Source organism: Paraburkholderia mimosarum LMG 23256 = NBRC 106338 (assembly GCF_000739815.1).
Lineage (GTDB): Bacteria > Pseudomonadota > Gammaproteobacteria > Burkholderiales > Burkholderiaceae > Paraburkholderia > Paraburkholderia mimosarum.
In genome coordinates, this window is record NZ_BBJJ01000002.1 from 227,293 (window position 1) to 325,721 (window position 98,429).

General features: G+C 66.1%; 97 protein-coding genes, 1 tRNA gene and 1 pseudogene (1 of these 99 running past the window's edge). 37 read left to right on the plus strand and 62 right to left on the minus strand.

Annotation, left to right across the window (positions count from 1 at the left end):
* The 8 genes from lptA to BMI01S_RS03100 all read left to right on the plus strand — a co-directional run.
* Positions 1-254: the final stretch of a lipopolysaccharide transport periplasmic protein LptA gene (gene lptA, locus BMI01S_RS03065; protein ID WP_028230025.1), read on the plus strand. It extends 442 nt beyond the left edge of the window; 254 of the gene's 696 nt are visible here — the last part of the coding sequence; its start codon lies beyond the left edge, outside the window; its stop codon occupies positions 252-254.
* A gap of 20 nt (positions 255-274) precedes the next feature.
* The gene (gene lptB / locus BMI01S_RS03070) at positions 275-1,042 is read left to right on the plus strand and encodes an LPS export ABC transporter ATP-binding protein (protein ID WP_154671141.1); all 768 of its coding nucleotides are present in this window, start codon (positions 275-277) and stop codon (positions 1,040-1,042) included.
* A gap of 285 nt (positions 1,043-1,327) precedes the next feature.
* Entirely contained in the window at positions 1,328-2,845 is a 1,518-nt protein-coding gene (locus BMI01S_RS03075; protein WP_028230024.1) for an RNA polymerase factor sigma-54, read from the plus strand.
* Between the two features lie 173 nt (positions 2,846-3,018).
* Positions 3,019-3,375, plus strand: a complete 357-nt coding sequence (hpf, locus tag BMI01S_RS03080) for a ribosome hibernation-promoting factor, HPF/YfiA family (protein WP_028209344.1) — start codon at positions 3,019-3,021, stop codon at positions 3,373-3,375.
* A 275-nt stretch (positions 3,376-3,650) separates the two neighbouring features.
* Positions 3,651-4,172, plus strand: coding sequence for a PTS IIA-like nitrogen regulatory protein PtsN (ptsN, locus tag BMI01S_RS03085; protein ID WP_042288238.1), 522 nt, complete (start codon positions 3,651-3,653; stop codon positions 4,170-4,172).
* A 195-nt stretch (positions 4,173-4,367) separates the two neighbouring features.
* Positions 4,368-5,336 (plus strand): HPr(Ser) kinase/phosphatase, encoded by a 969-nt coding sequence (hprK, locus tag BMI01S_RS03090; protein ID WP_028209343.1) that lies wholly within the window; start codon positions 4,368-4,370, stop codon positions 5,334-5,336.
* A 103-nt stretch (positions 5,337-5,439) separates the two neighbouring features.
* The gene (rapZ, locus tag BMI01S_RS03095; protein WP_028230023.1) at positions 5,440-6,333 is read left to right on the plus strand and encodes an RNase adapter RapZ; all 894 of its coding nucleotides are present in this window, start codon (positions 5,440-5,442) and stop codon (positions 6,331-6,333) included.
* A gap of 42 nt (positions 6,334-6,375) precedes the next feature.
* On the plus strand, positions 6,376-7,011 hold the full coding sequence (locus BMI01S_RS03100) for an LON peptidase substrate-binding domain-containing protein (protein WP_028209341.1): 636 nt from the start codon (positions 6,376-6,378) through the stop codon (positions 7,009-7,011).
* Between the two features lie 39 nt (positions 7,012-7,050).
* Here BMI01S_RS03100 and mutY read toward each other — a convergent pair whose 3' ends face one another.
* Positions 7,051-8,184 (minus strand): A/G-specific adenine glycosylase, encoded by a 1,134-nt coding sequence (gene mutY, locus BMI01S_RS03105; RefSeq protein ID WP_081723310.1) that lies wholly within the window; start codon positions 8,182-8,184, stop codon positions 7,051-7,053.
* Positions 8,185-8,198: 14 nt separating this feature from the next.
* The gene (gene mutM / locus BMI01S_RS03110) at positions 8,199-9,029 is read right to left on the minus strand and encodes a bifunctional DNA-formamidopyrimidine glycosylase/DNA-(apurinic or apyrimidinic site) lyase (protein WP_028209339.1); all 831 of its coding nucleotides are present in this window, start codon (positions 9,027-9,029) and stop codon (positions 8,199-8,201) included.
* A gap of 122 nt (positions 9,030-9,151) precedes the next feature.
* Here mutM and BMI01S_RS03115 point away from each other — a divergent pair, with 122 nt between their 5' ends.
* The 8 genes from BMI01S_RS03115 to hisC all read left to right on the plus strand — a co-directional run bounded on the left by BMI01S_RS03115 (position 9,152) and on the right by hisC (position 16,417).
* Positions 9,152-10,987, plus strand: a complete 1,836-nt coding sequence (locus BMI01S_RS03115) for a tetratricopeptide repeat protein (protein WP_028230021.1) — start codon at positions 9,152-9,154, stop codon at positions 10,985-10,987.
* A 29-nt stretch (positions 10,988-11,016) separates the two neighbouring features.
* Positions 11,017-11,649: a lipoprotein insertase outer membrane protein LolB gene (gene lolB / locus BMI01S_RS03120; protein WP_028230020.1), complete on the plus strand. Its 633-nt coding sequence runs from the start codon at positions 11,017-11,019 to the stop codon at positions 11,647-11,649.
* A gap of 75 nt (positions 11,650-11,724) precedes the next feature.
* Positions 11,725-12,627, plus strand: coding sequence for a 4-(cytidine 5'-diphospho)-2-C-methyl-D-erythritol kinase (ispE, locus tag BMI01S_RS03125; protein WP_028230019.1), 903 nt, complete (start codon positions 11,725-11,727; stop codon positions 12,625-12,627).
* 52 nt (positions 12,628-12,679) lie between these two features.
* Positions 12,680-12,756 (plus strand) — tRNA-Gln (locus tag BMI01S_RS03130).
* 87 nt (positions 12,757-12,843) lie between these two features.
* The gene (locus BMI01S_RS03135) at positions 12,844-13,800 is read left to right on the plus strand and encodes a ribose-phosphate pyrophosphokinase (RefSeq protein WP_028209335.1); all 957 of its coding nucleotides are present in this window, start codon (positions 12,844-12,846) and stop codon (positions 13,798-13,800) included.
* A gap of 166 nt (positions 13,801-13,966) precedes the next feature.
* On the plus strand, positions 13,967-14,575 hold the full coding sequence (locus tag BMI01S_RS03140; RefSeq protein ID WP_028209334.1) for a 50S ribosomal protein L25/general stress protein Ctc: 609 nt from the start codon (positions 13,967-13,969) through the stop codon (positions 14,573-14,575).
* 146 nt (positions 14,576-14,721) lie between these two features.
* Positions 14,722-15,324 (plus strand): aminoacyl-tRNA hydrolase, encoded by a 603-nt coding sequence (gene pth, locus BMI01S_RS03145; protein WP_028209333.1) that lies wholly within the window; start codon positions 14,722-14,724, stop codon positions 15,322-15,324.
* 13 nt (positions 15,325-15,337) lie between these two features.
* A complete protein-coding gene (hisC, locus tag BMI01S_RS03150) occupies positions 15,338-16,417 on the plus strand; it encodes a histidinol-phosphate transaminase (RefSeq protein WP_028230018.1) in 1,080 nt (359 codons plus the stop codon).
* A 69-nt stretch (positions 16,418-16,486) separates the two neighbouring features.
* On the opposite strand, the gene BMI01S_RS03155 is transcribed toward hisC, so the two are convergent.
* The 3 genes from BMI01S_RS03155 to rsmD all read right to left on the minus strand — a co-directional run bounded on the left by BMI01S_RS03155 (position 16,487) and on the right by rsmD (position 18,078).
* Positions 16,487-16,747 carry a YfhL family 4Fe-4S dicluster ferredoxin gene (locus tag BMI01S_RS03155; protein ID WP_028230017.1) on the minus strand — a complete coding sequence of 87 codons (261 nt, stop codon included), beginning with the start codon at positions 16,745-16,747 and terminating at the stop codon, positions 16,487-16,489.
* Positions 16,748-16,833: 86 nt separating this feature from the next.
* Positions 16,834-17,331 carry a pantetheine-phosphate adenylyltransferase gene (coaD, locus tag BMI01S_RS03160; RefSeq protein WP_028209330.1) on the minus strand — a complete coding sequence of 166 codons (498 nt, stop codon included), beginning with the start codon at positions 17,329-17,331 and terminating at the stop codon, positions 16,834-16,836.
* 108 nt (positions 17,332-17,439) lie between these two features.
* Positions 17,440-18,078 (minus strand): 16S rRNA (guanine(966)-N(2))-methyltransferase RsmD, encoded by a 639-nt coding sequence (rsmD, locus tag BMI01S_RS03165; protein WP_028230016.1) that lies wholly within the window; start codon positions 18,076-18,078, stop codon positions 17,440-17,442.
* 285 nt (positions 18,079-18,363) lie between these two features.
* Here rsmD and ftsY point away from each other — a divergent pair, with 285 nt between their 5' ends.
* Positions 18,364-19,527: a signal recognition particle-docking protein FtsY gene (gene ftsY, locus BMI01S_RS03170; RefSeq protein WP_028230015.1), complete on the plus strand. Its 1,164-nt coding sequence runs from the start codon at positions 18,364-18,366 to the stop codon at positions 19,525-19,527.
* 81 nt (positions 19,528-19,608) lie between these two features.
* Here the strand turns inward: ftsY and maiA are convergent, their stop codons facing one another.
* Positions 19,609-20,256, minus strand: a complete 648-nt coding sequence (gene maiA, locus BMI01S_RS03175) for a maleylacetoacetate isomerase (RefSeq protein WP_028230014.1) — start codon at positions 20,254-20,256, stop codon at positions 19,609-19,611.
* A 49-nt stretch (positions 20,257-20,305) separates the two neighbouring features.
* The gene (locus BMI01S_RS03180; RefSeq protein ID WP_028230013.1) at positions 20,306-21,004 is read right to left on the minus strand and encodes a fumarylacetoacetate hydrolase family protein; all 699 of its coding nucleotides are present in this window, start codon (positions 21,002-21,004) and stop codon (positions 20,306-20,308) included.
* Between the two features lie 304 nt (positions 21,005-21,308).
* Between BMI01S_RS03180 and ybiB the strand changes: the two genes are divergently transcribed.
* Together ybiB and leuA are read left to right on the plus strand one after the other, a co-directional pair.
* On the plus strand, positions 21,309-22,274 hold the full coding sequence (gene ybiB, locus BMI01S_RS03185; protein ID WP_028230012.1) for a DNA-binding protein YbiB: 966 nt from the start codon (positions 21,309-21,311) through the stop codon (positions 22,272-22,274).
* Between the two features lie 541 nt (positions 22,275-22,815).
* Complete coding sequence (leuA, locus tag BMI01S_RS03195; RefSeq protein ID WP_028230010.1) at positions 22,816-24,462, plus strand: 2-isopropylmalate synthase; 1,647 nt, start codon at positions 22,816-22,818, stop codon at positions 24,460-24,462.
* Between the two features lie 153 nt (positions 24,463-24,615).
* Here leuA and BMI01S_RS03200 read toward each other — a convergent pair whose 3' ends face one another.
* The gene (locus BMI01S_RS03200) at positions 24,616-24,999 is read right to left on the minus strand and encodes a nuclear transport factor 2 family protein (protein WP_028209323.1); all 384 of its coding nucleotides are present in this window, start codon (positions 24,997-24,999) and stop codon (positions 24,616-24,618) included.
* A 561-nt stretch (positions 25,000-25,560) separates the two neighbouring features.
* On the opposite strand from BMI01S_RS03200, the gene rpoH reads away from it, so the two are divergent.
* The 4 genes from rpoH (at position 25,561) to cydB (ending at position 29,729) form a co-directional block, all read left to right on the plus strand.
* A complete protein-coding gene (gene rpoH, locus BMI01S_RS03205; protein WP_028209322.1) occupies positions 25,561-26,496 on the plus strand; it encodes an RNA polymerase sigma factor RpoH in 936 nt (311 codons plus the stop codon).
* A 204-nt stretch (positions 26,497-26,700) separates the two neighbouring features.
* Positions 26,701-26,985: a cytochrome oxidase putative small subunit CydP gene (gene cydP / locus BMI01S_RS03210; protein WP_028230009.1), complete on the plus strand. Its 285-nt coding sequence runs from the start codon at positions 26,701-26,703 to the stop codon at positions 26,983-26,985.
* Positions 26,972-28,561 (plus strand): cytochrome ubiquinol oxidase subunit I, encoded by a 1,590-nt coding sequence (locus tag BMI01S_RS03215; protein ID WP_028230008.1) that lies wholly within the window; start codon positions 26,972-26,974, stop codon positions 28,559-28,561. Before cydP ends, BMI01S_RS03215 begins: the two co-directional genes overlap by 14 nt.
* Before the next feature lie 31 nt (positions 28,562-28,592).
* Positions 28,593-29,729, plus strand: a complete 1,137-nt coding sequence (gene cydB / locus BMI01S_RS03220) for a cytochrome d ubiquinol oxidase subunit II (protein WP_042288243.1) — start codon at positions 28,593-28,595, stop codon at positions 29,727-29,729.
* A 368-nt stretch (positions 29,730-30,097) separates the two neighbouring features.
* Here the strand turns inward: cydB and nagE are convergent, their stop codons facing one another.
* From nagE to BMI01S_RS03275, 11 genes are all read right to left on the minus strand, one after another.
* The gene (gene nagE, locus BMI01S_RS03225; protein ID WP_028230006.1) at positions 30,098-31,858 is read right to left on the minus strand and encodes an N-acetylglucosamine-specific PTS transporter subunit IIBC; all 1,761 of its coding nucleotides are present in this window, start codon (positions 31,856-31,858) and stop codon (positions 30,098-30,100) included.
* Positions 31,859-32,007: 149 nt separating this feature from the next.
* The gene (gene ptsP, locus BMI01S_RS03230) at positions 32,008-34,602 is read right to left on the minus strand and encodes a phosphoenolpyruvate--protein phosphotransferase (RefSeq protein ID WP_042288246.1); all 2,595 of its coding nucleotides are present in this window, start codon (positions 34,600-34,602) and stop codon (positions 32,008-32,010) included.
* Between the two features lie 12 nt (positions 34,603-34,614).
* Positions 34,615-35,622: an SIS domain-containing protein gene (locus BMI01S_RS03235; protein ID WP_028230004.1), complete on the minus strand. Its 1,008-nt coding sequence runs from the start codon at positions 35,620-35,622 to the stop codon at positions 34,615-34,617.
* Positions 35,615-36,718 carry an N-acetylglucosamine-6-phosphate deacetylase gene (nagA, locus tag BMI01S_RS03240; protein WP_028230003.1) on the minus strand — a complete coding sequence of 368 codons (1,104 nt, stop codon included), beginning with the start codon at positions 36,716-36,718 and terminating at the stop codon, positions 35,615-35,617. The genes BMI01S_RS03235 and nagA overlap by 8 nt, the downstream gene beginning before the upstream one ends.
* Before the next feature lie 96 nt (positions 36,719-36,814).
* On the minus strand, positions 36,815-37,549 hold the full coding sequence (locus tag BMI01S_RS03245; protein WP_028209314.1) for a GntR family transcriptional regulator: 735 nt from the start codon (positions 37,547-37,549) through the stop codon (positions 36,815-36,817).
* 519 nt (positions 37,550-38,068) lie between these two features.
* Positions 38,069-38,881: a MetQ/NlpA family ABC transporter substrate-binding protein gene (locus BMI01S_RS03250; RefSeq protein WP_028230002.1), complete on the minus strand. Its 813-nt coding sequence runs from the start codon at positions 38,879-38,881 to the stop codon at positions 38,069-38,071.
* Between the two features lie 167 nt (positions 38,882-39,048).
* A complete protein-coding gene (locus tag BMI01S_RS03255) occupies positions 39,049-39,690 on the minus strand; it encodes an SCO family protein (RefSeq protein ID WP_028230001.1) in 642 nt (213 codons plus the stop codon).
* A 4-nt stretch (positions 39,691-39,694) separates the two neighbouring features.
* Positions 39,695-40,600, minus strand: a complete 906-nt coding sequence (gene cyoE, locus BMI01S_RS03260) for a heme o synthase (RefSeq protein ID WP_028209311.1) — start codon at positions 40,598-40,600, stop codon at positions 39,695-39,697.
* 9 nt (positions 40,601-40,609) lie between these two features.
* Complete coding sequence (locus BMI01S_RS03265) at positions 40,610-41,719, minus strand: COX15/CtaA family protein (RefSeq protein ID WP_028230000.1); 1,110 nt, start codon at positions 41,717-41,719, stop codon at positions 40,610-40,612.
* Positions 41,720-41,755: 36 nt separating this feature from the next.
* Positions 41,756-42,409, minus strand: a complete 654-nt coding sequence (locus BMI01S_RS03270) for an SCO family protein (protein WP_028229999.1) — start codon at positions 42,407-42,409, stop codon at positions 41,756-41,758.
* A 103-nt stretch (positions 42,410-42,512) separates the two neighbouring features.
* Positions 42,513-43,295: an SURF1 family protein gene (locus BMI01S_RS03275; protein WP_042288249.1), complete on the minus strand. Its 783-nt coding sequence runs from the start codon at positions 43,293-43,295 to the stop codon at positions 42,513-42,515.
* Positions 43,296-43,400: 105 nt separating this feature from the next.
* On the opposite strand from BMI01S_RS03275, the gene BMI01S_RS03280 reads away from it, so the two are divergent.
* Positions 43,401-43,610, plus strand: coding sequence for a twin transmembrane helix small protein (locus tag BMI01S_RS03280; RefSeq protein ID WP_028201826.1), 210 nt, complete (start codon positions 43,401-43,403; stop codon positions 43,608-43,610).
* A 123-nt stretch (positions 43,611-43,733) separates the two neighbouring features.
* On the opposite strand, the gene BMI01S_RS03285 is transcribed toward BMI01S_RS03280, so the two are convergent.
* From BMI01S_RS03285 to BMI01S_RS03315, 8 genes are all read right to left on the minus strand, one after another.
* A complete protein-coding gene (locus BMI01S_RS03285; protein WP_028209308.1) occupies positions 43,734-44,591 on the minus strand; it encodes a cytochrome c oxidase subunit 3 in 858 nt (285 codons plus the stop codon).
* A gap of 100 nt (positions 44,592-44,691) precedes the next feature.
* Positions 44,692-44,913, minus strand: coding sequence for a DUF2970 domain-containing protein (locus BMI01S_RS03290; RefSeq protein WP_036017473.1), 222 nt, complete (start codon positions 44,911-44,913; stop codon positions 44,692-44,694).
* A gap of 61 nt (positions 44,914-44,974) precedes the next feature.
* Positions 44,975-45,553 (minus strand): cytochrome c oxidase assembly protein, encoded by a 579-nt coding sequence (locus BMI01S_RS03295; protein WP_042288253.1) that lies wholly within the window; start codon positions 45,551-45,553, stop codon positions 44,975-44,977.
* A 39-nt stretch (positions 45,554-45,592) separates the two neighbouring features.
* Positions 45,593-45,733 carry a cytochrome oxidase small assembly protein gene (locus BMI01S_RS40620; protein ID WP_209439859.1) on the minus strand — a complete coding sequence of 47 codons (141 nt, stop codon included), beginning with the start codon at positions 45,731-45,733 and terminating at the stop codon, positions 45,593-45,595.
* 133 nt (positions 45,734-45,866) lie between these two features.
* Complete coding sequence (gene ctaD / locus BMI01S_RS03300) at positions 45,867-47,480, minus strand: cytochrome c oxidase subunit I (protein ID WP_028209306.1); 1,614 nt, start codon at positions 47,478-47,480, stop codon at positions 45,867-45,869.
* A gap of 184 nt (positions 47,481-47,664) precedes the next feature.
* Positions 47,665-49,314, minus strand: a complete 1,650-nt coding sequence (gene coxB, locus BMI01S_RS03305) for a cytochrome c oxidase subunit II (RefSeq protein WP_028229998.1) — start codon at positions 49,312-49,314, stop codon at positions 47,665-47,667.
* 88 nt (positions 49,315-49,402) lie between these two features.
* Positions 49,403-49,879: a DUF2244 domain-containing protein gene (locus BMI01S_RS03310; RefSeq protein ID WP_028209304.1), complete on the minus strand. Its 477-nt coding sequence runs from the start codon at positions 49,877-49,879 to the stop codon at positions 49,403-49,405.
* 267 nt (positions 49,880-50,146) lie between these two features.
* Entirely contained in the window at positions 50,147-51,124 is a 978-nt protein-coding gene (locus tag BMI01S_RS03315) for a methyltransferase domain-containing protein (protein ID WP_028229997.1), read from the minus strand.
* 207 nt (positions 51,125-51,331) lie between these two features.
* Here BMI01S_RS03315 and BMI01S_RS03320 point away from each other — a divergent pair, with 207 nt between their 5' ends.
* Positions 51,332-52,075, plus strand: coding sequence for a ComF family protein (locus BMI01S_RS03320; protein WP_028229996.1), 744 nt, complete (start codon positions 51,332-51,334; stop codon positions 52,073-52,075).
* A 45-nt stretch (positions 52,076-52,120) separates the two neighbouring features.
* Positions 52,121-52,591 (plus strand): tRNA (uridine(34)/cytosine(34)/5-carboxymethylaminomethyluridine(34)-2'-O)-methyltransferase TrmL, encoded by a 471-nt coding sequence (gene trmL, locus BMI01S_RS03325; RefSeq protein WP_028229995.1) that lies wholly within the window; start codon positions 52,121-52,123, stop codon positions 52,589-52,591.
* A gap of 14 nt (positions 52,592-52,605) precedes the next feature.
* On the opposite strand, the gene BMI01S_RS03330 is transcribed toward trmL, so the two are convergent.
* The 5 genes from BMI01S_RS03330 to BMI01S_RS03350 all read right to left on the minus strand — a co-directional run bounded on the left by BMI01S_RS03330 (position 52,606) and on the right by BMI01S_RS03350 (position 55,588).
* The gene (locus BMI01S_RS03330; protein ID WP_028209300.1) at positions 52,606-53,133 is read right to left on the minus strand and encodes an O-acetyl-ADP-ribose deacetylase; all 528 of its coding nucleotides are present in this window, start codon (positions 53,131-53,133) and stop codon (positions 52,606-52,608) included.
* Between the two features lie 96 nt (positions 53,134-53,229).
* The gene (locus tag BMI01S_RS03335; RefSeq protein WP_028209299.1) at positions 53,230-54,228 is read right to left on the minus strand and encodes an NAD(P)H-dependent glycerol-3-phosphate dehydrogenase; all 999 of its coding nucleotides are present in this window, start codon (positions 54,226-54,228) and stop codon (positions 53,230-53,232) included.
* Between the two features lie 43 nt (positions 54,229-54,271).
* Entirely contained in the window at positions 54,272-54,736 is a 465-nt protein-coding gene (secB, locus tag BMI01S_RS03340) for a protein-export chaperone SecB (protein ID WP_028209298.1), read from the minus strand.
* 169 nt (positions 54,737-54,905) lie between these two features.
* Entirely contained in the window at positions 54,906-55,166 is a 261-nt protein-coding gene (gene grxC, locus BMI01S_RS03345) for a glutaredoxin 3 (RefSeq protein ID WP_028209297.1), read from the minus strand.
* Positions 55,163-55,588 (minus strand): rhodanese-like domain-containing protein, encoded by a 426-nt coding sequence (locus BMI01S_RS03350; protein WP_028209296.1) that lies wholly within the window; start codon positions 55,586-55,588, stop codon positions 55,163-55,165. Before BMI01S_RS03350 ends, grxC begins: the two co-directional genes overlap by 4 nt.
* 179 nt (positions 55,589-55,767) lie before the next feature.
* Between BMI01S_RS03350 and gpmA the strand changes: the two genes are divergently transcribed.
* The 3 genes from gpmA to BMI01S_RS03365 all read left to right on the plus strand — a co-directional run bounded on the left by gpmA (position 55,768) and on the right by BMI01S_RS03365 (position 59,431).
* Complete coding sequence (gene gpmA / locus BMI01S_RS03355) at positions 55,768-56,514, plus strand: 2,3-diphosphoglycerate-dependent phosphoglycerate mutase (protein ID WP_028209295.1); 747 nt, start codon at positions 55,768-55,770, stop codon at positions 56,512-56,514.
* A 388-nt stretch (positions 56,515-56,902) separates the two neighbouring features.
* On the plus strand, positions 56,903-58,474 hold the full coding sequence (locus BMI01S_RS03360) for a S41 family peptidase (protein WP_028209294.1): 1,572 nt from the start codon (positions 56,903-56,905) through the stop codon (positions 58,472-58,474).
* Positions 58,475-58,669: 195 nt separating this feature from the next.
* Entirely contained in the window at positions 58,670-59,431 is a 762-nt protein-coding gene (locus BMI01S_RS03365; protein ID WP_028209293.1) for a HesA/MoeB/ThiF family protein, read from the plus strand.
* 86 nt (positions 59,432-59,517) lie between these two features.
* On the opposite strand, the gene ptsP (BMI01S_RS03370) is transcribed toward BMI01S_RS03365, so the two are convergent.
* The 7 genes from ptsP (BMI01S_RS03370) to BMI01S_RS03400 form a co-directional block, all read right to left on the minus strand.
* Complete coding sequence (gene ptsP / locus BMI01S_RS03370) at positions 59,518-61,257, minus strand: phosphoenolpyruvate--protein phosphotransferase (RefSeq protein WP_028209292.1); 1,740 nt, start codon at positions 61,255-61,257, stop codon at positions 59,518-59,520.
* A gap of 231 nt (positions 61,258-61,488) precedes the next feature.
* The gene (locus BMI01S_RS03375) at positions 61,489-61,758 is read right to left on the minus strand and encodes an HPr family phosphocarrier protein (protein ID WP_028209291.1); all 270 of its coding nucleotides are present in this window, start codon (positions 61,756-61,758) and stop codon (positions 61,489-61,491) included.
* A 96-nt stretch (positions 61,759-61,854) separates the two neighbouring features.
* Positions 61,855-62,433 carry a PTS sugar transporter subunit IIA gene (locus BMI01S_RS03380; protein ID WP_081715779.1) on the minus strand — a complete coding sequence of 193 codons (579 nt, stop codon included), beginning with the start codon at positions 62,431-62,433 and terminating at the stop codon, positions 61,855-61,857.
* Between the two features lie 482 nt (positions 62,434-62,915).
* The gene (gshB, locus tag BMI01S_RS03385) at positions 62,916-63,869 is read right to left on the minus strand and encodes a glutathione synthase (protein WP_028209290.1); all 954 of its coding nucleotides are present in this window, start codon (positions 63,867-63,869) and stop codon (positions 62,916-62,918) included.
* 111 nt (positions 63,870-63,980) lie between these two features.
* Entirely contained in the window at positions 63,981-65,270 is a 1,290-nt protein-coding gene (gshA, locus tag BMI01S_RS03390; protein WP_028209289.1) for a glutamate--cysteine ligase, read from the minus strand.
* Between the two features lie 415 nt (positions 65,271-65,685).
* The gene (locus tag BMI01S_RS03395) at positions 65,686-67,203 is read right to left on the minus strand and encodes an ammonium transporter (protein WP_028209288.1); all 1,518 of its coding nucleotides are present in this window, start codon (positions 67,201-67,203) and stop codon (positions 65,686-65,688) included.
* Between the two features lie 37 nt (positions 67,204-67,240).
* Positions 67,241-67,579, minus strand: coding sequence for a P-II family nitrogen regulator (locus BMI01S_RS03400; protein WP_028209287.1), 339 nt, complete (start codon positions 67,577-67,579; stop codon positions 67,241-67,243).
* A gap of 523 nt (positions 67,580-68,102) precedes the next feature.
* On the opposite strand from BMI01S_RS03400, the gene BMI01S_RS03405 reads away from it, so the two are divergent.
* The 3 genes and pseudogenes from BMI01S_RS03405 to BMI01S_RS03410 all read left to right on the plus strand — a co-directional run bounded on the left by BMI01S_RS03405 (position 68,103) and on the right by BMI01S_RS03410 (position 70,306).
* Positions 68,103-68,360, plus strand: a complete 258-nt coding sequence (locus BMI01S_RS03405) for an accessory factor UbiK family protein (RefSeq protein ID WP_028209286.1) — start codon at positions 68,103-68,105, stop codon at positions 68,358-68,360.
* Between the two features lie 281 nt (positions 68,361-68,641).
* A pseudogene (locus BMI01S_RS44000) lies at positions 68,642-69,040 on the plus strand (magnesium chelatase domain-containing protein); the annotation flags it as partial.
* Positions 69,014-70,306, plus strand: coding sequence for a YifB family Mg chelatase-like AAA ATPase (locus BMI01S_RS03410; protein WP_407668933.1), 1,293 nt, complete (start codon positions 69,014-69,016; stop codon positions 70,304-70,306). The pseudogene BMI01S_RS44000 and the gene BMI01S_RS03410, both read left to right, overlap by 27 nt.
* A gap of 423 nt (positions 70,307-70,729) precedes the next feature.
* Here BMI01S_RS03410 and BMI01S_RS03415 read toward each other — a convergent pair whose 3' ends face one another.
* Positions 70,730-71,326 (minus strand): hypothetical protein, encoded by a 597-nt coding sequence (locus tag BMI01S_RS03415; RefSeq protein WP_238327579.1) that lies wholly within the window; start codon positions 71,324-71,326, stop codon positions 70,730-70,732.
* A 191-nt stretch (positions 71,327-71,517) separates the two neighbouring features.
* On the opposite strand from BMI01S_RS03415, the gene BMI01S_RS03420 reads away from it, so the two are divergent.
* On the plus strand, positions 71,518-72,006 hold the full coding sequence (locus BMI01S_RS03420) for a TlpA family protein disulfide reductase (RefSeq protein ID WP_407668932.1): 489 nt from the start codon (positions 71,518-71,520) through the stop codon (positions 72,004-72,006).
* A gap of 83 nt (positions 72,007-72,089) precedes the next feature.
* Here the strand turns inward: BMI01S_RS03420 and BMI01S_RS03425 are convergent, their stop codons facing one another.
* The 9 genes from BMI01S_RS03425 to BMI01S_RS03465 form a co-directional block, all read right to left on the minus strand.
* On the minus strand, positions 72,090-73,439 hold the full coding sequence (locus BMI01S_RS03425; RefSeq protein WP_028209282.1) for a sigma-54-dependent transcriptional regulator: 1,350 nt from the start codon (positions 73,437-73,439) through the stop codon (positions 72,090-72,092).
* Between the two features lie 85 nt (positions 73,440-73,524).
* Positions 73,525-75,459, minus strand: a complete 1,935-nt coding sequence (locus tag BMI01S_RS03430) for a sensor histidine kinase (protein WP_042288261.1) — start codon at positions 75,457-75,459, stop codon at positions 73,525-73,527.
* A gap of 245 nt (positions 75,460-75,704) precedes the next feature.
* Positions 75,705-76,991 (minus strand): dicarboxylate/amino acid:cation symporter, encoded by a 1,287-nt coding sequence (locus BMI01S_RS03435; protein WP_081715790.1) that lies wholly within the window; start codon positions 76,989-76,991, stop codon positions 75,705-75,707.
* A gap of 300 nt (positions 76,992-77,291) precedes the next feature.
* Positions 77,292-78,179: an ABC transporter permease subunit gene (locus tag BMI01S_RS03440; RefSeq protein ID WP_028229993.1), complete on the minus strand. Its 888-nt coding sequence runs from the start codon at positions 78,177-78,179 to the stop codon at positions 77,292-77,294.
* Entirely contained in the window at positions 78,176-78,967 is a 792-nt protein-coding gene (locus tag BMI01S_RS03445) for a taurine ABC transporter ATP-binding protein (protein WP_028229992.1), read from the minus strand. Before BMI01S_RS03445 ends, BMI01S_RS03440 begins: the two co-directional genes overlap by 4 nt.
* Before the next feature lie 34 nt (positions 78,968-79,001).
* On the minus strand, positions 79,002-80,084 hold the full coding sequence (gene tauA, locus BMI01S_RS03450) for a taurine ABC transporter substrate-binding protein (RefSeq protein ID WP_081723309.1): 1,083 nt from the start codon (positions 80,082-80,084) through the stop codon (positions 79,002-79,004).
* A gap of 238 nt (positions 80,085-80,322) precedes the next feature.
* The gene (gene lipA / locus BMI01S_RS03455) at positions 80,323-81,312 is read right to left on the minus strand and encodes a lipoyl synthase (RefSeq protein WP_028209277.1); all 990 of its coding nucleotides are present in this window, start codon (positions 81,310-81,312) and stop codon (positions 80,323-80,325) included.
* 13 nt (positions 81,313-81,325) lie between these two features.
* On the minus strand, positions 81,326-82,240 hold the full coding sequence (gene lipB / locus BMI01S_RS03460) for a lipoyl(octanoyl) transferase LipB (RefSeq protein ID WP_154671135.1): 915 nt from the start codon (positions 82,238-82,240) through the stop codon (positions 81,326-81,328).
* A 110-nt stretch (positions 82,241-82,350) separates the two neighbouring features.
* The gene (locus BMI01S_RS03465; protein WP_028209276.1) at positions 82,351-82,677 is read right to left on the minus strand and encodes a DUF2917 domain-containing protein; all 327 of its coding nucleotides are present in this window, start codon (positions 82,675-82,677) and stop codon (positions 82,351-82,353) included.
* A gap of 101 nt (positions 82,678-82,778) precedes the next feature.
* On the opposite strand from BMI01S_RS03465, the gene BMI01S_RS03470 reads away from it, so the two are divergent.
* Positions 82,779-83,756: a transcriptional regulator GcvA gene (locus BMI01S_RS03470; protein ID WP_028229990.1), complete on the plus strand. Its 978-nt coding sequence runs from the start codon at positions 82,779-82,781 to the stop codon at positions 83,754-83,756.
* A 79-nt stretch (positions 83,757-83,835) separates the two neighbouring features.
* On the opposite strand, the gene BMI01S_RS03475 is transcribed toward BMI01S_RS03470, so the two are convergent.
* From BMI01S_RS03475 to BMI01S_RS03525, 10 genes are all read right to left on the minus strand, one after another.
* Positions 83,836-84,120: a DUF493 family protein gene (locus BMI01S_RS03475; RefSeq protein ID WP_028209274.1), complete on the minus strand. Its 285-nt coding sequence runs from the start codon at positions 84,118-84,120 to the stop codon at positions 83,836-83,838.
* 2 nt (positions 84,121-84,122) lie between these two features.
* Positions 84,123-85,103 carry a D-amino acid aminotransferase gene (locus BMI01S_RS03480; protein WP_042288264.1) on the minus strand — a complete coding sequence of 327 codons (981 nt, stop codon included), beginning with the start codon at positions 85,101-85,103 and terminating at the stop codon, positions 84,123-84,125.
* Positions 85,100-86,317, minus strand: coding sequence for a D-alanyl-D-alanine carboxypeptidase family protein (locus tag BMI01S_RS03485; protein ID WP_028229989.1), 1,218 nt, complete (start codon positions 86,315-86,317; stop codon positions 85,100-85,102). The genes BMI01S_RS03480 and BMI01S_RS03485 overlap by 4 nt, the downstream gene beginning before the upstream one ends.
* Before the next feature lie 292 nt (positions 86,318-86,609).
* On the minus strand, positions 86,610-87,251 hold the full coding sequence (locus BMI01S_RS03490; protein WP_028229988.1) for an alpha/beta hydrolase: 642 nt from the start codon (positions 87,249-87,251) through the stop codon (positions 86,610-86,612).
* A 37-nt stretch (positions 87,252-87,288) separates the two neighbouring features.
* Positions 87,289-87,615 (minus strand): (2Fe-2S) ferredoxin domain-containing protein, encoded by a 327-nt coding sequence (locus tag BMI01S_RS03495; protein ID WP_028209271.1) that lies wholly within the window; start codon positions 87,613-87,615, stop codon positions 87,289-87,291.
* Positions 87,616-87,812: 197 nt separating this feature from the next.
* Positions 87,813-89,195: a VanZ family protein gene (locus tag BMI01S_RS03505; protein ID WP_244145282.1), complete on the minus strand. Its 1,383-nt coding sequence runs from the start codon at positions 89,193-89,195 to the stop codon at positions 87,813-87,815.
* Positions 89,196-89,289: 94 nt separating this feature from the next.
* On the minus strand, positions 89,290-89,988 hold the full coding sequence (locus tag BMI01S_RS03510) for an ABC-type transport auxiliary lipoprotein family protein (protein ID WP_081723306.1): 699 nt from the start codon (positions 89,986-89,988) through the stop codon (positions 89,290-89,292).
* A 26-nt stretch (positions 89,989-90,014) separates the two neighbouring features.
* Positions 90,015-90,980, minus strand: a complete 966-nt coding sequence (locus BMI01S_RS03515; RefSeq protein WP_028209268.1) for an MlaD family protein — start codon at positions 90,978-90,980, stop codon at positions 90,015-90,017.
* A 58-nt stretch (positions 90,981-91,038) separates the two neighbouring features.
* The gene (locus tag BMI01S_RS03520; protein ID WP_042288267.1) at positions 91,039-91,956 is read right to left on the minus strand and encodes an ABC transporter ATP-binding protein; all 918 of its coding nucleotides are present in this window, start codon (positions 91,954-91,956) and stop codon (positions 91,039-91,041) included.
* A complete protein-coding gene (locus tag BMI01S_RS03525; RefSeq protein WP_028229984.1) occupies positions 91,953-93,086 on the minus strand; it encodes an MlaE family ABC transporter permease in 1,134 nt (377 codons plus the stop codon). Before BMI01S_RS03525 ends, BMI01S_RS03520 begins: the two co-directional genes overlap by 4 nt.
* Before the next feature lie 357 nt (positions 93,087-93,443).
* Here BMI01S_RS03525 and BMI01S_RS03530 point away from each other — a divergent pair, with 357 nt between their 5' ends.
* The 3 genes from BMI01S_RS03530 (at position 93,444) to BMI01S_RS03540 (ending at position 95,454) form a co-directional block, all read left to right on the plus strand.
* Positions 93,444-94,355: a biotin--[acetyl-CoA-carboxylase] ligase gene (locus BMI01S_RS03530; RefSeq protein WP_028229983.1), complete on the plus strand. Its 912-nt coding sequence runs from the start codon at positions 93,444-93,446 to the stop codon at positions 94,353-94,355.
* On the plus strand, positions 94,352-95,143 hold the full coding sequence (locus BMI01S_RS03535) for a type III pantothenate kinase (protein WP_028209264.1): 792 nt from the start codon (positions 94,352-94,354) through the stop codon (positions 95,141-95,143). Before BMI01S_RS03530 ends, BMI01S_RS03535 begins: the two co-directional genes overlap by 4 nt.
* A 71-nt stretch (positions 95,144-95,214) precedes the next feature.
* Entirely contained in the window at positions 95,215-95,454 is a 240-nt protein-coding gene (locus tag BMI01S_RS03540) for a hypothetical protein (protein ID WP_028209263.1), read from the plus strand.
* Between the two features lie 171 nt (positions 95,455-95,625).
* Here BMI01S_RS03540 and rfaE2 read toward each other — a convergent pair whose 3' ends face one another.
* The 3 genes from rfaE2 to BMI01S_RS41835 all read right to left on the minus strand — a co-directional run.
* Positions 95,626-96,117 carry a D-glycero-beta-D-manno-heptose 1-phosphate adenylyltransferase gene (gene rfaE2, locus BMI01S_RS03545; RefSeq protein WP_028229982.1) on the minus strand — a complete coding sequence of 164 codons (492 nt, stop codon included), beginning with the start codon at positions 96,115-96,117 and terminating at the stop codon, positions 95,626-95,628.
* 136 nt (positions 96,118-96,253) lie between these two features.
* Positions 96,254-97,123: a ferritin family protein gene (locus BMI01S_RS03550; RefSeq protein ID WP_028209261.1), complete on the minus strand. Its 870-nt coding sequence runs from the start codon at positions 97,121-97,123 to the stop codon at positions 96,254-96,256.
* A 427-nt stretch (positions 97,124-97,550) separates the two neighbouring features.
* Positions 97,551-98,429, minus strand: an 879-nt coding sequence (locus BMI01S_RS41835) for a patatin-like phospholipase family protein (protein WP_042288270.1), incomplete at its 5' end; no start/stop codon positions are given.

Below are 98,429 nucleotides of genomic sequence, written 5' to 3' on the forward strand. Positions count from 1 at the left end.
TGCGCCGCCTGCAGGGCCTCTCGACGGTGATGGACCAGGTCCACGGCAGCGTCGTCACCTACGACGGCCAGAACGACTTCTATACGGCAAGATCGGGCAAGGACGTCGCCGGCCCCGGCAACCCCGGCGGCCGCGTGCGGGCCATGCTCTCGCCGCGCACCACAGGAGCGCCGGCCGCCGGCGCGCAGCCGGGCGCGGGCGCCCCCGCCACGCTCACGCCGTCCACCACGCTGCAGGGAGCGCCGCAACAGTGAACACCGTCACCGCCCCCCAAATCCATGGCCGCCAGCTCGCCGGCAAGACGAGCTCGCTCGTCGTGCGCAACCTGAAGAAGCGCTATGGCTCGCGCACGGTCGTCAAGGACGTTTCGCTCGACGTGAAAAGTGGCGAAGTGGTCGGGCTGCTCGGGCCCAACGGCGCCGGCAAGACCACCTCGTTCTACATGATCGTAGGTCTCGTGCCGCTCGATGCCGGCGAGATCGATCTCGACGGCCAGTCCATCAGCCTGCTGCCGATCCACAAGCGCGCGGCGCTCGGCCTCTCGTATTTGCCGCAGGAAGCTTCGGTGTTCCGCAAGCTCACCGTGGAAGAGAACATCCGCGCAGTGCTCGAGTTGCAGGTGGACGGCAACGGCAAACGTCTGTCGAAAGACGTGATCAGCGAGCGCACGGATGCGCTGCTCGACGAGCTGCAGATCGCGCATTTGCGCGATAACCCGGCGCTCTCGCTTTCCGGTGGCGAGCGCCGCCGTGTGGAAATTGCACGCGCCCTCGCAACCGACCCGAGCTTCATCCTGCTCGACGAGCCGTTCGCGGGCGTCGACCCGATCGCCGTGCTCGAAATCCAGAAGATCGTGAAGTTCCTCAAGCAGCGCAACATCGGCGTGCTGATCACGGACCACAACGTGCGCGAGACGCTCGGCATCTGCGATCACGCGTACATCATCAGCGACGGCTCGGTGCTCGCGGCCGGCGCGCCCGGCGACATCATCGAGAACGAAAGTGTGCGCCGCGTCTATCTCGGCGAGCACTTCCGCATGTAAGCCCACGGGCGCGCCCCGCGCGCCCGCCCGCCGGCCCGTAGCCCGGCGCTGCTCACGAGGCGTGAGCGATCCGCTTTCCCGTTGTCAGGCAGGCGCCACGTCTGCTTTCCCCGCGTCATTCCGCCGTGCCCGCCGTGCCCCTAAAGAGTGCATGGCGCGACGTGCGCCGTCCCTCGTTTGCGCACCAAATTCCGGGGACCCGACGGCGCGGCAAACGCTCGTTTTTGCGAATGTCTCGTGGTTTCGCCCGCGTGGCAAACTCTTTACAATGGTTCGCACACCGCCATGAAAGCCAGCCTCCAACTCCGCCTTTCGCAGCATCTTGCGCTCACCCCCCAACTGCAACAGTCCATCCGGCTGCTGCAGCTGTCGACGCTCGAACTGCAGCAGGAGGTGGCGACGGCGATCGCGCAGAACCCGCTGCTCGAAAACGAGGACGACTGGATCGCGAGCCCGCTGCGCGTAGCCGCAGACGGCTCGGTCATCGCGCAGCCGCCCGCGCCCTCGGGCGCGGAGCCGATGCAGGGCGCGAACACGTCCAGCACGGCGTCCAACGGCAGCAGCGAAAGCAGTGAGAGCGAGCCGCGGGGCGTGGACGAATACGACGGCCTCGGCGGCGACGCGAACGGCGACGCCAGCCAGTGGAACCTCGACGACTACGGCCGCTCAGGCAACGCCTCCGACGACGACGACCTGCCGCCGCTGCAGATCCACGAATCGACCACGACGTTGCGCGATCATCTGATGGCGCAGCTGCGCGAAACGAATGCGAGTCCGCGCGATCGCGCGCTGATCACGTTCCTCATCGAATCGCTCGATGAAGACGGCTATCTCAGCGCGACGTGCGAGGAAATCCTTGCGGACATCCCCGCAGAGCTGGAGGTCGATGGCGACGAGCTCAACGCGGCGCTCGCGCTCCTGCACAGCTTCGACCCCGCTGGTGTGGGCGCGCGTTCGGCCTCCGAGTGCCTCAAGCTCCAGCTGCTGCGCGTCAATTCGTCGCCCACGCGCACGCTCGCGCTAGAGATCGTGTCGCATCATCTGGAACTGCTCGCCGCGCGCGACTTCACGCGGCTGCGCAAGCAGCTGAAGACGGGCGACGACGAACTGCGCGACGCGCATACGCTGATCCGTTCGCTGGAGCCGTTTCCGGGTGCGTCGTACGGCAAGGCCGAAGCCGATTACGTGGTGCCGGACATCATCGTGAAGAAGAGCGGCCAGAACTGGCATGCGGAGCTGAACCCCGAGGTGGTGCCGAAGCTGCGCATCAACCATTTGTACGCGAATATCCTGCGCAACAACCGCGGCGATCCGGGCAGCGGCTCGCTGCGCCAGCAGTTGCAGGAAGCGCGCTGGCTCATCAAGAACATCCAGCAGCGCTTCGAGACGATCCTGCGCGTCGCGCAGGCTATCGTCGAGCGTCAGAAGAACTTTTTTGCACATGGCGAAATCGCCATGCGCCCCTTGGTTTTGAGGGAGATTGCTGATACGCTGGGCCTACACGAATCAACTGTCTCGCGTGTGACAACCGGTAAATACATGCTGACTCCATTCGGGACACTTGAATTTAAGTACTTCTTCGGATCGCACGTATCGACGGACACCGGCGGCGCTGCATCGTCCACCGCCATCCGCGCTCTCATCAAGCAACTCATAGGAGCCGAGAACACCAAATCTCCTCTTTCAGACAGCCGCATCGCCGAACTGCTGGCGGAACAGGGCTTCGTTGTCGCGCGACGCACAGTCGCGAAGTATCGCGAAGCGCTGAAGATCCCGGCAGTTAATCTGCGCAAGTCTCTTTAGCCTGTTCCGCCTTTCACGGAGCAGGCGTTTTCCGGCCGCTACGCCCGTTGGCGGAAATGGCCGGCCGAGCTAGCCCGTCGTCGCAGGCCTTTCGGGGAGCCTCGCACAGGCAGACAGTCGACCGGCATTGCCGCGCTTCACGCGTCCCGCGGCCATCAGCCTGGAGAAGCACTATGAATCTGAAGATCAGTGGACACCATCTCGAAGTTACGCCAGCGTTGCGAGAATACGTGATCACCAAACTGGACAGGGTGCTAAGACATTTCGATCAGGTAATCGATGGCAATGTGGTCCTCTCGGTCGACAACCATAAGGAAAAGGATAAGAGACAGAAGGTCGAAGTGAACCTTCATCTGAAAGGCAAGGACATTTTTGTGGAGAGCGCGAACGGCGACATGTACGCCGCCATCGATCTCGTGGTCGACAAGCTGGACCGCCAGGTCGTCCGTCACAAGGACCGCGTGCAGGGACATCAGCACGAGGCGATCAAGCATCAACCCGCGCCCATTATCGAGGTCCCGCCGCAATGAGCCTCGTGGCGATTCTCGCCATGAGCCGGAGCCGGAGTCGATAAGTTCATCCTCCGTCCGCTGAAGCGAAGCCGCCCGAACCGGGCGGCTTTTTCGTGGATGTGTGCAACCTGTGTTTTTGCCGGCGGTGCAACCGGGGAACAAAGGTTGCGCTCATGCGTGGCGCATCGCACCATCGGCATGGACGCTTGTTCTATAATGGTCCAGTCGTTTTCGGGGTCTTACGCACGAACAAGTCCCCATGGTCCCGGCATCGGGCTTCGTAGCCGGATCCAATGCTTCCGCGAAGGCGGGCAGTTGCTGGGGTGAGGAGCATTCAGGCCACGTTTTCGCCTGCCAACATGAATCGTTTAGCCAAAATACTTCCCATCGAGAACGTCGTCGTCGGTCTGTCCGTTACCAGCAAGAAACGCGTCTTCGAACAGGCTGGCCTGATCTTCGAAAACCAGAACGGCATCGCCCGCAGCACGGTTACCGACAATCTTTTCGCGCGCGAGCGTCTAGGCTCCACGGGCCTCGGCGAAGGCGTCGCCATTCCGCATGGCCGCATCAAGGGCCTCAAGCAGCCGCAGGCCGCCTTCGTGCGCCTCGCCGAGCCTATCGCCTTCGAAGCGCCGGACGGCCAGCCCGTCTCGCTACTCATCTTCCTGCTCGTGCCCGAACAGGCCACGCAGCAGCATCTTGAAATCCTGTCCGAGATCGCACAACTGTTGTCGGACCGCGAAACGCGTGAACGCCTCCATACGGAAGAGGACCGCGAAACATTGCATCGCCTGCTCACCCAGTGGCAACCTTGATCTAAGCGCGGCGTCTCGCGGGCGCGCGAAACGCGGTTCGCGCGGCCGACGGGCGCGCTCGACACGCGTTGCATGGGTGAAGCGCAAGGCCCCGAGTGCCGTTAATCATCCAGGTCGCATGGTTTGTTCCGCCCGCACCCTGAATCAGCAGTTCAGTCAGCCGTTAAGCGAGCCCTCTCGCGGAGTCACCGACTCATGGACACTTCCAGCATCAACGCCCAAAGCATCTTCGACGACAACGCCACCACGCTGAAGCTCAGCTGGCTGACGGGGCACGAAGGCTGGGAACGCGGCTTCTCCACGGAAACGGTGGCCACGGCCACGGCGAGCGCCGACCTCGTCGGCCACCTCAACCTCATCCACCCGAACCGCATCCAGGTGCTCGGCGACGCCGAGGTCCACTACTACCAGCGCCAGACCGACGAAGACCGCTCGCGCCACATGGCCGAGTTGATCGCGCTCGAACCGCCCTTCCTCGTGGTCGCCGACGGCATGACCGCGCCGCCCGAACTGGTGCTGCGCTGTACGCGCTCCTCGACGCCGCTCTTCACCACGCCGATGTCGGCGGCCACCGTCATCGACAGCCTGCGCCTCTACATGTCGCGCATTCTCGCGCCGCGCGCGACGCTGCACGGCGTGTTCCTCGACATCCTCGGCATGGGCGTGCTGCTCACCGGCGACTCGGGCCTCGGTAAAAGCGAACTGGGTCTGGAGTTGATCAGCCGTGGACACGGCCTCGTGGCCGACGACGCCGTGGACTTCGTGCGCCTCGGCCCCGATTTCGTCGAAGGCCGCTGCCCGCCGCTCTTGCAGAATCTGCTCGAAGTGCGGGGCCTCGGTCTTCTCGATATCAAGACGATCTTCGGTGAAACGGCCGTGCGCCGGAAGATGAAGCTCAAGCTCATCGTGCAACTGGTGCGCCGCCCGGACGGCGAGTTCCAGCGCCTGCCGCTGGAGAGCCAGACGGTCGACGTGCTGGGACTGCCCATCAGCAAGGTCACGATCCAGGTGGCCGCGGGCCGCAACCTCGCCGTGCTGGTCGAGGCCGCCGTGCGCAACACGATTCTGCAATTGCGCGGCATCGACACGCTGCGCGACTTCATGGACCGTCAGCGTCTCGCCATGCAGGATCCCGACAGCCAGTTTCCCGGCAAGCTGATCTGACGCTACCGCGCGGCCGGTCAACACACGCCGCGCGGCCCGGAGCGCCAATACGGGCGCGCGTATCGGATGCTATGATGACCCAATCGGGTTCATCGACTTTCCCATGCGTATCATCCTGATCACCGGCATTTCGGGCTCCGGCAAGTCAGTGGCGCTCAACGCGCTCGAGGACGTCGGTTACTTCTGCGTCGACAATCTGCCGCCGCGCTTTCTGCCTCAGCTCGCGCAATATTTGAGCGACGACGGTTACGAGCGCCTGGCGGTTGCCATCGACGCGCGCTCGAGCGCCTCGTTCGACGATATGCCGGAGATCATCCGCGACCTCGCGTTGCGCCACGACGTGCGCGTGCTGTTCCTCAACGCGAGCACGCAATCGCTCATTCAGCGCTTTTCGGAAACGCGCCGCCGCCATCCGCTGTCGGGCTCCGTCGCCCACGACGCCAATGTGGGCATGCTCAAGTCGCTGGAAGAAGCGATCGAGCACGAACGCGAACTCGTCTCGAACCTCGCCGAATTCGGCCATCAGGTCGATACGAGCAATCTCAGCGCGAACGCGTTGCGCCAGTGGGTGAAGATCTTCGTCGAGGGCGAGCGCGGCTCGCTCATGCTCACGTTCGAATCGTTCGGCTTCAAGCGCGGCGTGCCGCTCGACGCGGACCTCGTATTCGACGTGCGCACGCTGCCGAACCCGCATTACGACGCCCGCTTGCGCCCCCTCACCGGACTCGATCGGCCCGTGATCGACTTTCTCAACGCGCAGCCGGCCGTTCACGAAATGATCGACGATGTGTACGCGTTCGTTGCGAAGTGGCTGCCGCATTTTCGCGCCGACAACCGCAGCTATCTGACCGTCGCGATTGGATGCACCGGCGGCCAGCATCGCTCGGTGTACATCGCCCAGACGCTCGCCACGCGCTTTGCCGGCGGGGCGAACGTTATCGTGCGTCACCGCGACGCGCCTCTCGATGTCGGAGAGTCGTCACGGCTGATCGCCTAACCGGCTGCGCATCGCGCGGCCCTTAACCGAAAGCGTTGCGCTATGTCCTCGTCTCCTGCCGTGCTTGCCGATTTGCCGCTGTTTCCGCTGCATACGGTGCTCTTCCCCGGCGGCCTGCTGCCGCTCAAGATCTTCGAAGCGAGATACCTGGACATGGCGAGCGAGTGCCTGCGCGAGCACACGCCGTTCGGCGTGTGCCTGCTCAAGAGCGGCGCCGAGGTCGCGCAACCCGACGAGCCTGCCGTGCCTGAGACCGTTGGCTGCCTCGCCGTCATCGAGCAATGTGATGTCGAAACCGTCGGCATGCTGCACATCCAGGCGCACGGCACCCAGCGCTTTCACCTGCTCTCGCACCGCGTGCAGGCCGACGGCCTGCTCGTGGGCATGGCCGAGTTGCTCCCCGAAGACATACCGCTCGAAGGCGGCGAACAGCTCGCGAAGTTCGGCGCGTGCTCGGAAGTGCTCGAGCGGATCATCGCGACGATACGCGAGCGCGACCCGGCGAGCCTGCCGTTCGCGGAGCCGTTCCGCTTCGACGATCCCACGTGGGTGTCGAACCGTCTCGCCGAAGTGCTGCCAATTCCACTGCGCGCGCGCCAGAAGCTCATGGAGCTGAACGACGCGGGCGCGCGCATCGACATCGTGCATCACTACATGCAGCAGCATCAGTTGCTTTGAAGACGGGCTGAAGCCGATCTGGGCCGCCTTCGCGCGGACTCAGATCAGCGGTCCACGCAACCCGTCGAGCAATTTGCGCACAGGCGCGGGCACGCCATACGCGTCGATCTCGCCCAGCGGCACCCATGCGGTTTGCGTTTCGTTCGCTTCGAGCAACGCCGCTTCGCCCTGCAGTTCAACGACTCGCGGTTCGATGTCGAGCTTGAAATGCGTGAACGTGTGCGCGAGCGGCGCGAGCGGCGAAGCCGCCGCCGCGCGCTCGCGGCTCGCGCCCAACGCCTGCGCGCGCTCGGCGAGCGCCGCTTCGTCGGCGGCTTCGGGCAAGCTCCACAATCCGCCCCAGATGCCCGATGGCGGGCGCTTCTCCAGCATGACCGCGTCGCCGTCGAGCAGCACGAGCATCCAGGTGCGACGCGTGGGCACGGTCTTCTTCGGGCGCGCGGCGGGCAGCTCGCGCTGGCGCCCCGTCGTCTTCGCCACACAGTCATCCGCAAACGGACAGCGCGCGCAGTCGGGCTTGCCCCGCCCACAGAGCGTCGCGCCCAGATCCATCAAGCCTTGCGTGTACGCGCTCACGTCGGCGTCGCTTGCCGTGGAACCCGGCACCAGCGATTCGGCCAGCGTCCACATCGCGTTCTCCACGCGCTTCTCGCCCGGAAAGCCTTCCACGCCGAACACGCGCGCGAGCACGCGCTTCACGTTGCCGTCGAGGATCGTGGCGCGCGCACCGAATGCGAACGACGCGATCGCCGCCGCGGTCGAGCGGCCGATGCCGGGAAGCTCCGCCAGCGCCTCGACCGTCGATGGAAACTTGCCGCCGTGCGTTTGCGCCACGACCTGCGCGCAGCGATGCAGGTTGCGCGCGCGCGAGTAGTAACCGAGGCCGGCCCAAAGGGCCATCACGTCGTCGTCGGGCGCGGCGGCGAGCGCCTCCACCGTGGGGAAGCGCTCGAGAAAGCGCGCGTAGTACGGAATCACGGTCGAGACCTGGGTCTGCTGCAACATGATTTCCGAGAGCCAGATGCGGTATGGGTCGCGCGTGTTCTGCCATGGCAGGTCGTGACGGCCATGCTCGCGCTGCCAGGCGATCAGACGTGGCGCGAAGCCCGTGAGCAGTTGTTGGGGATACGCGTTTTCAGGAAGCGCCGCGGACGCATTGGAAGTTCGGTACATGGAGAAGCTTGCGGTCAGCGCTGGCAGCGCGGACAGAAATAAGTGGAGCGCTGGCCCTGCACGATCTGCCTGATCGGCGTGCCGCACACGCGGCAGGGTTGGCCCGCACGGTCATAAACGAAGTATTCGAGCTGGAAATAGCCGCTTTCGCCATTGCTGCCGACGAAATCGCGCAGCGTGCTGCCGCCCTTCTCGATGGCCGAGGCAAGCACGGCGCGCACGGCGTCCGCGAGGAGTTCGTAACGCGCGAGCGAGACACGCCCCGCAGGGGTCGTTGGCCGGATGCCCGCGCGAAAGAGACTTTCCGAGGCGTAGATATTGCCCACGCCCACGACGATGTCGCCCGCGAGCAGCGCCTGTTTGACGGCGACCTTGCGACCGCGCGTCTCGCGATAGAGCAGCGCGCCGTCGAACGCAGGCGCGAATGGCTCGATGCCGAGCGTCGCCAGCAGCGGATGGCCCAGCACGTCGCCGGCTTCGCGCGGATGCCACAGCACGGCGCCGAAACGGCGCGGATCGCGAAAACGCAGCGTGAAGTCGTCAAAGTACCAGTCGACATGATCGTGCTTTTCCGCAGCGGGCGGCTTGGGCAGGTTGCGCAGCACGCGCAGCGTCCCGGTCATGCCGAGGTGCACGATGAACCAGCCGTCGTCGACTTCGAACAGCAGATACTTGCCGCGCCGCCCCACGGAACGGATCGTGTGACCGCGTAGCGTGCGCGCAAGCGTGGCCGGCACCGGCCAGCGCAAAGCGGGGTTGCGCACCTCCACGCGCTCGACCCGGCGGCCCGCGACCCACGGCTCGATCCCCCTTCGGGTAACTTCGACTTCTGGCAACTCTGGCATATCTCGCGGCCTGATTGGGATGCGGATCCGGGCTGGTCTACAACTTGCCCAAACGCGTGTGCGCGTTGTGCGCGTATTGTAGCCAGCGCGTTACAATCGACCGAAACATTCGACGGAATTCCATGGAACTGTCTTTCGTTAAGCTGTTCGCGAAGCGTCCCGCAACGCCCCGCGTGCCCTCCGCCATCGCGCGCCGCCTCGTCGGCGCCGCGGTTGTCGCGGCTTGGGCACTGACCACGTCGAGCGCGTACGCGCAGGATCCGTCCCCCGACACGGACGATACGTCCGTCACGATGCCGGACGCCTTCGGCCCCGCGTCGCCCGACGAGAAGAAGGATCTGCCGGGCGTGCCGCTGTCGAGCCAGATCGTCTTCCAGGTGCTCGCCGCGGAAATCGCGCTGCAGCGCGACCAGCCCGCGCCCGCCTTCCAGACGTATCTCGCGCTTGCGCGCGATACGCACGACCCGCGTATGGCGCAGCGCGCCACCGAGATCGCGCTCGCGGCGCAAAGCCCTTCTGACGCACTGACGGCCGTGCAACTCTGGCAGCAGTACGCCCCCGATTCGGAACGCGCCGCGCAACTCGACGCCTCGCTGCTGGTGCTCGCCGGCAAGCCCGACGACGCCCAGCCGCTGCTCGCGCGCGAACTGGCGCGCGTGCCGGCCGACAGCCGGGGCCAGGCGATCCTCTCGCTGCAGCTTCTGCTTTCGCGCGGCCCCAATCGCGTGGGCGGCCTGAATGTGCTCAAGACGCTGCTCAAGAACGACATGAATCGTCCCGAGGCGCAGCTCGCGATCGGCCGCCAGCAACTGCTCGCCGACGACGTGCCGGGCGCGCGAAAGTCGTTCGAGCAGGCGCTCGCGCTCAAGGCCGACTACCTTCCTGCCGCGCTGATGCTGGCCCAGATGGGGCCGGAGGAGCGTGCCGAAGGCATCGCATCGATCGAAAGGTACGTCCAGCAGAACCCGAAGTCGCGTGAAGGCCGGCTTGCGCTCGCACAGACCTACCTCGCCGCCGACCGCCTCGACGACGCGCAAAAGCAGTTCGAGATCCTGCACAAGGAGAACGCGACCGACCTGATGCCGCTCATGGCGCTCGCGCTCATCAGCGTGCAGCAGAAGAAGTTCGACGCCGCCCAGAAGTACCTGGCGCAATACGCGCAGATCGCCGAGAAGAATCCGGCTGCGGACCCGGGCCAGGCCTATATCTACCTTGCGCAACTCTCGGTCGAGCAGAAGGATGACGCCGGCGCGCAAAAGTGGCTCGACAAGATTCAGCCCAATAGCCAGCAATACGTGCCGGCCCAGATCACGCGCGCCCAGATTCTCGACAAGGAAGGCAAGACCGACGCCGCGCGCCGCCAGCTCGCGAGCATCCAGGCCGACGACCCGCGCGACCAGGCGCTGATCGCACGCACCGATGCCGCGATCCTGTTCGACGCGAAGCGCTACCCGGAGGCCGAAGCGCGCCTCGCGAAGGCGACCGGCGACTTCCCGGAAGATCCCGATCTCACCTATGACTACGCGATGGCCGCCGAAAAGACCGGCCATTACGACGTCATGGAAGCGCAGCTGCGCAAGCTGATCAAGACGCAGCCCGACAATCCCCAGGCTTACAACGCGCTCGGCTACTCGCTCGCGGACCGCAACCAGCGCCTCCAGGAAGCCGACAAGCTCGTCGAGAAGGCCTCGGCGCTCGCGCCCGACGACGCGTTCATCATGGACAGCGTTGGCTGGGTGAAATTCCGCCTCGGCGACAACGCGAACGCAATCAAGCTGCTGCGCAAGGCGTACAGCCTCCAGCCGAACGCCGAAATTGGCGCGCACCTGGGCGAAGTGCTCTGGAAGAATGGCGACCAGGATGGCGCACGCGCGGCCTGGCGCGAGGCCCGCAAGCTCGAACCCGATAACGACACGCTCCTGAAGACGCTCAAGCGCTTGCAGGTCAACGATCTCTGATGGCAGATTTTTTCACGTCAGTTCCCCCGATGGCCCTCCCCGCAGCGCGCGTCGCCCGTTTCGCGCGGCGCGCGTCGCTCGGCGCCGCGGCAGCGGCGCTCCTCGTGCTCGCAGGGTGCGCCGCGCAGAAACCGCCGCGTCAACCGTCCACCTCGAACGCCACGACCTCGCTCAGCACGCAGACGAACCGCGCCTATCACGGCCGCTTCGCCGTGCAGTACGTCGACCAGAACGGTCAGCAGCGCAATGCCTACGGCAACTTCGACTGGCACGAGACCGACTCCACGGTGACGCTGCAACTGCTCAACCCGCTCGGCCAAACGCTTGCGCTCGTGACTTCCGCGCCTTCCCAGGCCACGCTTGAGCTGCCGAACCGCCAGCCGCTCACGGCCGACAACGTGAGCACGCTCATGCAGCAGGCGCTCGGTTTCGCGCTGCCCGTGGAAGGACTGCGCTACTGGCTGCAGCCGTCGGTTGCGCCCACGTCGCACGCGCGTACTGCGCCCGACCCGCAGGATCCGCAACGGCTCTCGCAGATCGAGCAGGACGGCTGGACCATCGATTACGTCGCTTACGCCGATGCGCCCGCGACCGCCGTGAAGCGCGTCAATCTCACGCGCGACGAGCCGCCGTTGCAGATCAGGCTGGTGCTCGACCAGTAAGCGCGCAGGCGCGCCTCCGGGGCGCTACCCATCACCCGTATTTCCGGGCCGGCACTCGCCGGCCGCGAAGGTATCATGATCGAAACCCAGGACTCGCTGCGCGACTGCCTCGCGCCCGCGAAACTCAATCTCTTCCTGCACATCACGGGCCGCCGCCCCAACGGCTACCACGATCTGCAAACCGTGTTTCAGCTTCTCGACTGGGGCGACACGCTACATTTCACACGCCGTCGCGACGGCCGCATCACGCGCACCGTCGAAGTGGAAGGTGTACCTGCCGAAGACGACCTCACTGTCCGCGCGGCGAAGCTGCTCAAGGAGTACACGGGCACGACCGAAGGCGTCGAAATCGATATCGAAAAGCGACTGCCGATGGGCGCCGGACTCGGCGGCGGCAGTTCGGACGCGGCCACCACGCTGCTCGCGCTCAACCGTCTCTGGAAGCTCAACTTGCAGCGCGAGGCGTTGCAGGCGCTCGCACTCAAGCTGGGCGCGGATGTGCCGTTTTTCGTGTTCGGAAAAAATGCGTTCGCCGAGGGTGTTGGCGAAGCCCTCGAGGCTGTACAATTGCCCCCGCGTCATTTTTTGGTGGTGACGCCGCGGGTACATGTTCCTACTTCTGAGATTTTTTCAGAAAAGTCATTGACAAGGGACACAAAGACCTGCACAATAGCAGTCTTTCTTGCACAGCATGCAACGCAGAACGGATGGCCAGATAGTTTCGGTCATAACGATATGCAAGCGGTTGTCGCGGGAAAATACGCGGAAGTAGCGCAGGTGCTTCGATGGTTTGAAAGTGTTTCAAACAGTATCGCGCCAGCGCGGATGACCGGATCGGGTGCCAGCGTTTTTGCAGCATTCGCCAGTCGGTCCGGGGCAGAAGCGGCGCAAGCCAGACTGCTCGCGGAACAACCGGACTGGAGAAGCGCGGTAGCCTCGAGTCTGGATACGCATCCACTCTTCGCTTTCGCGGCATAGTTTTGCGTGGCTGATCGGACCTAGCCGGCCAGCCAGGCTCAAAGTTGAGTGTAGGGGAGTCGCCAAGTTGGTTAAGGCACCGGATTTTGATTCCGGCATGCGAGGGTTCGAGTCCTTCCTCCCCTGCCAAGATTTCAGGCAGTTCGCTCTGTGGGTTACCCGGAGCAATTCGCCTAAGTAGTTCCTCTCGCCCCCCAAGTCCGCAGCAGGTGCATGATGAGCAGCCATGACGGCCTGATGGTTTTTACTGGCAACGCAAATCCGGCGCTTGCTCAGGAAGTCGTCAAGATCCTCGGTATTCCCCTCGGCAAGGCTATGGTTAGCCGCTTCTCCGACGGTGAAATCCAGGTCGAAATCCAGGAAAACGTGCGTGGCAAGGACGTCTTCGTCCTCCAGTCGACCTGCGCACCGACCAACGACAACCTGATGGAACTGATGATCATGGTCGATGCGCTCAAGCGCGCATCCGCAGGCCGGATCACTGCAGCCATTCCCTACTTCGGCTATGCCCGTCAAGACCGCCGCCCCCGTTCGGCGCGCGTCGCCATCTCGGCGAAGGTCGTGGCGAACATGCTGGAAATCGCCGGCGTCGAGCGGATCATCACGATGGATCTGCATGCCGACCAGATCCAGGGCTTTTTCGATATTCCCGTCGACAACATCTACGCTACGCCCGTGCTGCTCGGCGATCTGCGCAAGCAGAACTACGAGAACCTGCTGGTCGTTTCGCCGGACGTCGGCGGCGTGGTGCGCGCCCGTGCGCTCGCCAAGCAACTGAACTGCGATCTCGCGATCATCGACAAGCGTCGTCCGAAGGCGAACGTCGCCGAAGTGATGAACATCATCGGTGAAGTCGAAGGCCGCACCTGCGTGATCATGGACGACATGGTCGACACTGCCGGCACGCTCTGCAAGGCCGCGCAAGTGCTGAAGGAACGCGGCGCGAAGAAGGTGTTCGCTTACGCCACGCACCCGGTTCTCTCGGGTGGCGCGGGCGAGCGCATCGCCGCATCGGCGCTCGACGAACTGGTCGTCACCGACACGATTCCGCTGGGCGCCGAAGCGCGTTCGTGCGCGAAGATCCGCTCGCTCACGAGCGCAGGCCTGCTCGCCGAAACGTTCTCGCGTATCCGCCGCGGCGACTCGGTGATGTCGCTCTTCGCGGAAAGCTGACAAGCATTGACGCGCAAGGCGCGGCGTTCGCAAGAATGCCGCGCTTTTGCACGTAATCGGCGCGAACGGACGAAGGTTCGCGCTGCATCGCCGGGGGCCCGAAGGCAGTCATTTGCTGAAGGCCCCGTTTTACTGCCTGGTCGCGGGCAGTGCATTGGAGAATCAAATGAAAGTCGTCGCTTTTGAGCGTAGCGTGCAAGGTACGGGTGCGAGCCGCCGCCTGCGCAACGCTGGCAAGACCCCTGGCATCGTGTACGGTGTCGGCGCCGAGCCGCAACTGGTCGAACTCGACCACAACGCGCTGTGGCACGCCCTGAAGAAGGAAGCCTTCCACTCGTCGATCCTCGACCTCGAAGTGGCCGGCAAGTCGCAGCAAGTTCTGCTGCGCGACGTGCAATACCACCCGTTCCGTCAGCTCGTGCTGCACGTGGACTTCCAGCGCGTGGATCCGAACAAGAAGATCCACACGAAGGTGCCCCTGCACTTCATGAACCAGGAAACCAACCCGGCCGTCAAGCTGGGTGGCGCGATCATCTCGCACGTCCTCGCCGAAATCGAAGTGGTGTGCCTGCCGGGCGCGCTGCCGGAATTCCTCGAAGTCGACCTCGCGAAGATCGAAGCGGGTCAATCGCTGCACGCCAAGGACATCACCCTGCCGGCAGGCGTGACGCTGGTTGCGCACGTCGAAGCGGAAAACCCGGTCGTCGCGTCGGCACCGGTGCCGGCTGGCGCCCAGGCCGCTGCTGAAGGCGAAGAAGCGCCGGCTGCGGAGTAAGCGCAGCGGCGAAGAGCCGATCCTCTCGATCCGTTTCCCTGAAACGGACGACGTGACCCGCCGCGGTTCGCCCCGGCGGGTTTTTTTTCGCACTTTTTCGTACACTTGCGGATCGATTCAGCGATTCACGCAGGCGGAACACCACAATGATCAGGTTGATCGTCGGGCTCGGCAATCCGGGCGCCGAATACACGGCGACGCGCCACAACGCGGGCTTCTGGTTCGTGGACCAGCTCGCGCGCGAAGCCGGTACGACGCTGCGCGACGAGCGGCGCTTCCACGGCCACTATGCGAAGGCTCGCCTCTACGGCGAGGAAGTGCATCTGCTCGAGCCGCAGACGTACATGAACCGCTCGGGCCAGTCGGTCGTCGCGCTCGCGAACTTCTTCAAGATCCTGCCCGACGAGATCCTCGTCGCGCACGACGAGCTCGACTTGCCGCCCGGCTCGGTCAAGCTCAAGCTCGGCGGCGGCAGCGGCGGCCACAACGGGCTGAAGGACATTTCCGCGCATCTTTCCACGCAGCAGTACTGGCGTCTGCGCGTCGGCATCGGTCACCCGCGCGACCTGATTCCCGAGGGCGCACGCGCGGGTGCGAAGCCCGATGTCGCGAACTTCGTGCTCAAGCCCCCGCGCCGCGAGGAACAGGACGTCATCGATGCGTCGATCGAGCGCGCGCTCGCGGTCATGCCGACCTTCGTGAAAGGCGAGGCTGAGCGCGCAGTCATGCAGCTGCATCGAACCAGCTGAAAAGGAGAGCGTTTTGAGTCGTTACTGGAGTGACATCGTCCACAGCCTCGTGCCCTACGTGCCCGGCGAACAGCCCGCGCTCGCGAAGCCGGTCAAGCTCAACACCAACGAGAATCCGTATGCGCCTTCTCCCCGCGTGCTGGAGGCGATCCGACACGAGTTGGGAGAAACGGGCGAGTCGCTGCGCCGCTATCCCGATCCCGTCGCGAAGCGACTGCGCGCCGCAGTCGCTGCGCATCACGGCATTCGCGTGGAGCAGGTATTCGTCGGCAACGGCTCCGACGAGGTGCTCGCGCACGCCTTCCAGGCGCTCCTCAAGCACGACAGGCCAATACTTTTCCCCGACATCACCTACAGCTTCTACCCGACCTATGCGCGGCTCTATGAAGTCGAATACCGCACCGTGCCGCTTACCGGGGAGTTCGCGATTCGCATCGACGATTACCTCCCGCGAGCCGGCAACGAGCATGGCGGCGTGATCTTCCCGAATCCGAACGCGCCCACGGGCCATGCGCTGCCGCTCGCCGAGATCGAGCGGCTGGTAGCGGCCAACACGGAAACGGTGGTGGTGATCGACGAGGCGTATGTGGATTTCGGCGCGGAATCGGCAATCGCGCTGATCGACCGCTATCCGAATCTGCTCGTCGTGCACACGACGTCTAAATCGCGTTCGCTCGCGGGCATGCGCGTGGGTTTCGCGTTCGGCCACGCCGACCTGATCGATGCGCTCAATCGCGTGAAGGACAGCTTCAATTCGTACCCGCTCGACCGGCTTGCGCAGGCCGCCGCGACGGCCGCTTATGAGGATGACGAGTGGCTGCGAATGACTAGCGCGCGAGTAATCGCCAGCCGCGAGCGGCTCACGACCGCGCTCGCGGCGCTCGGTTTCGAAGTCGTTCCCTCGGCGGCGAATTTCGTCTTCGCGAAGCATCCCGCGCACGATGCGTCAGCAATCGCGGCCCGGTTGCGCGAAAAAGAGATCTTCGTGCGCCACTTCAACGCACCGCGCGTGAACCAGCACTTGCGGATTTCGATCGGTACGGATGCCGAATGCGATACGCTCGTCGACGCGTTGAAGGGCATCGTCGCGTAACAACAGGGCAAGACGGAATAAAAAACGCGCCGGTTGGCGCGTTTTTTATTTGCCGTTCGATCTGGCGCGTCAGGCGTTGTTCTTCGCCGCCATCAGCGCGTGGTACTTCTGCATCAATTGCTCCGGCGACTCGATGTGCTCCGGATTCCTGGGGATGCACTCCACGGGGCACACCTGGATGCACTGCGGCTCGTCGAAATGACCGACACACTCGGTGCACTTGCCAGGATCGATCACATAGATTTCCGGGCCCATCGATATCGCGTCGTTGGGGCACTCGGGCTCGCAGACGTCGCAATTGATGCACTCGTCGGTAATCATCAGGGCCATGCTTATCTCACTCCTGCCGGCGCGCGGGCCGGTAACACACGTTGCTCGACCCGATAGTTTACGCTTGTTTCGCCATGCGTTCACGCCTACGCAACGGGGCCGCCCATCGAAGCCACCTTGTCCTCCAAACGCTTTTCCACCGAAGGAAACACGAACTTGCTGACATCCCCGCCCAGCTGGGCGATTTCACGCACGATCGTGCCCGAAATGAACTGGTACTGGTCAGAGGGCGTCATGAACATCGTCTCGACGTCGGGCAGCAGGTAGCGGTTCATGCCCGCCATCTGGAACTCGTATTCGAAGTCCGACACCGCCCGCAGGCCGCGCACGATCACGCGCGCATTGTTGGTGCGCACGAAGTCCTTGAGGAGCCCCTTGAAGCTCATGACCTGGACGTTCGGGTAGTGACCGAGCACCTCGTGGGCGATTTCGAGCCGCTCGTTGAGCGAGAAGAAGGGCTTCTTGTTGCGGCTGTCCGCAACGCCGACTACCAGCGTGTCGAAAATGCTCGACGCGCGCCGCACGAGATCCTCGTGACCGCGTGTGAGCGGATCGAAGGTACCGGGGTACACGGCGACTACCATGAGGCTTCTCCTCTCAACGGAAATGGGGCGCAATGCAGCGCCGTGGCGACGCATGCGCATTCGCGTGCGTGACGGCCAGGCCGCCCGCCTCTTCTTATCGAACGCGCATTATTCCTCATTTTCGCGCTGCAGCAAATGATAGTGAACCGCCCCTGCCTTGCCTTCGCGCGCCACGACCCAGCCCGCCAGCGCAGGCTGCGCGGCCGGATCGATCGCCTGGCCCGACTCGACGTAGAGCCAGCCGTCCGGGGCGACCAGCGGCGCGGCCAACTCGAGCGAGCGATCGAGCAGCGCGGTGTCGCCAAACGGCGGATCGAGGAAGACGACGTCGAACGAGCCCGGCGCGAGATTGGCCGCGAGGCGCAGCGCATCGGCCTCCGCGATTTCGATCGTGCGCGCGCCGAGGCGCGCCTGATTCGCGCGCAACTGCGCGGCCGCGCGTGCGCTGCGCTCCACCATCACGACGCGCGCCGCGCCGCGCGAGGCCGCTTCGAAGCCAAGCCCGCCGCTGCCCGCGAAGAGGTCGAGGCAGCGCAAGCCGTCCAGCCGCTGACCCAGCCAGTTGAAGAGCGTTTCGCGCACGCGGTCGGGCGTCGGACGTAGGCCGTCCAGATCCAGCACCGGCAGCGGCGTGCGTTTCCAGTCGCCGCCGATGATGCGGATCGTGTGCGTGCCGCCGCCACGTGCGCGTGGATCGGACTGACGGGAGCGGGCGCCCTGGCCGCGCGGAGAAGAAGAACGGGTCATGCGTTAGGTCGTGTGGCTTCGTTTTACTGCATTTGACCGCAGGCATTCAGCCTGCCGGCGGAACTGGAATGCGGTGGCCGGGCGCAACGTTTTCGCATCGCACCCTCCAATGCGCGCACGTTACCACAGGGGCGCTCACGTGCCGCACGGACGCCGCAACGACGCGGCAGCGACTCCTGCGAATGCGCCTGATAAAATGCCGTGTTTTCCGCGCGTTACCTCCTCCTATGCCGTCGCTGACCGCCCCTCGGTCCGACCCGCAACGCGCCTGACCCACCTCAGACCATGTTCAGTTTCTTCAAACGATTCCGCGGCTCGAAGGACGCCGAAAACGCGCCGACCGATGCCGCCGACGTCGCCGAGGCCACCGGCGCGCCCGAAGCGCCGGCCGCCGAGGCACGCGAGGCGCCGTCCATCTCGCCAGCCGTGAGCGCGCCGGCCGCCAGCGCCCCGGCGAAGCCGATCGAGCCGCCGCAAGCCACCGGCGCGGACGCCGACGAACCCGAAGCAGTCGAGATCGTCCCGCCGCCCGCGCCCGAGCCCGCCGCGAAGCAATCGTGGCTCACGCGCCTGAAGTCGGGCCTGTCCAAAACGAGCTCGAATATCCAGAGCATTTTCGTCAATGCGAAGATCGACGACGATCTTTACGAAGAGCTCGAAACCGCGCTGCTGATGTCGGATGCGGGCGTCGACGCGACCGAATATCTGCTCGAACAGCTGCGCCAGAAAGTGCGCGCCGAGCGCCTGACCGACGCCCAGCAGGTGAAGAACGCGCTGCGCGAGCTGCTGATCGGTCTGCTCGAGCCGCTCCAGAAGTCGATGATGCTCGGCCGCGCGCAGCCACTCGTGATGATGATCGCGGGCGTGAACGGCGCGGGCAAGACCACGAGCATCGGCAAGCTCGCCAAGCATCTGCAGCGCTTCGACCAGAGCGTGCTGCTCGCCGCCGGCGACACGTTCCGCGCGGCCGCGCGCGAACAGCTCGCCATCTGGGGCGAGCGCAACAACGTGACGGTCGTGCAGCAGGAAAGCGGCGACCCGGCCGCGGTGATCTTCGACGCGGTGAGCGCCGCGCGCGCGCGCCGCATCGACGTCGTAATGGCCGACACCGCGGGCCGCCTGCCCACGCAATTGCACCTGATGGACGAACTGAAGAAGGTCAAGCGCGTGATCGGCAAGGCGTTCGATGGCGCGCCGCACGAGGTGCTGCTGGTGATCGACGCGAATACCGGCCAGAACGCGCTTGCCCAGGTCAAGGCATTCGACGATGCGCTCGGCCTGACCGGCCTCATCGTCACGAAGCTCGACGGCACGGCCAAGGGCGGCATTCTCGCCGCGATCGCGCGGCAACGGCCCGTGCCCGTGTACTTCATCGGCGTGGGCGAAAAGGTCGAAGACCTCCAGCCGTTCGTGGCCGAAGAGTTCGTCGATGCGCTTCTTGGCGGCTAAAGGCGCGCGATTGTCCGGGTTTGAATGAAAGAAGGGCGTCGTTCTCGCGAACGACGCCCTTTTTTTATGCACGCCTGAGGCTTACTCCGAATCGGGCTGCACGCCCGGCTCGGCGCGCGCGAACGCATCGAGCGTGAGCGCGTAGTCGTTGATGCGCTGAATGGTCGGGTAACGCGTCGTGTCGATCTTGAAGCGGTTCGCGTTGTAGACCTGCGGCACGAGGCAGAGGTCGGCGATGGTCGGCGTGTCGCCATAACAGAGCTTGCCCGTGCGCGCATCGCCGGCGAGCCGCTGTTCGAGCGTCGCGAAACCCGACTCGATCCAGTGGCGGTACCAGGCGTCCTTCGTCGCATCGTCGACGCGCACCGAATGCTTGAGGTACTTCAGCACGCGCAGGTTGTTCAGCGGATGAATCTCGCACGCCACCTGCAGCGCGAGCGAGCGCACGTGCGCGCGATCGGCGGGCGACTTCGGCAGGAGCGGCGGCTCGGGGTGCGTCTCCTCGAGGTACTCGATGATCGCGAGCGATTGCTGGATCGTGTGCGCTTCGTCGTCGACGAACGTCGGCACGATCGCGTCAGGATTGATCTGGCGGTAGGCCGGCTTGAGCTGCTCGCCGCCCTCGCGCACGAGGTGGACAGGCACGTATTCGTACGGCAGGCCCTTCACGTTCAGCGCAATACGTACGCGATACGACGCCGAACTGCGGAAATAGCTATAAAGCTTCATGCTCCTCTCTTGCTCCTCTTTTCTCGAATCTGGGTGCGGTTTGCGCCGCTCAAACGACCCGCACGGCGAATTCGCCGATACCGTCCACGCCGCCCGTCATCACGTCGCCCTTGACCACGGCGCCCACGCCTTCGGGCGTGCCCGTGAAGATGAGGTCGCCGGCCTTCAGCTCGAACAACGTCGAAAGAAACGCGATCGTGTCGGCGACCGGCCAGATCATCTGCGAAATATCTGAACGCTGTTTGTCCTCGCCGTTGACGGCGAGCCAGATCTCGCCTTTCGAGAGCTGCCCGATCTGCGAAACCGGGTGTATCGGACCGATGGGCGCGGAGTGGTCGAAGCCCTTTGCCGTGTCCCACGGACGGCCGAGTTTCTTCGCTTCGCCTTGCAGGTCCCGGCGCGTCATGTCGAGACCGAGCGCGTAGCCGTAGACATGGTCGAGCGCGCTCGCGACAGGAATGTCCTTGCCGCCCTTGCCGATCGCCGCGACGAGTTCCATTTCGAAATGCACGTTTTGCGACTGCGCGGGATACGGGAACTCGGCGGTCGAGCCGGGCGCGACGTAGAGCAGAGCATCGGCGGGCTTGGAGAAGAAGAACGGGGGCTCGCGCTCAGGATCGTGGCCCATCTCGCGTGCATGCGCCTCGTAATTGCGGCCAACGCAGTAGATGCGCCGCACCGGGAAGCGTTGGTCGCTGCCGGCCACCGGCACCGAGGCGAGCGGCGTCGGTTCGAATACATACGTCATGGGAGTTCTCCGTCTTTGTGATGGGGCGGGCGCGAGGCCCGCGGGCCAGTGGACTTGCGAGGCTCGTCAGGCGCGGCGGCGGGGCAGGCGCCCCGCCCGGAACATCCGCGAGTGTAACGCGCGACAGTGGGCATGCGCGGCGCAGCTTTCGCGCGGCCGACGGCCAGGTACGGCGGGCAAGTTGTGCCACGCTCATGCGATACTTGGCCGATCCCCATTCCTGTACGACGGCGGCCTGCTGCGTCGCGTAGCGTTTGCCGCGCTCGATGCAACCGCAATGCCGCTGAACGAACCACGCTTGCCCATGACGACCGCCGACTCCATCGACCTCTTTCCCTGCGCCCGCTTCATCAAGGAGATCGGCCGCGGACCGAATGGCGCGCGCGCTCTCTCACCCGAAGACACCCGCGCGCTCTACGCCGCGATGCTCGAAGGGCGCGTGCCCGAACTGGAACTCGGTGCGGTGCTGCTCGCTTACCGCCTCAAGGGCGAGACCGCGGACGAGCTCGCAGCCATGCTGTCGGCCGCGCACGCCTCATTCGCGCCCCTCGTGGTACCGCATGGCGACTACCGGCCCGTGTCGATCCCGAGCTACAACGGCGCGCGCAAGCAGCCGAATCTCGTGCCGCTGCTCGCGATGCTGCTCGCGCGCGAAGGCGTGCCGACGCTCGTGCACGGCGTCACCACCGATCCGGGCCGCGTGACGAGCGCGGAAATTTTCGCGGCCCTGAACCAGCCCGAAGCGCGCGATCACGCCGGGATCGAGGCGCTGCTGGCCTCGCGCCGCGTGGCGTTTGCATCGATCGAGACGCTCGCGCCGCAACTCGCGCGCCTGCTCTCGCTGCGCCGGCGCATGGGCGTGCGCAATTCCACCCACACGCTCGTGAAGCTGCTGCAGCCGTTCGCCGAGCCGGGCCTGCGGCTCGTGAACTACACCCACCCGCCGTATCGCGAGAGCCTGAGCGCCCTCTTCGCGGCGCATCCGGAAGCCGCGGCGGGCGGCGCGCTGCTCGCGCGCGGCACCGAAGGCGAGGCGGTCGCAGATACGCGCCGCCAGGTCCAGGTGGACTGGCTCCACGACGGCATATGCGAGACGCTGATCGCCCCGGAGCGCTCGTCGCCTGAGGCCCCCGATGTCGATCTTCCTGAAGGCCGCGACGCCCCCACTACCGCCGCATGGATCAACGCCGTGCTGCGGGGAGAAGCACCGGTGCCCGAAGCACTCGCGCGCCAGGTCGAGACGATCAAGCGGATCGCGAAGCGCGCCTGACTTCGCCGCCAGGTTCGCGAAACGCGCGCAAGCGCCTTCAGCAAGCTTTTGCGCTGATCTTCGTGCATCTTCACTCGCACCTGCCGCCCATTCGCCGTTGACACATCCGCCCAAACTGGCTTACATTGGACGAATGCGTTCCTTCCCGAACATCCTCCGAATTACCTTCGGCCGTCTAGCGGCCCTATCGCTACGTCTAGCGTAAGCCAGGCGTAGCGCTGCGCGACCACCTCTTCGGTCGTGTAGTCCTCCCAAAGCAGTTCTCGCAGTACCCCAAACCCGTAGTTTTCTTACAACCTGTCGTCTCTATTCGTCCGTTTACCGCCCGGACGAGTCGCGAGGGTCAAAATGCACGTTGCATGGGCATCGTTTTCGTCGTCTTCGTTCGCAGCCGCGATGGCCACCACCATCGCCATCATTGCCGCGTTCGTCACGTCGGTTCGTTCCACCCGTTCGTCTGCAGCCGTGCCGCCCCGTCGTCAGCAAGCGAGCCGCCCGCTCACGACCGCCATCGCACACGACAAAACGAACGAGGCATGCCATGTTGCGTAATCCCGCCGAGAAGTACCGCCCCTTTCCCGCCGTCCGTTTGAATGGCCGACGCTGGCCCACGCGCACCGTCGAGCGCGCGCCGATCTGGATGAGCACGGACTTGCGCGACGGCAACCAGTCGCTCATCGAGCCCATGAACATCGCGCAGAAGACCGAGTTCTTCGAGATGCTCGTGGCGATCGGCTTCAAGGAAATCGAAGTCGGCTTTCCGTCGGCGTCGCAGACCGACTTCGATTTCGTGCGCAAGCTGATCGAGGAAAAGCGCATACCCGAGGACGTGACGATCGAAGTGCTCGTGCAGTCGCGCGAAGACCTCATCGCACGCACCTTCGAAGCGCTCGAGGGCGTGCCGCGCGCCATCGTGCATCTCTACAACGCGATTTGCCCGTCGTTCCGCAAAATCGTCTTCGGGCAATCGAAGGACGACGTGAAGGCGCTCGCGGTGGACGGCACACGCATGATCCGCGAACACGCGGACAAACATCCGGAAACGCACTGGATCTACCAGTACTCGCCGGAAACGTTCAGCATGACCGAGCTCACGTTCGCGCGTGAAGTGTGCGACGCGGTTGCACAAACCTGGCGCCCGACACGCGATCACAAGATGATCGTGAACCTGCCGGCCACCGTCGAAGCCGCGATGCCCAACGTCTATGCCGACCAGATCGAGTGGATGGACCGCAACCTCGCCTACCGCGACAGCATCGTGCTTTCCGTGCATCCGCATAACGACCGCGGCACCGCCGTCGCCGCGGCCGAAATGGCGCTGCTTGCGGGCGCGGACCGCATCGAAGGCTGCCTGTTCGGCAACGGCGAGCGCACCGGCAACGTCGATCTCGTCACGCTGGCGATGAACCTCTTCACGCAGGGCATCGACCCGGGCCTCGACTTCTCCGACATCGACGCCGTGCGCCGCGTGGTCGAGCGCTGCAACCAGCTTCCCGTGCATCCGCGCCATCCGTACGCGGGCGACCTCGTGTTCACGGCCTTTTCGGGTTCGCACCAGGACGCGATCCGCAAGGGCTTCGCCCAGCAACGCCCGGACGCCATCTGGGAAGTGCCCTATCTGCCGATCGATCCCGCCGACCTCGGCCGCAGCTATGACGCCGTGATCCGCGTGAACAGCCAGTCGGGCAAGGGGGGCGCCACGTATCTGCTCGAGCGCGGCATGGGCTTCACGCCGCCGCGCCGCGTGCAGATCGAGTTCAGCCACGCGGTGCAGAGCGTCGCCGATACATCGGGCGAGGAAATCACCGGCGATGCCGTATGCGCGCTGTTCGCTCGCGAGTACTTCGAGGCACATGCGCCGGCGGCCCACGTGGGCGCGGGACGCGCGCGCTGGGAAGGCCGCGACGTGGCGATACCGTCCGCCGCCGGCGCTGACGAGGCGCATGCGCGAGCCGTCGCCGCCGCTATCGCGGCCGTGGCCGGCGAGGGTATTGAAATCGCGTCGTTCGAGACCGCGCACACGGCCCACGGTGCGACGGCCGTATTCGTCGGCGCGCGCGTGGGGGGCCAGCCTTTGCGCCACGGCGTGGGCGTCGCCGACGACGCGGTCCATGCGTGCGTGGCAGCCGTCGTCAGCGCGGTCAATCGCGCGGACTGGCCGCACGTGGATCGCCGTGCGGCGGCGTGACGTGGGGCACGCAGGAGATTCGCGCGCAACACGGAAGATCGTTCGAGTTTCAGCAGGAAAGCGGCGGCATTGTTGAGCGCCAGCGGCAAACGGGCCGCCGGCGTGCGCCTGAAACGCCTCATCCGGCGCTTCAGCGAGTGGACTTACCGGTCGTCACTCGATCGCGCAACGCGTCGCCTGCCACGCGAGCAAACGCCATTGACCGTTCTCGTGCGTCAGGATCGCCGTGTAGGCGATGGGAAAGAGCAGCGCGCCGTTGTTCGCTTCCATTTCGATGAGCACGCGCCCCGACACGACGCAGGCTTCGTTGCCCGCGTGCACCACCTCCTGCGACTGGATCTCGATTTGCCGGTAGCGCCGGCGCCCGCCCGTGATCGCGTCGATGAACTGCTGCTTGGTCTCCCGTTTGCCGTTCGTATGGACGAACGTCGCCTGGTCGGACAACAACCGGTCCAGCGATGCGCCGTCGCCGTCCACCATCGCGCGAAAGCGCTCGCGCTCCAGACCGCGAATCGCATCGATTAGTTTTGCCGCCATCGATCGAGCCCCTTGCGCGCCGGTCCGCGCAGCTCGCGCGGACCGGCGCTGAAGATTATCTCCATGCGCCTCCGCTGCAATTTATACCAGGATTTGGCGCATGGATACTTGCGATCAAAGGAGCCACCCCCATCTGGAAACGGCATGCGGGCAGCGCGACCCGCTGGCGATGGCCGGCCCTCCCTCGCCGCGCCCTGACGTCGCAGTGCAGCACTTTCGGCTTTGTCCGATGTCTATTTGTCGATTGATGTCCGCGCGCGGCACGTCTACCGGAATTCGCTCATTCAACCCTTTTTTCCCGCTCGGCGCCTCGAATTCGCGTTCCGGTTCTAGAGTGTTCCTTCGGACCACCCCCAGCCCGAACCTGCGCTGGCTTTCGAGCCCCGCCCCGCTTGGCGCCCAGCTTTTGGTGTAATCTATCGATACATCAATGTCGATAGAAATCGAGGAACCTTGAAGCCCTACCAGACTCCAAGTATTAGCACTCGGTAATTCAGAGTGCTAACATCCAGCGTGGAGTCGCTGTCTGACTTTTTGCAAGATTCCTGAGGAGTTCGCTACGTGAGCAACGCAATGACCATGACCCTTCCGAGTACGCTGAGCCCGTCGTCGGCCAAGGCCGGGGGTTCACTGGCGCTCGCGAATGCTTCCCTGCTGCCCGGCCAGCTGGGCAACATCGACGCCTACATCCAGGCCGTGAACCGGATCCCGATGTTGACGCCGCAAGAGGAGCGCCAGTTCGCGACCGAGTTTCGCGAGCAAAACAATCTCGAGGGCGCCCGCCGTCTGGTGCTGTCGCACCTTCGCCTCGTGGTGTCGATTGCGCGCAATTACCTGGGCTATGGCCTGCCGCACGCCGACCTGATCCAGGAAGGCAACATCGGCCTGATGAAGGCCGTGAAGCGTTTCGACCCCGAGCAGAACGTTCGCCTCGTGTCGTACGCGATGCACTGGATCAAGGCTGAGATCCACGAGTACATCCTGCGCAACTGGCGCATGGTGAAGGTCGCGACGACCAAGGCGCAGCGCAAGCTGTTCTTCAACCTGCGCAGCCACAAGCAGGGCCTGCAGTCGTTCACGCCGGAGGAAATCGACGGCCTCGCGCAGGAACTCAATGTGAAGCGCGAAGAAGTCGTAGAGATGGAAACGCGCCTCTCGGGCGCCGACATCGCGCTCGAAGGCCAGACCGAAGACGGCGAGGAGTCGTTCGCCCCGATCGCCTGGCTCGCCGACTCGCACAGCGAGCCGAGCGCCGTGCTGGCCGCGCGTTCGCGCGACCGCCTGCAATCCGACGGCATCGCGAGCGCGCTGGAGGCGCTGGACGCGCGCAGCCGCCGCATCATCGAGGCGCGCTGGCTCAACGTCGAAGACGACGGTTCGGGCGGCTCGACGCTGCACGAACTGGCCGACGAGTTCGGCGTATCGGCCGAGCGCATTCGCCAGATCGAGGCGAGCGCCATGAAGAAGATGCGCACCGCGCTCGCTGACTACGCGTAAGCGCCAGTCTCGAAGTTCCCCCGAAGCCCCGTTCACCGAACGGGGCTTTTCTTTTGCGCGCGCCGCGTCTCCCGGCGTCGGGCTGACAGCGCCTGCGCACCTTCGCGACGCCCTCGCTGATTCCGCCCTAAGATGATTTCGAGGTGATGAGCCCCAGACCGCCCTGCGGTCTGGCCTCGCAACGCGTTCGGGGGCACCAACGTCATGATCCCGGCATCTGGCCAACGCCAGCGCACACCGTCGCCGCTGCGCACGCGGATCCTCCAGTGGATGCGCGGGCCGACCTTCGCGCGCGACATCGCCCTCGTTCTCGCCGTCAAGCTCGTCCTTCTGATGGCGCTCAAATACGCCTTCTTCAATCACCCGCAGGCAGAAGACATGAACATGCCGCCTGCCGCCGTCGCTCGCGCCATTCTCGACGTGCCCGCGCCAACGGCGCCAGCGCGGGAAACGCCATCGCAACGAGGGGATCGCCATGCCCACGATTGAATCAGTGGATCTTTCGCGTCTTCAGTTCGCCATCACCGCGCTTTATCACTTTCTGTTCGTGCCGCTCACGCTCGGCCTCTCCTGGATGCTCGTCATCATGGAGTCCGTGTATGTCATGACGGGCAAAGAGATCTACAAGGACATGACGCTCTTCTGGGGCAAGCTCTTCGCCATCAACTTCGCGATGGGCGTGACCACCGGCCTCACGATGGAGTTCCAGTTCGGCACCAACTGGTCGTACTACTCCCATTACGTAGGCGATATTTTCGGCGTGCCGCTCGCCGTGGAAGGACTCGCGGCCTTTTTCCTCGAATCGACCTTCGTCGGGCTGTTCTTCTTCGGCTGGAACCGTCTGTCCAAAGGCGCGCATCTTCTCACCACGTTCCTCGTCGCGCTCGGCTCGAACCTTTCGGCGCTGTGGATTCTCATCGCCAACGCGTGGATGCAGAACCCCGTCGGCGCGGAATTCAACTACGAAACCATGCGCATGGAGCTCACCAACCTGTTTCAGGTGATCTTCAACCCCGTCGCGCAGGTGAAGTTCGTGCACACGGTGTCGGCTGGCTACGTGACGGCCTCCATGTTCGTGCTCGGCATCTCGTCGTGGTATCTGCTGCGCCGCCGCGACGTGGAATTCGCGCTGCGCTCGTTCGCCATCGCCGCGGGGTTCGGCCTGGCCTCGACGCTGTGCGTGCTGCTGCTCGGCGACGAATCGGGCTATACCGACGGCGAAGTGCAGCAGGTCAAGCTCGCCGCCATCGAGTCCGAATGGGAGACCTCGCCCGCCCCCGCCCCGTTCACGCTGTTCGGCTTGCCCAACCAGCGGGAGGAGCGCACCGACTTCGAGATCCGCATTCCATGGCTGATGGGTATCATCGCCACCCGCTCGCTCGACACACCGGTGATTGGCCTGAAGGACCTGATGGGCCGCGCCGAGGTGCGCATCCGCAACGGCATGCTCGCCTACGCCGCGCTACAGAAGATGAAGGAAGGCACCGCCGACACAGCATCGCGCAACGTGTTCGACGCGCACAAGGCCGACCTGGGCTACGGCCTGCTCCTGAAACGGTTCACGCCGAACGTCGTCGACGCCACTTCCGAACAGATTCGGGCCGCGTCGAGAACGGCAATCCCGCCTGTCGCGCCCGTGTTCTGGTCGTTCCGTCTGATGGTGGGTCTCGGCATCCTGTTTCTCGGGACTTTCGTGCTCGCCTTCTGGTTCTGTGCGCAGCGCTCGCTGCTCAAAGGCAGCCGGCGCTGGTTCCTGCGCTGGGCCCTGCTGGCGATTCCGCTGCCCTGGCTCGCGGCCGAATTGGGCTGGGTCGTCGCGGAACTCGGCCGCCAGCCGTGGACCATCGCCGAAGTGCTGCCCACCCGTCTCTCGGCTTCGAGCCTCGCGCCAAGCGACGTCATGCTCAGTATCGGGGGCTTCGTGTTTTTCTACACGCTGCTCTTCATCATTGAGATCACGCTGATGTTCAAGTACGCGCGCCTCGGCCCTTCGTCGCTGCATACGGGCCGTTACCACCACGAGCAGAACGTGGCCGAAGTGACCCGCAGCAGCAACGTCGCCTGACGCGCCCGCGAACGCCAAAAGGAACCACACCATGGACTATGACACGCTCAAATTGATCTGGTGGGTGCTGATCGGCGTGCTGCTGATCGGCTTTGCGCTTACCGACGGCTTCGACATGGGCGCGACCGTCCTGCTGCCCTTCATCGGCAAGACCGACGAAGAGCGCCGCATCGTCATCAACACGGTCGGCGCGACCTGGGAGGGCAACCAGGTCTGGTTCATCACGGCGGGCGGTGCGATGTTCGCCGCCTGGCCGCTTGCCTATGCGGCGTCTTTCTCGGGTTTCTATTTCGCGATGCTGCTCGTGCTCTTTTCGCTGTTCTTCAGGCCCGTGGGCTTCGACTACCGGGGCAAGCGCGTCGATGTGAGGTGGCGCCAGGGGTGGGACCTGGGCCTCTTCGTCGGCGGCTTCGTGCCGGCGCTCGTCTTCGGCGTGGCGTTCGGCAATCTGCTGCAGGGCGTGCCGTTCGCTTTCGACAGCGATTTGCGCGTGACGTATCACGGCAGCTTCTTCGGACTCCTCAATCCGTTCGCGCTGCTCTGCGGGCTCCTGAGCCTTTCCATGCTCACGGCGCACGGCGCCGCTTTCGTGAAAATGAAGAGCGACGGCGTCGTCGCCGCCCGCGCATCGAACGCACTCCGGCTCTTCGCGGGACTCACCATCGTATTGTTCGTCGTCGCAGGCGCACTCGTGGCGACACTCATCGGCGGGTACACGATTCCCTCGCCCGCGCCTCCCGACACGGTGGCCAATCCGCTGCTGAAAAGCGTCGACGCGGGGCCCGGGCTCTGGCTCGCGAATTACGGGCTCTATCCGTGGATGGCAGCGGCGCCGGTGGTGGGCTTGCTTGGCGGCGCGCTCGCCTTCGTGCTCGCGGGCTCGCGCTTCGAGCGGCTCGTATTTCTGTGCACCGGGCTTCAGATCGTCGGCGTGATTCTCACGGCGGGCTTCTCGATGTTCCCGTTCATCATGCCCTCGTCGCTCGACCTGCGTTCGAGCCTGACGGTCTGGGACGCGACCTCGAGCAAGATGACGCTCGAGATCATGCTCGTGGCCGTCGTCATTTTCCTGCCGATCGTGCTCGGCTACACCGCCTGGGTCTATCGCGTCATGCGGGGCAAGATCACGTCCCGTGCGATACGGGAAAACGAGCACACGTTGTACTAGGGCCTGTTCACGCTAATAACAGGCTTGCGAACGTGCCTTGCCGGCTGCAGTGCAAGGAGCAAGGAGCGCCGTTGTTTTGGCCTTGCCAGACAAGCGACGCCGCAATGCGGCCGGCAAGGCACGTTCCCCAAACTTGAATTTCATTCCAGGGGCTGGCCGCCAGAAGGGCCGAGCGCAAGGATTGCGACGAAGCGAATACTCGACGTATTCGTGAGGAGCATGACGCAGCGATCGGCCCTTCTGGCGGCCAGCGCAAGCCTGTTATTAGCGTGAACAGGCCCTGGCGTCGAGGCTCGCTTTAGCAGGTGGCAAAACAGAAACGCCGCGGCATTGGGCCGCGGCGTTCTTCATCGGCTTACGCGCCCCGATTAAGCTGGCTGCAAAGCCAGCTCACGCGCATAGCGTGCCGCCGCGTCACCCACGACGATGTGCAGCGTATCCGCCGAGACCCACGCCACGTCGAGCGCCGCGAGCTTCTCGCGATCCACGGCCGCCGCATCGCGCACGATCACGCGCAGGCGCGTGGCCGCGACCGCATCGAGCGAAACGATGTTGCCGACGCCGCCGAGCACCGCGAGCCAGCGCGCCGGATCCGGATCGAGCGGACCCGTTACGCCACCCGCGTTTGCGGCCGCTGCCGCCTGAACTGCCTGGGCGCCGTGCGAGCCAGGAGCTATGGGTTGAGCCACCGGCACCGCGCCGCCGCGTGCGATCTCGCCGCGGATTTCATCGGCGATGATGTCGGCTTCCGGCCCGATGATGACCTGCACGCTTTCGCCGCCGCGCTTGAGCACGCCGCGCGCGCCAATCGCCTTCAACGCCGGCTCCGAGACATGCGCCGGATCGGCCACCGTGAGACGCAGGCGCGTCGTGCATGCGTCGACCACCTTCAGGTTGGCCGCGCCGCCGAGCGCATCGATATAGCGCGCGGCACGCGAGAGCGAGACCGCCGAGGCCGCGCCGCCAGCCGGCACGGCAACGCCCGACATCGACGAGGCGATCGCCGTGTCGCCCGCCGAGGCTTCACGGCCCGGCGTGGGCAGATTGAAGCGGCGGATGAAGAAGCGGAACAGCGCGTAGTACACGACGGCATAGGCCACGCCGAGCGGAATGGCATACCAGCCGTGCGTGGAGAGCCCGAAGTTCAGCACATAGTCGATCGCGCCAGCCGAGAACGTGAAGCCGAGCTTGATGCCGAGCAGCGAGCAGATCGCGAGCGAGAGCCCCGTGAGCACCGCGTGGATCGCGTAGAGCACGGGCGCGAGGAACATGAACGTGAACTCGATCGGCTCGGTCACGCCCGTGAGAAATGAGGTGAGCGCCATCGAAAGCAGCAGGCCCCCGACCATCGCGCGCTTTTCCTTCGGCGCCTCGTGCAGCATGGCGAGGCACGCCGCCGGGAGGCCGAACATCATGACCGGGAAGAAGCCGGCCATGAAGCTGCCCGCCGTCGGGTCGCCCGCGAAGAAGCGGTGCAGGTCGCCCGTTACCGCCGCGCCGCCCGCCGGCGTGAAGGAGCCGAACACGAACCATACGAGCGAGTTGAGGATGTGATGCAGACCGGTGACGAGCAGCAGGCGGTTGAGCAAACCGTACACGAAGGTGCCGATCGCGCCCGCAGTCGTGAGCCAGTGGCCGGCGGTGTCGATCACGCCCTGCACGGGGCCCCAGATATAGCCGAACACGACGCCCAGCACGACGCACGTGAGCCCGGTGACGATGGGCACGAAGCGTTTGCCGCCAAAGAATGCGAGGAACTCGGGCAGCTTGATGTCCTTGAAGCGGTTGTACAGCATGCCCGCGACGATACCGGCCACCACGCCGGACAGCACGCCCATGTTGAGCTTGTCGTTGATGTCCTTCATCACGGCCGTCTGAACCAGATAGCCCAGCGCGCCCGCGAGCGCCGCGACGCCGTTGTTGTCTTTCGCGAAGCCCACGGCGATGCCGATCGCGAACAGGAGCGGCAGGTTATCGAAGATCGCGCCGCCCGCGTCGGCGATGATCTTGATATTGAGCATATCGGCCTGGCCGAAGCGTAGCAGGATGCCGGCAACCGGCAGCACTGCGATCGGAAGCATCAGCGCGCGGCCGAGGCTTTGTATCTTGAGAAACGGATTGCCATCCATTGAACTGCCTCCAGTCCCTGTCTCTTGCGTGACGTGGTTGGTGAGAGAGGCCGGCGCACGTTGACCGCGCACGCCGGCGTGATTTTAAGGATTGCTTACGGTGTCGAGAATCGAACGGATGAAACCGGTTAGAAACGCATGAAGCGCAGTCAGTCGAGCGGCCAGCTTCCGCGGCTCGCGGCGCGCACCGCTTGCGCCGATTCGAGCGCGAGCGCCTGCTGCGCGCGCTGGCGGCATTCGTCGTAGTCGAGCTTGCGCACACGTGCCTTGATCGACGGCACCGAAACCGGGTCGACGGAAAGCTCGGCCACGCCAAGGCCCACGAGCAGCGGCACGGCGAGCGGATCGCCCGCCAGCGCGCCGCACACACCCACCCACTTGCCGTGCTTGCGGGCGCCTTCGACCGTCGCCGCGACGAGCCGCAGCACGGCCGGGTGCAGGCCGTCGGCCTGCGCCGCGAGATCGGGCTGGCAGCGATCCATGGCGAGCGTGTACTGCGTGAGGTCGTTGGTGCCGATCGAGAGGAAATCGGCGTGGCGGGCGAGCTGGTCGGCGAGCAGCGCCGCCGAGGGCACCTCGATCATCACGCCCACTTCGATCGGCTCGGTGCGGCCCGCTTCGCGCGCGAAGGCGTCGATGCGTTCGCGCAAGCGCACGAGCTCGCCCACATCGGTGACCATCGGCAGCAGGATGCGCACCTTGCCCGCCGGCTTGACAGCCACGAGGCCGCGCAACTGGTCGTCGAGCAGATCGGGGCGCACCTGCGCGAGGCGGATGCCACGCAGACCCAGCGCCGGGTTCGGCTCGGGCGGGAGCGTCAGGTAGTCGACTTCCTTGTCCGCGCCCACGTCGAGCGTGCGGATGATCGCCGTGCGGCCCGCGAGCGCGTCCGTGATCGCCTGGTAGCTCTGGCGATGCTCTTCCACCGTCGGCGCGGCCTGGCGATGGATGAACAGCAGCTCCGTGCGCAGCAGACCCACGGCGTCGGCACCGTTCTCCACCGCCGTGCTGGCGTCTTCGAGCGTCGCGATGTTCGCGGCGACTTCCACCGCGTGACCGTCGCGCGTGGCCGCGGCCTCGTGCGACGTGCGGCGGTTCGCTTCGCGCACGCCCGCGAGGCGCTGCTTCTCGCTGCGCGCGCGTTCGACGTCGAGCGCACTCGGCGTATAGGCGAAGCGGCCCGCGCCCGCATCGACGACGACTTCCGTGCCCTCGGGCACCGCATGAAGCGCGTCGCCGAGCGCGACGATCGCCGGAATGCCGGCCTGGCGCGCGATGATCGCCGCATGCGAGGTGGCGCCGCCGCGCGCCATCACGAGCGCGGTCACGCGTGCGCGGTCGAGCGTAGCGAGATCGGACGGCGTGAATTCGTCGGCGGCGAGCACGGCTTCCTCAGGTAGCGTGCGCGCGGCCGTGTTCGAGAGGCCGAGCGCGCGCAGCACGCGCTTTTCGAGGTCGCGCAGGTCGGCGGCGCGCTCCGCGAGCAACGGATCGTCCACCTTGCCGAGCACCGCGATCTGCGCGCGGATCGCTTCGCGCCACGCGTAGCCCGCGCTCTTGCCGAGGCTGATGGCATCGCGCGCGGCGTCGACGAGCGTCGGGTCTTCGAGCAGCACGCGGTGCATCGTGAAGATGCCCGCCTCGCCGATCGCGCCACGCTGCGAAGCGGTGCGCACGCTCTGGTTCAGCTCGGCATCGACGACGGCAATCGCCTTGTCGAGCAGACGGCTTTCCGCCGCCGAGGTGCCGCTCGCGAGTTCCGGCGGCGTGAGTTCGGCTTCCTCCCAGCGCACCAGCTTGCCCACCGCGACGCCCGGCGCGGCGCACACACCCGCCAGCACGCCGGGCTCGGCCGAAGAGGCTGCCGCGACAGCCGGGGGCTGCGCGACGGGCGCGGGCGAAAGCTGCCGCGCCGGCGCTTCGCCACCCTCGCCCGGCGCTTCGCGCAGGAGTTCGTTCGCGACGGCATCCACGGCGCGCTGCGCGTCCTTGCCGATGCCGACGAGTTCGATGGTCGCGCCCTCGCCCGCGCCCAGACCCAGCAGGCCGACGACGCTCTCGATGGCGGACTTGCGCTCGCCGAAGCGAACCTCGACGCGTGCGTCGATGCCGCGCACGGCTTCGCGCGCGCGTGCCGCCGGCCGCGCATGGAGGCCGCCCGCATGCGTGAGCGTGACGCTGCGGCGCACTTCGTTCGCGACCAGGTCGGTATGGGCGACGACCTCCACGCCTTCCCGTGCGCGCAGCACGAGCAACGCCGTGGTACCCGCTTCGACGTGGCCCGCGCCCGCGCGCCGGACCACCTCGAATGCGTCCGAGTTGGCCACCGCGACGACCGAGACGAGGCTCGGCGCGCTGCACGCCACGACGTCGAGATCGAACTCGATGAGCGTGTCGCCGCGGCGCACGTGCGCACCCTGCGCGACCTTCGGCGTGAAACCCTTGCCGTTCAGTTCGACCGTGTCGATGCCGATATGCACGAGCACCTGTGCGCCTTCGACCGTTTGCAGCGTGACGGCGTGGCCGGTGCGCGCGAGATGCATGACGACGCCGTCGCACGGCGCGACCAGCCGGCCGACGAGCGGATCGACGCCGATCCCGTCGCCGAACAGCCCTTCCGAGAACACGGGATCGGGCACCGACGCGAGCGGCACGACCGGCCCGGTGAGCGGCGAGACAATCAGGATGTGCCCCTCGACGCGTGTATGCGGATCCATCAGGCGAGACTCCTCGATGCGTTCCATTCGCTTTCCAATCTAGTGGGTTTCGGTGACTTTGTTCAAATAGCGCGGCTCGTCCGGATTGCGGCCGCGCGCGGCGGCAAGGCGCGCCGCCATCACGTAGAACGAGAGAATGGCCGCGATGGGATCGAGCGCGGCGTCGGCCGTCGTCGCGAGCGGCAGCGCTGCGCCGGATACGTCGGCGGGCGCGGCGAGCAGCACGCGCGCACCGCGCTTTTCCATGTCGCGGGCGAACTCGATCAGGCCCGCCTGCTCCGGCCCGCGCGGCGCGAACACGAGCAGCGGATAATCGCGATCGATCAGCTCCATCGGGCCATGCCGCACTTCGGCGCTCGAAAACGCTTCGGCCTGAATACCCGAGGTTTCCTTGAGCTTGAGCGCCGCTTCCTGGGCAATGGCGAGGCCCGGTCCACGACCGATGACGATCATCTGCGTGACGTCGCGCAGTTCCTCCACGGCCTTCGACCAGTCGAGCGTGCCCGCGCGCTCGAGCGCGTCGGGCAGCGCGCGCACGGCATCGAGCAACCCGCTGTCGCGCTGCCAGAAGCCGACGAGTTGCGCCGACATCGCGAGCATGGCGATATAGCTCTTGGTGGCGGCCACGCTGAGCTCGGGACCGGCGAGGAGCGGCAGTTCGGTGCCGGCGGCCTCGGCGAGCGGCGAGCCCGCGACGTTGACCATGGCGGCCGTCAGCGCGCCGGCTTCGCGCAGCGCCTTGATCGTCGCGACGAGGTCAGGACTCCTACCCGATTGGGAGAAAGCAAGGGCGAACTGGCCGCGCACGCGTAAGGGCGCCTGTTGCAGCGTGGCGATCGACATCGGGATCGAGGCCACCGGCACGCCGATGCGGCTCATGGTGAGCGCGGCGAAGTAGCTCGCCGCGTGGTCCGAGCTGCCGCGCGCGACAGTGAGCGCGACGTGGCGCGGCTCGGCTTCGAGCACGCGGGCGAGCGCCTCGACGCGCGAGGTGTCCGCGAGTTGTGCGGCGACGACGCCGGCCGAGGCCAGCGCTTCATTAAGCATATTCGACAATCGATTCTCCTTCGACATAGGTCGCGGTGAGCGCCAGCTCGCGATCGAACACGTTGACATCGGCCCATGCGCCGCGCACGAGGCGGCCACGGTCTTCGATGCCGAGGTAGTCGGCGGCATAGCGCGACAGACGCGCGGAAACATCGGCGATCGGCAAGCCGATCGAGACGAGGTTGCGCAGCGCCTGGTCCATGGTGAGCGTGCTGCCCGCGAGCGTGCCGTCGGCGAGGCGCACGCCGCCGAGGCATTTCGTCACGCGCTGGCTGCCGAGGCGGTATTCGCCGTCGGGCATGCCGGTGGCCGAGGTGCTGTCGGTCACCACATAAAGGCGCGGAATGGCGCGCAGCGCGGCGCGGATCGCGCCCGGATGCACGTGCAGCAGGTCGGGAATGATCTCGGCGTACTCGGCATGCGCGAGCGCCGCGCCAACGACGCCCGGATTGCGGTGATGCAGCGGCGACATCGCGTTGAAGAGGTGCGTGAAGCCGCAGGCGCCGTGCTTGAGCGCGGCCACGGCGTCGTCGTAGGTGGCGAGCGAGTGGCCGAGTTGCACGCGCACGCCGCGCGCCGCCATCTCCCCGATGATCTCGATGTGACCGGCGATTTCGGGTGCCACGGTCACCACGCGGATCGGCGCAATCGCGAGGTACTTGAGCACTTCGTCGAGCACGGCCGAAACAGCGGCGTCGGGCTGCGCGCCGAGCTTGCCCGGGTTGATGTACGGCCCTTCGAGGTGCACGCCCAGCACGCGCGCGCCGCCCGCCGTGCGGTTGCGCGTGACGTTGCCGAGGCCTGCGACCACGGCCATTAGCTCGTCGCGCGGCGCCGTCATGGTGGTGGCGAGCAGGCTCGTGGTGCCGTAGCGGGCATGCGTGCGCGCGATGGTTTCGATCGCATCGCCGGCTTCCATGACGTCGGCGCCGCCGCCGCCATGCACGTGCAGGTCGATGAAGCCCGGCAGGATGTAGGGCGCGTCGTTCCTCGCCGGATCGGTGGCCTCGCCCGTGATCGCGGTGATGCGTCCGTTCTCGAACGACAGCGTGCCGTGGATCCAGCCTTCAGGGGTGAGTATGTTTCCGCTCAGCATGAGATTTTTCCGATGAAGTGCATCAAAGCGCGGTAGGACGTTTCGGTGAATTGCATGAGAGAGAGTGCGCCGGCGCTCCGTTCCTGCGGGCGGCGCTCACTGGCGCAGCTCCGCAACGAAGTCGTAATAGCCGTCGCGGCAATAAGTGTCGGTCAGCTCGATGGCGCGCTGATCGGCGGAAAAGCCCACACGCGTGATGACGAGCAGCGCCGCGCGCGCCTCGACGCCCATCAGCGCGGCGATCTCGCCGGTCGCGTTGACGGCGCGAAAGTGTTGCAGCGCGCGCACCACGGGCACGCGGCGCTGCTCCAGGTAAGCGTACAGCGAGCCGTCGATGGCTTCGGGGTCCGGCACGATCGAAACCGGCAGCGCCGAATGCTCGACGGCCATCACGATGCCGTCGGCGCGCCGCAGCCGGCGCAGGCTGGCCACCGAGGCGGCCGGCGAGAGCCCGAGCTGCACGATCTCCTCGCGGCGCGCGGGGCGCACTTCGCGCTCGAGCCATACCGAGTCGGGCGTGAAGCCCCGCTGTTCCATCTTCTTCGTGAAACCGGTCAGGCGCGAAAGCGGGTCCTCCACGTGCGGCGTGATGAAGCTGCCCGCGCCGCGCGCGCGCCGGATCAGCCCCTGCTCCACAAGCAGCTCGATCGCCTTGCGCGCCGTGATGCGCGACACGCCGATGGCGTCCGAAAGCGTACGCTCCGAGGGCAGCGCCTCGCCGGCGGACCACACGCCGCAATGAATGGCCGTGGCTAGGTTGTGCGCCAGCTGCAGATAGAGCGGCGTCACATTGCGCGCATCGGGCATCAGGGCAGACCAACGGGTTTCCATGGACTTGGCGCCAGCGGTTGGAGAGATCGTGGAGGGCCGGGCCGGCATGCCTTGTGGCGATGCAGTGGGTTCCGGCGCGAATGAGAGCCCATTATATAACCACAATAAGACCAGTCAACACATGAGAACCGGCAACAGGCAGGCTTGAAATATCCCTTAAAATCAAAAACTTATACGAACACACAAGGCGCGGAGCGCACACTGCATAGCATCGGGATTTACCCTGAAAGTGCTTTTACGGGTCCGCGATGAGACCGGATTGGTTTCATACAGGTCATTGTGGATAGCCCAGCGTAATACCGGCATAGCACCAGCGACATGGATTCGCGAGAAAGATAGCGCGCGCCCAGGAGATCGCCGGGCGGGCGCCGTCAAACCAGCGCGCCTGGATCGGCACGATCCATCGACTCGCCACAATTCGTGCGCAATAAAAAACGCCGCGACTCTCGCCACGGCGTTCGGATCCTGCAAGGGCTTCCCGCGTCGATTAGACGCAGGCCCAAGCTTCTCGAATAGTCCTTAGAACGACGGAACCATCGACCCCTTGAATTCACCCTTGATGAACTGACGCACGTCTTCGGACTGATAGGCGGCGACCAGCTTCTTCACCCAGGGCTTGTCCTTGTCCTGCGTGCGCACCACGATCACGTTCGCGTAGGGGCTGCGGATGTCCTCCAGCGCAATCGCATCTTTCGTCGGCTGCAGGCCGGCGGCCAGCGCGTAGTTCGTGTTGATGACGCCCGCGTCGACGTCGGCGAGCGAGCGCGGCAGTTGCGCGGCGTCCAGTTCGACGAACTTGATCTTCTTCGGGTTCTCGGCGACGTCGAGCGGCGTGGCGTTGCTGCCGTTCACGCCAGCGCCCGCGCGCAGCTTGATGACGCCCTTCGACTGCAGGAGGAGGAACGCGCGGTTCTCGTTCGACGGGTCGTTCGGCACCGCGATCTTCGCACCTTGCGGGAGGTCGTTCAGCGACTTGAGCTTCTTCGAGTACACGCCGATCGGCGAGATGTACGTGAGACCAACGCTCTGGATCTTGTAGCCGCGCTGCTTGACCTGGCTGTCGAGGTAGGGCTGGTGCTGGAAGCTGTTGGCGTCGAGGTCGCCGGCGTCGAGCGCGGCGTTCGGCTGCACGTAGTCGTTGAATTCGACGACCTTGACGTTCAGGCCTTCGCGCTTCGCAACCTTCTGGACGACGGCCCAGACCTTGGCGTCCGGACCCGAAACGGTGCCGACCTTGATGGTCTGGTCGTCGGCGCGGGCGCCGAAGCTGGCTGCGAGCGTGGTGGCGGCTACGCCGGCGAGGAGTGCTTTAATCAGATTTCTGCGCTGCATGGAGGGTGATGTTCCTGCGTGGTTTGTTGTCGCTCCGGTTGCGCGGCGTTGTGCGCCGTCCGCCGGACGATATAAATCGTCTCATATGGACCCAGCTCTGCGAAATAAGGAATTCGCATACTGGTATGCCGGCGGGCAAGAAGCGCTTGCGGCGGCGGCGCCTTGCTTCAGTCTGGGTTCGAGCCGAGGAGGATCTTCAGGTCGTGCAGCCAGGGCGTGACGCCCTGCCCGTCGCGCGCGAAAAGGCGCAGCTTGCCGGTCGTGTCGAACACGTAGCTCGCGGCGGTGTGGTCCATCGTGTAGCTGTCCGGCGCGTTGCCGGGCACCTTCGCGTAGTAGACGCGGAAGTCCTTCGCCACTTGCTTGAGTTGCGCGTCATCGCCGGGACGCAGTCCGACGAAAGTCGGATTGAACGCGGCCACGTACTGGCCGAGGATCTGCGCGGTGTCGCGCTCGGGATCGACGGTGACGAACAACACCTGCACACGCTTCGCAGCATCGGGCCCCAGTTGCTGGAGCGCCTGCGAAAGCTCGGCCATGGTGGTCGGGCAAACATCGGGGCAATGTGTGTAGCCGAAGAACAGCACGACCACCTTGCCCCGGAAATCGGCGAGCGTACGCGTCTTGCCGTTCGTGTCCGGCAGCGAGAAGTCCTTGCCGAACTGCGTGTTGCCGGTGATGTCGAGGTTCGAGAACGACGGCGGCTGCTGCCCGCAGCCTTCCAGAACCAGCGTGCCCCCTACCGCGCCCGCTACGGCGAGCGCAACGAGCGTGGCACGCGCCACGCGCGCGAACGTTGAGCGCGCCATATCGTTACGCTCCGATGAGCGCATGCACGTAATGGTCGACGAGCAGCGCCGCGAACAGCAACGACAGGTAGACGATCGAATAGCGGAAAGTCTTGCGCGCGAGCGCGTCCGAGTACTCGAGATAGATCTTCCACGCGTAGGCGAGGAACACCGCGCCGAGCAGCACGGCCGCAGCCAGATACAGCACGCCGCTCATGCCCGAGATGTACGGCATCAGCGTGACCGCGAACAGGATCACGGTATAGAGCAGGATATGCAGGCGCGTGTATTTCTCGCCATGCGTGTTGGGCAGCATCGGCAGGCCGGCGTTTTCGTAGTCCTTGCGGCGGTAGAGCGCGAGCGACCAGAAGTGCGGCGGCGTCCACACGAAGATGATGAGCACGAGAATCCAGGCGTCGCCGGGCACGTGGCCCGTCACGGCGGCCCAGCCGAGCGCCGGCGGCATGGCGCCCGAGGCGCCGCCGATCACGATGTTCTGCGGCGTGGCGGGCTTGAGCAGCAGCGTGTAGATGATCGCGTAGCCAACGAAGGTCGCGACGGTCAGCCACATCGTGAGCGGATTGGTGAACGTGTACAGCACCCACATGCCGAGGCCGCCGATCACCGCGGAGAAGATCAGGATCTGCATGCTCGTGATCTCGCCGCGGGCCGAGGGACGCCAGGCCGTGCGACGCATGCGCGCATCGACCTTTTGCTCGACCAGGCAGTTGATCGCGAAGGCTGCGCCGGCCGTGAGCCAGATGCCGACGGTGCCGCCGATCAGCTGTTTCCAGGGCACCATGCCCGGCACGGCGAGGAACATGCCGATGACGGCGCAGAACACGGCCAGTTGCGTGACGCGCGGCTTGGTGAGCGCGAGATATTGGGAAATCCGGCTACCGGGCGTCTGGGAGAGGGTTGTACTTTCCATAGGGCGGGATCACACCGCAGCGGTGTCGCGCGCAGGGAGTACGGCGCGGCCGGGGCGGCTACAAGCAATTCGAAAGTTTAGCACGACGACAAGAAGCAGCAGGATCGCCGCGCCACCGTTGTGCGCCACTGCGACAGGCAGCGGCCACTGCAGCACGATGTTGGAAAGTCCTGTCAGGAACTGGATCAAAACAATAATGAGAACCCAGTTCGCCGGGCGTCGCAACGAGGCGTAGCGCCGCATGCGGAGCGCGAACCATACCAGATAAGCAATCACCGCGAATGCGAACGTGCGGTGCGTCCAGTGGATCGCGACGAGCGCGTCCTGCGTGATCACGTCGCCGTTGCCGTCCATGCCGAGCGCGCGCCAGAGGTGGAAGCCGTGATGGAAATCCATCGGCGGAATCCATGCGCCGTTGCAGGTCGGGAAGTCAGTGCAGGCGAGCACCGCGTAGTTCGTGCTGACCCAGCCGCCCAGCGCGATCTGCGCGACCAGCAGCCCGAGCGCCGCCAGCGCGGCCACGCGCCAGCGCGCGGCGTCGGGCTCGAACGCGGGCAGCGGCGTCATGCGCGCGGCGAGCCACGCGAGCGTGCCGAGCAGCGTGAGACCGAGCAGCAGGTGTGTCGTGACGATGATGGGCTGCAGCTTCATCGTCACCGTCCAGGCGCCGAATACGCCTTGCACGAGGATCAGCCCGAGCAGCGCGGTGGGCCACCAGGGCGACACATGCAGCGGCAGGCGCTTGATACGCGCACGCCAGGCAATCGCCACTTGCGCAATGATCAGGACACCGATCGCCATGGCGAAATAGCGGTGGATCATCTCGATCCACGCCTTCGTCATGCTCACGGGGCCGCTCGGCATGGCGAGATGCGCTGCGGCAATTTGCGCATGGGCGATGAACGGCGACGACGTCCCATAGCACCCCGGCCAGTCCGGGCAACCGAGACCCGAATCGGTGAGACGCGTGAAGCCGCCGAACATCACGAGGTCGAGGGTCATGAATGTCGTGAGCCAGACGAGCTTGCGAAACTTGTTGTCGTCGGCCTTCACCCAGACCCATGACAGCGGCAGCAACGCGATGCACAGGCCGATCAGGGCCAGCTCCAGGATAAACATCTCTCTACTCTTTCTGTCAGATTCGCGCTGCGCACCTTAACCGATGCGCGACCACTTGAGGAGTTTAGTGACGTCCTGTTTGATTTTCGACGGATCGGCATTCGCGGGGAACCGCATCATCAGATTGCCGTTCGGATCGATCAGGTAGATGTGATCGGTGTCTTTCGTCGCATCCGTTGCGGGCAGCCACGCCGCGACCGCACCAGGATCGGCGCGCAGCATGCGCGTATCCGCGTAGGCGCCCTTGATCTTCGCGGGAACGCTCGCGTCGTCGGTGCGCAGCCAGACCGTGACGATGCGCTCGCGCTCCGGCCCCTGCGTCGCTCGCACCTGGCGCATGAAATAGAGCTTCGTCGCGCAAGCTTCACCGCAGGCTCCGCTGTCGACCGACACCATCAGCCAGCGCCCGCGCAGCGAGGCGAGCGGCACTTCGTGGCCGTCGTCGCCCGTCACCGTGAGCGCGTCCGGAATGGGCCGCTGCGGCTCGATCAGCGCGCCGTAACTCGTCGTGCCGCCCTTGGGCTTGATCACGTAGTACGTGAAGTACGAAAGCACGATGGGCGCGCCGCAGATCAGCACGATCAGAAGGAGTATCCAGCGGCCGCGCCGCCGCGAGCCTTTCGGGCCCTGGGCGGCATGCGGGCCGGCCTTCTGCGCGACCTGGGGAGAACGGGGGGATTGCGTCGACACTCTCGTGGAACCTCACATCTGTCGCTTTCGGTTGTTCATGAACTGCATCAGCAGCGCCGATTTCTGGGTATGTCCGGATGAAATCGGTTCGTCCGACGAATCATCAGGCGTCCTTCGCGCTGCCTTCTTTTTCCCGGCCGGGATTATCGACGCGCGCTTCGGCTTCGCCTTCGCCGCGCGCTTTTGTCGCAGCCTTGCGGGCCGCAAAAAGACCGAACCCGAGCGCCGCGAGGGCCATGCCCCACCACTGGAGCATGTAGCCGTAGTTGCGCTCGACGTCGGTATCCGGCACGGGCCAGTCGCGCACTAGGCCGTCCTTGAAGGACGGCACGAAGCCGGTTTGCTGGATCACGAACGGTTGCAGCGGCAACCCGGTTTCCGCTGCATAGGAAGCGACGCCGAGATTCTGCCGTATCTTCTGATGCGCTGCAGAGCCGCCCGCACCGAGTTCGAATGCGCGCGAAGCGTTCGCGCGCGCAATGCCCACCACTTCGACGGGTCCCGGCGGCGTGACGTAGGGCGCGATCGCGGTGCGGTCCGCGATGTTGCGCGGCAGCCAGCCGCGATTGACGAGCACGTACCCGCCGCCTTCGAGTTTAAGCGGCATGACGACATAAAAGCCCGGTTGATCGTTATACGGACGATTGTCGAGATACACCACGCGCTCGGGCACAAAGGTGCCCTTGGCACGCACGCGGTGGAACTCGATGTCCTTCAGCGCGAGCGGCGTGGCGCCGACCGTTTGCGGCGTGGACGATTCGTATTGCGTGATCTGCGCCTGCAGCACCTCCTTCTGATGCGCGCGATCGCGCTGCCAGAAGCCGAGCCGGATCGTGACGGCCATCACGATCAGGATCAGCAATGCGGGGACGAGCCGGATCTTCATGGGGCACGTCCGATGCGAGCCTGGCGGCGGATCGAACCCCGCGCGACGCAGCGCGGTGCGATAATGAGACAGACGTTTTCAGGCATGCCAAATTCCGTGAACTTCATGCACATACTGGTCCCCGTCGCGTTCGCGCTGATCATCGCGAGCATGATCTCGGCGCTCTACTTCATGATGCACGACCGGGGCCGCACCAAGCGGATGGTCTGGTCGCTCGCCACGCGCGTGGGCCTTTCCATTTCGCTCTTTCTCTTCATCCTGTTCGCGCACTGGATGGGCTGGATCCAGTCCACCGGGATTCCTTACGGCCGCTGAGCGCAGCGCCAAAAGTCACCGCATCGCGCAAAACACAAGGCGCCGCGTCGACGAGGTCGGGCGGCGCCTTGCTTCGTTCCGGTTCTCCTTTCTTGCGCCGCGAAAAATGCGGCGCGCGAGGCGTCACAGCCAGTACACGACGACGTAGAGGCCGAGCCAGACCACATCGACGAAGTGCCAGTACCACGCCGCGCCCTCGAAGGCGAAGTGATGGTCGGCGGTGAAGTGGCCGCGAATGAGCCGGATCATCACGACAGTCAGCATCGTGCCGCCCAGGAACACGTGGAAGCCGTGAAAGCCCGTGAGCAGGAAGAACGTCGAGCCATAGATGCCCGAAGCCAGCGTGAGGTTCAGTTCGCCATACGCATGGATATATTCGAACGCCTGCAGGAAAAGGAAGCACACGCCCAGCACGATCGTCGCGGCGAGCCAGGCGATGGCCTTGGTGCGATGATTGTCGCGCAGCGCGTGGTGCGAGACCGTGAGCGTCGCGCCTGACGAAAGCAGCAGCGCCGTGTTGATGGTCGGTACGGGCCACGGCGTCATCGAGCGGAAATGCGATACGAGTGCTGCCGGGCCGGTGTTCGGCCACACCGCCGAGAAGTCCGGCCAGATGAGCTTGTAGTCAAGGCTGCCGAGCTGGTGCAGAGCGATCGCGCGCGCGTAGAACAGCGCGCCGAAGAACGCGCCGAAGAACATAACCTCGGAGAAGATGAACCAGCTCATGCTCCAGCGGTACGACACGTCGACGCGCTTGCCGTACATGCCGCCTTCGGACTCGGCGATGGCGTCGCCGAACCAGTGCCACAGTGTGAAGAGCAGCCATAGCAGGCCGACGAGCACGCCGATCGGCCCCCACGACTCGCCGTTGATCCACGACGCGAGCGACGCGAGCATGATCAGCAGACCGATGGACGCGCTGATCGGATGCCGCGACGGGTGCGGTACGAAGTAGTACGGGCTATCGTTTTGGCCGCTCATGCCTCTTTCTCCAGTTTCCAGTTGCGCCGGACGCCGCCGGCTGCATTGACTCGAGTGTGTCCTCGTTATTCACTGCTTCGCGCGCGAGATTGCACACGCTTCATCCCACCACCGCGTGCACGATCAACAGCAGCACGACGATGAACAGCACCGCGCCAACGATTCCCGCGATGATCAATTGCGCGGGATGCAGGTTCGCGGCGTCGGCTTCGAGGTCGGCGCGCTTGCGCACGCCGAGGAAGGACCAAGCCACCGCCTTCATCACTTGCAGGATGCCGCCTTTCTTCCTGGCCGGCCCTGCTCCGCCGCCTTCGTCGCTCATGCGCCATTCGCCTCTTGAGCCTCTTGCGCTCGTTGGTCCCGTCGATCTCGCCACCCGTGCCTCATGCGCCCGCCGGCTGCTTCGGCGGCGGCGGCACGGCCGGCTTGTTCAACTCGAAGAACGTGTACGACAGCGTGATCGTCTTCACGTCCTTCGGCAGCTTCGGATCGATCACGAATACCACCGGCATGCGCTTCGTCTCGTTCGCCTTCAAGGTTTGCTGCGTGAAACAGAAGCACTCGATCTTGCGGAAGTACTCCGTTGCCTGCTTCGGCGCGTAGCTCGGAATGGCCTGCGCGTCGATCGTGCGTCCTTCGTTGTTCGAAATGTCGTACATCACCGTCATGACTTCGCCCGGATGCACGTCGAGGCTCGTCTGTTCCGGCTTGAAGCCGAGCAGCCCGCGCGCATTCGCGTCGAACTCCACCGAGACCGTACGCGTCATGTCCACCTGCGTGTTGCGCGCCTCGCGCTCCGTGGCGTCGCGCTGCACGAGGTTGTTGATCCCGGTGACCTGGCAGATCGCGCGATACATCGGCACCAGCGCGAAGCCGAAGCCGAACATCAGCAACGCCACGACGACGAGCTTGACGAGCATCGACCGGTTGATTGCGCGATCACTTCGAGCTTGCGTGGACATCGAACTTCCTCGAACGGTCTGCCGGCACACGCCTTGGCGTCAGTGGCCGGGGAAATACACCTGCTTGACGACGGCAGCCACAAAGAATCCGACTACGACCGCCAGCAAAACGAGGCCGAGCCGCAGATTGCCCGCGCGGATCTGCGCAGGCGTGCGTCTTTTTTGTGGATCCCGGGTCATGCGTTCAGCGCGGTTGGCCGCGGCTTCTCCTTGCATCGTGAATCACCCTTCGTGCCTCTCGCGCATCGGTCGATAAAGACTGCGACTTCGCTCGCGTCCGGCTGCCCGCAGCCGGACGCTACGACTCAACGGCTCATTCGACCGTCGGCGGATTCTCGAACGTATGGAACGGGGCCGGGCTCGGCACGGTCCACTCGAGGCCCGTCGCGCCGTCCCACGGCTTGTCGCTGGCCTTCTCCAGTTCGCCGCCGCCGCGATAGGCGGGCAGCGCCACGGCAAACAGGAAGTACACCTGAGAAAGCCCGAAGCCGAAGGCGCCGATCGAGATCACCTGGTTCCAGTCGGTGAACTGGGCCGGATAGTCGGCATAGCGGCGCGGCATGCCGGCGAGGCCGACGAAGTGCATCGGCAGGAACGCGAGGTTGAAGAAGATGAGCGAGCACCAGAAGTGGATCTTGCCGCGCATCTCGTTGTACATCCAGCCGGTCCATTTGGGTGACCAGTAATACCACCCGGCGAATAGCGCGAACAACGACCCCGCCACCAGCACGTAGTGGAAATGCGCCACCACGAAGTAAGTGCCGTGGTACTGGATGTCGAGGGGCGCCATCGCGAGCATCAGGCCCGAGAGACCGCCGAACGTGAACACGATGAGGAAGCCCACCGCGAACAGCATCGGCGTTTCGAAGCTGAGCGAGCCGCGCCACATCGTGGCGACCCAGTTGAACACCTTCACGCCCGTGGGCACGGCGATGAGCATGGTCGCGTACATGAAGAACAGTTGTCCCGTGACCGGCATGCCGGTCGCGAACATGTGGTGCGCCCAGACCATGAACGAGAGAATCGCGATCGAAGCGGTGGCGTACACCATCGAGCTATAGCCGAACAGCGGCTTGCGCGAGAACGCCGGGATCACCTGCGAAACGATCCCGAACGCGGGCAAGATCATGATGTAGACCTCGGGGTGCCCGAAGAACCAGAAGATGTGCTGGTACATGACGGGGTCGCCGCCGCCCGCCGCGTTGAAGAAGCTCGTGCCGAAGTGGCGGTCGAACAGCACCATCGTGATCGCGCCCGCGAGAACCGGCATCACGGCGATCAGCAGATACGCGGTGATGAGCCACGTCCACACGAACATCGGCATCTTCATGAGCGTCATGCCCGGCGCGCGCAGGTTCAGGATCGTCACGACGATGTTGATGCCGCCCATGATCGACGAAGCGCCCATGATGTGCACCGCGAAGATCGCCAGGTCCATGCCTGGACCCATCTGCGTGGAGAGCGGCGCGTACAGCGTCCAGCCCGCGGCGGTCGCGCCGCCCGGCGAGAAGAACGAGCCGACCAGCAGACACGCGGCGGCCGGCAGCAGCCAGAAGCTGAAGTTGTTCATGCGCGCGAACGCCATGTCCGAGGCGCCGATCTGCAGCGGGATCATCCAGTTCGCGAAGCCCACGAAGGCCGGCATGATCGCGCCGAACACCATGATGAGGCCGTGCATCGTGGTGAGCTGGTTGAAGAACTCGGGGCGCATGATCTGCATGCCCGGCTCGAACAGCTCCGCGCGAATCGCGAGCGCCATGACGCCGCCCGAGAGGAACATCACGAACGAGAACAGCAGATACAGCGTTCCGATGTCCTTGTGGTTCGTCGCCAGCAGCCAGCGCCGCCAGCCGTGAGGCGTGGCGTGCGCGTGATCGCCGTGCACGTGGCCGTGCCCCCCAGCTACATCGTGTCCGATGCTAGACATGACTATCTCCTGTCGGTCCGGTGCCGGCGCTGTCGCGCCTGACTCCTGCCCCATGCAATTGAGTTGCGGAAGCGAATTGCCTTTGCGTCTCTTGCTGCGGCGTTTGCCTGCTTTGTTATGTGCTCGCGCAGCGCTTGTCCTGCGTTTCTTGCTGCTTGCCGTACTTGCGCCCGGCCCTGGCCCTTCAGGCCGCCGTGCCGATCTCCACCCGGCGCGCTTCCTTCGCGTTCGCGCCGCCCGTGATCGTTTCCGGCTTCTTCAGAATGATGTGGTCTTCGGCGATACCGGCCGCCTTCATTGCGTCGCGCACCGCTTGCGCACGGCGCTTCGCGAGGTCGGCGTTCGTGCTGGCGTTGCCGCTCGAATCGGTGTAGCCCGAGAGCGTGAACTTCGCATCGGGGTGTGCCTTCGCGTAATCGGCGGCGGCCTGGATGGCGTCCTTCGCGTCGGCGGGCAGCGTGCTCTTGCCCACTTCGAAGTAGACGCTCGCCGGCAGCGCCGCCGTGGTCTGCGCCGCGCCGGAACCCTGCTCGGCGCCGCTTGCCGCGGTCGTGCCGCTCGCCGCACTCGCTTCGGTGGCACCGCTTGCCGCGCCGGCCTCTGCCGCGCCGCTCGCCGCGCCCGCTGCGGCGGTGTGATCGCCGCCCTCGGGCATCTTGCCGTTGCGCGCGTCGGTGACCTGGCGCGGCTGCAGCACGTCGCCCGTATGGTTGCCCCACGAGTTGCGCTCGAACGTGATGACCGAGGCGATCTCGACGTCGTTGAGCGTGGGCGCCCACGAGGGCATGGCGTTCTTGCCCTGCAGGACGATGCTCACGTGCTGGGCGAGCGGGCCGTTGGCGACCTTGCTGCCGTCGAGCGCCGGGAACGCGCCCGCGCCCTTGCCGGTGGGCTGGTGGCAGACCGCGCAGGTCGACGTGTACACCTTCTCGCCACGCTCCTTCAGCTCGGCCAGCGTGTAGGTCTTGTTCGGGTCGTCGTTGGCGGCGGCCATCTTCGCCTTTTGCGTCTGCACCCACTTCGCGTAGTCGTCGTCGGACAGCACTTCGACCACGACGGGCATGAATGCGTGCTCCTTGCCGCACAGCTCCGTGCAGAAGCCGCGATAGGTGCCGACCTTGTCGGCCTTGAACCAGGTGTCGCGCACGAAGCCCGGAATCGCGTCCTGCTTCACGCCGAACGCGGGCACGTACCACGAGTGCACGACGTCGTTGGCCGTGGTGATGATGCGGATCTTCTTGTTGACCGGCACGACGAGCGGGTTGTCGACTTCCTGGAGATACGTATCCGTGATCGGCACACGGTTGTTCACCTCGGAGCGCGGCGTGCTCAGCGTGGAGAGGAAGTTGATGCCCTCGCCCGGCCCCTTCACGTAGTCATAGCCCCACTTCCACTGGTAGCCGGTGACCTTCACGGTGAGGTCGGCGTTGGACGTGTCCTTCATCGCGACGACGGCCTTGGTGGCGGGCAGCGCCATCAGCACGACGATGATGAACGGCACCACCGTCCAGATGATCTCGACCGTGGTGCTTTCATGGAAATGGGCGGCCTTGTGGCCCTTCGATTTGCGGTGCGCGTAGATCGAATAGAACATGACGCCGAACACACCGATGAAGATCACGGTGCATAGAAGCAGCATCATCATGTGGAGGCTGTAAAGCTCTGAGGCGATGCGCGTGACGGGCGGCTGGAAATTGATCTCGTTCACCGCAGGACCGCCGGGGCTGTCTCCGACTGCGAGTGCCGCGCCGGCGACGAGGAATCCGCTGCACGCCAGCACCCCCTGGAGGGCTCGCTTGATTGTTTTCATAGCTTCCTTACCCATAATTTCCATTCAAACCCTCGACCCCGCAGGAAGGTTTTGCAACCAGGGCGCCCCCTGGGACGCTCACGCCGCGCCGGCCGTGCTCACGCGCCGCGCATCAAGCCGCGCGCGCAAGCCAGATGCGCAGTTCCCGCGCGAACTGCGCACGCCGATATTGCGGCAGATGCAACCCGACAGCGACCGCCTGGCCGCGGGACACGAGACGCACCGGGTCGCGTGGGGTCGCGCCCGGCTCGACCCGGACCCAGCGGGGATTGAATTCGAACTGCACGAGCGCGTTGGCGCTCATCTGTTCGATCACCAGCCGGTTCGGATAAAGCCTGATACGTTCGTAATCGACAGCATGGCGCGCATGAATGACAAAAGCGCCGCCTACTACCAACAGATCGATACCGGTAAACGGCAAAACCAGCCAGGCGCCGTGGATCAACAACAGAACGGCGATCGCGATGGAAACCAGCGCCAGCGACACATAGAAGAACACGAATTGCCTGGGCGAAACCGAACAGTTGCGCTTCATGGTCCAGTCCTGCAGGACCGGCTCCGCACTCGCCAGCAGATCAGACGCCTGCATCGCTCGCTTCCCCCCACAACAACCTCGCCAGACTATCGCCGTGCCGCGCCGCGCACAACTACGGGGAGATCTGGACTTGCCACAGCGGATTTTGGGGACCCTTCCGTGCAGCAAACTGACGCATTATAGGCGCGATCCCAAGCCCTCACAAGCAACGCCCAATCGCCACCAAACCCATACAGGACGGGCGTTTCAGCGATTTTTCAGGCATTCCCGGGGGGCTTTTATGGCGCTAATTTCAGGCATAACGAAAGCCCCCTTACCGCATTACCGATTCCTTGCCGGACCGTGTCCGATGTCTTCGATGCGCACGATGCCATGGCCTTCGGCGGTCATGCGCGGCACGGCCTTCCACGCATGTCCGTAGATGATCTCGAAGGTCAGCGGGATCGTGCCCGCGTGCGGTCCGTCCGTGCAGCGGCGCGCCTCGAGCGCGGCGACGAGCGCCCGGTGCAGGCGCCGCGCGCCATGCACGCCGTCACCCTCGCGCTCGAACGGGTAGGCGCCCCAGCGGCGCACGTCGGCGAGCAGTTTCTCAGGCGTCGTGTAAGTGACGGTGAGCGTTTCCTGGTCCATCACCGGAATCTCGAAACCGTTCTCGACGAGCATGTCGCCGAGATCGTGCATGTCGACGAAATCGACGATGTGCGCACGCGTCGGCACGCCGTGCGCGGCCTCGACTTCGGCGAAGGCGCCGCGCAGTTGCTTGAGCGTGTCGGGCCCGAACGTGCTGAACATCAGCAGGCCGCCCACCTTGAGCACGCGCTGCCACTCGCCGAACACGAGGTCGGGGCGCGGATGCCAATGCAACGCGAGATTGGACCAGAGCAGTTCGAACGCGCCATGGGCGAACGGCAGTTCCGCGAGGTCGGCCTGCGCAAAACGCGGGCCGCGCGAGCCGAGCGCGCGGCCAACCGATGCGGGCAGAAAGCGGCGCCAGCTCGTATCGGCGGCATCGTTTGCGCGCGCGCGGCGCAGCATGGCGAGCGAGAGATCGGTGCCGAACACGGGCGCTTCGGGAAAGCGCTCGCGCAAGCCTGGCAGGTCGTCGCCTGGGCCACAGCCGACGTCGAGCACGGCTGCGGGGCTCACCTTGATGTATTCGAGCCGCTCGCGCATGCGCTGCGCGATTTCACGCGGAAGGAAGGCAACCTCGTCGAAAGTCGCCGCACGGCGATCGAAGATGCGCCGCAGGTGCCGGGTATCGTAGTCCGGACGGCCAGTTCTTGCGGGAGACGGGGACATGTCGGTCGTATTGGCGAAGTCGGCGAAGTATACTCGCTCACTCCCATCCTTTCAGTTGCACGCCCTTGCCGGGGCCGTCCTTCAATGCCGCTGCGCCTTTTTTCACGCGCGTCACGCCATGCATCGCGTGTCATGACACCCGAATCGAACCGCATACGTCTTGCGGGCGCAGTGCGCGCGTGTCGGGAAGCGCGCGAGCAAGTGGCAATGCGGCTTGCGCCGCGTTTATCGCAGCTGGCCCACTTCGCGTTGCCTAACCTTTGTCCATTATGCGGCAATTTGTCGCGAACCACGCTCTGCGTGTGCTGCGATGCGGCGTACTGCAACGAGGCGCGCCTGCGCTGCACGGTGTGCGCCATGCCGCTCGCGCACCGGCGCCGCATGAGGGGGCCAACGATGGGAAGCACTCGCTACCGCTGCGAAGCCTGCATCGAGACGCCGCCAGCGTTCGACGCGACGCTCGCGCTCGCCGATTACCGAGCGCCGCTCGACCTGCTCGCGCGCGGCCTGAAGTTCCGTGCGCGCCTTGCGCTCGGCGAGGAGTTCGCGCGACGCCTCGCGCTCGCGGCGCAAGACAACCTCGACCGGCACACCAGGCCCGATATCGTCGTGCCCGTGCCGCTTTCGCGCGAACGCCTCATCGAGCGCGGCTACAACCAGGCGTGGGAGATCGCGCGGCCGCTCGCGCGCCGGCTCGGCACGCCGGCGGACGCCACGCTAGTGCGACGCACCCTGCATACGGCGCCGCAATCGAAGCTCGATCGCGAAGCACGCCGCCGCAATGTCGGGCGCGCGTTCGCGCTCGCGCGGCCCGTCGCCGGCCAGCACGTGGGCGTGGTCGACGACGTGATGACCTCGGGCGCCACGCTCGATGCGCTCGCGCACACGCTCAAGGCCGCAGGCGCACGGCGTGTGACCAACTTCGTCGCGCTGCGCACGCCGAAAGACTGACCGGCACCATCCCTATCCAGGACATATAGAAAGAGTTTCATCGTCATGTTCAACGTCGTTCTCGTCGAGCCCGAAATTCCGCCGAACACCGGCAACGTCATCCGCCTGTGCGCGAACACGGGGGCGCGGCTGCATCTGATCGAGCCGCTCGGCTTTCCCCTCGACGACACGAAAATGCGCCGCGCGGGCCTCGACTATCACGAGTACGCGCAGATGCACGTGCACGGCAACTGGGATGCGTTCATCGCGAAGGAAGCGCCCGATCCGTCGCGCATGTTCGCGTTCACGACGCGCGGCTCGGGGCGCTTTCACGCACACGCCTTCCAGCCCGGCGACTGGTTCGTTTTCGGTGCAGAAACACGCGGCCTGCCCGACGCGGTGCTCGATCGCTTCGAGACGCAACAGCGCGTGCGCCTGCCGATGCGGCCCGGCAACCGCAGCCTGAATCTCTCGAATACGGTGGCGGTCGTGGTATTCGAAGCGTGGCGCCAGGCGGGGTTCGAAGGCGGCGAATGACCCCGCGTGGGGCGCTACGCCTTGCTGGCCAGCTCGCGCTCGTAGCGCGTCAGCATCGACTGGTCGAAGCACGCGAAGATCACTTGCGCGAGCGCAGGCGACTTCGGCAGCTCGTCCATCACGGTCGCGACAGCGATGGTCACGGCGTCGTCGGCGGGAAAACGGTAGATGCCGCAACTGATCGCCGGAAACGCGATACTCGTGACACCTGCCTCGCGAGCGCGTTCGAGCGAGCGCCGGTAACACGAAGCGAGCAGACGCGCCTCGTCATTGCCGCCGCCGTACCAGACGGGGCCCACAGTGTGGATCACGTGTTTCGCGGGAAGGCGATAGCCGCCGGTGATTTTGGCGTCGCCGGTCGGGCAGCCGTCGAGGGTCTCGCACTCGCGCAGGAGGTCCGGCCCGGCAGCGCGGTGGATCGCGCCATCGACACCGCCCCCGCCGAGCAGTGAGGAATTCGCGGCGTTGACGATCGCATCGACGGCCAGCGTGGTGATGTCCACGGCTTGCGCCTCGATGCGGCAGCTTCCGATGATCAGCATACGGTCCTCCTTTGCCTCGGCACTTGCTCCGGCCCCACGCAGGGCTTGCGTGCCCCACACAGGGCGCAGCAGGATCGCCCGACGCGCAAACGCGCCCTATTCGGCCTTCGCGTCGCGTCTGAGCAGCGCGCTCACGGCGTCGCGCGGCGCGACACCGTCGAAAAGCACGGCGCATACCGCCTGGGTGATCGGCATGTCGATGCCATGATCGCGCGCCAGCGCGAGCACCGCCTGCGCACAGCGCACGCCTTCGGCCACATGGCCGAGCGCGCCGAGGATGTCGTCGAGCGTGCGCCCGCTCGCGAGCTGCTTGCCCACGGTGCGGTTGCGCGAGAGGTCGCCCGTCGCGGTAAGGATCAGGTCGCCGAGGCCGGTCAGGCCCGTGAAGGTTTCCGCGCGCCCGCCGAGCGTGACGCCAAGGCGCGTCATCTCCGCGAGGCCGCGCGTGATGAGCGCGGCGCGCGCATTCAAACCGAGGCCCAAACCGTCCGAGATGCCGGTCGCGATCGCAAGCACGTTCTTGACCGCGCCGCCCACCTCCACGCCCACGACGTCGTCGCCCGTGTAGATGCGCATGGCGCGGTGGTGGAACGCGGCGAGCGTGCGTTCGCGGCACACCGCCGAGGCGCTCGCCACCGTCAGCGCGACGGGCAGGCCCTCGCTCACTTCGCGCGCGAAGCTCGGCCCCGACAGCACACCGTTGCTCGCGTGGCCCGGCAGCTCAGCCGCCACGACCTGGTGGGGCATCAACTGCGTTTCGGCTTCGAAGCCCTTGCAGAGCCAGATGAAGTGCGCGGGCACGCGGCCCATGTCGCGCAGCGTGCAAAGCATGCCGCGCAGGCCCGCAACGGGCGTGGCGAGCACGACGAGATCCGCCTCGCCCGACGCATGGTCGAGCGCGGCGGCGAGATCCGTTTCGTAGTGGAGTGTCGTGGGCAGCGCAATGCCCGCGAGATAGCGGGCGTTTTCATGCGTCTTGCGCAAGGTGTCGACGAGCGCGCCATCGCGCGCCCACAACACCGTGTCATGCGCCTGGGCGAGATGCCCTGCCAGCGCGGTGCCCCACGCTCCGGCGCCGAGAACGGCGATGTTCATTCCGATACTCCGCACCGGTAGTTCGTGGAGACGATCGACGCAATCAGTGCGTCGCGCTGCTTGCGCCGTCCTGCTGGGCGAGCTGCTGCAGGCGTTGCTCGTAGAGCGCCTGGAAGTTGATCTCGGCCAGGTGGATCGGCGGGAAGCCTGCGCGCGTGATCGCGTCGGCGATGTTCGAGCGCAGGTACGGGAACAGGATGGTCGGGCAGGCGATGCCGACGAGCGGGTCCACCTGCTCGGCCGGAATGTTGCGGATATCGAAAATGCCGGCCTGCTTGGCTTCGATCAGGAACGCAACCTTGTCCTTGACCTTGGCCGTGACGGTGCCGGTGACGAGGATTTCGAACACCGACTCGGCCAGGCGCTCGGCCTTGACGTCGACTTCCACTTCCACCGAGGGCATGTCCTGCTCAAGGAAGATGGCCGGCGAATTCGGCTGTTCGAGCGACATGTCCTTGAGGTAGATGCGCTGGATGTTGAAGAACGGCTGGTTGTTCTCGTCAGACATGGTGTATGGCTTCCCTGATTGAATGGATCACGGCCGCATTATCGTGACATCTCGAAGTCCCGAAAAGGCGCCGCGCTACGGCAATGAACGGCAACAGGCCCGCGCAAGCCTTGCGGGCTCGCGCGGGCCGCAATCCTGCGGCGCTAGGTCGCTACGTCGTCAGGCTGGGTCAGGCGGCTTCGAGCAGCGGCATCAAGCCGCCCGCCCGGTCGAGCGCGGAGAGGTCATCGTAACCGCCCACGTGCGTCTCGCCGATGAAAACCTGCGGCACGGTGCGCCGGCCGGTGCGCGTCATCATCTCGTCGCGCCGCGCCGGATCCCGGTCGATCAGCACCTTTTCGATGTGCTCGACGCCGCGCGACTTTAAAAGACGTTCGGCCATCTGGCAATACGGGCACACCTGGGTGCTGTACATGACGACTTTGCTCACTTCAAACCTCCTTGTTTCACGACCGGCATCCCGGCCTGCTGCCAGGCGTTGACGCCGCCGTCCAGCACGTGGACCTCGGCAAAACCGGCGTCCTTCACGAGGCGCATGGCCTTGTGCGACTGCTGGCCCGTCTGGCAGACCAGCAACACCGGGTTGCTCTTGTTCTTCACGAACTGGCCGATCTTCGCCTCGAGCTCGCCGAATTCGATCTGGCGCGCCGAAGGCAGATGGCCCTTCGCGAATTCACCCGCGGGGCGCAGGTCGATCACCACCGCGTTGCGGCGGTTGATGAGCTGCGTCGCCTCGGCGGTGGAAACACCGCCGCGCCCGCCGCGCTTGAGCGACGGCCACAGGAGCAACCCTCCCGAGATGAGGACGATCGCGATGAGTACAAGGTTGATGTAATTGGTGAAGAACGTCACGGAGAGTCCGCCGGAAAAAGGAAAGTCGGAGAAATCGGATTCGGGCAATCCGCTCATTATAAAATAAGCGTTTTGTCGCAGGGTGACCGCCCCCCAGCCCGGGCGCGCCGCCCGCGGGACCGGGCCGCCGCGGCTGTGTCCCCGATTAACTGCTTCCCTTACTATCGACCGGCATCTTCATGTACAAACTCGTACTCATCCGCCACGGCGAATCGACGTGGAACAAGGAAAACCGCTTCACCGGCTGGGTGGACGTCGACCTCACCGAGCAGGGCAACCGCGAAGCCCAGCAGGCGGGCCAGCTGCTCAAGGAGTCCGGCTACACGTTCGACATCGCCTACACCTCCGTGCTCAAGCGCGCGATCCGCACGCTCTGGCACGTGCAGGACCAGATGGACCTGATGTACCTGCCCGTGGTCCACTCGTGGCGCCTGAACGAGCGTCATTACGGCGCGCTTTCGGGCCTGAACAAGGCCGAAACGGCGGCGAAGTTCGGCGACGATCAGGTGCTCGTCTGGCGCCGCAGCTACGACACGCCGCCGCCCGCGCTCGAACCGACCGACTCGCGCACGTCGTACGACGACCCGCGCTACGCCCGTGTGCCACGCGAGGAACTGCCGCTCACCGAATGCCTGAAGGACACGGTGGCGCGCGTGCTGCCCGTCTGGAACGAGTCGATCGCGCCCGCCATCAAGTCGGGCAAGAAGGTGGTGATCGCCGCGCACGGCAACTCGATCCGCGCGCTCGTGAAGTACCTCGACAACATCTCCGATGACGACATCGTCGGCCTGAACATCCCGAACGGCGTGCCGCTCGTGTATGAGCTCGACGAGAGCCTCAAGCCCATCAAGCACTACTACCTGGGCGACGCCGAAGCCATCGCGAAGGCGCAGGCCGCCGTGGCCAACCAGGGCAAGAAGGCCTGACGATTTTCCGCCCGTGCCTTATCGGCCATTCGGGCAGCTGCCGCGCGCGGCGGTTGCCCGGGGGCCATGCGCACCGGCCCGAGCCGCCCTGCCGCTGCCTTCCGCCGGGGATCAGCGGCCGTTGCAGCACAACTGGTTGCACACTCCCCTTTTCATTTCCCGCCGTTTCACGCCGCAACTGGCAGAACTGCCAGCTTCCTGCCAGCGCCGCGCCAGGCCTCGCTTTGCGACGCACGTCTTGCGAACCGCTGTGCCGCCGCTGTCTTACCCCGTTCTTACACACCCTATGCACAGCCTCGGCAGGTGTGCAGTTATACTTGTCCGTCGCTTTTCCATTAGACGCTGCCACGCGCCTTCCGACGCGCCTCGACCGCACGCAACATTCTCTATGCGAAAAAACCTGAAAAACATCGGCCTGATTGCCGCTGGCCTTGCGACCGGCGTATTTGCCACCCTGCAGATTTCCGCCTCCGCGCAGCAAACCCAGCAGACGGTCGTAGAACCGCTGCCGCTCGATCAGCTGCGGCTCTTCGCCGAAGTGTTCGGTCAGATCAAGCATGAGTACGTCACGCCGGTCGACGACAAGAAGCTTCTCACCGCCGCCATCAAGGGCATGGTGTCGAGCCTCGACCCGCACTCGTCGTATCTCGACAAGACCGATTATCAGGAGCTCCAGGAGCAGACCAAGGGTCGCTTCGCGGGCCTCGGCATCGAGATCTCGTCGGAAGACGGCCTGATCAAGGTCATCTCCCCCATCGAAGACACGCCCGCGTACCGCGCCGGCATCCGTCCGGGCGATCTCATCACGCGCATCAACGACAAGCCCGTGCGCGGCATGACGCTCGACCAGGCCGTCAAGCAGATGCGCGGCGAGCCGGGCACCAAGGTCACGCTCACGATCTTCCGCAAGACCGACGACCGTACCTTCCCGCTCACGATCACCCGCGCCATCATCAAGGTGCAGAGCGTGAAGGCGAAGATCCTGCAGCCGGGCTACGCGTACATCCGCATCACGAGCTTCCAGGAGCGCACGGTCCCCGACCTCGCCGCAAAGCTGCAGGACATCGCGCGCCAGGAACCGAACCTGAAGGGCATCATCCTCGACCTGCGCAACAACGGCGGCGGTCTGCTGCAAAGCGCCGTGGGCGTGGCGGGCGCGTTCCTGCCGCCGGACTCGGTCGTCGTTTCGACCAACGGCCAGATCCCGGACTCGAAGCAGGTCTACCGCGACACCTACGACAACTACCGCCTGCCCTCGTTCGACGGCGACCCGCTCAAGGGTGAAGCGGCCCAGTTCAAGACCGTGCCGATGATCGTGCTCACCAACGCCTATTCGGCGTCGGCCTCGGAAATCGTGGCGGGCGCGCTGCAGGACCAGAAGCGCGCGCTCATCGTCGGCAAGACGACGTTCGGCAAGGGCTCCGTGCAAACGGTGCGCCCGATGACGGCCGATACCGCGCTGCGTCTGACCACGGCGTACTACTACACGCCGAGCGGCCGCTCGATCCAGAACAAGGGCATCCGTCCTGACATCGCAGTCGACCAGTACTCCGACGGCGACCCGGACGACGCACTCGTCACGCGCGAAGTGGACTACCAGAACCACCTCGCCAACACGCAGGACCCGGACGAGAAAAAGGAGCAGGAAGTGCGCGAGCAGGAGCGCATGGACATGCTGCGCCAGCTCGAAGAGCAGAACGACAAGAAGACGCCGGAACAGCGCCAGAAGGATCGCGAGCGCAAGCCCGTCGAGTTCGGCTCCACCGACGACTTCCTGCTCCAGCAGGCGCTGAACAAGCTCCAGGGCAAGCCGGTGAGCGAATCGAAGTCGCCGATGGAACGCCGCCTCGCGCAGCAGAAGCCGCCCACCTCGGCTTCGGCGCCGATCGCCGTGAAGCCCGGCGCGCTCATCATGGTCCCGGGCTCGGCCCCTGCGCCGGCCTCGGCTCCGGCGAAGTAACAGGCTGCACCTGCGTTGTACCTGCCTCGCGGCCCGCGCCTCTCGTGCGCGGGCCGCGGGCCCCCTCCTCCAGCCGCTGGCGTCGTTACAATAGGCGACACCGTATTTCCCCGGCGCGCGTTTCTCCACTAAGAGCCATCGGGGCTCTCCAGGTCCATCGCAGCGCCATCGAACCCGCGCACCCGAGCGCCCGCGATGAACGACGACCAACTCCTCCGCTATTCCCGCCATATCCTCGTCGACGAGATCGGCATCGAGGCGCAGCAGCGCTTTCTCGACGCGCATGCGATCGTCGTCGGCGCAGGCGGCCTGGGGTCGCCTGCCGCGATGTATCTCGCGGCCTCGGGCGTGGGCGCGCTCACGCTGGTCGACAACGACACCGTCGACCTCACCAACCTGCAGCGGCAGATCATGCACGAGACGGCATCGGTCGGCCGCGCGAAGGTCGAGTCGGGCCGCGACGCCATCGCGCGCCTGAATCCGGAGGTGAAGGTGAACGCGCTGCAAACGCGCATCGACAACGCCTGGCTCGACACCCACGTGCCGGGCGCGACCGTCGTGCTCGACTGCACCGACAACTTCGCCACGCGCCACGCCATCAACCGCGCGTGCGTGAAGCACGGCGTGCCGCTCGTGTCGGGCGCGGCGCTGCGCTTCGACGGGCAGATCAGCACGTTCGACTTCCGCGACGACGCGTCGCCCTGCTATGCCTGCGTGTTTCCCGAGGATCAGCCGTTCGAGGAAGTGGCGTGTTCGACCATGGGCGTCTTCGCGCCCACTGTCGGCATCATCGGTGCGATGCAGGCCGCTGAGGCACTGCGTGTGATCGGCGGCATCGGCTCGCCGCTCGTCGGGCGGCTCATGATGCTCGACGCGTTGCGCATGGAGTGGAACACGATGCGCGTGGCACGGCAGCCGGATTGTCCGGTGTGCGGCGAGCGGCGGGCGCACGCTTGAGTTTTGTTGGAACCATCCTGCAAAAAGCCCCGGACACGCCGGGGCTTTTTTTCATCGATGCCGCCCGTGCTTGCGGGGGGCGGGTCTCACGCCTGCGCCACTCTGCGCAGCGCCGCCTGCAGTTCCTCGGGCTCGTAAGCCGCCAGCACCTCGGCCACCGGCTTTTCGAGCGACTTGAGCTGCGAGCGCAGGATCTCCTGCTTCACCACGAGCAGCTGGCTCGGATGCATGGAAAACTCGGTGAGCCCCATCCCGAGCAGCAAGCGCGTGTACGACGGGTCGCCCGCCATCTCCCCGCACACCGAAACGGGCACGCCCGCGCGCTTCGCCTCGCGCAGCGTATGTGCGATCAGCTGCAGCACGGCAGGATGCAGCGGATCGTAGAGATCGGCCACTGCGTTGTCGGCCCGGTCGATGGCGAGCGCGTACTGGATCAGGTCGTTGGTGCCGATCGAGAGGAAGTCGAGCCGGCGCAGGAACATCGGCAACGCGAGTGCCGCCGCCGGGATTTCGATCATCGCGCCAACCTGAATGTTGGGATCGTAGGCGAGGCCGGCGTCGTCGAGCTGGCGCTTCGCCTCGCGGATCAGGTCGAGCGTCTGGTCGATCTGCTGGGCGTGCGCGAGCATCGGGATCAGGATCTTGACCGAGCCGAACGCCGAGGCGCGCAGGATCGCGCGCAGCTGCGTGAGGAACATCTGCGGCTCGGAGAGGCTCCAGCGGATCGCGCGCAGCCCGAGCGCCGGATTCGCGGCGGTTTCGTAGCCGTCCCCGGCGCTCATGGAGTCGAGCGGCTTGTCGGCACCCACGTCGATCGTGCGGATCGTCACGGGCAGTCCGTTCATGAGCTCGACCGCGCGGCGGTAGGCGGCGAACTGTTCGTCCTCCTCCGGCAACTGGTCCTTGTGGTTCATGAACAGGAACTCGGTGCGAAAGAGGCCCACGCCCGTCGCGCCCGAGTCGAGCGCGGCCTGCGCGTCCTCGGGCAGCTCGATGTTCGCGTAGAGCTGGATCTTCGTGCCGCACAGCGTTTGCGTGGGCGAGAACTTCAGCCGCTGCAGCTTGCGCCGCTCGAGCGCCATCTCGCTTTGCCGGTAGGTGTACTCCTCCAGCACGATGGGAGCGGGATCGACGATCACGATGCCGTGGTCGCCATCGACGATGATGAGATCGTCCTGGCGGATCAGCGCGCTCGCCTGCTGCACGCCCACGGTCGCGGGAATGCCGAGGCTGCGCGCGACGATGGCCGTGTGCGAAGTGCGGCCGCCCAGATCGGTCACGAAGCCCTGGAAGGTTTGCCCCTTGAACTGCAGCATGTCGGCGGGCGCGATGTCGTGCGCGACGACGATCATCTCGTCACAGCCGCCGTGCAGCGCAGCGGGCGTCGCGCCCGCGAGCGCCTTCAGCACGCGTTCGACGACCTGCTCGATGTCGGCCTTGCGCTCGCGCAGGTATTCGTCCTCGACGTCGTCGAAGTGGCGCGAGAGGCGTTCGAGCTGTTCGGTAAGCGCCCACTCCACATTGAAGCGGCGCGTGCGGATGAGGTCGATGGTCTCCTGCACGAGCATCACGTCGTTCAGGATCATGAGGTGAACGCCGATGAACGCGCCCATTTCAGAGGGAGCGTCGGCGGCCAGGTCGGCGCGCAGCGTGTCGAGCTCGCGCTCGACGGACGCAAGCGCCGCGCGAAAGCGCACGATTTCCTCTTCGATCTGCGCGTGCTCGATGAGGTAATGGTCGACGTCGAGCGCAGCCGGGGCGATCAGATACGCGCGCCCGATGGCGATACCCCGTGAAACGGGAATTCCATGCAGCGTGAACGGCACGCGCACCTCCTCTGGTTATTTGATGCTGCGGCAACCCGCTGCAATGCGCTCTCTCAGACCCCGGTAATGATTATAAATTCCACGGCGGCCGATTGTGGTCATGCACACGTCTTCGCGCCTGACTGCGGCCATGTGCAGCAGGGCCCGCACGCGTTGCGAGGCTGGCGCTTCAAATGCAAAACGCCGCGGCTGACCGCGGCGTTCCGATGACGCGCTACGACTACGCGCCGTTCACTGACCTTCACCGAACTTGTCGGCGATCAGCTTGAGCAGCGCGCTCATGGCGTCGGCCTCGTCCGGGCCTTCGGTTTCGATCACCACCGTGCTGCCGATGCCGGCGGCCAGCATCATGACCCCCATGATGCTCTTGGCGTTGATACGGCGGCCGTTGCGGCTCATCCAGATTTCCGACTGAAAGTTGCCTGCCAGCTGCGTCAGCTTCGCCGACGCCCGCGCATGCAGGCCGAGTTTGTTCACGATTGTCGTTTCTTGTTGCAGCATGGTTCGATCGATCCGGACGCAGTGTATGGAAGTGGAGCTGGGTTCTTTCGGTTTGCCTTCTCGTGGGCAGCGTGGCTGCGTGGGCTCGCGCCGGACTCAGGTGGTACCCGCGGGCCGGAGCACGCCGGCCGCAACGCCGCCGGTGTCACCCGGGCCACGCGCCGCGCTGGCTGCGGGGCTAACTGCCGTGCTCACTGCCTGGTTTGCGGTGCGGTCTGTGGCGGCAGCTACGGCCTCGGCACAGGGAGCAGGCGGACAGCCGCACGCCGCGTCGGCGGCAGCCGGCATGGTCGGCCCGATGGTCTGGACGCCCTTGCTCGCACCGGCCAGCGCCTTTTCGACGAGCGTATCGAGCGGCGTTGCGCGGTAGCAGACGGCGCGCACCAGCATCGGCAGATTCACGCCGGCGAGCACGCGCACCTCGGGCACGGTGGCGAGACGCGCCGCGATGTTCGAAGGCGTCGCGCCGAACATGTCGGTCAGCACGAGCGCGCCGTTCTCCTCGCGCAGTCGCTCGATCTCCGCATTCGCCTGCGCGACCACTTCCGCCGGGTCGCTGTCGGGGAGCACGTCGAGCGCGCCGATTCGCGCCGGACAACCGCCGTAGATATGCGCGATGCACTCCCGCAGCGCGGTGGCGAGCGGTGCGTGTGCGATGATCAGAATCCCTGCCATGTCAGTACTCGCCGGGTCGCCCCGAGAGGACCGACACCCCTTTGCGGGGCAGCGACCGTAGGGCGCGTTGGGGATGGTTCATATCAGCTTGACCGCAAGCGGCTCCTTTGATCCACTGGATCGCATCCAGCAGCGCCGACCCTGCCGCCAGCCGTGGGCTCGCAGGGTCGGAACACGCGCCGTGGCGACGCCGTCCTGCCAGCCCGGAATTCAGGCTCGCGGCATTGTAGCAGGGTCATTTTCGCGCATGCGAGGCGGTTCTGCTCACGGCAGTCGCCTCGCAGTCGCCTCTGTGGCGCGCGGGCTCCGGGCGCCTCGGAGAACCCTTCGTGGTCCGAACCTGCCGCCCGCCAGCATGGGGCGCATCGAGCGCTGCCCCGGAAGGCGCCCACACCGGGCAGATGCCGCCATACACGCGGCATTCAAGCCCGAATACCAGGTACGCAGTTCAAATGCGCCTGCCCAGCCACCACCAGCCGGACTCAGGCCGCCGCGCGCTCCAGCGCGTCGATGAACATGGCGGCCACGTCGAAGCCGGTCTGCTCCATGATTTCGCGAAAGCACGTCGGGCTCGTGACATTGACCTCGGTGAGCCAGTCGCCAATCGCATCGAGCCCAACGAGCAGCAGGCCCCGCGCCGCCAGCGCCGGCCCGAGCGCTCTCGCGATTTCCATGTCGCGCGCGGTGAGCGGTTGCGCGACGCCGAGGCCGCCGGCGGCCAGGTTGCCGCGCACCTCGTTGCCTTGCGGAATGCGCGCGAGCGAATACGGCACCGGCTCGCCGCCGATCAGCAGAATGCGCTTGTCGCCGGCCTTGATCTCGGGGATGAACTTCTGCGCCATCACGCTGCGTGTGCCGTCGTGGCTCAGCATTTCGATGATCGAGCCGAGGTTCATGCCGTCCGCCTTCACGCGGAACACACCCATGCCGCCCATGCCGTCGAGCGGCTTGAGGATCACGTCCTGGTGCTCCTCATGGAACTTGCGCAGACGCGCGGCGCTGCGCGTGACGAGCGTGGGCGCGACGAACTGCGGAAATTCGCCGATGGCGAGCTTTTCCGAATGGTCGCGAATCGACTGCGGCTTGTTGAAGATCTTCGCGCCCGCGCGCTCGGCGATCTCCAGCAGCCACGTGGACGTCACATACTCCATGTCGAAGGGCGGATCCTTGCGCATGACGACGGCGTCGAAGCCGGTGAGCGCGCGCGCATCTGGCGTGTCGTCGAACCACGTTGCGCGATGCAGGTCCGCCGTATCGCCGACGATCGTGAAGCGCCGCACATCGGCTTCGACCCGGCCGTTCACCCAGGCGAGGTGCTGCGGCTCGCACGCAAAGAGCGTGTGGCCGCGCTTCGCGGCCTCGGCCATCATCGCGTAGGTCGAGTCCTTGTAGATCTTGAACCGCTCGAGCGGATCGGCGATGAAAAGAATGTCCATATCGTCCCTGCCTTGTCCCTGTCGTGTCCCCGCGTCCTTGCGGGTGTCATGACGGCAGCGCCCGCACGGTGGCGGGCGCTGCGTTCAATTGTGCGAATGATGACGGCCGGATCAGACCTGGATCGCCTCGGGATCGGTCTTCTCCAGCTCGACCGAAGCCGCCAGCAAACCGAGTCGCGCCACCACGCCGTACATGTAGAAGCGGTTCGGCGGCGCCGCACCGGCCTTGGCCCGCGTGTCGGGCAGCGCCGTGTGCTCGAAGCCGAGCGGCACGAAGTGCATGCCCGGCGCGTTCAGGTTCTGGTCGCGCTCGCGGCTGCCGTGCGCGCGGTAGAAGCCGCCCACCACGTAACGGTCGATCATGTAGACGACCGGCTCGGCCACTTCGTCGCCGATGTGCTCGAACGTGTAGACGCCTTCCTGCACGATCACGTCGCGCACCTCGAGCCCGTCCTTCGTGGCCGACATCTTCGCACGTTCGCGCTTCGTGAGTGCGGCGACCTCGGAGGCGTCGTGCACGGTCATCACGCCGCGGCCGTCCGTGCCGGCATCCGACTTGATGACGACATAGGGCTTTTCGGTGATGCCGTACTCGCGGTACTTCTTCGCGATCTTCTTGAGCACGACGTCGATGGCGGCGGCGAGCGGCTCCTCGCCCGTGCGCGCCTCGAAGTCCACGCCTTCCACGTGCGCGAAGTACGGGTTGATCATCCACGGGTCCACGCCCACCATCTTCGCGAACTTCTTCGCCACGTCGTCATAGCAGGAGAAGTGCGTGGACTTGCGGCGCACCGCCCAGCCCGCGTGCAGCGGCGGCAGCAGGTATTGTTCGTGGAGATTCTCGAGCACCGGCGGAATGCCGCCCGAAAGATCGTTGTTCAGCAGGATCGAGCACGGATCGAAGTTTTTCAGACCCAGGCGGCGCTGCGAACGCTCGAGCGGCTCGAGCACGATTTTCTGGCCGTCCGCCAGCGAAATCGTCACCGGCCCGGCGATGCTCTCGTCGAACGTGCCGAAGCGCACGTTCAATCCCGCCTGGCGCATGATCGTGGCGAGACGCGCGACGTTCTCCAGATAGAACGCGTTGCGCGTGTGCATTTCCGGAATCACGAGCAGGTTCTTGGCGTCCGGGCAGATCTTTTCGATGGCCGCCATGGCCGCCTGCACGGCGAGCGGCAGCACCTCCTGCGGCAGGCAGTGGAAGGCGCCGGGAAAGAGGTTGGTATCGACCGGCGCGAGCTTGAAGCCGGCGTTGCGCAGGTCCACCGAGCAGTAGAACGGCGGCGTGTGCTCCTGCCATTCGAGGCGGAACCAGCGCTCGATGGCCGGCGTCGCATCGAGGATGCGCTGCTCCAGTTCGAGGAGCGGGCCGTTCAACGCCGTAACCAGATGCGGGACCATAAGGGGTGACTCGCGGACGAAATGCTTGAATTGTTGGGAAACCGGTCGCGTATCTGGGGACGATTACATCAGATGCAAGACGGGCTGCCCTCGTGAATCCCTCGCGAGTCCCCTGAAACACCAAGGTCGCTCGATCCAGCCGGGCCCAAAGCGGCCCACTCGGGAATCCACGCCGGATATCCATTCTGGACCGCCTGCCGCACCCAGCGCAATTGGGCACACGACTTGAAGGGGCACTATGCCAACGCGCGAGCGGGACGCTTATTCCCGCCCGGATCCATCGGCGGCAGCAAAGGCCACACCCGGCGCGGGAGCCCAAAAAAGAAAAAGGGCCCGCCAAGACGGCGGGCCCAGGTCGCTGCTACTTGCTCCCCTACTGGCTCAAACGAGCTTCAATGCATGCTGAGCGGCTTGCTTACTCCACGCGCTCGCCATGCAGGATCACATCGAGACCTTCGCGCTCTTCTTCTTCCGTGACGCGCAGGCCCATGACCATGTCGATCACCTTCAGGAGGATGAAGCTCACCACGCCGCTGTAGATGAGGGTCGTGAGCACACCCTTGGCTTGCAGGATGAGGCTGCCATCCGCGCCGCCGATATCCTTCACCGCGAACACGCCGGTCAGGAGCGCGCCGATGATGCCGCCGATGCCGTGCACGCCGAACGCGTCGAGCGAGTCGTCGTAGTTGAACTTGTGCTTGAGCCACGTGGCCGACCAGAAGCAGACCACGCCCGCCACCACACCGATCACGAGCGAGCCCAGCACGCCGACGAAGCCCGATGCCGGCGTAATGGCCACGAGACCCGCCACGGCGCCCGAAGCGATGCCGAGCACCGACGGCTTGCCCTTGGCGATCCACTCCGCGAACATCCAGCCGAGCGCCGCGCAGGCGGTGGCGATTTGCGTCGTGAGCATCGCGAAGCCGGCACGGCCGTCAGCCGCGACTGCCGAACCCGCGTTGAAGCCGAACCAGCCCACCCACAGCATGGCCGCACCCATCAGCGTGAGCGTGAGGTTGTGCGGGGCCATCACTTCGCGGCCGTAGCCAACCCGCTTGCCGAGCACGAGGCAGCACACCAGACCCGCGATACCGGCGTTGATGTGCACGACCGTGCCGCCCGCGAAGTCGAGGATGCCGGCGCTGGCGAGCCAGCCCGTCGGTTCCCAGACCATGTGAGCGATCGGCGAGTAGACGATGATCGACCACAGCGACATGAACACGAGCATCGCCGAGAACTTCATGCGGTCGGCGAACGCGCCGGTGATGAGCGCCGGCGTGATGATCGCGAACGTCATCTGATAGACGAAGTACACCGTCTCGGGGATGGTCGGCGCGAGGTGGCTCACGGTGAGCGTCGTCGCCTTGTCGCCCTTGATGTAGTTCATGCCCTCAAGGAAGATGCGCGAGAAGCCGCCGATGAACGAACCGCCCGGCGTGAACGCGATGGAGTAGCCCACCACCGTCCAGATCACCGTGACGACGCAGGTGATCGCGAAGCTCTGCATGAGCGTCGCGAGCACGTTCTTCTTGCGGACCATGCCGCCGTAGAAGAGCGCGAGGCCCGGGATCGTCATGAACAGCACGAGCGCGGTGGAGGTCAGCATCCACGCGGTGTCGCCCGAGTTGATCTTCGACGAATCGAGCGAGAACGGCGCGGTCGGCGCGGCGGGTGCGGCTGCGGCGGCAGCCGATGCGTCGGCCGGGGCGCTCGCGGCGGCGGCCGGAGCCGATGCGGCGTCGGCCGCGGGTGCCGATGCGGGTGCCGCGGCCGGTGCCGAAGCGGGAGCCGCGGCGGACGCGTCAGGCGCCGAAGCGGTGGCCGCAGGCGCGGAGGCCGCGGCCGGTGCCGATGCGTCGTCCGCCAGCGCGGTGCCGACGCCGGCGGCCAGCAGCGAGCCGGCCATCAGCAAGGACATGATGTGTTTGCGCATCTTGGTTTCCTCTTGTCTCTCTGGTCTCGTATTTCCGTTACAGCGCGTCGGCGCCGGTCTCGCCGGTGCGGATGCGGATCACTTGTTCGATCGGCGTGACGAAGATCTTGCCGTCGCCGATCTTGCCCGTGCGGGCTGCGCGCTCGAGCGCTTCAATGGCCTGCTCGACGATGTCGTCGGCCACGGCGGCCTCGATCTTCACCTTCGGCAGGAAGTCGACGACATACTCGGCGCCGCGGTACAGCTCCGTGTGCCCCTTCTGGCGCCCGAAACCTTTGACCTCCGTCACCGTGATCCCCGAAACGCCGATCGCCGAGAGGGCTTCGCGCGCCTCATCGAGCTTGAACGGCTTGATGATTGCTGTAATCAGTTTCATGTAGTCCTCGCTGTGGTTGCTTCATCCCTTTGTTCGCTTCTGCGACGGGCGCCTTGCGAACGGCGCGTGATGCTTCGCCGTGTCGCCGGCGCACCGTGAGCAACAGTCGTTCGGTGCGCGGGGCAGTATTAGCAACACCCGTGCCAATCCGTTGCGGACCGCTTCGAACACCGATGCCCCGAGATTCGATGCAAGCTCGCCCAAGGCCGTGGACAATGCCGGTCGCGCCTTGAGGGGCGCGGCGCACAAGCCCCTGGCCGAACGGCCAGCGCGGTGCGCGCGCGGTGGCGGGGCGCCAGGATCGTTGCTACAGTGTTCTCAGGCTTCGCTCGCGCGCAGCGTCGCGCGGAGGCGGAGAATGGCCACCCACGCGGCGGCGCGCAGCACACTGGCCAGTCGCGCGCACCAGTTGCGCGCACACTCCCAGGCGCCCCGTCAACGCGCACCAAGATCGATCACGATCCGGCACGGGGCACAGGCAAAACGAAATTTGCACACTTTGTGTGCAGCGAAGGGGAATCGAATGAAGCAACCCAACGACGTATTCAATGATCTGCAGGCACGCGTGAGCGACCTGTTCAAGAACTCGCCCGCGCGCGATGTCGAACGCAATGTGCGTGCAATGTTGTCGCAAGGCTTTTCGAAGCTGGACCTCGTCACGCGCGAGGAATTCGACGCACAAACGCAGGTGCTCGTGCGCACGCGCCAGCGCCTCGAAGAACTCGAGCGCCGCGTAGCCGAACTCGAGCAGAAACTGCCGGTGACTAGCCAGTCCTCCTGATCATTTCCTCGCGCACCTTCATGTTCCATGAAGTGCGCAGTCGAGGGCGGCCACTGCGGTCGTAACCGCGGTGGTAACTGCGGTGGTAACTGCGGCACCGCACCGCAAGCGATCCGTACGCGAAACGCAATCGAACCGTAAAGGGGCATGGGCCTCACCCGCCTGGCGCATGCATGGCGCGCGCGTACCGCCTGCGAAACGGGTACGAAGCGGGTACGAAGTGGCTGCGAAGTGGCTGCAAAGCTGCCCCAGTCCTGCATGCGTCCTTTCCGGAGAATCCCATGTCGCTTGCCGTGGTGCGCAGCCGCGCGCCGGCTGCCGGCCGCGCGCCCGAAGTCACCGTCGAAGTCCATCTCGCCAACGGGCTGCCGTCGTTCTCTATCGTCGGACTGCCCGACCTCGAAGTGCGCGAAAGCCGCGAGCGCGTGCGCGCTGCGCTCTCCAACTGCGGCTTCGATTTCCCGGTGAGGCGCATTACCGTCAACCTGGCGCCCGCCGATTTACCAAAGGAATCGGGCCGCTTCGATCTTCCGATCGCGCTCGGCATACTCGCTGCGAGCGGTCAGATTCCGGTCGCGGCGCTCGCGCATCGCGAGTTCGCGGGGGAACTGTCGCTTACCGGCGCCGTGCGACCAATGCGCGGCGCGTTCGCCATGGCGTGCGGCACGGCACGCGCGCAAAGCAGTGGCTCAGCGTGCGGCGAGGCGCCGGCGCTCTCCCGCGGCAATGCGGCCGGCGAAAACGAATTCGTTCGTCATGCTGACGTTTCTGCCGACGAATCGCGGGTCGCCGTTGCGTCTGCGCGGCGCGAACACCATGGCGTGCACGAGCTATATCTACCCGCGCAAAACGCAGCCGAAGCGGCGCTCGTGCCGGGCGTCGCGGTTTATGGCGCAGCGGACTTGCGCTCGCTGTGCGCCCACCTCGCCGGCGAGGATCCCGACGCGCGTCTCGCGCCCGTGCATGCGAGCGCCATCGATGCCGCGCCAGCCGCCCCGCCCCCCGACATGGCCGACGTCATCGGCCAGCGCGGCGCGCGCCGGGCGCTCGAAGTCGCGGCGGCGGGCGGTCATCATCTCCTGATGGTGGGTCCGCCCGGCGCGGGCAAGTCGATGCTCGCGGCGCGCCTGCCCGGCCTGCTGCCGCCCATGACCGACGACGAAGCGCTGGCGTCCGCGGCGCTGCTCTCCGCCAGCGCGATCGGCTTCACGCCGCAGCAGTGGCGGCAGCGGCCGTTTCGCGCGCCGCATCACTCGTCGAGCGCGGCTGCGCTGATCGGCGGGCGCAATCCGCCGCAACCCGGCGAAATCACGCTGGCACATTTAGGTGTGCTATTTCTGGATGAGCTGCCAGAATTCGATCGCCATGTGCTCGAAACCCTGCGCGAGCCGCTCGAAGTAGGCGCAATCACGATTTCGCGCGCCGCCTGGCAAACCGACTTTCCGGCCGCCTGCCAGCTCGTTGCCGCGATGAACCCCTGCCCCTGCGGCTGGCGCGGCGATCCGGCAGGGCGCTGCCGCTGCACGCCCGAAAGCGCCGCGCGCTACCTGCGCAAGCTCTCCGGGCCGCTGCTGGACCGCATTGACATCCAGATCGAAATTCCTGCGCTGCCACCCGCCGAACTGGCCGCTCGCGCTAGCGCGAGCGCAGAATCGAGCGCCGCGATCGCCTTACGGGTGCAGGCGGCGCGCAAACGGCAACTGGCGCGCCAGGGGAAGACCAATCGCGAACTGACTGGCCGCGAGACCGATGCTGTCTGCCGGCCGGACGCCGCCGGTGAAACGCTGCTGCGCGAAGCGGGAGAGCGCTTCGGCTGGTCGGCGCGCGCGCATTACCGCGTGCTCAAGGTCGCCCGCACGATTGCCGATCTCGCGGGCATGCCGACGCCCGAAGCCGCACACGTTGCCGAGGCCGTGCAGTATCGGCGGGTATTCGCGGAGCGATAGGAAAACGCAACGGCAAATCAACGGAAACCCCCGGCGATGCTTGCGCCGCCTGAGCATCCCAATCGCGCCAATAAATCGAAGTCAAGGCTTGACTTATGCACACATCGTCGTGTTAAGGCCCGTTTTATGCCGAGTCCTCCCTCCGCTCGCGCGGTTTCTATAAGCCATTGATTCTTCTAATTTTCTGGATTTCCCGAAAAGCGGCCAAAACTAACAGGAAGCCCACAGGACGGCACTTTCCAGCTTGCGGGCGGCTTTTTTCCACAAAGTTACCCACAGGTCCTGTGGGTAACCCGTAAACCTTCAATCAAATCTGGTAATTAGCGCGTTTACCTGCAGCGCAACCTTCATTTCGGGCCGCAATCGCCCGCCGCTCGGTGTGGCTGCCCTGTGCCGGCGAGGCGTGCTGCGGGGTCCAGAATCTCAGTAGAGCTTGAAAGATCCGAAGAATTGGTCAGCCTGCTCGACCGGCGGTTCGGCGCGACCGACGATCGCCACCTGGTAGGCGCGCGCGCCCTTCGCCACGAGCCGCGCGTGAATCGTGCGAGCCTCGCCGTTGGCGCCTGCCTTGCCGGCCATGCGCATCTCCATGCCCTCGATCGAACCGCCCGCCGCGAGCGGCACGGCCACGGCATGCGCCTGCGCAGGTGCGCCGACATTGCGCGCGAGGCCCGCGCGCAGGAAGTCGAGCGCCTTTTGCTGCGTCGCGGGCTGTGCGTCGGGCAAGTCGAGCGTGCCGACCACGAATACGTCGTCGGCAACTTCGGCTGTCTGCACTCGCATGCGCATCGGCGTCCCGTTCACGTCGATGCTGCGCTCGTCCTTGCCCGGCTTGGCCGGCAGATCGACGGTGTAGCCGCTCTCGTTGCTGGAGACCGTGCGCCAGTCGTAGGTGGGCGAGCAGGCGGCCAGCGCGAACGCCGTCGCGAGCGCGCCCAGCGCCGGCGCACCGGCCGCCGTGAGAGTGCGCACCGGTGCGGTCAGCGAACGGCAGGCGCGGGCATGAAAGGCGGAAAACATGAGGCGAATCGTCATGAGCGTGAAAGGTGGGTGCCATTATCCGTCGGCACATACCGGTGTGTCGTTCCACAACGTCTATGCCGTGAAATTCGGCGCTACAATGATCTGGCTTCACACCCGCGCCCTTCGGCGCAAAGGCGAGACCCATGACCGCTGCATCCCCGAATTCCTCGAACGCGCGCTCCGGCGCGATGCGCAGCATCGTCGCGGCGGTCGTGGTCGTCGCGATCGCCGTGGCAGGCTATTTCGCGTTCTTCGGCAGCCCGCCGCACGTGCCCGATGCGACCTTCACGCTGCTGTCCGGCCAGAAGGTCTCCACGAGCGACCTGAAAGGCAAGGTGTACCTCGTCAACTTCTGGGCGACGAGTTGCTCGACCTGTATGGAGGAAATGCCGAAGATGGTCCAGACCTATAACCGCTTCAAGGGCGAAGGTCTCGAGTTCGTGGCCGTGGCGATGAATTACGACGCGCCGATGTACGTCGCGAACTACGCGCAAACGCGCCAGTTGCCGTTCAAGGTGGCAGTGGACGACGGCTCGGCGGCGAAGCAGTTCGGCAATGTCCAGCTCACGCCTACCACTTTCGTGATCGGCCGCGACGGCAAGATCCTCAAGCGCTACGTGGGCGAACCCCAATTCGCGGAACTCGACCAGTTGTTGCAGAAGGCGCTTGCGACTTGATACGCGCCTGATGGTGTGTGTCAACAAAAAAGCAGCGGAAACCCCGCTGCTTTTTTTACGCCTGCTTGCTCCGTCACGCGCTGCTATCCCTCGCCACGCACCGCCAGCCCATAGCGTCGAATCTTCTCGTATAGCGTGGCCTTCGCCATCTGCAGCCGCTCGGCGGCCTGGGCGACTGCACCGTTGCTCTGCTGCAACGCATCGGCGATCAGTGCGCGCTCGTACTGCTCCACGCGCTCCTTGAGCGGCAGCGCATCGTCGTCGCTGCCCGCCGCGGCCGCCGAGAGATCGTCGGGAATCCCGAGCACCCGGCGATCAGCCGCGTTGCGCAGCTCGCGCACGTTGCCCGGCCAGTCGCGCTGCGTGAGCCGCATGCGGTCGCGCTCGGTGAGGAGCGGCGCGCTGCGCTGGTAGCGCACTGCTGCGTCGAGCAGGAAATGCTCGAAGAGCGGCACGATATCCTCGCGCCGTTCGGCGAGCGGCGGGAGCGCGATCGTCACGACGTTCAGCCGGTACAGCAGGTCGCGCCGGAAAGTCCCCGCCGCGACGTGCTCGCTCATGTCGCCCTTGGCCGCCGCCACCACGCGCAAGTCGGCGCGCACGGGCTGGTTCGAGCCCAGGCGCTCCAGCACGCCATCCTGCAACACGCGCAGTAGCTTCACCTGCAACGAGAGCGGCATGCTCTCGATCTCGTCGAGAAAGAGCGTGCCGCCGCTCGCATGCTCGAGCTTGCCGATCCGGCGTTTGGCCGCGCCCGTGAACGCGCCGGCCTCGTAGCCGAACATCTCCGACTCGAACATCGGTTCCGGCAGCGCGCCGCAGTTCACCGCCACGAACGGCTTGTCGTGGCGCGGCGACAGCTCGTGCAGGCTGCGCGCGATCAGCTCCTTGCCCGCGCCGGTGTCGCCGTTGATGAGCACCGAGGCGTCCGTGGGCGCGACGTTCGCGATGAGCTTGCGCACCTGCTCGATGGCCGGGCTCTTGCCGATGATGCGCGGCGCAAGCGCGTTCTGCCCCGCCAGCTCGCGGCGCAGCGCGAGGTTCTCGAGCACCAGGAGGCGCCGCTCCAACGCACGCCGCACCGTTTCGATGAGGCGCTCCGAGGCGAACGGCTTTTCGATGAAGTCGTACGCGCCGTCGCGCATTGCCTGCACGGCCATCGAGATATCGCCGTGGCCCGTCACGAGGATGACGGGCACATCGGGCGCGCGCTCGTGGCACTGCGCGAGCAGGTCGAGCCCGCTCATGCCGGGCAGACGGATGTCGCTCACCACGACGCCCGCGAAATCGGCATCGACGAGCGGCAGCGCGCCTTCGGCGTTCGCGAAACCGGCGGCGTCGAAGCCTGCGAGCTGCAGGCTCTGCACCCCCGCGCGGCGCACGAGTTCGTCATCCTCTACATAGAGCACCCGGCCGGGCGTTGCATTCACCATGTTCGTTCGTCATCCTGATTCATGAGCCAGCGTTACCTGGGTGCTCCACAAGGCGCGTTTCACAAGCCCGCTTCACAAGCTCGCTTCACAAGCCCGCCGCACGCGCCGCGCTCGCGGCGTCCGCGCGGGCGCGGCGCAGCGTCAGCACGAAGCGCGCGCCGCCTTCCGGTGCGTTGCTCGCGGTGAGCGAGCCGCCACAGTCGCGTGCAATCGACGAGGAAATCGCGAGCCCGAGGCCGAGCCCCTGCCCCATCTCCTTCGTCGTGAAGAACGGCTCGAAGAGGCGCGGCAAGACCTCCTCGGGAATGCCGGGACCATTGTCGCGCACGGCGATCTCGAGCGTCGCGGCGCTCGCCTGCACCTCGATCGCAATGCGCGGCGACGGCACGCCCGCCACGGCGTCGAGCGCGTTGCCCACCACGTTGATGAGCACCTGTTCGAGCCGCAGGTCGTCGCATTGGGCGCTCAGGTCCGGATAGTCCGCGTCGGGATCGAGCGGCGCGGCCGGCGCGCCCTCTTCGAGCAGCGTGAGATCCACGCGCACGCCGTCGAGCCGCTTGCCGAGCAGCGCAAGCGAGTTGCGCAGCGCCCGGGCGACCGGTGCGCGCGCGCTCCTGGGCCGCGCGCGTCCGACGAACAGCTTGAGCTGATTCACGATCTTGCCCATGCGCTCGGTGAGCGAGGCGATCGCCTCCAGATTCTCGGTGGCCGCGGCGTACTGGCCGCGCTCGAGAAATACGCGCGTGTTGTCCGAGAAGCTGCGCAGCGCGGCGAGCGGCTGGTTCAGCTCGTGCGTGATGCCCGCCGCCATCTGGCCGAGCGCGGCGAGCTTGCTCGCCTGGATCAGTTCGTCCTGGGTCGCGCGCAGCTCGGCTTCGGCCCGCGTGCGTTCCGCCACCTCGCGCTGCAGGCGCTCGTTCGCCTGCGAGAGATCGGCGGTGCGCTCGGCCACGCGCTCGTTGAGCATGGCATAGGCCTTTTGCAGCATCGCGCGGCTGCGCATCACCTCCTTCACGCGCGCGCGCCGCATGCGCCAGTAGAAACCGAGGAGACACAGCGAAACATAGCCGAAGCCCGTCATGATGGTCGCATTGCGCGAGGCCTCGAGCACCGGGCCGATCGACGACATCGTGACGAGATGCCAGTCGGGCTCGCCGAGCGAGCGGCGCGTTTCCAGGTAGCGCGGCGCGCGGATGCCCGCGCCCATGCGCACGATGTCGGCGTCGCCCGGCAGCACGCGCTCGACGCTCGCGGGCAGCGGCGCGATCGGCTCGCTCGCGTACTGGCGCGTGGCGTCGATCGAGGCGATCACCGCGGGCGGCAGCGGCCGCACCGTGCGGTACTTCCACGCGGGCACCGAGGAGAGAAAGATCACGCCGTGATCGTCGGTGACGAGGAGCGGCTCCGAGGCATCCGTGCCCGGAAACCATTCGAGATTGAGCTTCACCACCGCCACGCCGACGATCTTGCCGTTGCGCCGCACGGGCTGCGAGACGTAGTAGCCCGGGTCGTGCGAGATCGTGCCGATGCCGAAGAAGCGGCCCACGCGGCCGTTCATCGCGTCGATGAAATACGGACGGAAACGGTAATCGGCGCCGACGAAGCTATCGGGATCGCGCCAGTTGCTCGCGGCGATGCTCAAGCCGTCGGCACGGATGATGTAGGTCGTCGTGGCGCGCGCGTGGCGGTTCACGTCTTCGAGATAGCGATTCGCAGCGGCCACCCACTCGGGCCGCTGGTCGACGAGCACGTCCTGCACGACCGGATGCTCGCCGACGATGTACGGCAGCGAGTCGTAGCGCTCGAGCGTGCTCTTGAGCGACGCCGCGGTACGGTCGCCGCGCACGGCGGCGTTGCGGCGCAACTGGTCGATACCGCTCTGCCACGTGAGCGCCCAGGTGAGCGCGCAGACCGCGACGAGCCCGGCAGCGAGCGCGAAGAGGATGATTAGGCGGCGCGTCACGTGAGCGGCTTCCAGACAGTGGAGGGGTCGAGGCGGATGAGGGAGATTGTGGCACACGGCCGCGCCGTAGCGTCCGGGCGGGACGGCTGGCTTCTGGCGCAGGCGGGCAACGTGAGGCAAAGTCGGACGGGAAGCGCAAAAACGGGCGACGCGGACGCAGGGGAAACGGCGCGCCGCCCAGCGGCCCGAGCCGCGAAAGACACATCGAAACATCGTCGGGCGGCGCGCGCCTCCCTGGCTTGAGCGCACCCCCGCAAGGCGGGCAAGGCGCGCCATCGGCAGCGCGCTCCGCCCAGCGCGGCTTATGCGCCTGCGCTTTCCTTCACTTGTTCCACATCGCCGGAGAGCACGGCGCGCAGCTTGCTGCGGTCGAGCTCCTTCTCCCACGCCGAGACCACGACCGTCGCCACGCCGTTGCCGACGATGTTGGTCAGCGCGCGGCACTCGCTCATGAAGCGGTCGATGCCGAGAATCAGCACCATCCCCGAGAGCGGAATGGTCGGCACGACGGCAAGCGTTGCCGCGAGCGTGATGAAGCCCGCGCCGGTCACGCCGCTCGCGCCCTTCGAGGTGAGCATCGTCACCGCGAGCAGCGTGAGCTGCTGCGTCCACGTGAGGTCGGTGTTGGTCGCCTGGGCGATGAAGAGCACCGCCATCGTCATGTAGATGTTGGTGCCGTCGAGGTTGAACGAATAGCCGGTCGGCACCACGAGGCCCACCACCGAGCGCGAGCAGCCAAGGCGCTCGAGCTTCTGCATCAGTTGCGGCAGCGCCGATTCCGATGAGCTCGTGCCGAGCACGATCAGCAGCTCTTCCTTGATATAGGCAACGAAGCGGATGATCGAGAAGCCCGTGAAGCGCGCGATCGCGCCGAGCACGACGAGCACGAACACGATCGACGTGAGATAGAACGTGCCGATCAGCTTGAGCATCGGAATCAGCGAGCCGACGCCGTACTTGCCGATGGTGAACGCCATCGCGCCGAACGCGCCGATCGGTGCGAGCTTCGTGACGATCTTCACGACGCCGAACAGCACGCGCGACACGCCGTCGATGAACTCCGTCACCACGCGGCCGCGCTCGCCCAGTTGCGTGAGCACGGCGCCGAACAGCAGCGCGATCAGCAGGATCTGCAGAATTTCACCCTGCGCGAACGCCGACGTGATCGTGTCGGGAATGATGTGCATGAAGAAGTCGACGGTGCTCTGGCCGTGCGCCTTCTCGGCGTAGCTCGCCACGGCCTTGGCGTCGAGCGTGTGGACGTCGACGTTGAAGCCCGCGCCCGGCTTGAGCACGTGCGTGGCGATGAGGCCGAGCACCAGCGCGAAGGTCGAGACGATCTCGAAGTAGAGCAGCGCCTTGCCGCCCACGCGGCCCACCTTCTTCATGTCCTCCATGCCGGCGATCCCGGTCACGACGGTACAGAAGATGATCGGCCCGATCACCATCTTGATGAGCTTGATGAAGGCGTCGCCGAGCGGCTTCATGTCGATGCCGAGGGCGGGCCAGTAATGACCGAGGATCACGCCGATGACGATCGCCACGATCACCTGGACGTAGAGGACTTTGTGGAGAGGTTTCTTCACGATGGTTCCTGCGAATGAGTTAAGCCAATGGCCGCGCACTTTCGAGCGCCATGCCGCGACAGGTCGAAACGGGGGATCAGCGAAACCGGAAGATGGGATCGGACATCGGCTGTCTCCTTGATTCTTTTTTTTGTCGCGGCCGGGGTTGGCCGCGCATATCTATTAGCAAGGTCGATGCCAGCGCGCGCCCGCAGGCGCGGCCTTGATTTATAAGGATTTTTTGTGGTCGCGCGCGGGCGCCCTTATGGATTTCCGGAAATCCACCCCGGGGGCGTATGGCTTTCCGTAAGGATCAGCCGGGCGTCAGCCGCGCCCCTTCCACGGCACGAGCCGCTTCTCGAGCGCGCGCATGCCCAGGTCGAAGCCCCAGGCGATCAACCCGATCAGTACGATGCCCATGACCACGACGTCGGTGCGCAGGAAGCTCGACGCGTTGAGCACCATCTGGCCCAGGCCCGCCGTGGCGGCGACCATTTCGGCAGCCACGAGCGTGGTCCAGCCAAAGCCGATGGCGATGCGCAGGCCCGTGAGGATCTCCGGCAGCGCGGCGGGCAGCACGACGAAGCGCACGATCTGCGCGAAGCCGCCGCCGAGCGACGCCGCCGCGCGGATCTGCTCGACGCTCGCGCTCCTTGCGCCGGCGCGCGCCGCCATCGCAATGGGCGCAAAGCAGGCGAGCCAGATCACGACGATCTTCGCGGTCTCGTCGATGCCGAACCAGATCACCACGAGCGGCAGGTAGGCGAGCGGCGGCAGCGGCCGGTAGAACTCGAGTGGCGGATCGAGCAGGCCGCGCGCGATGCGCGACACACTCATCAGAATGCCGACGGGAACGGCCGTCACCACGGCGAGCAGGAACGCGCCGAACACGCGCAGCGCGCTCCAGAGCAGGTGCTCGGAGAGCGGCAGTCCGCCCTGAATGCGGCCATGCCAGGCGTCGGTGAAAGCTTGCCAGACGGCTTCGGGTGTCGGCAGGAAGAGCGGCGGCAGCCAGTGCAGATGCGTGGCGAGCCACCAGAGCAGCGCAAGCGCCGCGACCGAGGCCGCGCTCAGCGCCGCCGTCGGGCCTTCACCCGGCATGCGCCAGACTGTCGAGCGCGGCATTTGCGCGGCGCGCGCATCGTCGGTTCGGCGCGCTGCGCGCGGTGCCTCAGGCGCGACGTCTCTCAACGATTCCTGCGGCACGCTCATGCTGCCTCCGCATCGGCGTGCAGCAAGTCCACCAGCCGCTCGCGCCACGCGATGAATTCCGGCGACGACTTCACGGCGCGCGCATCGCGCGTCGCGAGATACTGCCGCGCGAACGGCACTTCGTACTCGCGCTCGATGCGGCCCGGCCCCGGCGTCATGACGACGATGCGCGTCGCCAGAAAGAGCGCTTCCTCCACGCTGTGCGTGATGAAGAACACCGTCTTCTGCGTGCGCGCCCAGACGTCGAGCACGAGCGTCTGCACCTGCTCGCGCGTCATGGCGTCGAGCGCGCCCATCGGCTCGTCCATCAGCAGGATCTGGGGGTCGCTCGCGAGCGCGCGCGCAATACCCACACGCTGCTGCATGCCGCCCGAGAGCGCGTACACGCGCTCGCGCGCCTGCGCCTCGAGACCCACGAGCGCAAGCTGCTCGCGCGCGATGCGCTCCCTTTCGGCCTTCGGCACACGCCGAAAACGCAAGCCAAGCGCGACGTTCTCCAGCACGTCGAGCCACGGCAGCAGCGCATGCTTCTGGAACACCACGCCGCGCTCCGCGCCCGGCCCCTCCACGCGCGCGCCGTTCACGCGCACCTCGCCCTGTGCGGGCTCGATAAAGCCCGCGATGCAGTTGAGCAGCGTGGTCTTGCCGCAGCCCGAGGCGCCGAGCGCCACGACGAACTCGCCGCTCGCCACTTCGAGGTTCACGTCCGCGAGCGCCACGTTGGGCGCGGCGTCGCGGCGCGCGCCTTCGTAGACGACGGTGAGATCGCGGATCGCGAGCGCGCTCATGCCAGCCCCCCTTTTGTCAGTGCGCTCAGTGCGCTCAGTGCGCGGCGACGCGCTGCACGTACTGCGGATCGACGCCCACCGAGTAGTCGGGCAGCACATTCTGGATCGTGCCCTGCTGCTTGAGGAAGGTCGCCGTGGCGAGCAGCGACTGCGCCGCCCCCGATTGCGCGCCGCCGCCCAGCCATTGCTTCGAGGCCTGCTCGGCGGGCGTGGGGAACGCGTAGAGCGCGAGGCTCGCCGGGACTTCGGCGGCGTTCGCTCCGGACTCCTTCGCGACGGCCTGCACCTGCGGCGAGGCGGCATTCCAGGCGGTGCGATGCGCGATGTAATCGGCATCGGCAGCGGCGAGCACCTTCACGAACTTCGCGACGAAATCGCCGTTGTCTTTCGCGAAGCGTCGGTCGACCACGAAGCCGTCGAACGTCGCCTTGCCCGTGGCCTTCGCCACCTGGCCCGACGTGATGAGCACCTTGCCGTTCTTCTTGACCTGCGCGAGCACGGGATCCCAGATGTACGTGGCGTCGATGTTGCCGCGCTGCCAGGCGGCCGCGACTTCGGGCGGACGCAGATTGACGATCTTAACGTCGGCGGGATTCACGCCCGCGTTCTGCAGCGCGACGAGCGCGTGAAAGTGCGAGGTCGAGACGTACGGCACGCCGATCGTCTTGCCCTTGAGACCCGCGATGCTCGTGACGCCCGAGCCGTCGCGCGCGACGAGCGCTTCGGCGTCGTTGATGTTGTCGAGAATCCAGAAGAGCGAAAGGTCCACGCCTTGCGAGAGCCCCGCCGCGATCGGGCTCGAGCCGGCCTCGCCGAGCTGCACGGAACCCGAGGCGAGTGCGCGGATCACGTCGGCGCCGCTAGCGAGCTTGCGGTAGGTGACCTTGTAGCCCGTCTCCTTCTCGACTTCGCCCGTTGCCTGCGCGTAGCGCCACGGCACCACCATGTCCTGATACGCAATCACGACCTCGTGCGTTTGCGCATGTGCGTGCGGTGCGCCGAACACGGCGGCGAAGCAGGCGGCGGCGAATGCAAAAGCCAGCAAACGGGGACGGTGCTTGAGTGCATCGCCGCCAAAGGCGGCGGAACGCGGCGAGGTGGGAACGCGAAGGTTCATCGAGAGACTCCGGCGGAACGACGTTCGAGTGAAGGAAGGTTCCGACTATAGGGAGTCTCGCGGCGCGCGGTTCTAATTTATCCGCGTTAGCTAATGACGCCGCTGGAGCATTGCTTTTCGTGCGGGAGTGGATCGTGCGATCGATACGTGGGCCCTGCTATCCGGGTGCCAGCGCACAAACGAAAAAGCCCGCTTTTCAGCGGGCTCCTCGTTGCATGCGTGCAAGAACGCGCGTGGCTTAAACCACCCCCGCCCCATGCGCCTGCACATCGGCGTGATAGCTCGAACGCACCATCGCGCCGACGGCCGCGTGCGTGAAGCCCATCTTGTACGCCTCTTCCTCGTACATCTTGAACGTGTCGGGATGCACGTACGCACGCACCGGCAGGTGGTGCTCCGAAGGCTGGAGGTACTGGCCGATCGTCAGCATGTCGACGTCGTGCGCGCGCAGGTCGCGCATCACCTGAAGAATTTCCTCTTCGGTTTCGCCGAGGCCCACCATCAGGCCCGACTTCGTCGCGACTTCGGGATGCAGCGCCTTGAAGTCCTTGAGCAGCTTGAGCGAGTGCGCGTAGTCCGAACCCGGGCGCGCTTCCTTGTAGAGACGCGGCACCGTTTCGAGGTTGTGGTTCATCACGTCGGGCGGCGCCGCGTTGAGGATCTCCAGCGCGCGGTCGAGTCGGCCGCGGAAGTCGGGCGTGAGAATCTCGATACGCGTTTGCGGCGACTGCTCGCGCACCTGGCGGATGCACTCCACGAAGTGACCGGCGCCGCCGTCACGCAGGTCGTCGCGGTCCACGCTCGTGATCACCACGTACTTGAGCTTGAGCGCGCCGATGGTGCGCGCGAGGTTGGCCGGTTCGTCGGCGTCGAGCGGATCGGGGCGGCCGTGGCCGACGTCGCAGAACGGGCAGCGGCGCGTGCACTTGTCGCCCATGATCATGAACGTCGCGGTGCCCTTGCCGAAGCACTCGCCGATGTTCGGGCAGCTCGCTTCCTCGCACACGGTGTGCAGGTTGTGCTCGCGCAGGATGTTCTTGATTTCGTAGAAGCGCGAGTTGCCCGTGGCCGCCTTCACGCGGATCCACTCGGGCTTCTTGAGCTTCTCGATGGGAACGACCTTGATGGGAATGCGCGAGGTCTTGGCCTGCGCCTTCTGCTTTGCGGTGGCGTCGTAGGGAACGGCGTCGGCGTTGGTGCCAGCGGGGTTCGCAGTGATGTCAGTCATGCTTTCGATCCAGTCAGGCCGCCGGTGCAACGCCAGCCTGCGGTTGCGGCGGTTCCCCGCCGGAGACGGCCGATACGGCCGGTTGCATCGCGGCCGCGCAAGCGGCCGCTTCGTTTTCAGCCGCACCTGCGTCGGGGGTCGCCCCGGCCGCTCCGTCTGAAGGGTCTGCGGCAGCCGCTTCGGCTACCAAACGAATTGTTGCTGCGTGCGCCGCGAGATTCGCTTCCAGCCGCGCCGCCAGCGTCGCGGCCACATCGCGCCAGCTCGCCGCTACACCGAGCGTGGCCATGTCGACGGTTTCGAGCCCGGCATATCCGCACGGATTGATCGCGAGAAATGGGCTCAGATCCATCGACACGTTCAGGCTCACGCCGTGATAGCTGCAGCCGTTGCGAATCTTCAGCCCGAGGGCGGCGACTTTCGCGCCCTTATGCGCGGCGCTCGCGCCGCTGGCGTCTTGCGGCACGTAAATGCCGGGCGCGCCCGCCTTGCGCTCGCCCGCGAGATTATACGCCGCCAGGGTTTCGATCACGGCGTCCTCGATGAGCGTGACGAGCTCGCGCACCATGAGCTTGCGGCGCCGCAGATCGAGCAGCAGGTAGGCCACCACCTGGCCCGGCCCGTGATATGTGATCTGCCCACCTCGATCGATCTGCACGAGCGGAATGCCGCTGTTGGCCACGAGCAGGTGCTCGGGCTTGCCTGCCTGACCCAACGTAAAGACGGGCGGATGCTCGACGAGCCAGATTTCGTCGGGCGTTCCGGCGTCGCGGGCGGCCGTGAACTCGCGCATGGCGTCGAAGCTCGCTTGATAAGCCTCGTTGCCGCGCCAGCGCACGACGATGGGGGAAAGTGGCGTTTGAGGAGCGGCCGCGGGCATGCCGGGGTCGGAAGGACTTTGCGAGGGTGAAACTAGCGTGGCGCACATGATCTCGCGAGTTTACCGAATTCGGGACAAGCGCGCCGGGCATGCTGCGGATAACGGCGGCGGCGGGTTGCCTTCCCGCCGCCGCGATTTTGAAACGGTCCGCTACGTCCTCAAACGGTGCGCCAGCCGTCGCCGATATGAACGCCCGCGCGTTGTGCGGCGCGCGCTGCCCAATCGACCAGGCGCTCGCTCACACGCGCAGGCGCGGCGAACGCAACCCACGCGGGGGCGTTGCCTTCCGCGCCGATCCACAGCCGCTCGCCGCGCCGCAGCCGCAGCGTATGGCCGGGCTCGAGCCAGTAATCGGCGGTGTCGTCGCTGCGCGTGACCCATACGGTGCCGCACCGCACGGTCAGACGCGTGCTGCGCGTCACGCGCACCGAAGCCATGTGATCAGCCGCCACTTCAAACGTGATATCCGAAGAAATTTCTCTCATTTTCGCCTCCGAACGACCTGCTCTCATGGCTACAATCGTACGTACCATAAGGGCTAGAGCCAAACGATCAATTTTCACGGCTATGTGAGAAAAAATACGATATGGATCTGCGCCAGTTACCTGCGCTCAATGCGCTCAAGGCCTTCGAAGCCGCCGCCCGCCACGAAAGCTTCTCGCGTGCTGCCGACGAACTCTTCGTCACGCACGGCGCCGTGAGTCACCAGATCCGCGCGCTCGAAGCCGAACTGGGCGTAGCGCTCTTCGCGCGCGACGGCAAGCGCGTGCGCGTGACCGACATCGGCCGCCGCTACGCGGGCCAGGTGCGCGATGCGCTGAGCCAGCTCGCGCACGCCACCCAGGAGATCCGCGCCGGCGACCGCGACCGGCGGCTCGTCGTTTCGATGCTGTCGTCGTTCGCCGCGCGCTGGGTCACGCCGCGCATCGGCCGTTTCATCGAAGCGCATCCGCAGTGGGACGTCGAGCTGCAATCGACGAATTCGCTCACCGACTTCGCGCGCGACGACGTCGATGTGGCCATCCGCTTCGGCTACGGCCACTATCCGGGGCTGCACGCCGAACTGCTGCTCGACGAGATCTTCTTTCCCGCCTGCTCGCCCGATTTCAACGGCGGCAAGCTGCCCGTCGACCCGCACGAACTGGCGAGCCTGCCGCTCCTGCGCTCCGACGACGAACTCTGGCGACCGTGGTTCGACGCGGCGGGCCTCGCGGATCTGCCCGAACCGAAGCGCGGCGTGCTCTACCAGGACTCGTCGAACCTGCTCCAGGCGGCCATGGACGGCCAGGGCATCGCGCTGGTGCGCCGCTCGCTGGCCATGCACGAGATCACGCTCGGGCGCCTCGTGCGCCTCTTCAAGGACATCGACGGCCCGAGCCCGTGGCGCTACTACTTCATCTGCCCGCCGCAGCGCATGCAGACCGAGCGCGTGCAAGCCTTCCGCGACTGGGTGTTCGACGAGGTCGCACGCTTTCGGCGGCTCTACGAGGACGCCTGCGAGGCGGGCCCGCTCATCACGGCCGCCGCGGCGGCGCAACGCGCGCGCGCGGGCGACGTGCCCTGAAAACCGCAGACGTGGACGTGACAAGGGCCGCTCATGGCGGCCCTTGTCGTTTGAATCGCAGCCAGCGAAGCGCGGCCGCTTACAGCACGATCTTCACCATCGGATGCCCGGTGAGCGCGCGATAGATGTCGTCGAGATGCGCCTGGCTCGTCGCGCGCACCGTCACGGTAAGGCCCGTGTAGTTGCCGCCGCTCGACGGGCGCGACTCGATCGTCGTCGCGTCGAAGGCGCCGTCGAACTCGCGCAGCACGGTCACGATGGTGTCCTGGAATTCCGGATGCGTCTTGCCCATCACCTTGATGGGAAAGTCGCACGGAAATTCGATCAGCGATTCTTTCGCCTCGGGGTTGCCTGTCTGGGCCATATTCATTTCTCCACTTCCTGTAGCTCGGCGGCGGTTGTGTGCAGCGCCTGTGCCTGTAACTGCGACTGCGCTTCGCGTTGCTTCTCGCGCTGGTATGCCGCATAGAGCGCGGCGTAGACCGGGCCCGGCTTGCCGTCGCCTACGGGCTTGCCGTCGAGCGAGACGACCGCCAGCACTTCCTTCGTCGCGGACGTCAAGAGAATCTCGTCCGCTTCGCGCAGTTCGGCCTCGGCGACCTCACGCGCTTCGAAGCGCACGCCGCATGCTTCGGCCAGCTCCTCGATCAGGCCGTAGCGGATGCCTTCGAGAATGCGGTTGCTGCGCGGCGGCGCGAAGAGCACGCCGTCCTTCACGACCCACACGTTCGACGAAGACGCCTCGGTCAGCCAGCCGTCGCGCAGCTGGATCGTCTCGAACGCATCGTTTTCCGCCGCGTGCTGCGCCATCAGCACGTTGCCGAGCAGCGAGGTCGACTTGATGTCGCAGTTGAGCCAGCGCTTGTCCTCAGCGGTGACGCAGCGCACGCCGCGCTCGCGCTGCGCGTTCGCGGGCAGCTTGAGCGGGTTGACCATCGCGAACACGGTGGGCGTGGCCGCCGCCGGGAACGCATGGGCGCGCGGCGCGACGCCGCGCGTGACCTGCATGTAGACGTTGGCGTGCCCATCGCGCGCAAGCGCGCCCGCCGCTTCGTTCGCCTCGATGAGACGCGCGATCAGCGCGCGCCAGCCCGCTTCGTCGAACGGATTCGCCATGCCGACTTTCTCGAGCGAGCGCGCGAGCCGCGCCAGATGCTGCCCGATGCGAAACGGCACGCGCACGCCGCCTTCGCCCTCGCCTTCGCCAACGGCGAGCACATAAACGGGCACGACCTCGTAGATGCCGTCCCCGAAGAGGAAGCCGCGATCGAGCACGGGAATCCGCGCTTCGGACAGCGGCGTGAGCTCGCCGTTGAGCCAGACGAGCGGCTCGGCAATGCCGGTCATCCCTTCTTCTTGTTGACCATGAGCATCAACGAATCCCACACGCGGCCGACGATGCCGGCCTGCGGCACCGCTTCGAGCGCGACGAGCGGAATCTGCGCGAGCACCTTGCCGTCCGCGCCGACGAACTTCGCGGTGCCGACCTGCTGACCGACCGTGAGCGGCGCGATCAGCGGGCTGTTGAGTTCGACCTGCGGCTTCGCCTTGTCGGCCGCGCCCTTGGGCAGCGTCACGAACTGGTCCTTCTGCACGCCGACCTTCACGGCGCCGAGCGTGCCCTTGTAGACGCGCGGCGTGGCAACGGCCTGGTTCGCCTGATAGATGCGTGTCGTGTCGTACGCGCTATAGCCGTAGTTCAGCATCTTCATGCTGTCCTGAACGCGGTCGTGCTCCTTCTGCTCGCCCATCATCACGGAGACGAGACGGCGGTCGCTGCCGCCCATCATCGGACGCTTGGCCGATGCGATCAGGCAGTAACCCGCCGCCTGGGTGTGGCCGGTCTTGAGACCGTCGACGGTCGGGTCGATCCACAGCAGGCGGTTGCGGTTCGGCTGCTTGATGTTGTTGTACTTGAACTCCTTGACCGAGAAGATGCCGTAGTACTCGGGAAAGTCGCGGATCAGGCGCGCGGAGAGCGTGGCGAGGTCGCCGGCCGTCGTGTAGTGCTGCGGGTCGGGCATGCCGTTCACGTCGGCGAAGTGCGTGTGCGCCATGCCGAGCTTCTGCGCCTCGGCGTTCATCAACGTGACGAAGTTCGACTCGCTGCCGCCCACGAGTTCGGCGAGCGCGATGGCGGCGTCGTTGCCCGACTGCACGATCATGCCGTACACGAGGTCATGCACCGACACCGGCTTGTTCGCTTCGATGAACATGCGCGATTCGGCGTTCGTCACGCGGCGTACGGCTTCGCTCGGCGTGACGATCTGATCCATCGTGATCTTTTTCGTCTGCAGCGCCTCGAACACGAGGTACGCGGTCATGAGCTTCGTGAGCGACGCGGGCTCGACGCGCTCATCGGCGTTGCCGGCGGCGAGCACCTGGTTCGCGGTGGCGTCGACGAGCACCCACGAACGCGCGTTCACCGCGGGCGGCGGCACCTGCGCGAACGCGCTCGCGCTGGCGAGCAGCGTGGCGGGCAGGAGCGCTGCGAGCGTGGCGTTGCGGACGAGGGAAGGGGAAACGAAAGAAGACGGCTGGCCGGAGGAGAGAAAACGCATAGGTTCAGGTCGGGCTGAATGGGGACGGGATGAACGTAGCGCGCCATGCGGCGCACGGTCGGTGAAAGCCGGAAAGCTCGTGCCGCGCGGCGCGGATGGCGCACCGCAGCAAGCACAAAATTGGCGAACATTATACGCGTCGCTTCGTGGCGAATTTTCGCGATGTCACACGTTTGCGCGTACCTGTCGTGCATTTTTCACGCATTTCGCCGGCATACGGGCGATGACGAACCGCTTGCATTGCGACCCTGAATTGCGTGATCCGGCGTGATTTCGGGGCGAGGAGCAGGCCTCAGCGCCAGGCGTCCACGATGATGCGCTTGAGAATGTGCAGCTTGCGATGCAGGAAATGCTCTGCCCCCGGAATGACGACGATGGGCAGCTCCTGCGGACGCGCCCATTCGTATACCGAGAGAATCGGCACGGTCTCGTCGAGTTCGCCGTGAATCACGAGCGTGTCCTCGCGCACGGGCGCGACTTCCCAGCGGCTCGCCGCGGTGCCGACGAACACCATGCGCTCGATCGCGCCGCCCGTTTCGAGGTAGCGCTTCGCGACGTGCGAGAGCACGAAGGTGCCGAACGAAAAGCCGGCAAGCACGAGCGGCGCGTGCGCCTGGCCCGCCTGTTCCACTTGCGCGCGCATGTACGCGATCAGCGCGAGCAGGTCGTCCTGTTCGCCGATGCCGTTGTCGTGCGTGCCCGCCGTTTCGCCGACACCGCGAAAGTTGGAACGGTAGGTCGTGTAGCCGAGCTGCACGAGCGTGCGCGCGAGCGTTTGTGCGACCTTGTTGTCCATCGTGCCGCCAAAGAGCGGGTGCGGATGCGCGACGAGCGCGATGCCGCGCGGCGTCGTGCCGGCCTCGGGCACGTCGAGCGCGCATTCGATCTTGCCGACGGGACCGTCGATCTGGAATTTTTGTGTCTGGGCGTTCATCGTTCGGCAGTCCTTGCGGGTCGTGCTTTCAGGGGCATCAGCGGTCGATTTTCAGGCGCTCGACCACCTGGCCGTTCTGCAGATGCGAGACCACGATTTCGTCGATGTCGCTCTCGTCGACGTAGGTGTACCACGTGCCTTCCGGGTACACGACGACGGTCGGGCCTTCCTCGCAGCGGTCGAGGCAGCCCGCCTTGTTGATGCGCACCTGGCCCGGCCCGGCGAGGCCAAGCTGCTTCACGCGCTTTTTCGCGTATTCCTGCATGGCCTGCGCGTTGCAGTTCGCGCAGCTCGGGCGGTCCGCGCCGGGCTCGCGCTGGTTCAGGCAGAAAAAGACGTGGTACTTGTAGAACGAATCGGTCATGACATGGGGTACCGGTGAGTGTCGTGCAGCGAAGGCCGGCTCCCTGAAAGTGAGCGGCCGCCCTGAGACAGTGCGTTGGCATGGCGATGGCCGCGAGCGCGGCTGCGCGGCGATGCGCTCGATTATAACGAGCGCGGCCGGAATGCTCCGGCACGCCCAGGCCGGCGTCGCGCGCGCCGACAGGGGCTAATGGGAACTCATGCGCCCTTGCGGGCGCCCTTCGCGGCCTTGCGCGCGCGCCGGATGAGCCACGCGCGTTCGAGCGAGAACGCGGTCCATGCGAGCGCGGCCCAGGGCCAGGTCCACGCCAGCCAGCGCGCGAGCCCGTTGAAGTGCAGATAGCGGCCCTGGCGCCAGTCCGCGAGCACGACGTCGAAATACGGGTTCACGGGCAATACGTTCACGAGGACGAGGGCGACGGCGAGCGCGAGCGTCGCTGCCGCGGCGCGCGCGGCGCGCGGCAGGCGCAAGCCGAGGATCGCGAGCAGCGTCCCGAACACCAGCCCGGCGAGCGCCCCTGGCGTCGCCCAGTCGAAGATGAGCCCGCTTTGCGATTGCAGGAAGGTAGCGCCGACCTTGACGATGAGCGTGGCCGCAATGAGCACCATCACGAGTCGCGCGCGCGGCGCCCGCGAACGCATGGGCAGCGTGGCGAACGCCGCCGCGCCGAAGAGGTTGAGCGTCGCGACGATCGCCTCCCAGCCGCTGTCGGGCAAGCACGCCGCGAGCATGTCGGGCAGCGAGCGCAGATGCCAGGCGGCCGGCGTCCACGCGAGCACGGCGTCCTGCATCGAGCCGTCGAGGCGCTGCCACAGCGCGCGCGGCCACTCCCCGAGGCCGAACAGGCGAGGCGTGGGGTACATCGTCGCGAACGGCCAGAGCGCCGCCAGCACCATCAGCACGGGCGCATCGCGCTCGAACCAGCGAAAGCGCAGCCGGCGCAGAAAGCCGCGCTCGAGCAGCGCGCCGGTGGCGGGCGCCGCGACGAGCGCGCCCGCCAGCGCCCCGAGCGCGTTGGAGGCGAGATCGAGGTTGGACGCGACGCGCGTGGGCAGCCAGGTCTGCACGGCCTCCATCACGCCCGAGAGCAGCGTGCCCGCAACGGCGGCGAGCAGCACCGCGAGAAGCCCGCGCCAGCGCGGCCAAGCGGCAAGCACGACGAGCGCGCCGAACGGCATGTACCCAAGCACGTTGGTGACGACGTCGAATACGGTCCAATAGCGCGGCCAGGGATCGCCGAGGTAGGCGAAGGGACCGAGGCCGAGCGAGCGCCACCCGGAGAACGGATACCACGAGCCGTAGACGATCAGCGCCGCGTAAAGCGCAAGCGCCTGGCGCGCGAGCGTCGAGCCCTGGCTCGCGATTGGCTCACGGGCAGCGCCCGGCGGAATCGACGATGGGAAACCCGCTGGCGTGGCGGCATGCGCAGCGTCCGGTGCGCGCGAGCCGCCGCTCGAGGTCGAGCCGTGCCTTTCGCCCGCGCTGCGCTCACCGCCGCCGTTTTTGCCACCCTCGTCGCCGCCCATCCCGTGCCGTCCGCCGTGCGGTGCGTGCAACCTCAGCCGTCCCGCTTCGATCATGCCGCTATCCCACCGCCTTGCCCGCCGTTGCCCCCGCCGTTGCCCTCCGTTGCCGCGCCGCGCGCCGTCCTTGCGCGGCGCAGGTGTGCCGCCATCAAGGCGTGCCCGCGAACGACTGCGCGCTCAACCACGCGCCCAGCTGGTTCGCGAAATCGTCGCTGGCCGTCTGCAGCGCGCGCACGCCGCCGGCTGCGTCCGGTGTGCTCGCCGGGGCGCGCGTGACGAACGAGCGCTGCGCCAGCACCTTGCCGCCCTGCAGAAGCGTCGCGCGGGCGGACAGGACGCCCGAGCTTTCGGTCGGGCTCTCGAACACCTGCTCGAACTCATAAAGCTCGACCTTGAGCAGCGGCGCCTGCACGGCGTCGGAGCCCGAAAGCACCGTTGCCTGCGCGCCTAGCGAGGTGCGCAGACGCTCCGTGAGCAGCCGCGCGGGCGACATCGTCCAACGGCTGTTCGCGTAGCGCGCCATGCGCTGCGAGTCGAAGTTCATCCGGTAGAGGATGCCGTCGTTGTCGAGCGGCGGCGGCGCAATCACACCCAGCACCTTCAGCGGCGGCTTCGCGCCCGAAGCGGCGGGAGCGGCGGGGGCAGCGGGCACGCCCTGCGCCGCCTGCTCACGCTGCGCCGACTGCAGACCGAGGTCGTAGCGAATGTCGGCGACCGTGCCCGCGTTGCCCGCGCAGCCGGCGAGGAACGCGCCGAGCGCTAGCGCTCCCAGCGCGGCCTGAAGCCTGGCGCGGCCGCTCGGGGCGGCGCGTTGCGTCGATGGTGGCAGGCGTGATGTCCGTGGCATTGCGGTTCCTTCTTTTTGCTGATGACCTACTTCGCCGCAGAGGTGGCAGGCCAGGTGAAGCCGGGTTCGCCGGGCCCCGGCATGGGCTGCGCCGCGCCGCCGAACAGCACGCTGCGCGGGTTCGTGCTGAACGTGTCTGCCGCGCGGTCCACGGAGCGCATGGCCGAGCGCACGTCTTCGGTCAGCGAATCGACGCGCGGCAGTGTGTCGTAACCCACGCGCGCCGAAAGATTCCCGATCGAGGCGTCGATCGAGGTGAGCGCCGCACCGGCCTGGGCCGCCGCGGTGCCGGCCTTGTTCAGGTTGGTCTGGAACGGCCCGTCCGGGCGGTTCATGCTCGTCACGAGCGCGTTGGTCGAGTGCAGCGTGCGCTGCAGCTCGGTCACCGCGCCCGGCAGCTGCTTCGTGGTGGGCTCGAGCTGCTGGGCAAGCCCGTTCACGCTGCTCGCGGCCTGCTGCAGGCTGTTGACGGCCGCCATCACCTGTTTGCGGTTGTCTTCGGACAGCATCGCGTCGATGTCGCCGGCAATGCGGTCGAGCTTGCGCAGGAGCGCGTCGCCGCGGCGCTGGAGCTGGTCGAGCAGGCCCGGGCGCAGCGGGAGTTCCGCCACGTGCGCCTCCGAGGAAATCAGCGGCGAGAGGTCGAGGCCGTTGTCGTCGAGCTGCACGAAGGCAATGCCCGTCACGCCCTGCAGCTGGAGCGTGCCGAAGGTGGAGCGCGTCATCGGCGCCCTCTTGTCGACGAGGATGCGAATGCGGATCGTGCCGGGCCGCTTCGCATCGAATTTGATCGACTGCACCTTGCCCACGTCGATGCCGCGATAGCGCACCGCCGCGTCCGGCGACAGCCCCGTCACGCTCGAACGCGAAATCAGGTCGTACGGCACGCGCACCGCACGGTCGGCGCTGAAGAACACGACGGTCAGCCCCACCACGATCAGCAAGCCTATCGTGAACATGCCCGCCCAGAACGCATGCGGTTTGTTTTCCATCGTCAGATTCCTTCGTTGGCGGCCGTGGCGCGCCGCCAGGGGTTGGCGTAAGCGGGCCCTAGCACGGCTTGATTCCCACGGCGGCCGGGGCCAGCGCCGCCGGCGGCAGGTTCGCGCGCCGCTCGGGCGGCAGCGCCTGGAGCGCACGCCGCCCGCGCATGCCCAGAAAATATTCGCGGATGAACGGATGATCGACGCACGCCGCCTCCTCCACGGGCGCCGCCACGAGCACCTTGCGCTCGGCGAGCACGGCCACGCGCGTGGAGAGCGCGACCATGGCGTCGAGGTCGTGCGTGACCAGCACGACGGTGAGTCCGAGCGCGCGGTGCAGCGTGCTGATGAGTTCCACCACTTCGTCGGAGGAGCGCGGGTCGAGGCCGGCCGTCGGCTCGTCGAGAAAGAGCAGCTCCGGCTCCAGCACGATCGCGCGAGCGAGGCCCACACGCTTGATCATGCCGCCCGAGAGCGCGGCGGGCATCTTCGAAGCGTGCTTGCACGGCAGCCCGACCATTTCGAGCTTGAGCATCACGATGTCGCGCATCAGGCCGGCCGGCACCTTGCCGAGCTCGCGCACCGGCTGCGCGATGTTGTCGAACACGGTGAGCGACGAGAACAGCGCGCCTTGCTGGAACAGCATGCCGGTGCGCGTGCGCATGAGGCGCGCGCGCTCGGCGTCGATGGTCGTGATGTTCTCGCCGAACATCTTGATGGTGCCCGAGGTCGGCTTCTCGAGCCCGAGGATCTGGCGCACGAGCGTGGTCTTGCCCGAGCCCGAGCCGCCCACCAGCGTGACGATCTCGCCGCGCCGGACCTCGAGGTTCAGATGCTGGTGGATGATGTTGCGCCCATAGCGCTTCGTGAGGTCTTGCACCTCGATCACCGGCTCGCCGATCGCGGGCAGCGGCAGGTCCTGCACGACCTCCCGCAGCGGCGTGGTGAGCGTGCCGGTCGTCTTCGTCGCGGTAATCGTGCTCATGACAGCCCCACGTTCTGGAACAGGATCGCGAACACGGCGTCGGCGAGGATCACGATCGTGATCGACGTGACGACCGAGGTGGTCGTGCCTTCGCCCAGGCTCTGCGAGTTCGCCTTGATGCGAAAGCCGAAGTGACAGCCCACGATCGCCACCAGCATGCCGAACGCCACGCCCTTGCCGAGGCCAATCCAGAGGTTGGCGATCGGCACGACGCTGGGCAGCGAGCGGAAGAACCACGAAATGTCGATGCCCAGCACGATCTTCGCCGCGATTGCGCCGCCTAGCAACGCAATGATGTCGGTCCACATCACGAGCAGCGGCATGGCGACGCCGAGCGCGATCACGCGCGGCAGGATGAGGCGCAGGCCGTGCGAGATGCCCATCACGCGCATGGCGTCGAGTTCCTCGGTCACGCGCATCACGCCAATCTGCGCGGTGATGGCCGAACCCGAGCGCCCCGCCACGAGAATCGCCGAAAGCACGGGCCCCAGTTCGCGAATCACGGCAAGACCCAGGATGTTGACGATGAACTGGTTCGCGCCGAACAGCATCAACTGCTGCGCGGAGAGATACGACAGCACGACACCGATCAGGAACGCAACGAGCGCCGTGATGGGCAGCGCGCGCGCGCCGGCGTTGTAAACGTTCGCGGAAATCTCGATCCAGGGCGTGAGCTTCGGGCGGCGCAGCACGAGCAGCAGATCGAGAATCACGCGCCCGAACATGGCGATGCCGCCGTACAGGTGGTCGAGGAACGAGAAGATCCCGAGGCCGAGCTGCGTGACCGGATCGACGCGCACGATGCGCTCGACAGGCTCGCGCACGGAATCGAGCAGCGCGATGCGCTCGAAGATGTCGCGCTGCGTTTGCGTGAGATCGACGAGGTCGACGGGCAGCTTGTGGCCCCAGATGTTCCAGAGCGCCTGGCCGCCGACGTGGTCCATTCGCTCCACGCGCGAGAGATCCCATTCGCCGACGTGCTCGTCCGCGAGCGCGCGAAGACGCACCGCCGCGCCGCCGTGATCGCGGTCGCGCGCGAGCGCGAGCGCCGTCCACTGGCCGGACAGGCGCACGGTCTTTCCGCGGGTGCCGGCGGAGACTTCGAGGCCGGGCGGCGTGTCTTGATTCAAGGGCGAGGACTCGACGAACGGGTGAGCAAACATTGTAGCGAACGCGCCCCGTTTCGTCGGTCCGGGCGCGCACGCCAACAGAGGGAATGACGGCCGAACTGTGGGTAACGTTCTGGATAACTTGTGGATTGCCTGTGGGTGAGCTGTGAATTGCCTGCAAATTAATCAATTTGCGCGGAAATCGGCTGCGAGAGCAGGCCGCCGAGCCTGTGGATGATTACGTGGATAAGCTGTGGGCGGCCTGTGGGTTTGTTGTGGACGAGCGACGAGCCGCACGCATCTCGAACTGCGGAGAGCGGCCCAAACCCGCCGCAAGCGCTGCTGCCCGCCCCCCACCCACCCACTACAATATGAGACATGAATGCGACGCCCCCCACCCCCGATACTCCGAGCGCCGGTGACTGGCGCATCGACCGCAACCGCGCGATCACGCTGTTCGGCCCGGCCGCGCACGACTGGCCCATTGAGATCGTCGAGGAGACCGGCTCGACCAACGCCGATCTGATGGCGCGGCTGAAGGCGCTCCCGCAGAAACCCGACGCGCTCGCGCGCCCGATCGTGAGAGTGGCCTACCTGCAAACGGCGGGACGCGGGCGGCGCGGGCGCACATGGGTTGCGCAGCCCGGCGACGCGCTGCTGTTCTCGATCGGCTGCGTGCTGCCGCGCCCGATCGAAGGTCTCGCGGGCCTGAGCCTCGCCGTCGGCTCGGCGCTCGTGGACGGCCTGCGCACGCTGCCCGTGACCGCACCCGGGCAGATCGCGCTCAAGTGGCCGAACGACGTGCTGCTCGAAGGCGACAAGCTGGTGGGCATCCTCGTGGAGACGGCCTGGAGCACCGCCGACGCCACGGCGGTCGTGATCGGCATCGGCACGAACGTGCGCGGCGAAGACGCGCTCGCGGCCAGGGTCGAGGCGCTCAACGCCGCGGCAGGCAGCGCGGCGGCCGTGCCGGGCACGACGCCCACGGCGCTCTCGCGCGCGTGGCCGAACGCCAATCTCACCGACACACTGGCGGCGGAACTCAACGCGCTCGAAGCCGCGCTGCAACGCTTCGGCGCGGCGGGCTTCGCGCCCTTCCAGGCGCGCTGGAACGCCTGCCACGCCTACGCGGGCCGCGAGGTCGCCATCTACGAACAGGGCAAGGAACTGCTGCGCGGCACGGCGGCCGGCGTGGACGAGCGCGGCCAGCTGCTCGTCGATACGCCGAACGGGCGCGAGACCGTCACGACCGGCGACGTGTCGCTGCGCCTCGCGGACGGCGGTGCATGAGTCGCGGCCCCCACCTCCTGATCGATGCAGGCAACAGCCGGATCAAATGGGCGCTCGTCACGCAGGACGGGTCCAGACTGCATGCGGGCGCGATGGATCACGTGCACGAGGACGCCGGGCAACCCGACGCCGCAACCGGCCCTGATGAATGGTCCGCGCTGCCGCGCCCTGGCGGGGCATGGATTTCAAATGTCGCTGGCGCGTCGGTCGGCGAACGCCTCGGCACGCTGATCGATGCACATTGGCCGGGCCTCCCGCGCACCGTGGTGCGGGCCTGCGCGCAGCAGTGCGGCGTGACGAACAGCTATGCCACGCCCGACGCGCTCGGCAGCGACCGCTGGGCGGGCATGATCGGTGCACGCGCCGCGTATCCGGGCGAGCCGCTGCTGATCGCGACGTTGGGCACGGCCACCACGCTCGAAGCGCTGCGTGCCGACGGCACGTTCGTCGGCGGCATGATCGCGCCGGGCTTCACCCTGATGATGCGCTCGCTCGGCGAGCACACCGCGCAGCTGCCCGTGGTCGCCGGCGGCGTAGCCGACGCGCCGCATCCCGGCATCGCCTTCGCCACCGATACGCGGCGCTCGATCTCGGCGGGCTGCGCGCTCGCGCAGGCGGCGCTCATCGAGCGCGCCTGGGCCGATCTGCAGGACGCGTGGAAAATGCCGGTGCGGCTCGTGGTGAGCGGCGGCGCGGCGGCGGAAGTGACGGCGGCCCTCAAGGTGCCGCATACTCGGCACGATGCGCTGGTGCTCGCGGGCCTCGCGCTCATCGCGGCGCAGTCCTGACGGGCATGCCGCTGTCGCCGGGTCTCAAGGCTGGCCTCTGGAAATGAACGACTTCGAAGGAGCTTCACACGATGCTGCGCTGGCTGATCGCCATTCTGATTCTCGCCAACGGGCTGGCCTTTGCCGCCATTGCCGGCATGTTCGGCCCCACGCCCTCGTCGGGCTCGCGTGAAACCCAGCACCTGAACCGCCAGATCCACCCCGAGCGGCTCTCGGTGAAGGCCATCCGGCCGTCGGAATCGGCCGATGTCCCAACCGTCGGCGGCCCGGTGGCGGCCCCGGCCGTGCAGGCGTCGAACCTCGCCCAGTAAGCGCGAACTCACGCGCCTACCGTCCTCGAACGTCCTCCAACGTCCTCAAACGTCCTCAAGCGCGGCCCTCAAGCGCGACCGGCCGGAGATCGGGCGCGCCCATGCCCCGGGCGGCCCGGCCTCCGGCCGGTTCGCATCGTCCGCCCGCAACGCGCGGACGTCTGCCGGAACCTACTGCGAACCTTCCTGCGCGCGCACCTTCTGCAGCAGCTTGGTGGTCGAGCGGTCGTGCTCGAAAGGAATCGCGAGCGCGCGGCCGCCCCAGCCGCGCACCAGCGCCGACTCGGGCAGCGAGTCCATGGCGTAGTCGCCGCCCTTCACGAGAACGTCCGGGCGCACGGCCTCGATCAGTTCGACGGGCGTGCGCTCGCCGAACTGCACCACCCAGTCCACGCTCTCCAGCGCAGCGAGCAGCGCCATGCGGTCGTTTTCGTTGTTGATGGGTCGGTCGTCGCCCTTGCCGAGCATCCTCACCGAGGCGTCGCTGTTCACGCCGACGATCAGCGTGGCGCCCAGCGCCTTGGCATCGGCGAGATAGGTGACGTGCCCGCGATGCAGGATGTCGAAGACGCCGTTGGTGAACACTACGGGGCCGGGCAGCGAGGCGCGCAGTTGCGCGAGCGCCTCGCGGGTCGTGATCTTGCGTTCGAAGGAAGCGGGCATGGAAGGAGACTCGGATAGAAAACAGGCGCCGACCGGACGAAGGAGGGCCGCCAATGAAAACGGCCCGTCACGCGTGTAGCGCTTCGGGCCGTCCCGGTCGCGGCGCGCCACTGCGGGTGCGCACGCGAGAGGCGCGTCAGGCCGGCTGCTGCGAGCCCTGCTCGGCCTGCAGGCGCTGCACCACTTCCTTGCGATAGCGGTTCAGTTCCTGCGCCGTGCTGAACGTGCGCTCGAACAGGATCGAGAGGTTGTGCAGAATACGCTCGACCACCTTCTTTTCCCAGCCGTCGTCGAAACGGATCTGCTCGTCGAGCCAGCGCTCGAGCCATTCCGGATCGGGCAGGCGCGACTGCACGGTGTCGCGCGGGAACAGCGCCTGGTTCACGTGCAGGTTCGTCGGGTGCAGCGGCTTTTCGGTGCGGCGCGCCGAAGCCATGAGCACGCCGATCTTCGCAAACGCCGCGCGCGCGACGTCGCCGAAGTTGTTGAGCGCCTTCTTCATGTAGCGCAGGTACGCGCCGCCATGGCGCGCTTCATCGCGCGAGATGGTTTCGTAGATCGCCTTGATGACCGGTTCCGTGTGCCATTCGGCGGCACGGCGATACCAGTGGTTCAGCCGGATTTCGCCGCAGAAGTGCAGCATGAGCGTTTCGAGCGGCGGCGCCGGATCGAACTCGAAGCGCACGGCGTGCAGCTCTTCCTCGGTCGGCACCATTTCCGGCTTGAAGCGGCGCAGGTACTCCATGAGCACGAGCGAATGCTTCTGCTCTTCGAAGAACCACACGCTCATGAACGCCGAAAAGTCGCTGTCGTGATGGTTGTCGCGCAGAAACATTTCGGTGGCCGGCAACGCGGACCACTCGGTGATCGCGTTCATCTTGATGGTCGCGGCCTGCTCGTCGGTAAGGAGCGACGCGTCGAACTTGTCCCAGGGAATGTCCTTTTCCATGTCCCATCGGACCGATTCGAGCGATTTGTAAAGTTCCGGATAAAGCATCGTGTTCATAGTCCCGCCCCTGATCTGCGCCAACGCGCGCATGACGAATTCGTAGCGTGCCGGGGAGCCGCGCAAGAAGCGGCCGTCCAGGCAAAAGCATTTAATTTTACGCGGTATCCGGCTCTCTGGACGCGATCTCGCGATGGGGAACGCCCGGGCGTTGCCCTGCGACAATCCAGCCAACCGGAAGATGGAAGGCGCCGTCGTGGATTCTGGGTAGTTGCTCCGTGCCTCGAACCCGGCCGCCTGATACCGCTGATCACTACCGATAACCGCTTGTCTGCCAGACGTTGCTGCGCTTTTGGTGCAGCGCGCCGTGCAACCGGCGAGGCCCGCGAGGCGTCGTGGCAACCCGACTGCGGCGATGCGCCGCAAGGCCATCGCAACTCCCACAAAAGGCCGGAAAAACCTTACACAATAATAGCATGCCGGTCTTTCAGCTCCGCCGCAGCGCAAGATCGTCGATCAGGCCGTCCGCCGGAGCTTTGAGCCAAGTCAAAAGAACGTCACGTTGGGCTAGCGTATCGCGATAACCAAGCTCGATTAGCTCGCTGGTGAAGTCCCGCTCGAAGAGCAAATAGCTCGCAAACGCGGCACCCGACGCACGGTTGCCGCCCATGGCGCCCAACAGCATGCGCACCGAACGCGGAAGCTGTCCCAGGTGGCGCGCGGCGATCAGCTCGATACGCTCGCTCGGCGCAATCGCGAGCACGTCCACATGCCGCCAGCCGCTTTCCGGCGCCACCGTGTGCGGCAACTGCAGCACCATGCGGTTCACGTGCTCGACGCGCTCGATGTCGGCGCCGAGCGAATCGAGGAACACGCTCGCGAGCACCTGCTGGCCGATCTGCGCGAGCGTCGGGTAGGCCTCGATATCGGGGCGCGCGGGCGGCACTTCCGGTGTCGGCGCGGCCGCGCCCAGCACGACGATGCGCTGCGCGCCGAAGTGGATGGCGGGTGAAAGCGGCGCGATCTGCCGGATCGAGCCGTCGCCGAAATATTCGTGGCGGCCGTCGAGTTCGAGGCGCACCGCCGGGAACAGGTACGGAATCGCCGCCGAAGCGAGCAGGTGCCTGGGCGTGAGCGCCACCATGCGCGCCGTGCGCTGCGCGCGCCGCCACGCGGTGATCGGCTCGCTGGCCTGGTAGAACGTGACGTGCCGCCCCGACGAATAGCTGAGCGCCGTGACGGCGAGCGCGAAGAGCAGCCGCTCGTCGAGCATTTGCTCGATGCGGTGGAAGTTGAGCGTTTGCGGGAGCATCCGCGCGAGCGGCGTGCTGTCGAAGAGGGTGCGCGGCGCGGCGCGCGCGCCCAC

What these genes read in the sequence shown, in the direction of transcription:
- BMI01S_RS03505 (WP_244145282.1), bottom strand. Translation starts at nt 89,195, where the DNA reads ATGATCGAAGCGGGACGGCTGAGGTTGCACGCACCGCACGGCGGACGG.
- BMI01S_RS03375 (WP_028209291.1), bottom strand. Translation starts at nt 61,758, where the DNA reads ATGCTGCAACAAGAAACGACAATCGTGAACAAACTCGGCCTGCATGCG.
- ftsY (WP_028230015.1), top strand. Translation starts at nt 18,364, where the DNA reads ATGTTCAGTTTCTTCAAACGATTCCGCGGCTCGAAGGACGCCGAAAAC.
- BMI01S_RS03400 (WP_028209287.1), bottom strand. Translation starts at nt 67,579, where the DNA reads ATGAAACTGATTACAGCAATCATCAAGCCGTTCAAGCTCGATGAGGCG.
- BMI01S_RS03535 (WP_028209264.1), top strand. Translation starts at nt 94,352, where the DNA reads ATGAGTCGCGGCCCCCACCTCCTGATCGATGCAGGCAACAGCCGGATC.
- BMI01S_RS03440 (WP_028229993.1), bottom strand. Translation starts at nt 78,179, where the DNA reads ATGAGCGTGCCGCAGGAATCGTTGAGAGACGTCGCGCCTGAGGCACCG.
- ctaD (WP_028209306.1), bottom strand. Translation starts at nt 47,480, where the DNA reads ATGTCTAGCATCGGACACGATGTAGCTGGGGGGCACGGCCACGTGCAC.
- BMI01S_RS03115 (WP_028230021.1), top strand. Translation starts at nt 9,152, where the DNA reads ATGGAACTGTCTTTCGTTAAGCTGTTCGCGAAGCGTCCCGCAACGCCC.
- leuA (WP_028230010.1), top strand. Translation starts at nt 22,816, where the DNA reads ATGTTGCGTAATCCCGCCGAGAAGTACCGCCCCTTTCCCGCCGTCCGT.
- rfaE2 (WP_028229982.1), bottom strand. Translation starts at nt 96,117, where the DNA reads ATGCCCGCTTCCTTCGAACGCAAGATCACGACCCGCGAGGCGCTCGCG.
- BMI01S_RS03235 (WP_028230004.1), bottom strand. Translation starts at nt 35,622, where the DNA reads ATGCTTAATGAAGCGCTGGCCTCGGCCGGCGTCGTCGCCGCACAACTC.
- cydP (WP_028230009.1), top strand. Translation starts at nt 26,701, where the DNA reads ATGATCCCGGCATCTGGCCAACGCCAGCGCACACCGTCGCCGCTGCGC.
- secB (WP_028209298.1), bottom strand. Translation starts at nt 54,736, where the DNA reads ATGTCTGACGAGAACAACCAGCCGTTCTTCAACATCCAGCGCATCTAC.
- hpf (WP_028209344.1), top strand. Translation starts at nt 3,019, where the DNA reads ATGAATCTGAAGATCAGTGGACACCATCTCGAAGTTACGCCAGCGTTG.
- BMI01S_RS03320 (WP_028229996.1), top strand. Translation starts at nt 51,332, where the DNA reads ATGCGGCTTGCGCCGCGTTTATCGCAGCTGGCCCACTTCGCGTTGCCT.
- BMI01S_RS03395 (WP_028209288.1), bottom strand. Translation starts at nt 67,203, where the DNA reads ATGCGCAAACACATCATGTCCTTGCTGATGGCCGGCTCGCTGCTGGCC.
- gshA (WP_028209289.1), bottom strand. Translation starts at nt 65,270, where the DNA reads ATGGTCCCGCATCTGGTTACGGCGTTGAACGGCCCGCTCCTCGAACTG.
- coxB (WP_028229998.1), bottom strand. Translation starts at nt 49,314, where the DNA reads ATGGAAATTATGGGTAAGGAAGCTATGAAAACAATCAAGCGAGCCCTC.
- ybiB (WP_028230012.1), top strand. Translation starts at nt 21,309, where the DNA reads ATGACGACCGCCGACTCCATCGACCTCTTTCCCTGCGCCCGCTTCATC.
- BMI01S_RS03245 (WP_028209314.1), bottom strand. Translation starts at nt 37,549, where the DNA reads ATGGAAACCCGTTGGTCTGCCCTGATGCCCGATGCGCGCAATGTGACG.
- BMI01S_RS03280 (WP_028201826.1), top strand. Translation starts at nt 43,401, where the DNA reads ATGCACATACTGGTCCCCGTCGCGTTCGCGCTGATCATCGCGAGCATG.
- maiA (WP_028230014.1), bottom strand. Translation starts at nt 20,256, where the DNA reads ATGAAGCTTTATAGCTATTTCCGCAGTTCGGCGTCGTATCGCGTACGT.
- BMI01S_RS03475 (WP_028209274.1), bottom strand. Translation starts at nt 84,120, where the DNA reads ATGGCCCAGACAGGCAACCCCGAGGCGAAAGAATCGCTGATCGAATTT.
- lipB (WP_154671135.1), bottom strand. Translation starts at nt 82,240, where the DNA reads ATGTGCGCCACGCTAGTTTCACCCTCGCAAAGTCCTTCCGACCCCGGC.
- BMI01S_RS03330 (WP_028209300.1), bottom strand. Translation starts at nt 53,133, where the DNA reads ATGCTGATCATCGGAAGCTGCCGCATCGAGGCGCAAGCCGTGGACATC.
- BMI01S_RS03380 (WP_081715779.1), bottom strand. Translation starts at nt 62,433, where the DNA reads ATGGCAGGGATTCTGATCATCGCACACGCACCGCTCGCCACCGCGCTG.
- nagE (WP_028230006.1), bottom strand. Translation starts at nt 31,858, where the DNA reads ATGGATGGCAATCCGTTTCTCAAGATACAAAGCCTCGGCCGCGCGCTG.
- gpmA (WP_028209295.1), top strand. Translation starts at nt 55,768, where the DNA reads ATGTACAAACTCGTACTCATCCGCCACGGCGAATCGACGTGGAACAAG.
- trmL (WP_028229995.1), top strand. Translation starts at nt 52,121, where the DNA reads ATGTTCAACGTCGTTCTCGTCGAGCCCGAAATTCCGCCGAACACCGGC.
- BMI01S_RS03315 (WP_028229997.1), bottom strand. Translation starts at nt 51,124, where the DNA reads ATGTCCCCGTCTCCCGCAAGAACTGGCCGTCCGGACTACGATACCCGG.
- gshB (WP_028209290.1), bottom strand. Translation starts at nt 63,869, where the DNA reads ATGGACATTCTTTTCATCGCCGATCCGCTCGAGCGGTTCAAGATCTAC.
- cydB (WP_042288243.1), top strand. Translation starts at nt 28,593, where the DNA reads ATGGACTATGACACGCTCAAATTGATCTGGTGGGTGCTGATCGGCGTG.
- BMI01S_RS03465 (WP_028209276.1), bottom strand. Translation starts at nt 82,677, where the DNA reads ATGAGAGAAATTTCTTCGGATATCACGTTTGAAGTGGCGGCTGATCAC.
- pth (WP_028209333.1), top strand. Translation starts at nt 14,722, where the DNA reads ATGATCAGGTTGATCGTCGGGCTCGGCAATCCGGGCGCCGAATACACG.
- BMI01S_RS03530 (WP_028229983.1), top strand. Translation starts at nt 93,444, where the DNA reads ATGAATGCGACGCCCCCCACCCCCGATACTCCGAGCGCCGGTGACTGG.
- lipA (WP_028209277.1), bottom strand. Translation starts at nt 81,312, where the DNA reads ATGACTGACATCACTGCGAACCCCGCTGGCACCAACGCCGACGCCGTT.
- BMI01S_RS03275 (WP_042288249.1), bottom strand. Translation starts at nt 43,295, where the DNA reads ATGAAGATCCGGCTCGTCCCCGCATTGCTGATCCTGATCGTGATGGCC.
- mutY (WP_081723310.1), bottom strand. Translation starts at nt 8,184, where the DNA reads ATGTACCGAACTTCCAATGCGTCCGCGGCGCTTCCTGAAAACGCGTAT.
- BMI01S_RS03405 (WP_028209286.1), top strand. Translation starts at nt 68,103, where the DNA reads ATGAAGCAACCCAACGACGTATTCAATGATCTGCAGGCACGCGTGAGC.
- BMI01S_RS03200 (WP_028209323.1), bottom strand. Translation starts at nt 24,999, where the DNA reads ATGGCGGCAAAACTAATCGATGCGATTCGCGGTCTGGAGCGCGAGCGC.
- cyoE (WP_028209311.1), bottom strand. Translation starts at nt 40,600, where the DNA reads ATGGAAAGTACAACCCTCTCCCAGACGCCCGGTAGCCGGATTTCCCAA.
- ispE (WP_028230019.1), top strand. Translation starts at nt 11,725, where the DNA reads ATGATCGAAACCCAGGACTCGCTGCGCGACTGCCTCGCGCCCGCGAAA.
- BMI01S_RS03365 (WP_028209293.1), top strand. Translation starts at nt 58,670, where the DNA reads ATGAACGACGACCAACTCCTCCGCTATTCCCGCCATATCCTCGTCGAC.
- BMI01S_RS03410 (WP_407668933.1), top strand. Translation starts at nt 69,014, where the DNA reads ATGGCGTGCGGCACGGCACGCGCGCAAAGCAGTGGCTCAGCGTGCGGC.
- BMI01S_RS03140 (WP_028209334.1), top strand. Translation starts at nt 13,967, where the DNA reads ATGAAAGTCGTCGCTTTTGAGCGTAGCGTGCAAGGTACGGGTGCGAGC.
- BMI01S_RS03285 (WP_028209308.1), bottom strand. Translation starts at nt 44,591, where the DNA reads ATGAGCGGCCAAAACGATAGCCCGTACTACTTCGTACCGCACCCGTCG.
- BMI01S_RS03515 (WP_028209268.1), bottom strand. Translation starts at nt 90,980, where the DNA reads ATGGAAAACAAACCGCATGCGTTCTGGGCGGGCATGTTCACGATAGGC.
- BMI01S_RS03215 (WP_028230008.1), top strand. Translation starts at nt 26,972, where the DNA reads ATGCCCACGATTGAATCAGTGGATCTTTCGCGTCTTCAGTTCGCCATC.
- ptsN (WP_042288238.1), top strand. Translation starts at nt 3,651, where the DNA reads ATGCTTCCGCGAAGGCGGGCAGTTGCTGGGGTGAGGAGCATTCAGGCC.
- BMI01S_RS40620 (WP_209439859.1), bottom strand. Translation starts at nt 45,733, where the DNA reads ATGACCCGGGATCCACAAAAAAGACGCACGCCTGCGCAGATCCGCGCG.
- BMI01S_RS03490 (WP_028229988.1), bottom strand. Translation starts at nt 87,251, where the DNA reads ATGAACGCCCAGACACAAAAATTCCAGATCGACGGTCCCGTCGGCAAG.
- hprK (WP_028209343.1), top strand. Translation starts at nt 4,368, where the DNA reads ATGGACACTTCCAGCATCAACGCCCAAAGCATCTTCGACGACAACGCC.
- BMI01S_RS03075 (WP_028230024.1), top strand. Translation starts at nt 1,328, where the DNA reads ATGAAAGCCAGCCTCCAACTCCGCCTTTCGCAGCATCTTGCGCTCACC.
- BMI01S_RS03420 (WP_407668932.1), top strand. Translation starts at nt 71,518, where the DNA reads ATGCGCAGCATCGTCGCGGCGGTCGTGGTCGTCGCGATCGCCGTGGCA.
- nagA (WP_028230003.1), bottom strand. Translation starts at nt 36,718, where the DNA reads ATGCTGAGCGGAAACATACTCACCCCTGAAGGCTGGATCCACGGCACG.
- BMI01S_RS03425 (WP_028209282.1), bottom strand. Translation starts at nt 73,439, where the DNA reads ATGGTGAATGCAACGCCCGGCCGGGTGCTCTATGTAGAGGATGACGAA.
- BMI01S_RS03180 (WP_028230013.1), bottom strand. Translation starts at nt 21,004, where the DNA reads ATGACGTATGTATTCGAACCGACGCCGCTCGCCTCGGTGCCGGTGGCC.
- BMI01S_RS03335 (WP_028209299.1), bottom strand. Translation starts at nt 54,228, where the DNA reads ATGAACATCGCCGTTCTCGGCGCCGGAGCGTGGGGCACCGCGCTGGCA.
- BMI01S_RS03290 (WP_036017473.1), bottom strand. Translation starts at nt 44,913, where the DNA reads ATGAGCGACGAAGGCGGCGGAGCAGGGCCGGCCAGGAAGAAAGGCGGC.
- rapZ (WP_028230023.1), top strand. Translation starts at nt 5,440, where the DNA reads ATGCGTATCATCCTGATCACCGGCATTTCGGGCTCCGGCAAGTCAGTG.
- BMI01S_RS03540 (WP_028209263.1), top strand. Translation starts at nt 95,215, where the DNA reads ATGCTGCGCTGGCTGATCGCCATTCTGATTCTCGCCAACGGGCTGGCC.
- BMI01S_RS03480 (WP_042288264.1), bottom strand. Translation starts at nt 85,103, where the DNA reads ATGACCGGCATTGCCGAGCCGCTCGTCTGGCTCAACGGCGAGCTCACG.
- ptsP (WP_042288246.1), bottom strand. Translation starts at nt 34,602, where the DNA reads ATGGAACGCATCGAGGAGTCTCGCCTGATGGATCCGCATACACGCGTC.
- BMI01S_RS03470 (WP_028229990.1), top strand. Translation starts at nt 82,779, where the DNA reads ATGGATCTGCGCCAGTTACCTGCGCTCAATGCGCTCAAGGCCTTCGAA.
- BMI01S_RS03250 (WP_028230002.1), bottom strand. Translation starts at nt 38,881, where the DNA reads ATGCAGCGCAGAAATCTGATTAAAGCACTCCTCGCCGGCGTAGCCGCC.
- lolB (WP_028230020.1), top strand. Translation starts at nt 11,017, where the DNA reads ATGGCCCTCCCCGCAGCGCGCGTCGCCCGTTTCGCGCGGCGCGCGTCG.
- BMI01S_RS03495 (WP_028209271.1), bottom strand. Translation starts at nt 87,615, where the DNA reads ATGACCGATTCGTTCTACAAGTACCACGTCTTTTTCTGCCTGAACCAG.
- BMI01S_RS03255 (WP_028230001.1), bottom strand. Translation starts at nt 39,690, where the DNA reads ATGGCGCGCTCAACGTTCGCGCGCGTGGCGCGTGCCACGCTCGTTGCG.
- BMI01S_RS03310 (WP_028209304.1), bottom strand. Translation starts at nt 49,879, where the DNA reads ATGCAGGCGTCTGATCTGCTGGCGAGTGCGGAGCCGGTCCTGCAGGAC.
- BMI01S_RS03550 (WP_028209261.1), bottom strand. Translation starts at nt 97,123, where the DNA reads ATGAACACGATGCTTTATCCGGAACTTTACAAATCGCTCGAATCGGTC.
- rsmD (WP_028230016.1), bottom strand. Translation starts at nt 18,078, where the DNA reads ATGACCCGTTCTTCTTCTCCGCGCGGCCAGGGCGCCCGCTCCCGTCAG.
- BMI01S_RS03155 (WP_028230017.1), bottom strand. Translation starts at nt 16,747, where the DNA reads ATGGCCCTGATGATTACCGACGAGTGCATCAATTGCGACGTCTGCGAG.
- mutM (WP_028209339.1), bottom strand. Translation starts at nt 9,029, where the DNA reads ATGCCAGAGTTGCCAGAAGTCGAAGTTACCCGAAGGGGGATCGAGCCG.
- BMI01S_RS03415 (WP_238327579.1), bottom strand. Translation starts at nt 71,326, where the DNA reads ATGTTTTCCGCCTTTCATGCCCGCGCCTGCCGTTCGCTGACCGCACCG.
- BMI01S_RS03520 (WP_042288267.1), bottom strand. Translation starts at nt 91,956, where the DNA reads ATGAGCACGATTACCGCGACGAAGACGACCGGCACGCTCACCACGCCG.
- coaD (WP_028209330.1), bottom strand. Translation starts at nt 17,331, where the DNA reads ATGGTAGTCGCCGTGTACCCCGGTACCTTCGATCCGCTCACACGCGGT.
- BMI01S_RS03265 (WP_028230000.1), bottom strand. Translation starts at nt 41,719, where the DNA reads ATGTTTATCCTGGAGCTGGCCCTGATCGGCCTGTGCATCGCGTTGCTG.
- BMI01S_RS03295 (WP_042288253.1), bottom strand. Translation starts at nt 45,553, where the DNA reads ATGTCCACGCAAGCTCGAAGTGATCGCGCAATCAACCGGTCGATGCTC.
- BMI01S_RS03360 (WP_028209294.1), top strand. Translation starts at nt 56,903, where the DNA reads ATGCGAAAAAACCTGAAAAACATCGGCCTGATTGCCGCTGGCCTTGCG.
- BMI01S_RS03135 (WP_028209335.1), top strand. Translation starts at nt 12,844, where the DNA reads ATGAGCAGCCATGACGGCCTGATGGTTTTTACTGGCAACGCAAATCCG.
- BMI01S_RS03485 (WP_028229989.1), bottom strand. Translation starts at nt 86,317, where the DNA reads ATGCGTTTTCTCTCCTCCGGCCAGCCGTCTTCTTTCGTTTCCCCTTCC.
- BMI01S_RS03100 (WP_028209341.1), top strand. Translation starts at nt 6,376, where the DNA reads ATGTCCTCGTCTCCTGCCGTGCTTGCCGATTTGCCGCTGTTTCCGCTG.
- BMI01S_RS03510 (WP_081723306.1), bottom strand. Translation starts at nt 89,988, where the DNA reads ATGCCACGGACATCACGCCTGCCACCATCGACGCAACGCGCCGCCCCG.
- BMI01S_RS03445 (WP_028229992.1), bottom strand. Translation starts at nt 78,967, where the DNA reads ATGAGCGCGCTCGCGATCCGCGATCTCACCGTCGTCTACGAAGGCGCG.
- tauA (WP_081723309.1), bottom strand. Translation starts at nt 80,084, where the DNA reads ATGAACCTTCGCGTTCCCACCTCGCCGCGTTCCGCCGCCTTTGGCGGC.